The 84,189-nt window shown below is 67.4% G+C and carries 83 protein-coding genes, 2 tRNA genes and 1 riboswitch (1 of these 86 cut by a window edge); of the genes, 37 read left to right on the forward strand and 48 right to left on the reverse strand.

Going from position 1 to position 84,189, the window contains the following annotated elements; genetic code table 11:
• The 11 genes in view from ACPVPU_RS14975 to ACPVPU_RS15025 are tightly spaced (at most 14 nt apart) and all read right to left on the reverse strand, a layout consistent with a single transcriptional unit that may run on beyond the window.
• Positions 1-196, reverse strand: partial view of a histidine phosphatase family protein gene (locus tag ACPVPU_RS14975; RefSeq protein ID WP_448660541.1) — the 5' end (the start) only. The gene continues 374 nt to the left of window position 1, outside the view; only the first 196 of its 570 coding nucleotides appear in the window; its start codon is at positions 194-196; its stop codon lies off the left edge, out of view.
• A 14-nt stretch (positions 197-210) separates the two neighbouring features.
• Positions 211-999 (reverse strand): adenosylcobinamide-GDP ribazoletransferase, encoded by a 789-nt coding sequence (locus tag ACPVPU_RS14980; RefSeq protein ID WP_448658776.1) that lies wholly within the window; start codon positions 997-999, stop codon positions 211-213.
• Between the two features lies 1 nt (position 1,000).
• Positions 1,001-2,008, reverse strand: coding sequence for a nicotinate-nucleotide--dimethylbenzimidazole phosphoribosyltransferase (gene cobT / locus ACPVPU_RS14985; RefSeq protein ID WP_448658777.1), 1,008 nt, complete (start codon positions 2,006-2,008; stop codon positions 1,001-1,003).
• On the reverse strand, positions 2,008-3,462 hold the full coding sequence (locus tag ACPVPU_RS14990) for a cobyric acid synthase (protein ID WP_448658778.1): 1,455 nt from the start codon (positions 3,460-3,462) through the stop codon (positions 2,008-2,010). The genes cobT and ACPVPU_RS14990 overlap by 1 nt, the downstream gene beginning before the upstream one ends.
• A complete protein-coding gene (gene cbiB / locus ACPVPU_RS14995; protein WP_448658779.1) occupies positions 3,450-4,376 on the reverse strand; it encodes an adenosylcobinamide-phosphate synthase CbiB in 927 nt (308 codons plus the stop codon). Before cbiB ends, ACPVPU_RS14990 begins: the two co-directional genes overlap by 13 nt.
• Entirely contained in the window at positions 4,373-5,161 is a 789-nt protein-coding gene (locus ACPVPU_RS15000; protein WP_448658781.1) for an ABC transporter ATP-binding protein, read from the reverse strand. Before ACPVPU_RS15000 ends, cbiB begins: the two co-directional genes overlap by 4 nt.
• A complete protein-coding gene (locus ACPVPU_RS15005; RefSeq protein WP_448660542.1) occupies positions 5,158-6,120 on the reverse strand; it encodes a FecCD family ABC transporter permease in 963 nt (320 codons plus the stop codon). The genes ACPVPU_RS15000 and ACPVPU_RS15005 overlap by 4 nt, the downstream gene beginning before the upstream one ends.
• A 5-nt stretch (positions 6,121-6,125) precedes the next feature.
• Positions 6,126-6,974, reverse strand: coding sequence for an ABC transporter substrate-binding protein (locus ACPVPU_RS15010; RefSeq protein ID WP_448658782.1), 849 nt, complete (start codon positions 6,972-6,974; stop codon positions 6,126-6,128).
• Positions 6,971-7,582 (reverse strand): cob(I)yrinic acid a,c-diamide adenosyltransferase, encoded by a 612-nt coding sequence (cobO, locus tag ACPVPU_RS15015; RefSeq protein ID WP_448658783.1) that lies wholly within the window; start codon positions 7,580-7,582, stop codon positions 6,971-6,973. The genes ACPVPU_RS15010 and cobO overlap by 4 nt, the downstream gene beginning before the upstream one ends.
• Positions 7,579-8,592 (reverse strand): aminotransferase class I/II-fold pyridoxal phosphate-dependent enzyme, encoded by a 1,014-nt coding sequence (locus tag ACPVPU_RS15020; RefSeq protein ID WP_448658784.1) that lies wholly within the window; start codon positions 8,590-8,592, stop codon positions 7,579-7,581. The genes cobO and ACPVPU_RS15020 overlap by 4 nt, the downstream gene beginning before the upstream one ends.
• Before the next feature lie 3 nt (positions 8,593-8,595).
• A complete protein-coding gene (locus ACPVPU_RS15025; RefSeq protein WP_448658785.1) occupies positions 8,596-10,527 on the reverse strand; it encodes a TonB-dependent receptor plug domain-containing protein in 1,932 nt (643 codons plus the stop codon).
• A gap of 141 nt (positions 10,528-10,668) precedes the next feature.
• Positions 10,669-10,866: riboswitch (cobalamin riboswitch) on the reverse strand.
• 42 nt (positions 10,867-10,908) lie between these two features.
• Here ACPVPU_RS15025 and cobU point away from each other — a divergent pair.
• The 6 genes from cobU to ACPVPU_RS15055 all read left to right on the forward strand — a co-directional run bounded on the left by cobU (position 10,909) and on the right by ACPVPU_RS15055 (position 19,308).
• Positions 10,909-11,412, forward strand: a complete 504-nt coding sequence (gene cobU, locus ACPVPU_RS15030) for a bifunctional adenosylcobinamide kinase/adenosylcobinamide-phosphate guanylyltransferase (RefSeq protein WP_448658786.1) — start codon at positions 10,909-10,911, stop codon at positions 11,410-11,412.
• 80 nt (positions 11,413-11,492) lie between these two features.
• Positions 11,493-12,287 carry an ImuA family protein gene (locus tag ACPVPU_RS15035; protein ID WP_448658787.1) on the forward strand — a complete coding sequence of 265 codons (795 nt, stop codon included), beginning with the start codon at positions 11,493-11,495 and terminating at the stop codon, positions 12,285-12,287.
• Positions 12,193-13,734, forward strand: coding sequence for a Y-family DNA polymerase (locus ACPVPU_RS15040; RefSeq protein WP_448658789.1), 1,542 nt, complete (start codon positions 12,193-12,195; stop codon positions 13,732-13,734). Before ACPVPU_RS15035 ends, ACPVPU_RS15040 begins: the two co-directional genes overlap by 95 nt.
• Before the next feature lie 134 nt (positions 13,735-13,868).
• On the forward strand, positions 13,869-17,351 hold the full coding sequence (locus tag ACPVPU_RS15045; protein WP_448658790.1) for an error-prone DNA polymerase: 3,483 nt from the start codon (positions 13,869-13,871) through the stop codon (positions 17,349-17,351).
• Between the two features lie 69 nt (positions 17,352-17,420).
• Positions 17,421-18,869 carry an ABC transporter substrate-binding protein gene (locus tag ACPVPU_RS15050; RefSeq protein ID WP_448658791.1) on the forward strand — a complete coding sequence of 483 codons (1,449 nt, stop codon included), beginning with the start codon at positions 17,421-17,423 and terminating at the stop codon, positions 18,867-18,869.
• Positions 18,870-18,876: 7 nt separating this feature from the next.
• Positions 18,877-19,308, forward strand: a complete 432-nt coding sequence (locus ACPVPU_RS15055; protein WP_448658792.1) for a DUF4112 domain-containing protein — start codon at positions 18,877-18,879, stop codon at positions 19,306-19,308.
• Between the two features lie 59 nt (positions 19,309-19,367).
• Here the strand turns inward: ACPVPU_RS15055 and ACPVPU_RS15060 are convergent, their stop codons facing one another.
• The 3 genes from ACPVPU_RS15060 to ACPVPU_RS15070 form a co-directional block, all read right to left on the reverse strand.
• Positions 19,368-19,826, reverse strand: a complete 459-nt coding sequence (locus ACPVPU_RS15060) for a hypothetical protein (RefSeq protein WP_448658793.1) — start codon at positions 19,824-19,826, stop codon at positions 19,368-19,370.
• A 68-nt stretch (positions 19,827-19,894) separates the two neighbouring features.
• Positions 19,895-20,749 (reverse strand): carboxylating nicotinate-nucleotide diphosphorylase, encoded by an 855-nt coding sequence (gene nadC / locus ACPVPU_RS15065; RefSeq protein WP_448658794.1) that lies wholly within the window; start codon positions 20,747-20,749, stop codon positions 19,895-19,897.
• Between the two features lie 67 nt (positions 20,750-20,816).
• The gene (locus tag ACPVPU_RS15070) at positions 20,817-21,743 is read right to left on the reverse strand and encodes a glycoside hydrolase family 5 protein (RefSeq protein ID WP_448658796.1); all 927 of its coding nucleotides are present in this window, start codon (positions 21,741-21,743) and stop codon (positions 20,817-20,819) included.
• A 332-nt stretch (positions 21,744-22,075) separates the two neighbouring features.
• Between ACPVPU_RS15070 and ACPVPU_RS15075 the strand changes: the two genes are divergently transcribed.
• Genes ACPVPU_RS15075 through ACPVPU_RS15095 form a run of 5 tightly spaced genes read left to right on the forward strand, consistent with a single transcriptional unit; the run spans position 22,076 to position 28,251 of the window.
• The gene (locus ACPVPU_RS15075; RefSeq protein ID WP_448658797.1) at positions 22,076-23,611 is read left to right on the forward strand and encodes a tryptophan halogenase family protein; all 1,536 of its coding nucleotides are present in this window, start codon (positions 22,076-22,078) and stop codon (positions 23,609-23,611) included.
• Positions 23,608-25,113 carry a tryptophan 7-halogenase gene (locus ACPVPU_RS15080; RefSeq protein WP_448658798.1) on the forward strand — a complete coding sequence of 502 codons (1,506 nt, stop codon included), beginning with the start codon at positions 23,608-23,610 and terminating at the stop codon, positions 25,111-25,113. The genes ACPVPU_RS15075 and ACPVPU_RS15080 overlap by 4 nt, the downstream gene beginning before the upstream one ends.
• A 55-nt stretch (positions 25,114-25,168) precedes the next feature.
• Positions 25,169-26,014 (forward strand): oxygenase MpaB family protein, encoded by an 846-nt coding sequence (locus ACPVPU_RS15085; RefSeq protein WP_448658799.1) that lies wholly within the window; start codon positions 25,169-25,171, stop codon positions 26,012-26,014.
• Between the two features lie 45 nt (positions 26,015-26,059).
• Entirely contained in the window at positions 26,060-27,049 is a 990-nt protein-coding gene (locus tag ACPVPU_RS15090) for an aspartate carbamoyltransferase catalytic subunit (protein WP_448658800.1), read from the forward strand.
• The gene (locus tag ACPVPU_RS15095) at positions 27,046-28,251 is read left to right on the forward strand and encodes a dihydroorotase (RefSeq protein ID WP_448658801.1); all 1,206 of its coding nucleotides are present in this window, start codon (positions 27,046-27,048) and stop codon (positions 28,249-28,251) included. Before ACPVPU_RS15090 ends, ACPVPU_RS15095 begins: the two co-directional genes overlap by 4 nt.
• Before the next feature lie 71 nt (positions 28,252-28,322).
• On the opposite strand, the gene ACPVPU_RS15100 is transcribed toward ACPVPU_RS15095, so the two are convergent.
• From ACPVPU_RS15100 to ACPVPU_RS15110, 3 genes are read right to left on the reverse strand one after another with little or no spacing between them, the layout of a single operon-like run.
• Positions 28,323-29,681, reverse strand: coding sequence for an SPOR domain-containing protein (locus tag ACPVPU_RS15100; protein ID WP_448658802.1), 1,359 nt, complete (start codon positions 29,679-29,681; stop codon positions 28,323-28,325).
• Between the two features lie 14 nt (positions 29,682-29,695).
• Positions 29,696-30,205, reverse strand: a complete 510-nt coding sequence (locus tag ACPVPU_RS15105; RefSeq protein WP_448658803.1) for a hypothetical protein — start codon at positions 30,203-30,205, stop codon at positions 29,696-29,698.
• Positions 30,206-30,209: 4 nt separating this feature from the next.
• The gene (locus ACPVPU_RS15110) at positions 30,210-30,920 is read right to left on the reverse strand and encodes an AAA family ATPase (RefSeq protein WP_448660543.1); all 711 of its coding nucleotides are present in this window, start codon (positions 30,918-30,920) and stop codon (positions 30,210-30,212) included.
• 169 nt (positions 30,921-31,089) lie between these two features.
• On the opposite strand from ACPVPU_RS15110, the gene ACPVPU_RS15115 reads away from it, so the two are divergent.
• The gene (locus ACPVPU_RS15115) at positions 31,090-32,121 is read left to right on the forward strand and encodes an SPOR domain-containing protein (protein ID WP_448658804.1); all 1,032 of its coding nucleotides are present in this window, start codon (positions 31,090-31,092) and stop codon (positions 32,119-32,121) included.
• 27 nt (positions 32,122-32,148) lie between these two features.
• Here the strand turns inward: ACPVPU_RS15115 and ACPVPU_RS15120 are convergent.
• The 4 genes from ACPVPU_RS15120 to ACPVPU_RS15135 form a co-directional block, all read right to left on the reverse strand.
• Positions 32,149-32,224 (reverse strand) — tRNA-Thr (locus ACPVPU_RS15120).
• Positions 32,225-32,237: 13 nt separating this feature from the next.
• Positions 32,238-32,322: transfer RNA gene (locus ACPVPU_RS15125), tRNA-Leu, on the reverse strand.
• A gap of 55 nt (positions 32,323-32,377) precedes the next feature.
• The gene (locus ACPVPU_RS15130; RefSeq protein ID WP_448658805.1) at positions 32,378-32,809 is read right to left on the reverse strand and encodes a DUF805 domain-containing protein; all 432 of its coding nucleotides are present in this window, start codon (positions 32,807-32,809) and stop codon (positions 32,378-32,380) included.
• A 48-nt stretch (positions 32,810-32,857) separates the two neighbouring features.
• The gene (locus tag ACPVPU_RS15135; RefSeq protein ID WP_448658807.1) at positions 32,858-34,366 is read right to left on the reverse strand and encodes a YifB family Mg chelatase-like AAA ATPase; all 1,509 of its coding nucleotides are present in this window, start codon (positions 34,364-34,366) and stop codon (positions 32,858-32,860) included.
• Positions 34,367-34,608: 242 nt separating this feature from the next.
• On the opposite strand from ACPVPU_RS15135, the gene rpmH reads away from it, so the two are divergent.
• The 7 genes from rpmH to ACPVPU_RS15170 all read left to right on the forward strand — a co-directional run bounded on the left by rpmH (position 34,609) and on the right by ACPVPU_RS15170 (position 38,778).
• Positions 34,609-34,743 carry a 50S ribosomal protein L34 gene (rpmH, locus tag ACPVPU_RS15140; RefSeq protein ID WP_448660545.1) on the forward strand — a complete coding sequence of 45 codons (135 nt, stop codon included), beginning with the start codon at positions 34,609-34,611 and terminating at the stop codon, positions 34,741-34,743.
• On the forward strand, positions 34,740-35,081 hold the full coding sequence (rnpA, locus tag ACPVPU_RS15145; protein WP_448660546.1) for a ribonuclease P protein component: 342 nt from the start codon (positions 34,740-34,742) through the stop codon (positions 35,079-35,081). Before rpmH ends, rnpA begins: the two co-directional genes overlap by 4 nt.
• A gap of 29 nt (positions 35,082-35,110) precedes the next feature.
• Positions 35,111-35,305, forward strand: a complete 195-nt coding sequence (gene yidD / locus ACPVPU_RS15150; protein WP_448660547.1) for a membrane protein insertion efficiency factor YidD — start codon at positions 35,111-35,113, stop codon at positions 35,303-35,305.
• Positions 35,306-35,326: 21 nt separating this feature from the next.
• On the forward strand, positions 35,327-37,027 hold the full coding sequence (gene yidC / locus ACPVPU_RS15155) for a membrane protein insertase YidC (RefSeq protein ID WP_448658808.1): 1,701 nt from the start codon (positions 35,327-35,329) through the stop codon (positions 37,025-37,027).
• Complete coding sequence (gene yihA / locus ACPVPU_RS15160; RefSeq protein WP_448658809.1) at positions 37,024-37,671, forward strand: ribosome biogenesis GTP-binding protein YihA/YsxC; 648 nt, start codon at positions 37,024-37,026, stop codon at positions 37,669-37,671. The genes yidC and yihA overlap by 4 nt, the downstream gene beginning before the upstream one ends.
• A 2-nt stretch (positions 37,672-37,673) precedes the next feature.
• A complete protein-coding gene (locus tag ACPVPU_RS15165; protein WP_448658810.1) occupies positions 37,674-38,027 on the forward strand; it encodes a gamma-glutamylcyclotransferase family protein in 354 nt (117 codons plus the stop codon).
• A gap of 82 nt (positions 38,028-38,109) precedes the next feature.
• Complete coding sequence (locus ACPVPU_RS15170; RefSeq protein WP_448658811.1) at positions 38,110-38,778, forward strand: glutathione S-transferase family protein; 669 nt, start codon at positions 38,110-38,112, stop codon at positions 38,776-38,778.
• A 147-nt stretch (positions 38,779-38,925) separates the two neighbouring features.
• On the opposite strand, the gene ACPVPU_RS15175 is transcribed toward ACPVPU_RS15170, so the two are convergent.
• On the reverse strand, positions 38,926-39,390 hold the full coding sequence (locus tag ACPVPU_RS15175; RefSeq protein WP_448658812.1) for a cupin domain-containing protein: 465 nt from the start codon (positions 39,388-39,390) through the stop codon (positions 38,926-38,928).
• A gap of 190 nt (positions 39,391-39,580) precedes the next feature.
• Between ACPVPU_RS15175 and dapE the strand changes: the two genes are divergently transcribed.
• Positions 39,581-40,711, forward strand: coding sequence for a succinyl-diaminopimelate desuccinylase (gene dapE, locus ACPVPU_RS15180; protein ID WP_448658814.1), 1,131 nt, complete (start codon positions 39,581-39,583; stop codon positions 40,709-40,711).
• On the opposite strand, the gene ACPVPU_RS15185 is transcribed toward dapE, so the two are convergent.
• The 4 genes from ACPVPU_RS15185 to ACPVPU_RS15200 form a co-directional block, all read right to left on the reverse strand.
• Positions 40,680-42,353, reverse strand: coding sequence for a putative bifunctional diguanylate cyclase/phosphodiesterase (locus tag ACPVPU_RS15185; RefSeq protein WP_448658815.1), 1,674 nt, complete (start codon positions 42,351-42,353; stop codon positions 40,680-40,682). The genes dapE and ACPVPU_RS15185 overlap by 32 nt on opposite strands.
• Before the next feature lie 111 nt (positions 42,354-42,464).
• The gene (locus tag ACPVPU_RS15190; RefSeq protein ID WP_448658816.1) at positions 42,465-43,052 is read right to left on the reverse strand and encodes a Smr/MutS family protein; all 588 of its coding nucleotides are present in this window, start codon (positions 43,050-43,052) and stop codon (positions 42,465-42,467) included.
• Complete coding sequence (locus ACPVPU_RS15195) at positions 43,039-44,316, reverse strand: MltA domain-containing protein (protein ID WP_448658817.1); 1,278 nt, start codon at positions 44,314-44,316, stop codon at positions 43,039-43,041. Before ACPVPU_RS15195 ends, ACPVPU_RS15190 begins: the two co-directional genes overlap by 14 nt.
• Positions 44,317-44,336: 20 nt before the next feature.
• The gene (locus tag ACPVPU_RS15200; protein ID WP_448660548.1) at positions 44,337-44,981 is read right to left on the reverse strand and encodes a Tim44/TimA family putative adaptor protein; all 645 of its coding nucleotides are present in this window, start codon (positions 44,979-44,981) and stop codon (positions 44,337-44,339) included.
• 182 nt (positions 44,982-45,163) lie between these two features.
• Here ACPVPU_RS15200 and secB point away from each other — a divergent pair, with 182 nt between their 5' ends.
• From secB to ftsH, 5 genes are all read left to right on the forward strand, one after another.
• On the forward strand, positions 45,164-45,685 hold the full coding sequence (secB, locus tag ACPVPU_RS15205; RefSeq protein ID WP_448658818.1) for a protein-export chaperone SecB: 522 nt from the start codon (positions 45,164-45,166) through the stop codon (positions 45,683-45,685).
• Positions 45,686-45,709: 24 nt separating this feature from the next.
• The gene (gene murJ / locus ACPVPU_RS15210) at positions 45,710-47,290 is read left to right on the forward strand and encodes a murein biosynthesis integral membrane protein MurJ (protein WP_448658819.1); all 1,581 of its coding nucleotides are present in this window, start codon (positions 45,710-45,712) and stop codon (positions 47,288-47,290) included.
• 9 nt (positions 47,291-47,299) lie between these two features.
• Positions 47,300-48,307: a tryptophan--tRNA ligase gene (gene trpS, locus ACPVPU_RS15215; RefSeq protein WP_448658820.1), complete on the forward strand. Its 1,008-nt coding sequence runs from the start codon at positions 47,300-47,302 to the stop codon at positions 48,305-48,307.
• A gap of 43 nt (positions 48,308-48,350) precedes the next feature.
• Positions 48,351-49,370, forward strand: a complete 1,020-nt coding sequence (tilS, locus tag ACPVPU_RS15220) for a tRNA lysidine(34) synthetase TilS (RefSeq protein ID WP_448658821.1) — start codon at positions 48,351-48,353, stop codon at positions 49,368-49,370.
• Between the two features lie 67 nt (positions 49,371-49,437).
• Positions 49,438-51,432: an ATP-dependent zinc metalloprotease FtsH gene (gene ftsH, locus ACPVPU_RS15225; RefSeq protein WP_448658822.1), complete on the forward strand. Its 1,995-nt coding sequence runs from the start codon at positions 49,438-49,440 to the stop codon at positions 51,430-51,432.
• A gap of 85 nt (positions 51,433-51,517) precedes the next feature.
• On the opposite strand, the gene ACPVPU_RS15230 is transcribed toward ftsH, so the two are convergent.
• Together ACPVPU_RS15230 and acs are read right to left on the reverse strand one after the other, a co-directional pair.
• On the reverse strand, positions 51,518-52,360 hold the full coding sequence (locus ACPVPU_RS15230) for a hypothetical protein (protein ID WP_448658823.1): 843 nt from the start codon (positions 52,358-52,360) through the stop codon (positions 51,518-51,520).
• Positions 52,361-52,421: 61 nt separating this feature from the next.
• A complete protein-coding gene (acs, locus tag ACPVPU_RS15235; protein ID WP_448658824.1) occupies positions 52,422-54,362 on the reverse strand; it encodes an acetate--CoA ligase in 1,941 nt (646 codons plus the stop codon).
• A gap of 200 nt (positions 54,363-54,562) precedes the next feature.
• Between acs and ACPVPU_RS15240 the strand changes: the two genes are divergently transcribed.
• From ACPVPU_RS15240 to ACPVPU_RS15255, 4 genes are read left to right on the forward strand one after another with little or no spacing between them, the layout of a single operon-like run.
• Positions 54,563-56,044: an efflux transporter outer membrane subunit gene (locus ACPVPU_RS15240; RefSeq protein ID WP_448658825.1), complete on the forward strand. Its 1,482-nt coding sequence runs from the start codon at positions 54,563-54,565 to the stop codon at positions 56,042-56,044.
• Positions 56,044-57,489, forward strand: a complete 1,446-nt coding sequence (locus tag ACPVPU_RS15245) for an efflux RND transporter periplasmic adaptor subunit (protein WP_448658826.1) — start codon at positions 56,044-56,046, stop codon at positions 57,487-57,489. The genes ACPVPU_RS15240 and ACPVPU_RS15245 overlap by 1 nt, the downstream gene beginning before the upstream one ends.
• Positions 57,479-58,219 (forward strand): ABC transporter ATP-binding protein, encoded by a 741-nt coding sequence (locus ACPVPU_RS15250; protein WP_448660550.1) that lies wholly within the window; start codon positions 57,479-57,481, stop codon positions 58,217-58,219. Before ACPVPU_RS15245 ends, ACPVPU_RS15250 begins: the two co-directional genes overlap by 11 nt.
• The gene (locus ACPVPU_RS15255) at positions 58,219-59,427 is read left to right on the forward strand and encodes an ABC transporter permease (protein ID WP_448658827.1); all 1,209 of its coding nucleotides are present in this window, start codon (positions 58,219-58,221) and stop codon (positions 59,425-59,427) included. The genes ACPVPU_RS15250 and ACPVPU_RS15255 overlap by 1 nt, the downstream gene beginning before the upstream one ends.
• 27 nt (positions 59,428-59,454) lie before the next feature.
• Here ACPVPU_RS15255 and ACPVPU_RS15260 read toward each other — a convergent pair whose 3' ends face one another.
• Together ACPVPU_RS15260 and ACPVPU_RS15265 are read right to left on the reverse strand one after the other, a co-directional pair.
• Positions 59,455-60,033 (reverse strand): NTP transferase domain-containing protein, encoded by a 579-nt coding sequence (locus ACPVPU_RS15260; protein ID WP_448658828.1) that lies wholly within the window; start codon positions 60,031-60,033, stop codon positions 59,455-59,457.
• A complete protein-coding gene (locus ACPVPU_RS15265; protein ID WP_448658829.1) occupies positions 60,020-60,934 on the reverse strand; it encodes an XdhC family protein in 915 nt (304 codons plus the stop codon). The genes ACPVPU_RS15260 and ACPVPU_RS15265 overlap by 14 nt, the downstream gene beginning before the upstream one ends.
• A gap of 112 nt (positions 60,935-61,046) precedes the next feature.
• On the opposite strand from ACPVPU_RS15265, the gene ACPVPU_RS15270 reads away from it, so the two are divergent.
• Complete coding sequence (locus tag ACPVPU_RS15270; RefSeq protein WP_448660551.1) at positions 61,047-62,057, forward strand: glycerophosphodiester phosphodiesterase; 1,011 nt, start codon at positions 61,047-61,049, stop codon at positions 62,055-62,057.
• Positions 62,058-62,062: 5 nt separating this feature from the next.
• Positions 62,063-62,347, forward strand: a complete 285-nt coding sequence (locus ACPVPU_RS15275; protein WP_448658830.1) for a hypothetical protein — start codon at positions 62,063-62,065, stop codon at positions 62,345-62,347.
• 81 nt (positions 62,348-62,428) lie between these two features.
• Here the strand turns inward: ACPVPU_RS15275 and ACPVPU_RS15280 are convergent, their stop codons facing one another.
• Both ACPVPU_RS15280 and ACPVPU_RS15285 read right to left on the reverse strand, forming a co-directional pair.
• Positions 62,429-63,130 carry an esterase/lipase family protein gene (locus ACPVPU_RS15280; RefSeq protein ID WP_448658831.1) on the reverse strand — a complete coding sequence of 234 codons (702 nt, stop codon included), beginning with the start codon at positions 63,128-63,130 and terminating at the stop codon, positions 62,429-62,431.
• Entirely contained in the window at positions 63,127-63,798 is a 672-nt protein-coding gene (locus ACPVPU_RS15285; protein ID WP_448658832.1) for a TIGR02117 family protein, read from the reverse strand. Before ACPVPU_RS15285 ends, ACPVPU_RS15280 begins: the two co-directional genes overlap by 4 nt.
• Before the next feature lie 25 nt (positions 63,799-63,823).
• Between ACPVPU_RS15285 and phhA the strand changes: the two genes are divergently transcribed.
• Positions 63,824-64,690, forward strand: a complete 867-nt coding sequence (gene phhA / locus ACPVPU_RS15290) for a phenylalanine 4-monooxygenase (protein WP_448658833.1) — start codon at positions 63,824-63,826, stop codon at positions 64,688-64,690.
• A gap of 100 nt (positions 64,691-64,790) precedes the next feature.
• Here the strand turns inward: phhA and ACPVPU_RS15295 are convergent, their stop codons facing one another.
• From ACPVPU_RS15295 to ACPVPU_RS15310, 4 genes are read right to left on the reverse strand one after another with little or no spacing between them, the layout of a single operon-like run.
• Positions 64,791-65,774: a 50S ribosomal protein L11 methyltransferase gene (locus tag ACPVPU_RS15295; protein WP_448658834.1), complete on the reverse strand. Its 984-nt coding sequence runs from the start codon at positions 65,772-65,774 to the stop codon at positions 64,791-64,793.
• Complete coding sequence (locus tag ACPVPU_RS15300; RefSeq protein ID WP_448658835.1) at positions 65,764-66,468, reverse strand: SDR family NAD(P)-dependent oxidoreductase; 705 nt, start codon at positions 66,466-66,468, stop codon at positions 65,764-65,766. Before ACPVPU_RS15300 ends, ACPVPU_RS15295 begins: the two co-directional genes overlap by 11 nt.
• A gap of 43 nt (positions 66,469-66,511) precedes the next feature.
• Positions 66,512-67,882 carry a methyl-accepting chemotaxis protein gene (locus tag ACPVPU_RS15305; protein WP_448658836.1) on the reverse strand — a complete coding sequence of 457 codons (1,371 nt, stop codon included), beginning with the start codon at positions 67,880-67,882 and terminating at the stop codon, positions 66,512-66,514.
• 20 nt (positions 67,883-67,902) lie between these two features.
• Positions 67,903-69,246 carry a methyl-accepting chemotaxis protein gene (locus ACPVPU_RS15310; RefSeq protein ID WP_448660552.1) on the reverse strand — a complete coding sequence of 448 codons (1,344 nt, stop codon included), beginning with the start codon at positions 69,244-69,246 and terminating at the stop codon, positions 67,903-67,905.
• 244 nt (positions 69,247-69,490) lie between these two features.
• On the opposite strand from ACPVPU_RS15310, the gene sdhC reads away from it, so the two are divergent.
• The 3 genes from sdhC to sdhA are packed head-to-tail and all read left to right on the forward strand — an operon-like array spanning position 69,491 to position 72,123.
• Complete coding sequence (gene sdhC / locus ACPVPU_RS15315) at positions 69,491-69,931, forward strand: succinate dehydrogenase, cytochrome b556 subunit (protein WP_448658837.1); 441 nt, start codon at positions 69,491-69,493, stop codon at positions 69,929-69,931.
• 3 nt (positions 69,932-69,934) lie between these two features.
• Entirely contained in the window at positions 69,935-70,321 is a 387-nt protein-coding gene (sdhD, locus tag ACPVPU_RS15320) for a succinate dehydrogenase, hydrophobic membrane anchor protein (protein ID WP_448658838.1), read from the forward strand.
• Positions 70,321-72,123 carry a succinate dehydrogenase flavoprotein subunit gene (gene sdhA, locus ACPVPU_RS15325; protein ID WP_448658839.1) on the forward strand — a complete coding sequence of 601 codons (1,803 nt, stop codon included), beginning with the start codon at positions 70,321-70,323 and terminating at the stop codon, positions 72,121-72,123. Before sdhD ends, sdhA begins: the two co-directional genes overlap by 1 nt.
• Before the next feature lie 97 nt (positions 72,124-72,220).
• On the opposite strand, the gene wecC is transcribed toward sdhA, so the two are convergent.
• From wecC to ACPVPU_RS15385, 12 genes are read right to left on the reverse strand one after another with little or no spacing between them, the layout of a single operon-like run.
• Positions 72,221-73,519 carry a UDP-N-acetyl-D-mannosamine dehydrogenase gene (gene wecC / locus ACPVPU_RS15330; RefSeq protein WP_448658840.1) on the reverse strand — a complete coding sequence of 433 codons (1,299 nt, stop codon included), beginning with the start codon at positions 73,517-73,519 and terminating at the stop codon, positions 72,221-72,223.
• Positions 73,497-74,633: a non-hydrolyzing UDP-N-acetylglucosamine 2-epimerase gene (gene wecB / locus ACPVPU_RS15335; protein ID WP_448658841.1), complete on the reverse strand. Its 1,137-nt coding sequence runs from the start codon at positions 74,631-74,633 to the stop codon at positions 73,497-73,499. The genes wecC and wecB overlap by 23 nt, the downstream gene beginning before the upstream one ends.
• A 50-nt stretch (positions 74,634-74,683) precedes the next feature.
• On the reverse strand, positions 74,684-75,109 hold the full coding sequence (locus tag ACPVPU_RS15340) for an FKBP-type peptidyl-prolyl cis-trans isomerase (protein ID WP_448658842.1): 426 nt from the start codon (positions 75,107-75,109) through the stop codon (positions 74,684-74,686).
• 42 nt (positions 75,110-75,151) lie between these two features.
• Positions 75,152-75,469 (reverse strand): peroxiredoxin, encoded by a 318-nt coding sequence (locus tag ACPVPU_RS15345; RefSeq protein ID WP_448658843.1) that lies wholly within the window; start codon positions 75,467-75,469, stop codon positions 75,152-75,154.
• Positions 75,445-76,200 (reverse strand): HesA/MoeB/ThiF family protein, encoded by a 756-nt coding sequence (locus ACPVPU_RS15350; protein WP_448658844.1) that lies wholly within the window; start codon positions 76,198-76,200, stop codon positions 75,445-75,447. Before ACPVPU_RS15350 ends, ACPVPU_RS15345 begins: the two co-directional genes overlap by 25 nt.
• Positions 76,197-76,589: a hypothetical protein gene (locus ACPVPU_RS15355; protein WP_448658845.1), complete on the reverse strand. Its 393-nt coding sequence runs from the start codon at positions 76,587-76,589 to the stop codon at positions 76,197-76,199. The genes ACPVPU_RS15350 and ACPVPU_RS15355 overlap by 4 nt, the downstream gene beginning before the upstream one ends.
• The gene (dut, locus tag ACPVPU_RS15360) at positions 76,586-77,041 is read right to left on the reverse strand and encodes a dUTP diphosphatase (protein WP_448658846.1); all 456 of its coding nucleotides are present in this window, start codon (positions 77,039-77,041) and stop codon (positions 76,586-76,588) included. The genes ACPVPU_RS15355 and dut overlap by 4 nt, the downstream gene beginning before the upstream one ends.
• Positions 77,038-77,844: an alpha/beta hydrolase gene (locus ACPVPU_RS15365; RefSeq protein WP_448658847.1), complete on the reverse strand. Its 807-nt coding sequence runs from the start codon at positions 77,842-77,844 to the stop codon at positions 77,038-77,040. Before ACPVPU_RS15365 ends, dut begins: the two co-directional genes overlap by 4 nt.
• A 4-nt stretch (positions 77,845-77,848) precedes the next feature.
• Positions 77,849-79,027 carry a bifunctional phosphopantothenoylcysteine decarboxylase/phosphopantothenate--cysteine ligase CoaBC gene (gene coaBC, locus ACPVPU_RS15370; protein WP_448658848.1) on the reverse strand — a complete coding sequence of 393 codons (1,179 nt, stop codon included), beginning with the start codon at positions 79,025-79,027 and terminating at the stop codon, positions 77,849-77,851.
• Positions 79,024-80,130 carry a hypothetical protein gene (locus ACPVPU_RS15375; protein WP_448658849.1) on the reverse strand — a complete coding sequence of 369 codons (1,107 nt, stop codon included), beginning with the start codon at positions 80,128-80,130 and terminating at the stop codon, positions 79,024-79,026. The genes coaBC and ACPVPU_RS15375 overlap by 4 nt, the downstream gene beginning before the upstream one ends.
• Positions 80,127-81,659, reverse strand: a complete 1,533-nt coding sequence (gene ubiB, locus ACPVPU_RS15380; protein WP_448658850.1) for a 2-polyprenylphenol 6-hydroxylase — start codon at positions 81,657-81,659, stop codon at positions 80,127-80,129. Before ubiB ends, ACPVPU_RS15375 begins: the two co-directional genes overlap by 4 nt.
• A gap of 46 nt (positions 81,660-81,705) precedes the next feature.
• Complete coding sequence (locus ACPVPU_RS15385) at positions 81,706-82,440, reverse strand: class I SAM-dependent methyltransferase (RefSeq protein WP_448658851.1); 735 nt, start codon at positions 82,438-82,440, stop codon at positions 81,706-81,708.
• Positions 82,441-82,576: 136 nt separating this feature from the next.
• On the opposite strand from ACPVPU_RS15385, the gene mutM reads away from it, so the two are divergent.
• Both mutM and rpsT read left to right on the forward strand, forming a co-directional pair.
• A complete protein-coding gene (mutM, locus tag ACPVPU_RS15390) occupies positions 82,577-83,392 on the forward strand; it encodes a bifunctional DNA-formamidopyrimidine glycosylase/DNA-(apurinic or apyrimidinic site) lyase (RefSeq protein WP_448658852.1) in 816 nt (271 codons plus the stop codon).
• A gap of 105 nt (positions 83,393-83,497) precedes the next feature.
• Positions 83,498-83,761: a 30S ribosomal protein S20 gene (gene rpsT, locus ACPVPU_RS15395; protein ID WP_448658853.1), complete on the forward strand. Its 264-nt coding sequence runs from the start codon at positions 83,498-83,500 to the stop codon at positions 83,759-83,761.
• Positions 83,762-84,189: the final 428 nt, after the last annotated feature.

An 84,189-nucleotide genomic window follows, 5' to 3' on the forward strand; every position in this document is an offset into this window, starting at 1 on the left:
GGCCGATGCTTGCGATCCGGGCGGCCAGGATGCGCGTGCGGGCCAGGCCGCCATGCACCACCCATTGCGGGTTTCGCGCGGCAAGCACCGCCGCCAGCACAGCGGCGTCGGCCCGGCCCTGCCTGCTCAGTGGCACGTCGCTGATGCCATAGCACCGGCCCTGCCATGCCAGAGCCACGGCCGTGTGCCGGACCATCACGACATCGCCGCTCAACCCGCAGTCGCCGACAGCAACAGGATCAACTGGCCGACATAGGCGGCAAAGCCCAGGCAGTCGCCGCTGCTGCCCCCGATCCGCCGGATCAGCAGCGCGCGGAACCACATCAGGAACAGGCCGGAAGCCGCCAGCGCTGCCAGCATCGGCACCGGCATCGCCACCGCAAACATCGCCAGACCGGGGACCGCCGTCGCCACCGCGATCAGCAGGATGGATGTGTCGACGCCGGATGCGACATCCTTGGCCAGGCCGGTGCCGCCGGGCGCAGGGGCGATCACGGCCATCAGCGCGACAACGACCAGGCGGCCGAACGTAGCGGATGCGACGATCACCGCCGCCGCCATCGTCGGCGGCATCGCCTCCAGCACCGCCATCATCAGCACGGCGCGCAGGGCCAGCGCCCCGATCAGGCCGACCGCGCCATAGGTGCCGATCCGGCTGTCCTTCATGATCCGCCGGATATCCTCTTCGGTCATCCCGCCGCCAAAGGCGTCGCAGAAATCGGCGACGGCATCTTCGTGAAAGGCGCCGGTAAGCCGCGCCTCCACCGCCAGCGCAATCACGACCGCGACCGGGACGGGCCACAGACTGGCCGCAGCCAGGGCGATGGCGGCGGTCATTGCCCCGATCAGGGCGCCGACCAGCGGAAACCAGCCGACCGCACTCACCAGCCCGGACGCCACCTGATCAGCGGTCAGCCGGGCAGTTCCGGGAACCGGCAAGCGGGTCAGGAACTGGACCGCCAGCACCGGCGGCGCCCACCAGGGGCAGGGCCGCGCCATTTCAGACGCCCAGATCCGACAACAGGGCGACGTCGCGCAACAGGGCCGCCGCGCTGTCCAGCATCGGCAGCGCGACCAGTGCCCCCGTGCCCTCGCCCAGTCGCATCTGCCAATCGAGCAGCGGGTCCAGGCCAAGCCGCCCCAGCGCCGCGCCATGGCCCGGTTCGGCCGATTGGTGGGCAGCGATCATTTTATGCCGGGTCCCGGGGGCCAGGGTTTCGGCAACCAGCGCGCCAGCCGTGGCGACATAACCGTCCAGCAGCAGCGTCGATCCCTGCGCCGCCCCTTGCGCGAAAAAGCCGGCAATGGCGGCAATCTCGAACCCGGCGACGCCGGCAATGGCAGCGCGAGGATCGTCGGAAAAAGTCGCTGATGCGCGGGATACGGCATCGGCAACCACGCGGGCCTTTGTCGCCAGCATCGCATCATCGGCGCCCGCCCCGCGCCCGACTGCCCGTTCCGGCGGCGCATCGGTCAACAGGGCGGTCAGGCAGGCGGCGGGCGTCGTGTTGCCGATGCCCATTTCCCCGGCGATCAAGATGGCATGGCCATCGGCATGAGCGCGCCGCGCCTCGTCCGCGCCCACCGCCCATGCCGCGTCGAATTGCGCGAGCGTCATCGCCGGGCCGGTGGCCAGATCGGCCGTGCCCGGCGCAATGCTGGCATCGCGGTAAAAGCCGGGGTGCGGCGGGGATGGCGGCATCGCAACGCCGACATCGACCAGTTGCAGATCGCATCCCTGTGCAGCGGCCAGCGCCGAACTGGTCGCGCGGCCATCGCGGATCGTGGCGACCATCAACCCGGTCACCGCCTGGGGCCACGCGGTCACCCCTTGCGCCACCACGCCGTGATCGGCGGCGAACAGGACGATGCGGCGGGGCCTGGTCACCGGGTCCAGCCGTTGCTGGACGCTCGCCAGGCGGACGGCAAGCGCCTCCAGTCGCCCAAGGCTGCGTTGCGGTTTCGCGATCGCATCCAGATGCGCCCAGATGGCGGTTTCGTCGATCATCACATGCTCCTGGCGATCTGCAAAAGTCGGTCGGTATCGATATGGGCGGCAAGATGGTCGGCCAGCGCGTCCAGCGCGTGGTCGACGCGGTCGGCCTGAACCACGCCGTCCGACACCACGCCGATCCGCGCCAGCCACGCCGCGCGCTGTGCAGGATGGTCGAACAGGCGGTGGACGTAACAGCCTGCTACGCGGCCATCGGCGGTGATGCACCCGTCCGTCGTCCCGTCGGCGAAGCGCAGCAGCGGCTGGACGGGCGCGGTCGCATCGGTCCGCCCGGCATGGATTTCGTATCCGTAAAAAGGCGCGTCGTCGGCCACGCTGGCACCCGTCACCTCGACCACGCGCTTGTCTGCGGTCAGGCGGGTAAATACTGGCAGATAGCCCAGCCCCGCGACGGAATCCGCCGGGCCTTCGATCCCGTCCGGATCGTCGATCCGGTCGCCCAGCATCTGATAGCCGCCGCAAATGCCCAGCAGCATCCCGCCGCGCCGGACATGCGCCGTAATGTCGATGTCCCACCCCTGCGCGCGCAGAAAGGCGAGGTCGGCGATCGTCGCCTTGGTCCCAGGCAGGATAACGAGCGCGGCATCGGCGGGGATCGGGCGGCCCGGCGGCACCATGACCAGCCGAACGCCCGGTTCGTGCACCAGCGGATCGAAATCGTCGAAATTGGCGATGCGGGACAGCATCGGCACGGCAATCGTCACCGCGCCCGGCCCCGGCTCCGCCCGGTCGAGCACGACGGCATCCTCGGCAGGCAGGTCGCGGACCGCGGCCAGCCACGGGACGACGCCCAGCCCGGGCCAGCCCGTCATTCGTTCGATCGCGGCATAGCCATCGTCGAACAGGCGCACATCGCCGCGAAACTTGTTGATCAGGAAGCCGCGGATCATGGCTGCGTCCTCCGCGTCGATGACGGCCTTGGTGCCGACCACCGACGCGATCACGCCGCCCCGGTCGATATCGCCGACCAGCACCACCGGCACGCCGGCCGCGCGCGCAAAGCCCATATTGGCAACATCCCCGGCGCGCAGGTTGATCTCCGCCGGGCTGCCTGCCCCTTCGACGATGACCAGATCCGCTTCGGTCCGCAGCCGATGCCAGGATTGCAGGATCGCGGCCAGCCAATGGTCGCGCCGACAGGCATAGTCGGCGGCGTGCAACGGCCCGGCAACCCGGCCGTGGATCACCACCTGCGCCCCGATATCCGATTGCGGCTTGATCAGGACGGGGTTCATGTCCGTGGTCGGCGGGGTTCGGCACGCAAGCGCCTGCAGCGCCTGTGCCCGGCCGATCTCGCCGCCCTGCGCCACTGCGGCATTGTTCGACATGTTCTGCGGCTTGAACGGGCGCACGGTCAGCCCGCGATTAGCGAACAGCCGGCATAGCCCGGCGACCAGCACCGACTTGCCGACGTCCGACCCCGTGCCCTGCAGCATCACCGCAGCCATGCGACCGCCCCCACGATCAGCCAGAGCAGCAGGCAGGCCCGGCGATAGATCCACAGCGCCCGCGCTAGGTCGCCCGCATCCGGCAAGGGCCCGTCCCCCAGCCAGGCGCGCGACGCCGACGCGCCGTCATAGCTGACCGGACCGCCCAGCCTGCGCCCCAGCGCGCCCGCCATCGCGGCCTCCGGCCAGCCGCCATTGGGCGAGGCATGGCGGCGCGCATCCCGCCACATGACCCGGGCACCGCCACCGCCCGCAACCGCAATCAGCAACCCGGCGAGCCGCGCGGGCACCCAATTGGCCCCGTCGTCCATCCGCGCCGCCGCCCAGCCGAACCAGCGATAGCGGTCGTCGCGGTGCCCGATCATCGAATCGGCGGTGTTGATCGCCTTGCAGACGAACAGCCCAGGCAACCCGGCGACCAGGAACCAGAATGCCGGCGCGACCACGCCGTCGCAAAAGCTTTCCGCCAGGCTTTCCGTCGCGGCCAGCGCAACCCCGCCCTCGTCCAGCCCCGCCGTATCGCGGCCGACGATCCGCGCCACCGCCGCGCGTGCCCCGACCAGATCGCCCGCACGCAGGGGCCGGGCGACCGCGCGGACATGATCGTCCAGGCTGCGCTGGGCAAGGCCGGTGGTGGCGATCAGGATCAGGGCAGCGACGCCCCATCCGCTGCCCGACACCGCTTCGATGCCCCATCCCGCCCCTGCGGCGACGGCAGCGACCGACAGCATCGCCGCCACCCCCGCCGCGCGCCGAACGGCGGGGGTGCCCCGGTTCCAGCGGCGGTCGAGTGCAGCGATGCCCGCCCCCATCCAGGTGACGGGATGGCCGATCGCCGCGAACACCCCGGCGGGGTATCCCAATGCCGCCTCTCCGACCAGCGCGATCAGCACCTGTTCCGGCCGGCCGATCATTCCCGGCCGGCCCGGCCCGTCGCCACGATCACGGGCTGGCCGCTGGCCGTGACCGCGCGCTCCACGGTAACACCATAGGTTTCGCGGATTCGCTCCGGCGTCAGTACGTCCTCCACTTCCCCTTGGTCCACGACTGCGCCCCGCGCCATCAGCACCACCCGGTCGGCGATGCGCAGCGCGTGGTTCAGGTCGTGCAGCACCACGATCACACCGGCGCCCGCGCGAGCCACGGCGCGCAGGCAGTCCAGGGCATCGTGCTGATGGGCGGGGTCCAGATTGGCGAGCGGTTCGTCCGCCAGCAGCCAGTCCGGCTCCCCGGCCAGCACCCGCGCAAGCAGCACGCGCGCACGCTCGCCACCGGACAGGGCGGACACCGGCCGATCCGCAAACTGGGTCACATCGGTCGCCGCCATCGCGCGGGCCACGGCATCTCGGTCAGCGGCGCTCTCGCCCCACCTCGCACGGTGCGGATAGCGGCCCAGCGCAACCAGCGTGGCGACGTCCACATCCCAGTGCACATCGGCGACCTGCGGCAACAGGCCGATCCGGCGGGCAAGGTCGCGCCGGGCCAGGTCGGCGCGGGGCCGGCCGTTCAGCAGCACCTCACCGCCGTCCGGCTGGCGAAGACCCGCGATACAGGCGAGCAGCGTCGATTTGCCGGCCCCGTTCGGCCCCAGCAGCGCAGTCACCGCTCCCGGGCGAAAGGCGACGGTGACATCGCGCAGCACGGCGCGACCGGCCAGCGACAGGCTGATCCCGTCAACGGACAGCATCGGCGCGCTCATGTCAGTTTCCGCCGCATGCGGACCAAGAGGACCAGGAAGAACGGCCCGCCCAGCATCGACATGGCGATGCCCAGCCGCAATTCGCTGACGGTCGGCACCGCGCGCACCACGCTGTCCGCGACCACCAGCAACAGCGCACCCGCCAGCGCCGAAGGCAGCAGTACCGCCGATGGCCGGTTACCGACGAACGGCCGCACGATATGCGGCACGATCAGGCCGACAAAGCCGATGACCCCCGCCGTCGCCACCGACGCGCCGACGCACAGCGCCACGCCGACGACGACCAGGATCTGCAGCCGCACCGGATCCACCCCCATCGACCGCGCGGCGCTTTCGCCCAGCGTCAGCACGTCGAGCGTGCGGGCGGTCAATGCCAGCAATCCGACGCCGAGCGCGATCAGAGGCACCGCCAGCCGCACATCGTCCCAGCTGCGGTCGGTCAGCGCACCCATCAGCCAGGTGACGATCTGCGATGTCGCAAAGGGCGTCGGCGCCAGGCTGATCGCCAGCGCGGTCAGCGATCCGGCGACGCTGGATACGATCACCCCGGCCAGGGTGAACACCGTGATGCTGCCCGAACGCCCGACGATCAACGCCAGCAGCGCCATGGTCGCCGCCGCACCGGTCAGGGCAAAGGCGGGCAGCAGCCAGGCCTGCGCCGCATAGCCGAAATAGAGGGAGATGACCGCGCCCAGCGCTGCGCCTGCCGACACCCCGAACAGGCCTGGATCGGCCAGCGGGTTGCGCAGATAGCCCTGCATCACCGCACCGGACACGCCAAGTGCCGCGCCGACCAGCGCGGCCAGCAGCGTGCGGGGCAGGCGCAATTCGGCGATGATCGGCCAGCGCGGATCGCCCACGACGAAACCGTCCAGCGGAATCCACACCTTGCCCGCGAAAAGCGATGCCAGCACCGCCGCCACGATGCCGATCGCCAGCATCAGGTTCAGCCTGACCATGCCGGTCACAGCGACCGCCGGATGCTGGCCAGCCGGCCGACCGCGTCGATGATGGTCGGCCCGCCGCATTGCAGCAGCCGATTGGGATAGGGACGCACCGCAATCCGCTGCTTCAACCGGTCCAGCACGGGATGCCCCAGCATCCGGTCGCCCTGGCCTTTGGCACTGCCCGACAACAGCACGCGCGGCGGCCGGGCGATCATGGGCTCCAGCGGCAGCACGTCCCATTGCTTCAACCCGTAATCGGCACTGATATTGCGGTATCCGCTCTTGTTGAGCAGATCGTCGGCCAAGGTGCCCGTGCCCGGCACCAACCCCCCGCCCTGCCAGATCAGCGCAGGCACCGGCCGACCGCCGGACGGGGCGGCACCGGCGATCGCCTGTTCGATCCGCCGGATCAGGGTTTCGCCAGCGACGGTCCGATGAATCGCCCCGGCGATCGTGCGAACCTGTTCGATACTCTCCTCGGCGGTTTCGGGCACGCCGATCTGCACCAGCGGAATGCCCATCCGGTCAAGCGCGGCGATGGTCGACGGCTCGACATGGCCGCCCGCGATGACCAGGTCGGGGGCCAGCGCCACCACCTCCTCGGCCGTGCCCGATACGGCGGCAAAGCGGTTCGCCCAGGCCAGCGGCACCGACGTCGCGCGGGCATCCCTGGAATAATGGCTGATTCCGGCGATCTGGGCAGGATCGGCGATCTGCATCAGCACGGCGTCGACGCATGGATTGATCGACACGATCCGGGGCAGCGCGCCTGCGGGGGCGCTTCGCCCGGCCGGGCGCTGGACGGACTGCCCCCCGCATGCGGCCAATGCCATCACGGCAACGGACAGGAGTGCGGCGCGGATCAATATTCGACCCCCCTCTGCGCCTTGAACCCGGCCTTGTACGGGTGCTTCACCTCGGCGAATTCAGTGACCAGATCGGCAATGTCGATCAGTTCGTCCCTGGCACCGCGACCGGTGATGCAGATATGCTTGGTCAGCGGGCGATCCTTCAGGAACGCCACCACCTCGTCGATCGGCAGCGTGTCCTGACGCAGCACGATGTTCAGTTCGTCGAGGATCACGAATTCATAGTCGGGGTCGAGGATCAGTGCCTTTGACCGTTCCCACGCCGCCCGCGCCGCCGCAATGTCGCGGGCGCGGTCCTGCGTGTCCCAGGTAAAGCCCTCGCCCATCACCTCGAACGTCAACAGGTCGGGATTGGCCTGGAAAAAGGTCTTCTCGCCCGTTTCCCAACTGCCCTTCACATATTGCACGATGCCGACCTTCATCCCCCAGCCCAGGCTGCGGATCGCCATGCCAAAGGCTGCGGACGACTTGCCCTTGCCGTTGCCGGTATGGACGATCAACAGCCCGCGCTCCAGCGTGTGGCGCGCCTGGATGCGTTCGCGCGCAGCCTGAATCCGCTTCATCCGGGCATTGTGACGGGCGTAATCCTCGGGCGTTTCGGTCATCGGGCGCTCCAGTCGGCAAGGGATTTTTCCAGCCGCGCCCAGTCGGATTCGGTGCCGGGCAGGCCGAGACGAAGCCAGCAGGGCTCGTCGGCAAAGGGACGGGACAGGACCCCGTGGCACAGCAGATGCGCGAACAGGGCATCGCGATCCACATGTTCTATCAGGGTAAAGAACGGCGTCTGGCCGATGATTGCCAGGCCATGTTCGCCAAACAGCGCCGCCATGCGACGCGCCCCGGCGTTCAGCCGCGCCCGCTGATCCGCCTGCCATGCCCGGTCGGCATAGGCTGCAAGCCCGGCCGACAGCGCCGGACCGGAAACCGGCCAGTCGCCGATCAAGGCCCGCAACTGCCGAACCAGGTCAGGTGGCGCGATCACGAAGCCCAGGCGCAGGCCAGCCAGTCCGAAAAACTTGCCGAACGAGCGCAGCACCACCAGCCCCGGCGCGTCGCACGCCGCCAGGCTGTCGCCGGCCCCGGCATCGGCAAACGCCTCGTCCACGATCAGCCACCGCCCCTGCCCCGCCAATTGCCCGGCCAGCTCGATCAGCACGGCCCGGTCGGCCACCCAGCCATCGGGATTGTTCGGCCGGGCAAGCACGACATGACCATCGCCGTTCGCCAGGCTGGGCAGCGCATGTCGATCGAACGGGCGGCCTTGCCCTGTGGGCCACATCGCCCGGTGACCCGAATAGCCGGGGGCCAGCCATTCAGCAGGGCCGCCAAGCGTCAGGCCGATCAAGCGCAGGGCAAGGTCGCTGCCCGGCACTGCCATCACCCGGTCCCCTGGCGCGCCAAAGGCCTTGGCAGCCAGCGCCTCAAGCCGTGACAGATCGGCCGGATCGGGCAGTGCCGTCATGCCGGCGGCATCGATCGTCATCGGATAGGGCCATGGGGCGATGCCGGTGGACAGGTCGGTCCACTCGTCCACGTCCGGCATGGTGGCGCGCGCCAGGTCGATCCGCCCGCCATGAACGGCAAAGGGATGAACCGGAACGCGCGCCATCGCCATGGGTCAGTAGCTCAACCGCACGCCGACATAGCCCGCCCGGCCGGGCGACCCGTATCGAAAGATGGTTTCATGGCGTTCGTCGAACAGGTTCTCGATCCGGCCGTACAGCTGGACCTGGTTCGTGACCGGCATCGCGGCACGCAGGTCGGCCAGCACATAGCCCTCGACGACGCGGCTGTTGTTGGCGGTATCGAAACTGGATCCGACATGCGTCACCGTCGCGCCCGTTTCCAGCCCGAACGCCCAGCGATAGTCCAGCAACGCCGTCACGCTGTGTTGCGGCCGCCGGACCAGCTTGCGGCCGAAATTGGCATCGCCCGGCGAACGGTTGGTCGCATCGGTATAGGTATAGTTTGCCTGAAAGCGCAGGGCATCGACCGGCTGCATGGTCACGCCGATCTCCACACCCTCGGCCCGGGCGCGCGCGACATTGTCATAGGTGCCGGACGGACGACCCGCGCAGATCCCGGTCAGCGGTGCTGTGCAGGATACGAACAGGATCAGATCGGTCGATTCGCGCCTGAAATAGGTGGCATTCGCCTGCAGCCTGCCCTCGACCAGCGCCTGGGCGACGCCGGCATCCCATCCCTTCGACCGTTCGGGGCGCAGCGACTGGTTGCCGAAATCGCTCTGCAGCTGGAACAGCGACGGTGCCTTGAACCCCTCGGCATAGCTGGCGCGCAGGGTGGTGCCGGTCCCGGCGACCGCAAACACGCCGCTGGCGCCAAAGGTCGTCGCGCCGCCGAACCGGTTGTGATCGTCGTGACGGACGCCGCCGGTCAGAGTCAGTCCGTCGACCGGACTGGCGACGATCTGGCCATAGATGCTGTCGATCCGTGCACGGCCGATGGTCGCCGGCGCGCCGAAGCTGCTGCTGGAAAAGCGCGAGGTTTCCCGTTCCAGCCCGCCGGTCGCCTGCCAGTCGTCGGCAATGTCGAAAATGCCCTGATATTCGAACCGTTCGTTGCGGCCATGGCTGGCAAAGGTCTCGGTTTCCGGTCCGTCGAAACTGAGGCTGCGACGCCGCGTGTCGGTATGGGCATAGCCCAGCCGGTTGCGGAAACGCCCGTCGAACAGCGCAGCGTTGATGCCGGTATATCCAACCAGCTCGCGGACGCGGGACTGTTCGTTCACATCGCCGAATGCAAAGGTCGGCGGCGCAAAGCCGTCGATGTCGACGCGGCCATCGGAATACCATCCGCGCGCATCCACCGACACGGTGTCGGCAAGGGCAAGGTTGAAATTGGCATTGGCGCCCAGGTTTTCATACCCGTCGCGCTCGGTGCCGCCCCGCGCCTCGCTGAACGCGGAAATGCCGTCGCTGCGGAACCAGCCACCGCCCAGGCTGGCGGACAGCGGCCCTGCCCTGCCCGCGATGTTGCCGACCAGCTGGCCCGTGTCGCGCCAGCCATATTCGCCGCGGGCGTTCACGCTCAGCGCGTCCGTCGGCGCGCGGGTGATCATGTTGACCACACCGCCGATCGCCTGGCTGCCCCACAGCACCGAAGACGGCCCGCGCAGCACCTCGATCCGCTCGATATTGCCGACCAGCAGGTTGCCGAAATTGAACCCGCCACCCGGAGTGGAGGGATCGTTCAACTTGACGCCGTCGATCAGCGCCACCGTCTGGTCGCTTTCCGCGCCGCGGATGAATACCGATGTCGTGCCGCCGATGCCGCCGTTCCGGGCAATGCTGACCCCCGGCACCGTGCGCAGCACGTCGGCGACGGTCTGGGTCTGGCGGCGGGTCAATTCGGCATCGTCGATCACCGATAGGGCCTGGCCGACCCGGTCGATCGGCTGGGCAGTGCGGTTGGCGGTGACGACGATGACGGTCGACGCCGCTGCATCGGGCTCGCTGTCCTGCGCCTGCGCCGCACCGGCGGTGGCAAGGACGAGCAACGGAATGGTGGTTTTCAGAATAGTCCTGCGCATGGTTTCCCCTCTTCAACAACAAAGGGGCTGCGCGCACTTCGCACGAACGCATGTCGCCGGACGTCCTCCGAACGCGCCACCCCAACCGGATGTCGTCACGCGAGGAAGAACCCCGATCACGCTGAACACCCCGTCCGCGCAAAGGACCGACTGCGGCTGGCAGGTCTCCTGGCTCCCGGGTCATCACGTCCGCTTCGCCTTCCCGGCCGGAGCCAGTGGCATGTGAAGCGACCGCTCGCCGGTCACAGTTGCGGGGACAGCCGCGGCTTACGGGCTGGTCGCCCGCTTCCGCGTTCCCTATTAATCCCGTCTCCGGGAACCAAACGCTTGGTTTGATTAGGATGATGCGGGCGATCCCGCAAGACGAAAGGCGGGGGCGGTTTGCTGACCTTCATTCTGGGTGGCGCACGATCGGGCAAGAGCCGGCGGGCGCAGATGCTGGCCGAATCGGTGCCGGGAACCCATGTCTTCATCGCCACCGCCCAGGCATTCGATGCCGAAATGGCCGATCGGATCGACCGGCACCGCCAGGACCGCGACCAGCGCTGGCAGACGGTCGAGGCGCCGGTCGACCTAAGCGGCGCGCTTCGCATCCACGCCGGTACCGACCAGGTGGTACTGATCGACTGCCTGACCCTGTGGCTGTCCAACATCCTGCTTGCCAGAGCGGATGTCGAAGGCGCGATCGATTCGCTGGCCGATACGCTGATCCAGGTGCAGGGTGATCTGTTCGTCGTCAGCAACGAAGTCGGCCTGGGCATCGTCCCCGACAATGCACTGGCCCGTCAGTTCCGCGATCATGCCGGCCGGCTGCATCAACGGGTGGCGGCGGCGGCCGATCATGTTGAATGGATGGCGGCCGGCCTGTCGATCCGGATGAAATAGACTAAGGCGCCGCCTCGGACTGCCGGTTCAATGGGAATGGATGATTGACGACGGGCCGAGTTGGAACATAAGTAGAACATATGTCCGAATCGCTCCGCCTTATCCAGCGCCGGATCGCGTCGATCGAGGGTCGCGGCCTGCAGGGTCAGCCGCAGGCGGAGCGGATGGTGCCGACGGGGCATCCGGGCGTCGACGCGGCGCTGGATGGCGGATTGATGCGGGCCAGGCTGCACGAAGTGCTGGCCGATGGACAGGATGCGGGCAGCGGCACGGGCTTTGCCGCGCTGCTGACGCGGCTGATCGGCGGTGAGGCGCTGTGGCTGGTCGAGCAATGCACCTGGCGACAGGCCGGGGCGCTGCACCCCACGGGTCTGGCCGATATCGGCATCGATCCGGCGCGGCTGATCATTGGCGTGCTGCCCGATGCGGCGGCGGTGCTGCGCGCGGCGGTGGATGGCCTTCGCTGTCCGGCGCTGGGCGGGGTGGTGATCGAACTGGCGGGTGATCCGCGCGCGCTTGACCTGACTGCCAGCAGGCGGCTGGCGCTGGCGGCGGAAACGCACGGCGTTACCGCCATCCTGCTCAGGCTGGGGGGCAAGGCCGCACCCAATGCCGCGCAGACGCGGTGGCGGGTATCGGCGGCCCCATCGGCCCCGCTGGCCGCCAATGCCCCCGGCCATCCGGCCTGGGATATCGAATTGTTGCGCCAGCGCGGTCGCCCCGATGGCGGCCGGTGGCGCGTGGAGTGGAACCGTGAACAGGGACGATTATGCGACCGGCATGACGAAGGGGCAGCGGCGCTTCCTGGCGCTGTGGTTCCCGTTCCTGTCGACCGACCGGCTGTTGCGCGACCGCCCCTGCGCCGGGCGAGCTGACGGCCCGCTTGCCCTGATCGACCGGCATCGCGGCGCCATGCGGCTGACCGCGTGCGATGCCGATGCCCTGTCGCATGGCCTGGCCCCCGGCATGACCCTGGCCGATGCGCGGGCCAGGGTGCCGGGGATGATCGCGGTGGAGGCCGACCCGGCAGCGGATCGGCGCTGGCTGGAGCGGATTGCCGATGCGTGCGATCGGTTCACGCCGCTGGTCGAGGCGGAGCCGCCCGACGGCCTGGTGCTGGACATGACCGGATGCCTGCATCTGTTCGATGGGGAATCGGGGCTGATCGCGGCGGTCGAGGCGGCGATGCGGCGCTGGGCCAGCCAGTTGCGGCTGGCCATGGCGGCAACGCCAGAGGGTGCCCGCGCCCTCGCCCGGTTCCAGTCCGCGCCCGCACCCGATGAGGCAGCGGCGCTGCGCCGGCTGCCGGTTGCCGCCCTGGAACTGGATGCAGAGGCGGAGCGTGGCCTGCGCCGGGCGGGGCTGAAGACGATCGGCGACCTTGCCGACCGGCCGGCCGCGCCGCTGGCCGCGCGGTTCGGGGCAGAAGCGATCGACCGGCTGAACCGGGTGCTGGGGCGCAGCGACAGCCGGATCACGCCGCGCCGCGCACTGCCGGCATTGCTGCTGGAACGGCGCTTTGCCGAGCCGATCGGCACAGCGGATACGGCGATGGCGGTGATCGGCGAACTGGCGGGCGAGGCGTCGATGGCGCTTGAGGAACGTCGCCGTGGCGGTCGCCGCTTTGTCGCGCGCCTGTATCGCAGCGACGGCCATGTCATCGACCTGGCGGTCGAAAGCGGCCTGCCCTTGCGCGATCCCGCGCGGATCCAGCGCCTGTTCGAGGAACGGGTCGGGGCACTGGCCGATCCCATCGATCCGGGGTTCGGGTTCGACATGATCCGGCTGGCTGTGCCGCAGGACGAACCGCTGGCCGCAGCGCAGCTGGCGCTGGAGGGGGGCGAGGCGCGGGAAGAGGCCGTGGCGGCGCTGATCGACCGGTTGAGCACCCGCGTCGGCCGCCAGCGGGTGCGCCGGTTCGTGCCGCGCGACAGCCATCTGCCCGAACAGGCTTCGCTCGCCCTGCCCGCCATAGCGATTGCCACCCCTGCCCCCTGGCCCGAACCGGAGGCGGGCGAGCCGCCGCTGCGCCCCATCCACCTGTTCGATCCGCCCCAGCCGGTCGAGGTGATCGCCGGCCTGCCCGACGGGCCGCCCCAGCGCTTTCGCTGGCGACGCACGCTGCACGAAGTGGCACGGGCAGAGGGGCCGGAGCGGATCGGTGCCCAGTGGTGGCGGCGCGCGCCGGGCGATCCAGGGCTGAGCCGCGATTATTACCGGGTAGAGGATGTCCGCGGCCGCCGCTTCTGGCTGTTCCGCCACGGCCTCTATGGCGACGACCATGCCGACCCCCGCTGGTATGTCCACGGCCTGTTCGCGTGAGCGGGGAAAGGGCATCATTCTCTCTGGTGGCAGGGGGAGCGCATAGACGCAGAGACCGGTTCTCATCCCGTCACCCTGAACTTGTTTCAGGGTCCATCGCGCCTCAGGCGCGCTCGCCTGCAAAGGTGAAATGGATGCTGAACCAAGTTCAGCATGACGACGGGAAGGCGGGACGGGTCATACACCATAACCCCGACCCCGGTGGGACAGGATCGGGCAGCATCGTCCAGCTTGTCCCGGCGCAACGGCGGCGCGGACAGGGTGCCGACACGCCCCCGCCCTTTGCCGAACTGGTCGCCGCCACGCATTTCTCTTTCCTGCGCGGGGCATCGCATCCGGACGACCTGATCGCGCACGCGGTCGATCTGGGGCTCGCCGGGATCGGCATTGCCGACCGCAACAGCGTGGCGGGTGTCGTCCGTGCCTGGAGCGCGCTGAAACGCGCCCGGGAAGCGCAAGGACAATGCGGCGACACCCGTCCCCTGCCCCGCTTCGTCGTCGGCGCACGGCTGGTGTTCGTCGACGGCACGCCCGACATCGTCGTCTATCCGGTAGATCGTGCCGCCTGGGGCCGGCTGACGCGGCTCCTCACCACCGGCAATCTGCGCGCCGAAAAGGGCGACTGCATCCTAAGGCTGTCCGACCTGCTGGCGTTTCAGGAGGGGCTGCAGCTGATCGTCCTTCCGACCAGCACCGCCACGCCGCAACGCCCGCGCCGCAATCCGGTCGAACATGACAGCGCGGGTCCGGTGCCGCCGCTGGCGCTGGTCCAGCCGGAGGGGCTGGCGGCGCTGCTCGCCCGGCTCGCACGGATGGCGCCGGGCCGCGTATGGCTGGGCGCGACCATGGCGCGGCGGGGGCGCGACGGGCGGCGGCTGGCGGGGCTGGCTGCACTGGCCGGGGCGGCGGGCGTGCCGATCCTCGCCACCGGCGATGTGCTCTACGCCACGCCGGACGAACGCCCGCTGCACGATATCCTCACCTGCATCCGCGAGGGCGTGACGATCGCTGAGGCGGGCACCCGGATCGAGGTGAATGCCGAACGCCATCTGAAGCCGCCGGAGGAGATGGCGCGGCTGTTCGGCGATCATCCGCAGGCCCTTGCCGAAACGATCCGGTTCCTGGACGGCATCGATTTCGACCTGAAACAGCTTGCCTATGAATATCCCCACGAACCGGTGCCGGAGGGATGGGAGCCGCAGGCCTGGCTGGAACATATCGTCATGGAAGCGGCGCATGCCCGCTACGGTCCGGACTTGAACGCCGATGTCCGCAGGCGGCTGGCCGAGGAGTTCGCGCTGATCCGGCAACAGAAATTCGCCTGTTATTTCCTGACCGTCCATGACCTTGTGGCGTTCGCGCGGCGACAGGATCCGCCGATCCTGTGCCAGGGACGGGGCAGTGCCGCCAATTCCATCGTCTGTTTCCTGCTGGGCGTCACCTCGGTCGACCCGTTCGAGCATGACCTGCTCTTTTCCCGCTTCGTGTCCGAGGAACGCGGCGAGCCGCCCGATATCGACGTGGATTTCGAACACGAACGGCGCGAGGAGGTGATGCAATATGTCTATCGCCGCTATGGCCGCCACCGCGCCGCCATCGCCGCGACGGTCATCCATTACCGGCCACGCAGCGCGGTGCGCGAAGTGGGCAAGGCGCTGGGGATGAGCGAGGACGTGACAGCGCGCATCGTCTCCACCGTCTGGGGCAGCTTCAGCCGCGACATGCCCGAGAAACGCTTCGTCGATGCCGGATTCGACCCGGATGCGCCGGAGGTCCGCCGCCTGATCGACCTGACCCAGCAACTGCTCGCGGCCCCCTTTCCCCGGCACCTGTCCCAGCATGTTGGCGGCTTCATCCTGACCCAGGACCGGCTGGACGAAACGGTGCCGCTGCACAATGCCGCGATGGCGGATCGCACCTTCGCCGAATGGGACAAGGACGATATCGACGCGCTGGGCATCATGAAGGTCGATGTGCTGGCGCTCGGGATGCTCAGCTGCATCCGCCGCGCCTTCGCCCTGATGGCCGAGCACGGCCTGGGCGAACAGACGCTGGAGGTGGATATCAAGGCGGACGATCCCGCCGTCTATGCGATGCTGGAAAAAGGCGACAGCATCGGCGTGTTCCAGGTGGAAAGCCGGGCACAGATGAACATGCTGCCCCGCCTGAAGCCGCGTTCGCTCTACGACCTGACCGTACAGGTGGCGATCGTGCGGCCCGGCCCGATCGAGGGGGACATGGTCCACCCCTATCTGCGCCGCCGCGCGGGACTCGAGGCGGCGGAATATCCATCGCCCTGCCCGCCGCACGATCCCGATGAGCTGAGGAACCTGCTCGGCCGGACCTATGGCGTGCCGATCTTTCAGGAACAGGCGATGAAGTTGGCGATCGTCGCGGCGGAGTTCACCCCGTCAGAGGCGAATCAGTTGCGCCGCGCGATGGCGACGTTCCGCAATCATGGCGGCATCGACCGGTTCAAGGCCAAGATGATCGGCGGCATGACCGCGCGCGGCTATACCGCCGAATTCGCCGAGCGGTGCTTTCGCCAGATCGAGGGGTTCGGCAGCTATGGATTTCCCGAAAGCCATGCCCTGTCCTTTGCCCGGCTGGTCTATGTATCCAGCTGGATCAAATGCCATCACCCCGGCATCTTTGCCTGCGCATTGCTCAATTCGCAGCCCATGGGCTTTTATGCCCCCGCCCAGATCGTCCGCGATGCGCGCGAACACGGCGTCGCGGTGCGGCCGATCGACGTCAATCACAGCGGATGGGATTGCAGCATGGAAGCAGAGGGCACGAGCCATGCCCTCGCCCTGCGGCTGGGCCTGCGCCAGATCGACGGGTTTCGAGAGGCATGGGCGGACGCCATGGTCGCGGCGCGCGGCGCGCGGCCCTTTGACACGACCGAAGACCTTGCCAGGCGCGCCGGCCTGCCGGCCCGTGCCCTGCGGTTGCTGGCCGATGCCGATGCACTGGGGTCGCTGGGCCTGAACCGTCGGGCGGCCTTGTGGGAGGCACGGCGGACGCCATCGGGGGAACTGCCGCTGTTCGCCGCCGCGCGCGCGCGCGAACTGGGCGAGGAGCCGGCCCTCGCCCTGCCCGCCATGCCGTTGAGCGAGGAAGTGGCGACCGATTATCAGAGCTTTCGCCTGTCGCTGAAGGATCATCCGATGACGTTCATCCGGCCCGTGCTGGCGGGCGAAGGCGTGCTGACCTGTGCCGAAACCAGCGCGGCAAAGGCGGGGGCGTTCGTGCGGACGGGCGGCGTCGTGCTGGTCCGCCAGCGGCCGGGCAAGGGCAATGCCATCTTCATCACGATCGAGGACGAAACCGGCGTTACCAACATCCTGCTCTGGGCGCGGCTGTTCGAACGGTTCCGCCGCGAGGTGATGGCTTCACGGCTGATGGTCGTGTCCGGCCAGGTGCAGCGCAGTCCTGAGGGGGTCGTTCATCTGATGGCGAACCGGGTTCAGGATCGCACCGGGTTGCTCGGCCTGTTGGCGGACGAGCCGCCCCGCCCGCCGCTGTGTCCAGTGGACGAGGTCGCCCGACCCGTCGGCCAGAACCGCCACCCCCGCGACGTCCGTATCCTGCCTGGATCGCGGGATTTCCATTGAGCCAGGCGGAACCGGCGATTTGCGCTGCAAACGGTTGGCACCACCGCCGCAACGCCGTAGACCCCGATCATGGTCGCTTTCCGTCGTACCGGGCTTGCCATCGCGCTGACGGCGCTGCTTGCCGCATCCTGCGGTCGCCGGCCCGACGATATTCCGGTCACCGTCAGCGTGATCGGCCCGGCGCTGGTCGAGCCGACCGCCGGGGTGTCCATCAATGAACCGCAGCGCGTGCTGTTGGGCGCAACCGCGCAGGGGCTGGTCCGGTTCGATGCCGCAGGCGCGATCGAACCGGGCCTTGCCGCCCGCTGGACGGTGATCGACCAGGGGCGCAGCATCGTGTTTCGCTTGCGCGAGGGGCAGCAGCCGAATGGCCGCCCCGTTACCGCCGGATCGGCGGTTGCCGCCCTGGCCGCGGGACGCCGCTTCCCCGGCGGTCGGTCGCTGCTGGCGCCGGTGCGGGAAGCGGAGGCGATGACCCCGCAGATCGTCGAACTGCGGCTGGCTCGACCGATCCCCGATCTGTTGCAGCGGCTGGCGCAGCCCGACTTTGCGATCCGTGCCGGCGGCGGCACCGGACCGATGCGCGTGCGGGAACGTGAACGCGGGCTATTCACCCTTGCCCCCGCCTTCGATCCGACCCAGCCGGAAGCGGTCGATCAACAGAACCCGGCTCCCGCCGACCTGGTTCAGCTGCGCGGCGAATCGGCTGCGATGGCGGTGGCTCGCTTCGTCCGGCAGGGTAGCGACCTGGTGCTCGGGGGCAGTTATCGGGACTGGGCGTTGATCGATCGACTGGGTGTTGCCAACCGCAATGTTCAGGTCGATCCCGCCCATGGCCTGTTCGGCATCGCCATCGTCAACCGCGAGGGGTTTCTGGCCGATGCGGCCAACCGGGAGGCGCTGGCCCTGGCCATCGATGCCGCCGCCGTCACCGCTGCATTCCGCCGCGAATGGACGTTCACCGAAACCCTGTTGCCCGACCCGCTCGACCTCGGCCGGCCGCCGACTCGTCCGGAATGGCTGGGCACTTCGCTTGCCGAGCGTCGGGGGCTGGCCCGGGCTAGGGTCAGCGTCTGGCGCGCAGGCAATGACGGCCGCGCGCCGGTGATCCGGCTTGCGCTGCCGCCCGATTGGGGCGGCAACCGGCTATGGGCAACGATCGGACCGATGCTCGCCGATATCGGCATCCGGGTCGAACGGGTAGCACCCTCCGCCCAGGCAGACCTGCGCATCGTCGATCAGGTCGCACCATCGGATCAGGCGCGCTGGTATCTGGAAACGGCGTGCCGGCCATGCAGCGCAGAGGCGCGCGATGCGATCCGCGCCGCCCGCGACGCCACGGATCCGTCCATCCACCGCGATCGGCTGAACGCGGCCGAAGTGGCGCTCGCCACCGACCATGCCTATATCCCCATCGCGCGACCGCTGCGCTGGTCGCTGGTCGCGCTCAGGCTGGGCAGGTTCCAAACCAATGTCCGTGCCTGGCACCCGCTGGACCAGCTGCGCGAAAGGAAGTGACGCACCGATGACTGGCACCAAGGGGATGGGACCGGAGGCATTCGCCCGCATGGCATCCGCCCTGCCCGTCCGCACCGACGCGGCGTCCGTCCGCCGCCGGGTCGAGGCGATGGAGCATCTGCTGGAACGATCCATCCTGATACCGGGCATCAACTACCGGATCGGACTGGACGTCCTGCTGAACCTGCTGCCCATCGGCGGCACCACCATCGGCGCGATCATGGGCGGCTATATGCTTTGGGAAGCGCGCAACCTGAACATGGGTAAGGGCGCGATGCTGCGCATGTCAGCTAATGTCGCATTCGACTGGCTGATCGGCCTGATTCCGTGGATCGGTGCCGTGCCAGACCTGTTCTTCCGGTCCAACACCCGCAACCTGCGGATCATCCGCCGGCATCTGGACAAGCATCACCCGGCCAGCGTCGTCATCGACCAATAAGCGAACAGGCGGGCGCCGGGTTCACCGTCGCCCGCCAGCAATCGTTCGCTCAGCGCCGGTCAGCCAAAGGTGCGGTCGACCGGCTCGCCCGCTTCGCCGCGGTTGAACCAGGCGGACGAATCGGCACGAAACAGCATCACCACCGCCGCCAGATGCAGGACGAACACGACGACGCCCAGGATGGAATTGAGCGTGCCTGCCACGCCCCAGCTCATCAGGCTGAACGGAAAGGCCAGCGCCTGCAGCGCGAACAGCACGACGATGATCCACTTGCCGACCGCACTCGCCTTTTTCGAAACGAGCCACCAGAGCAGCACCGAAATGGCCAGGCCCAGCACGGCGGTCCCGATGGTGATGGCGGGCATCATTTCCAGCATCTGCGGGTTGGCGGCAAAGGCGGGATTGTCCGCCATCATCTGCATCGACGCACCATAGCCGGTGACCACGCCGACCAGCCAGACGACGATCGAGGCAAGATAGAAACGGTCGAACTGAACGATGGACTGTGGCTTCGTCATGCGGTCCCCCTGACGGTTGCGTACCCCGATCCTAACCGTCGGGCGGACCGAAGCAACCGGGAACGGGTCTAATATGCGACGAAATCCAGTCCGATATCCGCAGCGGGTGCCGATTGGGTCAGCCGCCCGACACTGATATAGGTCACGCCGGTCTCGGCGATCGCCCGGATCGTGTCCAGCGTCACGCCGCCCGATGCTTCGGCAGGAACCCGCCCGGCGATTTGGCCGACGGCATCGCGGAGCGTCGACGGGTCCATATTGTCCAGCAACAAATGGGTCGCGCCCGCCGCCAGTGCCGGTTCGATCTGGTCGATCCGGTCCACCTCGACGATGATCCGCGCGATGCCAGCATCGACCGCCCGGCGAACCGCAGCGCCGACCGATCCGGCGACCGCGACGTGATTGTCCTTGATCATCGCCGCATCCCACAGACCCATGCGGTGATTGGTCGCCCCGCCCATGCGGGTCGCGTATTTTTCGAGCAGGCGCAGCCCGGGAATGGTCTTGCGGGTGTCCAGCAGCGTGGCGCCCGTGCCCGCGATCCGATCGACATAGGCCGCTGTCAGCGTGGCGATGCCCGACAGGTGCTGAACGGTATTAAGCGCCGACCGCTCGGCCGTCAGCATCGCTCGCGCCGACCCGCGCAGCCGCATCAGATCGGTTCCCGGCGATACCCGCTGGCCCTCGCCCACCAGCAGCTCGATTTCCACATCCGGGTCCAGTGCCCGGAAAAAGGCCTGGGCAATGGGCAGCCCCGCCACGCTGATCGCGTCGCGGCTGTCCATCACCCCTTCGAAACGGGCATCGGCGGGGATGACGGCGGCGCTGGTCACATCCTGGCCCGGCCCCAAGTCTTCGGCGAGGGTCGCGCTGACGAACGCATCCAAGTCGAACCCGTCGATGGCAAAACTGGCACTGGACATGACGGCCCTCATGCAATGGCAAAGACCACGGCCATGCCGGTGCCGTCGACGATGTGCAAGATCGCGGCTACAGGCCGATGGCGTCCAGCAGCGTCTGGTTCCACGTCGTGCCCGTCCGGAAGGCGAAGCTGTTGGTGTATCCCCAGACACAGCCATCGACCGACGCGCCCTTGAACGCATCGGTCACCGCCTTGTAATATCCGGCACGCTGGGCGACCGGGATGACGTCGAACGCGCCATATTCGCCCAGAAAGACCGGAATGCCGGTGCGCGTATAGAAATCCCGCGCCTTTTGAACGTCGCGCTGCAGCTGATCCAGTTCACCCGCCTGGGGGAATGTCCGTCCGAGCGGCGGCGTCGGGGAAACCCAGCTTGCCCCTTGATGCGTGAAATTGAACGGATCGTAATAGTGAAAGGTCGCGACCAGATTGGGGTCGCCCGCAGGCAGCGGCAGCGTGGCCAGCGAATTGATGCCGCTGTAGAACTGGCCGCCGATCACCACCTTGCGCGTCGGATTGGTCGCCCGCACCTCGGCCAGTGCCGGGTTCAGGATGGACAGCAGGTTGCGGTCATCGATGTTGTTGTGCGGTTCGTTCAGCAGTTCGAACCACAATTCGTCGTTCGGCACGTCCTTGAACTGGGCTGCCACCTGTTTCCAGATCGCCGTGAAGCGCGCCTTGTTTGCATCCGGTTCGATGAACAGGGCGTCGTAATGGTGGTCGTTCAGGATCACGCGCAACCCCGATGCCCGGGCCAGGCCAACGACGCGCTCGACCCGCGCCATGAAGGTCGCGTCGATCGCATAGGGCGGCGTGGCCGAGGCATGGGCGGACCAACGCACCGGCAACCGGACCGTGCGAAACCCGACCGACTTGATCTGGACGAAATCGTCATCCGCGATCGCACGGCCCCAATCGCCTTCCTTGGGCGCCTCCAGATGGTTTGCCATGTTCACGCACGCGCCGATCTGCGCCGCCACCTGTGCGCTGGGCACTGGCGTCGGTGATGGCGTCGGGGTCGGGGTCGGAGACGGGCTGGGAGCGGGGGTCGGCGAAGGTGCCGGGGACGGCGCGGGCAAGGGACCGGAAATGCCCCCGCCGCCGGACGACCCCGATGCGCCGCCGCACGCAACCAGCAATGTCGCCACGGCCACAGCCGCGGCAAAGCGAGCCTGCCTCATTCATCCCCTCCCGATCGCGGTTTCCGCTTATTTATCTGATGAATGAACGACTTGGCCTGTTCTGGCAAGCCGGGCGTTGCGGACCACTGCAACGCAGCCAATTCCCCCACTGGCGGCGGCGCGGCTTTCTTGCCACAGTAGCGACCATGATCCGCGACGGTACCGACCCCAACCTGCCCCCCCGCAAGCGCGTCGTCGTGCTGGGCGGCGGAACGGCGGGATGGATGACGGCGGCGGCGCTGGTGCGGCATCTGGGCCGCATTGCCGACATCCACCTGATCGAATCGGTTGAAATCGGCATTGTCGGCGTGGGCGAGGCGACCTTGCCGCATATCCGCGATTTCGTGACGCGGCTGGGCATCGACGAAGCGGCGTTCATGGCCGCCACCAATGCCACGTTCAAGCTGGGGATCGATTTCCAGAATTTCGGCGCGATCGGCGAACGCTATATCCACCCCTTTGGCACCTATGGCCAGGAACAGGCCGGCGTCGGTTTCCATCATTTCTGGCTGCGCGCCCGGGCCGAGGGGTCGAATGTGCCGATCAGCGCCTATTCGATGGGCGTGATGCTTGCCGAGGCAAAGCGCTTCGCCCTGCCCGATCCGCTGGATCCAAGCGTCGGATCGACCTTTGGCTATGCCTATCAGTTCGATGCCACCCGGTTCGGCCCGTTCCTGCGCGATTATGCCGTAGCGCGCGGCGTCCGGCGGACGGAGGCCAAGGTGGTCGAGGTCGTCCGCGACGGCGACACGGGCGATGTCGCCGCCCTGCGGCTGGACAATGGCGCAGTGATCGAAGGGGACCTGTTCGTCGACTGTTCGGGCTTTCGCAGCCTGCTGCTCGGCGAAACGATGGAGGCGGGATGGGAAGACTGGGGCGAGTGGCTGCCCTGCGACCGCGCTGCCGCCCTGCCCTGTGCGTCCCCGCCGGGCGAGATCGAACCCTATACCCGCGCCGTTGCCATGTCGGCCGGATGGCGCTGGCGGATCCCGCTGCAGCACCGGGTCGGCAATGGTTATGTCTTTTCGTCCAACCACCTGTCGGAGGACGAGGCGTGCGCCGCCATCCTGGGGGCGGTTGAAGGCAAGCCGCTGGCCGATCCGCGCATCCTTCGGTTCCGGGCCGGACGGCGGCGCGAAAGCTGGGTCGGCAATGTCGTCGGCATCGGCCTTGCCTCGGGCTTTCTGGAACCGCTCGAATCGACAAGCATCTACCTCGTCCAGATGGCGATCACCCGGCTGATCGACCTGTTCCCCGCCGATGGCATTCATGCGGCCGACCGGATGGAGTTCAACCGGCTGGTCGACATGGAATATGACCGAATCCGGGATTTCCTGATCCTGCATTACAATGCCACCCGCCGGACGGATTCGTCGTTCTGGAACCATGTGCGCACGATGACGCTGCCCGACAGCCTGGCGGACAAGCTGGACCTGTGGCGGCGGGCCGCGCGGGTGGCGAAATATGGCGAGGGTCTGTTTTTCGAACCGAGCTGGATCGCCGTCTATCTGGGCCAGGGCGTCCTACCCGATGCCTATGATCCGCGTGCCGACCTGCCCCCGGCGCCGGGCTTGAACGCCGCCCTGGGCGGGCTTGCGCGCGAGATCGAGACGCGGGTCGCCGCGATGCCCAGCCACCGCGCCTATCTTGAACGCGAAGCGGAACGCCTGGCCGCCGCATGACCGTTCCGGGTTCAGGATCGCGTGCGGCATTGACCGCCATCGTCATTGTCGGTGGCGGCACCACGGCCCTGTCGGCCGCAGTGGCGCTTTCGCAAAGCGTGCCCAATGCCCGCATCCGCGTCATCGTGCCGCGCGAGCCGGAGGGCGCGATGGCCGACCGGGCGCATACCGGCCTGCCCATGACCGAACGGTTCAGGGAACGGATCGGCATGGACGAGGCGACGTTGCTGACCCGCGCCGGCGCAACGCACCGACTGGCCTGCCGCTATCGCGGCTGGGGGTCGGACCACCCCTGGTTCACCGGCCATGGTGCCGCACCCGATCCCGTCGCCACCGGATTTGTCGGGCAATGGGCGGGCCACGCAGCGGCCCGTGACGCCGACAGGCCCGCCAATGGGCCGGCGGCGGCATTGGCGGCGCTGGGCCGTTTTGCGGAACCGGTCGACGATGCGACGTCGCCGCTGCGCGATCTGGATTATGCCTTGCGGGTCGATCCGGCGGCTTATCTGCGATTGCTGATGGGATTGGCGCAGCGTGCTGGCGTTACCGGCGGCGGCGGTGAGCCGGTTGCCGTCGAGCGCGGCGAGGACGGCCGCATCGACGCACTGCGGCTGGCCAGCGGCGAATCGGTGGCCGCCGACCTGTTCATCGATTGCACGGGGCCGACCGCGCGGCTGTTCGCGCTGGCCGGTGCCGAAGCCCGGATCGACTGGAGCGGCCAGCTTGGCTGCGACCGATTGATGCTGCCCCGCCATCCCGCCCAGCCGATGACGGCACCGGTGGATGACTGGGTCGCCATAGCAGAGGGCTGGATTTCGGTTTCGCCCGGCCGCGACCGGACCCATCTGATGCTGGGCTATGCCAGCGCGGTGACGGACGACGCGGCGGCCGGGGCTGCGCTTGCGCGGACGACGGGGGCGGAACCGGGTGCGATCATCCCGATCCATGCCGGGCGGCTGGAACGGCCCTTTGTCGACAATCTGGTCGCGCTGGGCGATGCCGCAGCCTCGCTGGAGCCGCTGGGCTGGACCAACCTGCATCTGGCGATGGCGCAGATCGAGCTGCTGGTCGAACTGCTGCCCGGCCGCGACATCATCGCGCAAGAGCGGGCGGAATATAATCGACGCGCTGGCCAGCTTGCCGACCGGGTGCGCGATTATGTCGCGGCGCATTACGCGGTCGCCACGCCCCCGGACGGCCCGTTCTGGAGCGGTTGGGCCAATCGGATGCGATCGGACGGACTGACCCACACCCTGCTCGAGTTCAGCCGACGCGGACGGCTTCCCTATTTCGAGGAAGACAGCATCCCCACCGACCTGTGGCTACAGCTCTTGGCCGGCATCGGTATCCCGCGCGGCATCAGCGGCCGGGCGCTCGGCGTTTCCCCGTCCGAACTGGCCGCAGCCCGTTCCGCGCATCAATCGGGGATCGAGGCGGCGATTGCGGCGGCAAGGCCCTATCCCGCCTGGCTGCAGGAGCGGCTGAGCCGGCTTTCGGCCTGAACCGCCGGTTCGGCGAGTCCATTCAATATCCGGCCCGACACCCTATGTTCACGACATGGCCGCATCGCCCCTGACCCTTCCCGTCCGCCGGGCGATCATCCGCGAGGTGCGGGCGATGTTCAACGATACCGCGCGGGGCGAGGCGCCGGTCGAACGGAGCGCCGATGCGCTGTTCACGCCCGACGACGTGACCTGGCGGGTGCACGGCGACGTGGTATCGATGCTGGCAGGCGGGGTTGCATCCCTGATGATGCAGATGCTGCATCCGCGCGTGCTGGCCGGGGTATGGGATCATTCCAATTTCCGCGCCGACATGCATGGCCGTCTGCGCCGCACCGCCCGCTTCATCGCGCAGACCACTTATGGTGAGCGCAGCGCGGCGCAGGCAGCGATCGAGCGGGTGCGGAAGATCCACGGCGCGGTCGGCGGTTCGCTGCCCGATGGTACGCCCTATCGCGCCGACGATCCGCATCTGCTGGCCTGGGTGCACGTCACCGAAACGACCAGCTTTCTGGACGGCTGGATCCGCTACGGCGAACCGGGAATGCGCCGCGCCGACCAGGACCGCTATTTCGCCGAAATGGCCCGGATCGGCCGCGCGCTCGGTGCCGATCCGGTGCCGGAAAGCCGCATCGAGGCCGAACGCATGATCGCCCGCTATCGCCCTGAATTGCGCGTCGACGAACGCACGCGTGAAGTATTGCGGCTGTTGCTCGCGCAGCGCGCCGCCTCGCCCGCCGCCCTGCCGGTCCAGCGGCTGACGATGCAGGCGGGCATCGACCTGCTGCCCCGCTGGGCGCGCGCGATGCACGGCCTCAATTCCCCGATCGTCGCGCGTCCCCTGGTGCGCGCGGGCGCGACCGGCATTGCCCGGACGCTGCGCTGGGCGTTTTCGGGATAGCGCCCGCTTGCACCCCCGCCCTGCCCGGTTTAGGCGGTGCCTTTAATGCCAGCCATCGATCACAGCCCCGCCGCGCAATTGCCCGGGCGGCTTGCCTTTCCGCACCGGCACCTGACCGGGATCGACGGGTTGCAGCCGCACGAAATCCTGTTCCTGCTGGACGAAGCGGAACAATGGGTGGAGGCCAACCGGACGCGGGCCAAATCCGACCGGCGGCTCGACGGCATCACCCAGATCAATGCGTTTTTCGAAAACTCGACCCGCACGCTCCTGTCCTTTGAAATCGCGGGCAAGCGGCTGGGTGCAGACGTCGTCAACATGCATGCCGCTCAGTCCAGCGTGAAGAAGGGCGAAACGCTGATCGACACCGCGATGACGCTGAACGCGATGCGCGCCGATGTCATCGTCATCCGCCATGGCAGTTCGGGCGCGGTGCAGCTGATCGCCGACAAGGTGGATTGTCCGGTGCTGAATGCCGGCGACGGCTGGCACGAACATCCGACCCAGGCGCTGCTCGACGCACTGACCATCCGCCGCCGCCGGGGCAGCATCGCGCATCAGCGCGTCGTCATCTGCGGCGATATCCGCCACAGCCGGGTCGCGCGGTCGAACATCCTGCTGCTGACCGCGCTGGCGGCCGAGGTGCGGGTCGTTGCTCCCGCCACGCTGATGCCCGACGGGATCGAACGGATGGGCGTCACGCCCTATAGCGATTTCGATGCGGCACTGGCGGGCGCGGACGTGGTGATGATGCTGCGGCTGCAGAATGAACGGATGAACGGCGGTTTCATTCCGTCCACCCGCGAGTTCCATCACCGCTTTGGCCTGACGCCGGAGCGATTGGCCCTTGCCGCGCCGGACGCGCTGGTCATGCACCCCGGCCCGATGAACCGGGGGGTGGAAATCGACAGCGTGGTGGCGGACGACAGGGCACGGTCGGCGATCACGGAGCAGGTCGAGATGGGCGTCGCGGTCCGCATGGCGTGTCTTGACGTGCTGACCCGTGCCGAGCGCGGTGTGGCGGGCTGGGCATGAGCACTTGTTTTGCAAACGCGACCCGGGTCTGCCCGGATGCCGGGGTGTCGACGGGCAACCTGCGCGTGGATGGCGAGGTCATTGCCCTCGACGGCCCGACCACCAACCGGATCGATGCCACCGGCAAGCTGATCGCCCCCGCCATCGTCGATCTGGGCGCGTTCGCCATCGACAAGGCGGCGTTTCGCGCGGGCGGGATCGTGCGCGTCGCGCTGATGCCCGATCAGTCGCCGGTGCTGGACGATCCCGGCATCGTCCAGCGTGCCGCCGCCATGGGCAAGCCGGAATTGTGGGTCCATCCCATCGCCGCCGCGACGCAGGGTCTGGCCGGCCGCGACCTGTCCGAAATGGCGATCCTGGCAGAGGCGGGCGCGCGCGCCGTCGCCACGGGGCGGCGCTGGATCGCGGATACAGGCGTCATGCGCAAGGTGCTGGCCTATGCCGCCGACCTTGGCCTGACGGTCATCGCTCATGCCGAGGATGGCGGCCTGACCGGCGATGCCGTGGCGACGGCGGGCGAAACGGCGACGCGGCTCGGCCTGCCCGCCGCCCCGGCCTGTGCCGAGGCGCTGGCCGTGGCCCGCGACCTGATGCTGGCCGAAGATACCGGCGCGCGGCTGCACTTCCGTCAGATCACTACCGCGCGTGCGTTCGACCTGATCCGCGCGGCAAAGGCGCGGGGCGTGCGCGTGACCTGCGGCATTACGCCTGCGCATCTGTTCCTGTCCGACATCGCCGTGTCGGATTACCGCACCTTTGCCCACCTTTCCCCGCCGCTCCGGGCCGAAAGCGACCGCAGGGCCGCGATCGAGGCTGTGCGCGACGGCACGATCGACGTGCTGACCAGCGGCCACGATCCGCGCGGGCCGGAGGCGAAGCGGCTGCCCTTTGCCGATTCGGCGCCGGGTTCGGCGGGGGCGGAAACCCTGCTGGCACTGGGGCTGGGACTGGTGCGGGACGCCGTGATCGACCTGCCCCGCCTGTTCGCCATGCTGGCGCGCAATCCGGCCCGCATCCTGGGGCTGGACACGGGGACTCTGGCCATCGGCGCACCGGCGGACCTGATCCTGGTGGATGAGGGCGCGCCTTGGCAGATCAATACGGAGCGGATGCGGGCCAAGGCGGGCAACACCCCGTTCGACGGCCTGCCGGTGCAGGGCCGCGTCCTGATGGTCATGAAGGGCGGCGCACTGGCCGATTGAACAAAAGGACGGCGCCGATCCGGGGACCGACGCCGCCTGAAGTTCGCTCTGTTATCCCGGAGTGACCGGAATTACTTGGACGCGGCACGCACGCCCGAACGCACCCAACTCGCCAGCTTGTCGCCGGCTCCGGTGCGGACAAAACATTTGCCGCCGCCGCGCTTGACCGCAGCGCACAGCCGGTCGGCGTCCGGGCGGGCAAATCCGCCCACCGACAACCGGTAATAGGTGGTTCCGCCGACAGTGACGGGCATCCCCGACGGGACCAGCCCCTTGAGCGGCGCGACGCGGCCGGCCAGCCGGCCCCACGCATCCTTGGCGATTGCATCGCTGTCAAACGCCCCCAATTGGACGAAGAATTCGCCGGGAGCGGGCTTGAACATCGCCGGCTTGCCAGCACCGGGCACCGGCTTGGCCGAAACAGCGGCAACGGCGCGCGGGGTCGCCGGGCGGACGCGAGCGGGCGTCGCCTGTACGACTTCGCCACGCGGGGCAAAACTCACCCCCGGCGCCGCGCCTTCGCTGGACAGCGGGGCGGGCGATGCATCGGCAACCGCGACGGGCGCTTCGACAACCGGTTCGATAACCGGCGCAATGATTTCGACCGGCGCATCGACCAGCGGGGCCGGTTCGGCAACCGACGCGTCCGCGACTTCGACTGCGGCGGCAACCGGCGGCACCGCGTTCAGCGCCAGCGCGACCGGCTGGCCCGGATCCTCGACGGGTGCGACGCCCAGCATGGCCGCCACTTGATCCGACGCGGTTTCCGGCCGGGCAAACCCGGCCCATTCGATCAGCCGCTTTTCAACTTCGGCCGGCGGCAGATCGACCGACGCGACCGCCTGAGCCTCTCGCCAGCGACCGGACAGGGCCAGCACCAACGCAAAATTCTGTCGCGTCACCGCGGTTGCCCCCGGATCGCGCGCCGCAATCGACAGGATGGCCACGCCCCCTTCGGGATCGCCCGCCAACGCAAGCGCCAGGCCCCGGTCCGCCGGTGCGATCTGATCCTTGTGCCGCGTCAGCGTCTCGCGCGCCGTCGACCATTTGCCCAGCGCCGTTTCGGCAAGGGCCAGGTTCAATGCGGCGCGGCCATTGGCCGGGTCCAGCGCCAGGGTGTCCGAAAATGCCTGAGCCGCCGATTCGAACCGGCCCGCCGCCAGATAGGCCCGGCCCAGCAACGCACGATAGGTCGCGTCCTGCGGCGCCAGCGCAACGGTGCCCTCGGCATGGCCGATGGCCTGATCGATCTTGCCGGCCGCAAGCGCCTTTTCGGCCTGCTGGCTGGTACGGAGTGCCTTTTTGGCGTCGGCGGTCACGGCCGTGCTGCCCAGGCTAGCCAGGTTCATCGGCTTGGTCGAACAGCCGACCATGGCGGTCCCCAGCATCAGGGCCGACATGCTCAGCATCGTAAAGGTCCGGGTCTTCATCTTTCCCCCCACCGTCAACGGCCCTTGCCCTTGGGAAGCTGATCCATCAGCGCCTCCACCTCGGGCACGGTCGTCAGGAATTGATCCAACGCTTCGGTCACAAGCTGCTGGGCCGAAACGCGGTGCAACGCGCTGGCCAGCCGCAATTTCAGATGGCGATCCTCGTCCAGCCGCAGCGTGAATGCGGCCTTGCGGCCCTTGTGGCGGGTTTCGCGCTGAAACCGCTGGGCCGTCTTGACCGAAACCGGGCGCAGTTCGGGCTGCGGCGCACCGACAGCAACAGGCGCTGCCGCCGCCAATTCCGCTGCCAGCACCTCGCGCTGCCGAACTACCTCGGGCACGGGAGCGGCGCTTTCGGCCGCTGCCTCGCCCATGTCGTTCCAGCCCAGATCGTCGAGCGCAGCGGCATCGGGACCAAAGCCGACATAGCCCTGCGGCCGCATGGCCGGCTTTGCCTGGCCCTTGCGCGCCAGCAGGCCCGACGAGAGCGATGCGGCAGGTTTCATGGTTCCGAACATGCCCATGGCCTCAGCTGACGACCCGGCGGCCAAAGCCGCCCTGGCGTACGGGGTTCATGGCATGGGCAACGCCCGGCGCGGCAAAGACCGTGCGCCGGAAATTCTTTTCCAGCCGGTCGTGGATGTAGGACCACAGCGCCTGCACCTCGGCCGACGACTTGCCGTTCGGGTCCATTTCCATGACCGTGCGCCCATCGATCATCGACGATGCGAAATCGGTGCGGTGATGCAGCGTGATCGGCGCAACGGTGCCGTGCTGCGACAGCGCGACGGCGGCCTCGCTGGTGATCCGTGCCTTGGGCGTGGCGGCATTGACGACGAAGATCAGCGGCTTGCCGGCCCGGTCGCACAGATCGACGGTCGCACCGACCGCGCGCAGGTCGTGCGGGCTGGGACGGGTGGGAATGACGATCAGTTCGGCTACCTGGATGACGCTTTGAATGGCCATGGTGATGGCGGGTGGCGTATCGATGACCGCCAGCTTGAACCCTTGCTGACGCAGCACTTCCAGATCGGACGCCAGCCGCGCCACGGTGGTCTGGGCAAAGGCCGGAAACTCGGCCTCCCGCTCGTTCCACCAATCCGCCAGCGACCCTTGCGGATCGATGTCGATCAGCACGACGGGGCCGGCACCGGCACGCTGTGCCTGTACCGCCAGATGACCCGACAGGGTCGTCTTGCCCGATCCGCCTTTTTGCGAAGCCATCGCCAGAACGCGCATGAAATCCCCTGATGCCCGCCAGTCCAGCCTTGGAAATGCCATGCCGGATCATAAGAATTGGTAAACGGCGTCAGTGTCTGGCCCAATTTCTGCGGCATTGCGGTTAGGATTGCTTTGCCATTCGCGGTTAACGCGCGTTATTCTTTGTCCGATCAGGGGGATGCGCGGGATGAACGGACGATCCATGCTTGGTGCAATCATGCTGGCCACGCTTGCCGCCGCCCCGGCTCAGGCCGACGTCAAGGCGGGACTGGAGGCATGGGCGCGGGGCGATTATGCGGCCGCCGTGGGCCAGTGGCGGGCCGATGCCGAACGCGGCGATCCCGATGCGCAGTTCAATCTGGCCCAGGCCTATCGGCTGGGTCGCGGCGTGCCCCAAGATCTGGCCCAGGCCGAGCAATGGTATCGCCGTGCGGCCCAGCAGAACCACCGTCAGGCATCCGATTTCTACGGTCTGGCACTGTTCCAGAACGGCAACAAGCAGGCGGCGGTGCCATGGCTGGAGGCATCGGCCCGCCGGGGAGAGCCGCGGGCGCAATATGTCCTGGGCACTATGTATTTCAACGGCGATGTCGTCGCGCGCGACCATGCCCGCGCCTTTGCCCTGCTGAGCCGCGCATCGGCTCAGGGCATCACTCAGGCAACGCAGACCCTGGCCCAGATCGACCGCTACATCGCCATGCCCGATCGCCAGCGGGGCGCGCAGCTGGCCGCAGCCTATGAGCGGGACGCCGCGGCGGCTCAGGTCGAACCGGCCATGCCGATCCGCACCGCCCCCCGGCCGGCGACGCCCATCCAGGTGGCCGAGCTGCCGCCATCGACGGTCGCGACGTCGGCCGATCCTGTGTCGGCCGGGACGGACGATGCCGCCATGCCACCGCCGCCCCAGCCAGTGCGGCAGGCGATCCCGGCGGTCAGCGAGCGGTCAGCGGCGGTAGCCCAGCGCCCGGCGGCGCCCCCGGCACGGCCGGTCCGACCTGCGGTGGTCGACGGCGGCTGGCGCGTCCAGCTGGGTGCATTCGGCGATCCCGGCAATGCGCGGCGGCTCTGGACCCAGGTGGCCGGTCGCTTCCCGGGCCGACAGCCAAGCTATCCCCGGTCGGGTCGGTTGACCCGGCTGCTGGTCGGCCCCTTTGCCAGCCAGTCGGAGGCGCGTTCCGCCTGTGGCCGGGTCAGCCCGTGCGTGCCGGTGCGCGATTGATCCGGATGGATGGCGGGCCGGGTGCGATGGTGCCGGTTGCAGGGATCGAACCCGCGACCTTCGGTTTACAAAACCGCTGCTCTACCATCTGAGCTAAACCGGCGAACCGCCGCGACTGGTGCCCCTGGCCGGACTTGAACCAGCACTCCTTTCGGAACTCGATTTTGAGTCGAGCGCGTCTACCAATTTCACCACAGGGGCCTGTCGCGGGGGGACGCGCTAACCGATTGCGGGCCGGGCTGCAAGCGGTCGCGCTTCAACCGAACGTAGCAGCGGCATCCTCATGACCATAGGGGTCTTTCGGATCTGGACCGAACCGATTGGGCCCGCGCGTGCCGGGCAGGCAGAGGACGACCAGCCAGGCGATCGACACCAGAAACCCAACGAACGGGACGTTTGACAGGACATAGGCGGCAAGCACCCACCAACCCGACAGATTCTGATCGTGCAGACGGCGGACCTGCACCGCAATCGACGGGATGATCACGGCCAGCAGGAACAGACCGAGCAGGGCGAAGATCACCCAGACGCCAGCGCTGAACTCCCCCGTTTCAAAGTCGGACATCATGCCCATCGCAAGGGCAAGACCGGTCATCACAACGACGACGGCGAAATAGCCGAGCATGAACATCCAGAATTCCATGCGGCGCGACCGGCCCTGAAAATCCGCATATCGCTTCAGCGGCATCAGCATCCATTCCACAGCTCATCTCCCCCGGTTGATCGTTCGGAAGGCTCAGGCGCGCGGCGCCTGTCGCCGGTAACTCAATGCCTCTGCTACATGCACGCGGCTCACCGTGTCGCTGCCCGCCAGATCGGCAATCGTGCGCGCCACGCGCAGAACGCGGGTATAGCCGCGCGCGGACAGGCGCATGGCCGCCGCCGCCTTGGCCAGCAGATCGCGGCCAGCATCGTCGGGCGTCGCATGATCGGTCAGCACGTCGCCATCCGCCTCTGCATTGGTCCTGGCGGCGACATCGGCGTAGCGCCGCTGCTGAACCGCCCGCGCCGCCGCCACCCGTCCCCCAACCTCTGCCGAGCCCTCCGAAGGAGGCGGCAGGATCAGGTCGGCAGCGGTCACCGGCTGAACCTCGACATGCAGGTCGATGCGGTCGAGCAACGGCCCGGACACCTTGGCCTGGTAATCAGCGGCGCAGCGCGGCGCGCGGCTGCACGCCAGGGCGGGGTCGCCCAGATGGCCGCAGCGGCAGGGATTCATCGCCGCCACCAGCTGAACCCGCGCGGGATAGGTCAGATGCGCATTGGCCCGCGCGATGCTGACGGTGCCCGTCTCGAGCGGCTGGCGCAGCGAATCGAGCACCGCGCGCTGAAACTCGGGCAGTTCGTCGAGGAACAGCACGCCCAGATGCGCCATGCTCACCTCGCCCGGCTTGGCCTTCAGCCCGCCGCCGACCAAAGCCGCCATGGATGCGCTATGATGCGGGCTGCGGAACGGGCGCACCCGCGTCATCCGCCCGCCCTCCAGCGTCCCCGCGACGCTGGCGACCATCGACACCTCCAGCGCCTCTGCCGAATCGAGCGGCGGCAGGATGCCGGGCAGGCACGCCGCCATCAGCGACTTGCCGGCCCCCGGCGGCCCGACCATCAACAGGTTGTGGCCCCCAGCGGCAGCGATCTCCAGCGCGCGCTTGGCGGTCTCCTGGCCCTTCACCTGGTTGAGATCCGGCCCGCTGCCCGCCGCGACCGCCATGCCCGGCTCCGGCGGGGACAGCAGTTGAAGGCCGTTCAGGTGATTGAGCAACCCCAGCAGGTCGGTTGCGGGCACCACGCCCGCCGATCCGGCCCAGGCGGCCTCGGCCCCCTGCCCTGCCGGGCAGATCAGCGCCTTGCCCTCGGCTGCGGCGTGCAGCGCGGCCAGCAGGACGCCGGGTGACGGCGCAACCCGGCCGTCCAGCCCCAGTTCCCCGACGATGACGTAATCGCCCAGCGCTTCCGCGTCCGCCACGCCCATCGCCGCCAGCAACGCCATGGCGATGGGCAGGTCGTAATGCGATCCTTCCTTGGGCAGGTCGGCGGGCGACAGGTTGACCGTGATCCGCTTGGGCGGCAGCGACAGGCCGATGGCGGCGATGGCGGCACGCACCCGCTCGCGGCTTTCCGCCACCGCCTTGTCCGCCAGGCCGACCACGATGAAATTGGGCAGGCCCGGCGCCAGCGATACCTGTACCTCGACGCTGCGCGCCTCAAGCCCCAGATAGGCCACCGTCGATACGATCGCGACCAACGGCCCTGTTCCCCCAACACCCCGGTTGGCGCAGACCTTACCCGCTTTCGCCGGGCTGGCCAGAGGGCACAGCGCAAAAAACAGGACAGGCGTATTGTCCACGCAATACACCAGACCCATCTGGTCGGATATGGCGATCCTGCCCTCTGCGTTGACTTTGGCGATCGGCTGGCATAAGGCCGCGCACAACCCGGCCGTCCAAGTGGCGGCCCTTTTTCGTTCTGATTTACCGGGAATGGACAATGAAGCGGACTTTTCAGCCGAGCAACCTGGTGCGGGCGCGCCGTCACGGATTCCGTCTGCGGATGTCGACTCCGGGTGGCCGCAACATCATCCGCGCGCGTCGCGCGCGGGGCCGGAACAAGCTGTCCGCCTGACCGTCCTAACGCGGCGGGCGGATTTTCTCGCCGCGAATCACGGCAGGCGCGCACCGACCAAGGGGTTTCTCCTGCTCGTGCGCGACAGGGCTGACGGCGATCCGGCGATGCGGATCGGCTACACCGTATCAAAGAAAGTGGGCAACGCCGTCGTGCGCAACCGCATGAAGCGGCGTTTCCGCGCATTGGCGCGCGACGTGCTGGCAACGCACGGCATTGCCGGGGCCGATCATGTGCTGATCGGCCGACAATCGGGCATCGAACACCCCTTTGCCGAACTCGTCGCCGACCTGAAAAAGGCGCTGGACCGGGCACGGCCGAAAGCGGCCGGGACGTGACCCGGCCGTCCCTTCCCGCACTGGCGCTGATGGGTCTGGCCCGGTTGTGGCAACTGGGGCCGTCGCTGATCCTGCCGCCCAGCTGTCGCTATTCCCCGTCCTGTTCGGCCTATGCAATCACGGCACTTGGTCGCTATGGGGCGATCAAGGGCGGATGGCTGGCGGTCAAGCGGATCGCGCGGTGCCATCCATGGGGCGGCCATGGCCATGATCCGGTGCCATGAGCGCCAAGCAAGGACTGACTGGTGAAGACTGAGCAGAAGAATTTCCTGATCTTTGCGGTGATCGCCGCGCTGATCCTGTTCGCGTGGGAACCGATCGTCCGCTTCGTCTATCCCAGTGCAGTGACCCGCCCGACCGAAGTGATTGCCGGCGGCGAACGCATCGCAAAGCCCGATCCGGGCGCCGATCCCGCCGCCAACACGCCCGCCGCGATCCGCGACCGCAATCAGGTGCTGGCCGAAACGCCGCGCGTCGCCATCGACACGCCGACGCTGAAGGGATCGATCAACCTGAAGGGCGCGCGCATCGACGATCTGGTGCTCACCCGCTATGACCAGACGGTCGATCGCAATAGCCCGCCGATCCGCCTTTTCTCGCCCTCCGGCACCGAAAAGGCCTATTTCGCAGGGTTCGGCTGGCGCGGCACCGGCTTGACCGCGCCGGATGCCAACACCGTGTGGCAGGCGAGCGCGCCCGTTCTCAAGCCCGGCCAGCCCGTCACCCTTTCGGCCCAGGTGGGTGCACAGGTTTATCGCATCCAGCTTGCGGTCGACGACGCCTATATGTTCACCGCGACCCAGACCGTGGGCAATGGCGGGGGCCAGCCGGTGCAGGTCGTGCCGTTCAGCTATCTGAGCCGGGCCGAGAAGTCCGCCGACGTCGATCAGTGGACCGCCCATGTCGGCGCGATCGCTGCAACGGCGGAAAAGGCGAACTACATCAACTATGACGAAGTCACGCCCACTGCCACACGCTTCGAAACGCGTGGCGGCTATGCCGGGTTTTCCGATCACTATTGGCTGACGGCCGTGATCCCGGACCCCAAGGTGGCGTCCGAGCTCCGCCTGATCTCAGCCGGCGAGCGGTCGTTCCAGGTGGATACCGAACCGGCCAGCGCCGCACAGCTTGCCCCCGGTCAGCAGCTGACCCAGACTACCCGCGTGTTTGCTGGTGCCAAGGAAGTGAACATCCTGGACCGGTACGAGGAACAGAGCGGCATCCCGCATTTCGGCCGAGCCATCGATTGGGGCTGGTTCGAAATTCTGGAAAAGCCGATCTTCCATTTCCTGCACTGGATCTTCACCCAGGTCGGCAATTTCGGCGTGGCGATCATCCTGCTGACCTTCACCATCCGGCTGGTGCTGTTCCCGATCGCCCAGCGGCAGTTCGCCAGCATGGCGTCGATGCGCGCAGTGCAGCCGAAGATGAAGGCGCTGCAGGAACGCTACAAGGACGACAAGGCGCAGCTTCAGCAGAAGATGATGGAGCTGTACAAGACGGAGAAGGTCAATCCGCTGGCCGGATGCCTGCCCACGCTCATTCAGATTCCGATCCTGTTCGCGCTGTACAAGGTGCTGATCCTGGCGATCGAAATGCGGCACCAGCCGTTCGCGCTGTGGATTCGCGACCTGAGTGCCCCCGATCCGCTGACGCCGGTGAACCTGTTCGGCCTGCTCGACTTCACGCCGCCCGGTTTCCTTGCGATCGGCGTCATCCCCATCCTGCTCGGCATTTCGATGTGGGCGCAGTTCCGCCTGAACCCCGCGCCGATGGACGATGTGCAGAAACAGGTGTTCGCGATCATGCCGTGGATGCTGATGTTCATGATGGCGCCGTTCGCCGTTGGCCTTCAGATCTACTGGATCACGTCCAACCTGTTGACCATCGCTCAGCAGCAGTGGCTCTATTCCCGGCATCCGGCGCTCAAGCAGAAACCGGCATGACGGAGGACGATGCACGGGCAGCGGAGATCGAGACGGCACGAAAGGTGTTTGCCGGGCAGATCGCGTTCCTGAAATCCGCGCCGGCGCTTGAATTCCTGCCCGATGCGACGGTGCCGGAAATCGCCTTTGCCGGGCGGTCCAATGTCGGCAAATCATCGCTGCTCAATGCGCTGACCGGCCGCACCTCGCTTGCCCGCACGTCGGTGACGCCGGGGCGGACGCAGGAGCTGAACTATTTCGACGTCGGCAGCCCGCTGGCTTTTCGCCTGGTCGATATGCCTGGTTACGGCTTTGCCAAGGCGCCGAAGGACATGGTCCGCCGCTGGCGATACCTGGTAAACGACTTCCTGCGCGGCCGCGTGGTGCTGAAGCGCGCGCTGGTGCTGATCGATTCGCGGCATGGCATCAAGGATGTCGATACCGAAATGCTGGACATGCTGGACAAGGCGGCCGTCAGCTACCGCATCGTGCTGACCAAGGCGGACAAGGTAAAGGCGACCGATCTGGCCGCCGTCCTCGCCCGCACCGAAGCGGAGGCTCGCAAACGCCCCGCCGCGCATCCGGAGATCATCCCCACCTCGTCCGAAAAGGGCATGGGCATCCCGGAGCTGCGCGCTGCCGTCATCGAGGCGGTGACGGCCTGAGCATGGACCACGCCCGGGCAACCGAGCAGGTCTTTTCCTATGGCACGCTGCAACAGGAGGGCGTTCAGCGTGCCACCTATGGCCGCTTGCTCACCGGCCGGGCGGACAGCCTGACCGGCTGGCGCATGGGCACCGTAATCATCCGGGACCCTGACGTGCTCGACGCCAGCGGAATAGAGAAGCATCTGGCGCTGGAACCGGACGCGGATGCACCGGCTGTTACGGGCATGGTGTTCGACCTGACGCCGGAGGAACTGACCGCGACCGATATCTATGAGAGCGAGAACTATGCTCGGGTGCGGGTGACGCTAGAAAGCGGCACGGAAGCCTGGGTCTATGTGAAGCAGGCGGGCTAACCCCTTTCTTCCCTCTCCCCTTGCGGCAGAGGGAGCAATAGGGACGGTTGCCGCCCCTGCCCCGCCGGGCTAAGCCCAAGCCATGCTCAAGCTCTATATCGGCAACAAGGCCTATTCCTCATGGTCCATGCGCGGCTGGCTTGCCTGCAAGCTGTCGGGCCTGCCGTTCGAGGAAGTGGTCGTTCCCCTCTACGACGCCGAATGGGACCAGCGTCGTGAGGGCGACGAGTTCGCGCCGTCATCGGGCAAGGTACCGATCCTGTGGGACGGCGACATCGTCGTATGGGACAGCCTGGCGATCGTCGAATATCTGAACGAGAAATCGGGCAATGGCCGGTTCTGGCCGGAGGATCCGGCCGCGCGCGCCATGGCGCGGTCGATGGCGGCGGAGATGCATTCGGGCTTCAGCGCGCTCCGCCGCAAGCACAGCATGAATATCCGTCAGGTCTATCCCCCGCAAAAGCCGGACGAGGACGTGCTGCAGGATATCCAGCGGATCATGGAACTTTGGGCACAGGCGCGGGCCCGCTTCGGCGGCGACGGCGAATTCCTGTTCGGCCAGTTCAGCGCAGCCGATGCGATGTTCGCGCCGGTCGTGACGCGCCTCGTCACCTATTCGCTCCCCGTCGCGCGCTTTGCCCCGGCCTATATGCACGCGGTGCTGACCCATCCCTGGATGCAGGACTGGATCGCCTGTGCCCAGGCCGAGGACTGGGTGATCGAGAAATATGAGGGACCGGTTCAGGGCTGATCCAAAGCATAGAGCTTTGAATCTGACACGTTTGCACTGAGCTTGTCGAAGTGCTGCCTTTTCCCTTCACCGCCGCAAGAAAAGGCAGTGCTTCGACAAGCTCAGCACGAACGGGCGTGAGGTGGATGCGATCGGTTACAGCGTGCCTCAGCGGAGCCGCTCGACCGGATAGGGCGTTCCGTCCTTGTGCTGATAGCCGTTGGCCGTGAACCGCATGTCGATGTCGGAATAGCTGCCGCCTGCCGCCCGGTCGCCCGCGCCGATGGCGACGAACACGCAATCGGCATCGCTGCGGTTGACCAGATGATGGCCATTCGTCGACCCCGCCGGAAAAGCGGCGATGTCGCCCACCCGCATCACCGTCTCGCCGCCATCCTCGATCAGCACCGCTTCACCGGCGATCATCACGACCAGCTCGTCCTCGCCATCATGCCAATGGCGCTGCGACGACCATGCACCCGGTTTCAGCACGACATGGCTGGCACCGAACTGCGTCAGGCCAGCGGCTGGGGCGAGGCGACGATACCAGCGCCCCTGCACCGGCGCGTCGAAGGGCGGCGGATAGCCGGTGGCATTGGTCTGAGGCACGGCATCAAGGTCCAGCTTGGGCATCGGCGAATCCTGCGCTAGGGCATCGAGCGTTGAACTTGACCCGCTCATGCTGAGCTTGTCGAAGCATTGTCCTTGTTCCGATCGGCGAGTCTACGGCACGGAAGAAGAAAATCAGTGCTTCGACAAGCTCCGCACGAGCGGGAGGAAGATCGTCCCCTTGAACGCACTCAGCTTTGACGGAAACCCCTTGTTGCCCGATCCCATCGAACTCACCAAGAAGCTTATCGCTGCGCCGAGCGTCACCCCGGCGACGGGTTCAGTGTTCGACGTGCTGGAAGCCGCACTGATCCCGCTGGGATTTGCAGTCGAGCGATTTGTGGCGGGCGACGCACCCGACGGGCCGGTCGAAAACCTGCTGGCGGTACGCGGCACGGGCGGGCGGCATTTCGCCTTTGCCGGGCATGTCGATGTCGTGCCGCCGGGGCTGGGATGGGCCAGCGATCCGTTCGAGCCGCAGGTGCGCGGCGACCTGCTCCATGGTCGCGGCGCGGTGGACATGAAGGGCGCGATTGCTGCCTTTGTCGCTGCGGTGGCGCAAATCCCGGCCGAAGCGGGCACGGTCAGCCTGATCATCACCGGCGACGAGGAGGGACCGGCGGTGTTCGGCACCCGCGCGCTGATGGACCGGATGGCGGAGCGCAGCCTGGTGCCCGACGCGATCCTGGTGGGCGAGCCGACCAGCGTTGCGCGACTGGGGGACATGGTAAAGATCGGGCGGCGCGGGTCCGTGAACATCTGGATCGACGTGCCGGGCAAGCAGGGTCATGTCGCCTATCCGCACCTGGCCGATAATCCGATCCCGCGCCTGATCGCCGCGCTGGCCGAAATCGACGCGGTGGTGCTGGACGATGGCATCGACTGGTTCCAGCCGTCGAATATTGAGGTGACGGACATCACGGTCGGCAACCCGGCGACGAACGTCATCCCGGCCAAGGCATCGGCCCGGCTGTCGATCCGCTTCAACGACCTGCATACCGGCGCCGGACTGGGCGAACGCATCCGCGCCATCGTCCATGCCCATGCCCCGGAAGCCGTCGTCCGCCCCGTCGTGTCGGGCGAGGCGTTCCTGACCCCGCCCGGTGCACTGTCGACAATGGTCGCCGATGTGATCGAACGGTACCGGGGCATCCGTCCGGAACTGTCGACCACCGGCGGCACTTCCGATGCGCGCTTCCTGTCCCGGATCGCGCCGACGATCGAGTTCGGGCTGCTCAATGCCACGATGCACAAGCTGGATGAGGCGGTGGCGCTGGACGATCTGATCGCGCTGACCGCAATCTATGCCGACATCACGCGCGAAGCGCTGGGGGCGGCATCCTGACTTCGGCCTGTTCGGCGACCCAGCGCATGAACACCACCTCGTCCATCGGTGGGGCGATGGCATAGCCCTGCAATGCCTCGCAACCGATGATCCGCAGCACTTCGGCCTGCGCTTCGGTTTCGATTCCCTCAGCAACGGCCGTACAGCCAAGACCGTGCACCAGCCCGATCACCGCCTGGGCCACCGCCCGCGCGTCGGCCCGTTCGGCGATGTCCTGAATCAGGCTGCGGTCCAGCTTGATCCGGTCGATCGGCAATGCGCGCAACCGGGCGAGGTTGGAATAGCCGGTGCCGAAATCATCAATGGCGATGGTCGCCCCGTCTGCGCGCAGGGCGGTGATGGCGTCGATCACATCGTCGCTGCACGTCATCGCCAGCGTCTCTGTCAGCTCCAGTTCCAGTAGCGACGCCGGCGCGCCCGATGCCATCAACGCGCTGCGCAGGCGCCGGAAAAAGCTCGCATGGTCGATCTGACGCGGGCTGATATTGACCGTCAGCCGCTGTTCGGCGCCGATCCTGGCCCAGCGGACGATCGTATTGGCCACGCGGTCGATCACCTGTTCGCCGATCTCGACGATCAGCCCGGTTTCCTCGGCACAATCGATGAATGCGCCGGGTAGCAGCAACCCGTCGGCATGCCGCCACCGCAACAGCGCCTCAGCCGCGATCACGCGGCCACCGGCTGCGGCCACCTGGGGCTGGAAATGCAACTCGAACTGCTCCCGCTCGACGGCTTCGCGCAGTTCGCGTTCCAGCATGGCCCGCCGCTGCGCGGCCTCCGCCATGGCTTCGCTGTAATGCGCGGTACGGCCGCGACCATCGCCCTTTGCACGGTACATCGCCGTGTCTGCGGCCCGCATCAATTCGGTCAGGCTGGTACCGTGATCCGGACAGATGGCGATGCCGATCGATGCACCGATCTGCACGTCCTGCCCCTGAATGGGAAAGGGTTCGGTCAGCGCCGTCAGGATGGCATCGCCCATCCGCTGCGCCTGTGCCGGATCGCCCAGTGCAGGCACGAACAGCGTGAACTCGTCGCCCGCCAGCCGCCCGATCAGCGGCGGGGAACCGCCCTCGCCGTTCAGGATCACCCGAAACCGGTCACCCACTCCGCGCAGCCGGTCGGCCACCATGCCGAGCAACTGGTCGCCGCAGGCGTGGCCGAACCGGTCGTTCACGGATTTGAACCGGTCGAGATCGACGAACAGCAATGCCGACGCCCCCTGCATGCCGTTGACGTTCAACATCCGCTCGCAACTCCGCCGAAAATGCAATCGGTTCGGCAGGCCGGTGACGGGATCGAACAGCGCCAGCTGGTGTACGCTGTCCAGACTGGCCTCCATCTGCGCGAACAGGCCGCGCATCGCCGTGGCCAGCGCCGGCATTTCCCGGTCGATGGTATCGGGGACGGGACTGGCCAGATCGCCGCCGCCCGCCAGGTCGATCCGGTCGATCGCAGCCGACAGGGCCGTATCCGTCGCCTCAAGCGTCCGTTGCGCGACGATCCATGCAGATGCCGAGCACAGCGTCGCCGCGATCAGTGCAGCGCCAAATCCGTCCGCAGTTGGGGGGGCGTTGGCGATGAGGAGGATCAACGCGAACGTCAACGTCCCCGCCAGCAAGGCAAGGCCGCCCGCACGCATCCTGCACGAACGATGCCTCATCGAATCCGGCACGGGCCCCTGACTGCGGCGCTGCCCGGATGGCACCGGCCGAAGCGCGCCTTTTCAGGCCGAGACGTTAAGAAAGTTCAATCAGCGCCGGCCGCCCGCGGCATTTCTTCGCAGCACGATGTACAATGCCCCCGCACCGCCATGACGCGGATGGGCGGCGCGCACGGCCGCAATCGAATCCGCATGGCGCGACATGGCCAGCCAATCGCGCACGGCGGCGCGGATGGCCCCCCGGGCGTGCGGTCTTTCGGATTCGGGCCGGGGAGGCTTGCCGGTCACCAGCAGCAGCACCCGGTCGCCGCGAGCCAACGCCCGGCTCAATCCCGCATCCAGCACCTGATGTGCCTCGGCCAGGCTGTGACCATGCAGGTCGATGCTGCTGTCGGGCTGCACTTGTCCGCGTGCGATCCGACGTTCCCAGCCGCTGTCCAGCGATCCGTCGATCAACCGGGGCGGCGGCGGGGCCGGGGGGACGGGCCGGGCCTGCGGGACACGGCCCTTTGGCGGCTGCGCCGCGCCGACCGGGGGTTTCGCCCTTGCGCCGGGAAGCGAGGCTGCCGCGACCATCGGCCCGGACAGGGCCTGGACGGGCCGAGGAGCGCGCAGGGGCCGGACGCTGGCCATCACCCGTGCCCAGAGCGCGGCCTCCGCCGGATCAAGGCGTCGCATTGCGCCCGAGCCGCGCCAGCGTCCCCTTTGGCAGCAGCAGAAAGGCCGTGCCGCGCGCAGACATGCCCCCGGCAACCGCCCGCGCGGTGTCGCCCGCGCCCCAGAAGGTGTCGAAGCGGTTGGGGCCACGGATCGCGCCGCCGGTATCCTGTGCCACCCACAGGCCGTTTGCATCGGCCCGGTCCATCGACAGAAATACCGGTGCGCCCAGCGGCACGAATTTCGGATCGGCAGCGACGCTCGCCTGGCCGGTGACCGGCAGGCCCATCGCCCCGAGCGGCCCCGCCCCGGTCAGTTCCGTGAAAAACACATAGCTCTTGTTTTCGCGCATGATCGCCTGGCCCTCGGCCGGATTGGCGCGCAACCAGCCCATGATGCCCTGCATCGACGCCTGGCCGGGCGCCAGCAGGCCACGGTCGCGCATCAACGCACCGATGCCGGTATAGGCATGGCCGTTCTGCCCCGCATAGCCGATGCGAAGCACCCCGCCATCCGGCAGCCGAAGCCGCCCGGACCCCTGAATCTGCAGGAAGAACAATTCGATCGGATCGGCGGCCCAGCCGAGTTCCAGCCCCTTCCCTGCCAGCGCGCCGTTTTCGATCGCGGTGCGGTCGTGATAGGGAACGAGCTTGCCGTCGACCACGCGGCCACGCACCGTCTTGCCCTTCAGATCGTCCGAAAAATCGCCCAAGGCGACATCGACCAGATCGGTTGGACGGGCATAGACCGGGGTCTGGTATGGCCCGCCACGTCGTCGCGACCCGGCGATTTCGGGCTCGTAATAGCCGGTGGCAAAGGCCTTGCCATCGGCGACCTGGACCGTTTCGAACTGATCGGCGAAAAACTGGCGGGCATTGCGCGCACCGGTCGCGGCGGCACAGGCCGCTTGCCAGTCGGCCCCGCGCGTCAGCCCCGAGGCGTCCGTGCGGCGGATCAACGATGGACAGGATAGGCGAAAGGCAGCCAGCGCGCGTTCGGCCACCGCGTCGTCCAGCGGCAGCGTGGTCAGCGATGGACCGGCCGTCAACGCTGCCTGCGACGCGCTGGTCGTCGCGGCCGTCACTGCCGGTGCGGGCAAAGGCGCGATGGGGGTAGAGCCGGCGGGAGGCCGGGCCGCTGGTTGAGCGGTGGGCGGGTTAACACGAGCAGGGAGCGTCGCGGGCCGCGCAGCCGCACCATCGGCGCGGGGCACCAGCGTATTGGCACAACCGGCCGTCCACAGCGCCAGCATACCGGCCAGCGCTGCCCGTTGCCTCCCCGTCATGCCATGCTGCTCCCGTTCGTTCAGGCTTCGTCGGTTTCGCTCAGCTTCCAGTTCGGATCGTCACTGCGCAGCCGGCGGCTGAACGTCCAGATGTCATGGGTTTGCACCGCATCGGACAGGGATCCCGCGATCACCGCACCGTCTCGGTCGCGCGTCACCGCAGCAATGTCGGCATCGAACCGGACGATAACCTCGGCCACGCCCGATTCAAGCCGTGCCGCAGTGATTACGGCCCGTTCGATGGCAACCACGCGATTGTCCAGCACCTGCCCGGCTGCATTGCGCTCTTCGATGGCGGCTTCAAACCCCTCGCGCACGTCATCCTCGACCAGCCAGGCCAGCGAGTCCCGGTCGCCCTTCCAGAAGGCGTCGAGGATCATCTCATAGGCCGAACGCGCACCCGACAGGAACTGGGTGACGTCGAACCGGGGGTCGGCATCGATGATGGCGCGGACACCGGCCTCTGCGCCGGGCTCGACCGTGCGGACGGCGGGCTCGCGGAAATCGCCGGGTTTTTCAACCGGACGCTGCGAGACCGGCATCGGCCCCCGTTCTTCGGCGGGTTTCGGCAGAGGCTGTTCATGCCCCGTCCGTTTGCCCAGCACGGAATACAGGCGAAGTGCCAAGAAGCCCGCAACCATTGCGAGCAGGACGATGAAGAGAATGGGGCCACCGGTCATGATCGATCCAACATAGGCAGAAGTGCGCCGGGTTTCAAATGAACCTTGGGCCTGTTCGGTTCCCCGCCCCCGTTGAACTTGCCGCCTGCCCCTGCTAGGCGCGGGCGCTCGCAGCCGGGAGGGACATCTCCGGCGCTTTTCCACAGTGAACATCAAGGGACAGGGCAATGGCGATCGAGCAGAATGACGGGGATGAGGCGCCGATGGCCAATGGTGCCGACACGGCCCCCGCGGCCAGCGTCATTTCGCAATATGTGAAGGACCTGTCCTTCGAAAATCCCAATGCGCCGGCCATTTACCAGCTGCAGGAAGGCCAGCCCAAGCTGGACGTGCAGTTCAATATCGGTGCGTCGCAGGTCGGGGACGGCGTGCACGAGGTCGTCCTGAAGATCGAGGCGCGGGCCGAAATCGACGGGCGCGTGATGTATATCGTCGACCTGTCCTTTGCCGGGCTGTTCGGTCTGCGCAACATCCCCGAGGATCATCTTCAGCCGTTCCTGCTGGGCGAAGCGCCCCGCATCCTGTTCCCCTTTGCCCGCCGCGTGCTGGCCGACCAGGTGCGCGACGGCGGTTTCCCGCCGCTGCTCTTGGAGCCGATCGATTTCGGCGCGCTGTACATGCAGCAGGCAGCGGCGCAGGGTGGCCAGGGTCAGATCGGCGGCGATTTTCCCACCAGCGGCCAGGCCTGATCCCGCGCGACGGGGGGCCGCCCGGTGAATCTGGTTAAATCGCTGGGATCGGTCGGCGGGCTGACGCTGGTCAGCCGGTTCCTGGCGCTTGGCCGCGACACGTTGCAGGCGGCGTTCGTGGGGGCCAGCTTTGCCTCCGACGCGTTCCTGGTCGCGTTCCGCCTGCCCAACATGTTCCGGGCGCTGTTTGCCGAGGGGGCGTTTTCGGCGGCGTTCGTACCGATGTTCAACCGGCGCATCGCCGAAGGCGGCGGGCGACCGGCCGGTATCCTGTTCGCCGAACAGGCGCTGGCCGTGCTGTTCCCGGTCCTGGTCGCGATGACGACGGTCATGCTGATCGCCGCATGGCCGCTGACCTATGCCCTGTCGCTGGGGTTCAACGATCCCAGCCCGGACGATTTCGCCTATGCGGTGATGCTGTCGCGGATCACGATTCCCTATCTGTTGCTGATCTCGCTCACTTCGTTGCTGGGCGGCATCCTCAATTCGTTCGAGAAATACTGGGCGAACGCCGCCGCGCCGATCCTGCTCAACCTGTCGATGGTCGGCGGCCTGTTGCTGTTCCATGGCGACGATCCCTATCGCACCGCGACGGTCCAGGCGGTGGCGGTCACGATTGGAGGCGTGTTGCAGCTCATCTGGCTGATCATCGCTTGCCGGATGTCCGGTGTGTCGCTGCGCCTGCGCATGGCCCGGCTGACCCCCGATATCCGCCAGCTGATGCGGCTGATCGTGCCGGCGGCGGTCGGGGCCGGCGCGATGCAGATCAACCTGGTGGTATCGACCGCGCTTGCCGCCAGCCTGCTGGATACCGGATCGGTCAGTCACATCTATTACGCCAACCGGCTGTCCGATCTGCCGCTGGGCCTGATCGGCATCGGGCTGGGCACGATCCTGTTGCCAACCCTGTCCCGGCAATTGTCGGGTGGCGACCATGCGCAGGCGATGGCAACGCAGAATCGCGGGATCGAACTGGCGCTGCTGCTCACCCTGCCCGCGGCGGTTGCCCTGATCGTCGCTGGCGAGCCGATCGTGCGGGCGCTGTTCCAGCACGGCATGTTCGACAGCGGCGATACCCGCGCCACCGCGCTGGCGCTGGGCGGATTTGCGCTGGGCCTGCCCGCCTATGTGCTGATCAAGCTGCTGACCCCCGCCTATCATGCGCGGTCGGACACAAGGACGCCGGTGCGCTACGCCACCTTGTCGATCGGGGTGAACCTGATCGCCAATCTGTCGCTGATCCCGACGATCGGGCATCTGGGGCCGCCGCTTGCCACGACGCTGGCGGCGATCGTCAATGTCAGCCTGTTGTACCGCACGTTGCGCAAGCGCGGCGATTTCGAGGCGGACGCCCAGCTTCGCCGCCGCATCCCCCGCCTGTTCGTCGCGGCCATCCTGATGGGATTTGCGCTGTTCTGGATCGACCGGCTGATCGCGCCCTGGACCACCGGCGACCTGTGGGTCCGGATCGTCGGCATGGCCGCGCTGGTCGCCGGCGGATGCCTGATCTATGGCGTGGCCAGCCTGGCCACCGGCGCATTCCGTCCGGCCGAATTGCGTGCGTTGGTGTCGCGGCGGCGGCCAGTACCCCCAACAGAGGATTGATCGAACATCATGCGTGTCGTCTCCGGCATCCAGCCCACCGGCAACCTTCATCTCGGCAACTATCTGGGCGCCATCAAGCAATGGGTGGCAATGCAGGATCAGGTGGCATCGGGCGGCGGCCAGTCGCTGTTCTTCCTGGCCGACCTGCACGCCCTGACCGTGCACCAGGAACCGGCGGCGCTGGCCAATGCGACGATCGAAATGGCGGCTGCGCTGATGGCAGCGGGCATCGACCCGGCAAAGTCCATCCTGTTCAACCAGGCGCGCGTTCCCGCACACAGCGAGCTTGCCTGGCTGCTGGGCGGCACGGCGCGGATGGGCTGGCTGAACAAGATGACGCAGTGGAAGGACAAGGCGGGCAAGAACAGCGAGGGCGCGAGCGTCGGCCTGTTCACCTATCCCGTGCTGCAGGCGGCCGACGTGCTGGTGTACAAGGCAACGCATGTGCCGGTCGGCGAGGACCAGAAGCAGCATCTGGAGCTGGCCCGCAACATCGCCACCAAGTTCAACACCGATTTCGGCATCGACCTGTTTCCCCTGCCCGAACCGATGATCGGTGCAGCCGCCCCGCGGGTCATGTCGTTGCGGGACGGGTCCGCCAAGATGTCGAAATCCGATCCGTCGGACGGGTCGCGCATCAACCTGACCGACAACGACGACCTGATCGCCCAGAAATGCCGCAAGGCGCGCACCGATGCCGAACCGCTGCCGGGCGAGATGGACGGGCTGGCGGGCCGGGCGGAGGCAAAGAACCTGGTCACCATCTATGCCGCATTGGACGGGCGCAGCCCCGCCGCCGTGCTGGCCGAATTCGCCGGCCAGGGCTTTGGCCAGTTCAAGCCGGCGCTGGCCGACCGGATGATCGCCACGCTGGGGCCGATCCGCGACCGCATGACCGCGCTGTTGGCGGACCGGGCGGCGATCGGCAAGGCGCTGGCCGAGGGTGCGGCCCGGGCCAATGCGCTTGCCGCACCGACGCTTCGCCAGGCCCAGGATGCGATGGGTTTGCAACTCTGAACCGCGCCGGGCGGCTTGACCCCGCATCGGTGCGGCGTGAACCATGGCCGGCATGACAGGTCTGTTGCCTGAACCCGTTATCGAGCGGTTTCGCATCGCCGTGCAGGCATTGCTGCAGCAAGAACCGCGATCCGGTGCCCCCCTGGCATTGGCGGTTTCCGGCGGGGCGGACAGCATGGCGATGCTGACCCTGGCCCATGCGGCCTATGGCAGCGGCGAGCCGGGGCGGATCGTCGCTGCGACGGTCGATCACGGGCTGCGGCCTGAATCGGCGGCAGAGGCGGCGATGGTTGCCGATCATTGCGCCCATCTGAGCGTGCCGCACGCAACGCTTACCCTGATCGGGCTGAACCCCGGCCCGGCGGTTCAGGCCCGGGCGCGGGAGGGGCGGTACAATGCCCTGACGCAGTGGGCCGTCGCAGCGGGGGCGGCGGGGCTGGCGACCGCGCATCAGGCCGATGATCAGGCGGAGACCATGCTGATGCGCGCCGCCCGCGGCGTCGGGTTGAGCGGGATGCGCGCCATCCCGGCACGCCGGTTGCTGGACGGCACCCTGCTCATCCGCCCGCTGCTCCGCTGGACCCGCGCGGAGCTGCGCGCTTTGGTGCAGGCGGGGGGCATCCCGTTTGCCGATGATCCCGGCAATGCCGATCCGGCATATGAACGCGTGCGGACCCGCGCGATGCTGGCCGACCATCCCTGGCTGCGGCCCGAGATGCTGGCGCGGACGGGGCAGCGCCTGGCCGAGGCGGACGAGGCGCTGGACGCGGTGCGCGACCGGCTATGGCAGGAACGGAGCCAGTGCGATGCGGCGGCGGGCACGGTGCGGATCGACGTGTCCGACGTGCCGCTGGAGCTGCGGCGACGATTGCTTCGGCAGGCGCTGGCAGAGGCGCGGTGCCTGACGGGAATCGATTCGCCCCCGTTTTCGCCGGACGCTGACGTCCAGCCATTGCTTTCGGCGCTTGAATCGGGCCGATCGGCCACCCAGGCCGGGGTGATGGCCAGCGTGAAGGGCCAGTTGTGGCACTTTCGCCCCGCACCGCCGCGTCGATCAGCCTGATCGACACTGTTCCATTGCTATTAAGGGTCGCTGGCCTATCTTGGGATCAGCGAAAGGTGTCTGGTTCATGAGCGATAGTGACAAGCCGAATGGTTCCGGTCCCAACAGTCCCGGCAACGGGGGTGGCGGCAACAACAATGCCTGGATGAAAAGCCTGGGCATCTGGGTGGGCATCCTTGCAGCGCTGGCGCTGTTCGTGACGCTGCTGGGTGAATCCCGCACGGGTACGGCTGCGGGCAGCGAACTGCCCTATTCCGCGTTCCTCGACCGGGTCGAACAGGGCCAGGTCAAGACGGTGAACGTGTCCGGCGAAGTGATCACCGGCACCCTGTCCGACGATCAGCGGTTCCGCACCTATGCCGTGCCCGATCCCAACCTGACCGAAACGCTGCGCAAGGCGGGCGTAACGATCAACGGCCAGCCGCAGGAGCGCACCTCGATCTGGCAGGTGCTGCTGATCCAGTCGCTGCCCTTCGTCCTGTTCCTCGGCATCGCGTTTTTCGTCGTGCGTCAGATGCAGAAGAATGCGGGCGGCGGCGGCGCGATGGGCTTCGGCAAGTCGCGCGCGAAGATGCTGACCCAGAAGGAAGGCCGCGTGACCTTCGATGATGTCGCCGGCATCGACGAAGCGCGTGAGGAATTGCAGGAAATCGTCGAGTTTCTGAAGGACCCGACCAAGTTCGCCCGGCTGGGCGGCAAGATCCCCAAGGGCGCGCTGCTGGTCGGTTCGCCCGGCACCGGCAAGACGCTGCTCGCCCGCGCCATTGCGGGTGAGGCGGGCGTGCCGTTCTTCACCATCTCCGGCTCCGACTTTGTCGAGATGTTCGTCGGCGTCGGCGCAAGCCGCGTGCGCGACATGTTCGAACAGGCGAAGAAGTCGGCGCCCTGCATCGTCTTCATCGACGAAATCGATGCGGTCGGACGCCACCGTGGCGCGGGGCTTGGCAACGGCAATGACGAACGCGAACAGACGCTGAACCAGCTGCTGGTCGAAATGGACGGTTTCGAGGCGAACGAAGGCATCATCATCATTGCCGCGACCAACCGTCCCGACGTGCTCGATCCTGCGCTGCTGCGTCCCGGCCGTTTCGACCGGCAGGTCGTGGTGCCGCGCCCGGATATCGAAGGCCGCGTGAAGATCCTGCAGGTCCACATGAAAAAGGTGCCACTGGCGCCCGATGTCGATGCGCGCACCATCGCGCGCGGCACGCCGGGCTTTTCCGGCGCCGACCTGGCCAATCTGGTCAACGAGGCTGCGCTGACCGCCGCGCGCAAGGGCAAGCGGCTGGTGGCGATGCAGGAGTTCGAGGAAGCCAAGGACAAGGTGATGATGGGTGCCGAGCGGCGCTCCATGGTCATGACCGACGATGAAAAGCGCATGACCGCCTATCACGAAGCGGGCCATGCCATCGTCTCGGTCCACGAACCGGCGTCCGATCCGATCCACAAGGCGACGATCATTCCGCGCGGCCGTGCGCTGGGCATGGTCATGCGCCTGCCGGAACGCGACAGCTACAGCTATCACCGCGACAAGATGTACGCGAACCTGTCCGTCGCCATGGGTGGCCGCGTCGCCGAGGAAATCATCTTCGGATACGACAAGGTCTCGTCCGGCGCTTCGGGCGACATCCAGTATGCCACGGGCCTGGCCCGTGACATGGTGACCCGCTGGGGCATGTCGGATAAGGTCGGCCCGGTTGAATATGCGCAGCCGGAGGGCGAGAGCTTCCTTGGCTATTCGTCCAGTCAGCCGGCGCGCATGTCGAACCAGACTCAGCAGCTGATCGATGCAGAGATCAAGTCGATCGTCGAGGGCGGGCTGGATCGTGCCAAGCAGATCCTGACCACGCATATCGACCAGCTGCACAAGCTGGCCGAGGCGCTGCTCGAGTTCGAGACGCTTTCGGGCGACGAGATCAAGCAGTTGCTCGACGGCGGCAGCATCGACAAGGGCGGGGTCACCGCGACGCTGAACGGGCCGATCCAGCCCGGCGGCGCGGCGGTTCCCAAGATCCGCCGCCCCAAGGGACCGTTCGGATCGCCCTCGCCTCAGGGCGCCTGATCCGGCCTTCCCCGTGAACAGCAAGGCCCGCCGGAACCGATCCGGCGGGCCTTATTGTTGGCAGTGGCGGTCTGTGCCGGTGCCCTTAGCACCAGCGCGGTGTCGCAGCCCCGGGCTTACGCGCCAGCCCCTCATCGATCATCATGACACCGATCGACCGGCCACCGCGCGTCACCAGCCGCCGCTCGCTGCCGCGCGCGCCCTCGCCATAGGCTTCGCGCGAAACGACGAACGGGCCCTGATTGAGCAAGGTGACCAGCCGCGCCTGCGCCCGGGAGGCGACAACGGATTCCGCCGGACAGGCGGGGAGCCGCAGGTTCGGTACTTCGGCATCCGCCAGTTCGATCGTCAGCTTGCCCCAGCGGAACCGGGCTCCGTCGACCACGCAGTCGATACCGCCGCCGCCGCACCGGCCAAAGACTGGAAAGGTCTGGGTCTGCGGCCCGGGCAGCATGCCGGACAGACGTGCCGCCAATGCCGAACCCTTATCGTCCTGCTGCCCAACCCGACCCTGCGATGAAGCGTCCCTCCGCGTGCCGGTTCCGGCATCCCCCATTGGCTGCGCCGGAGCCTGTTCGCGCGGTCGCGCGGCTGCGAGGGTGATGGCCGCCGCGGTTTGCGGCCCTGCTGGCTCAGACGTCGCGGCCCTGGCCATGGCCACCCCCCGCGTCCCGCCCGGCCCGCTGCTGGATGCCGGCGCATCGTCACGGGCAAAGGCTTCCGTGCTTGCCCCGACCGATGCCGGTTCGAATGCGCCCGATTGCCAAAGGAGCAATGCGATCGCCGAAAAGCCGCCGATCAGGATCGTCGCATAGCGCCGGGCCGTGGCGAATGGACCCGGCTGGCGGTCAGTCGCGCTATGGGCTGCCGGATCGGCCGAGCCATAGGCGTAAAGCGGATCATGGAAAGGATTTCGCCGAACCATCATGGCGGGACCAATAGCCGATCATGACTAAGGCCGCGTTAATGTCGTTCCGCCCCCGCAATGGTCAGCCGACGCGATTTGCCACCAGATCGTCCACCACCGCCGGATCGGCCAGGGTCGATGTGTCGCCCAGCGAAGACACGTCGCCCTCAGCGATCTTGCGCAGGATGCGCCGCATGATCTTGCCCGACCGGGTCTTGGGCAGGCCGGGGGCGAACTGGATCGCGTCGGGTGTGGCGATGGGGCCGATCTCGCTTCGCACCCATTTGGCCAGTTCCGCCCGAAGCGCATCGTCCGCCGCCACCCGCGCGTTCAGCGTGACATAGGCATAGATGCCCTGCCCCTTCACCTCGTGCGGCATCCCGACCACCGCGGCCTCGGCCACCTTCGGGTGCAGCACCAGCGCGCTTTCCACCTCGGCAGTGCCCATCCGGTGGCCGGACACGTTGATGACATCGTCCACCCGCCCGGTGATCCAGTAATCGCCGTCCGCATCGCGGCGACAACCGTCGCCCGTGAAATACTTGCCGGGGTAAGTGGTGAAATAGGTCTGGAAGAAGCGGTCGTGATCGCCCCAGACGGTGCGCATCTGGCCCGGCCAGCTGCGCGCGATGACCAGATTGCCCTCGGTCGCCCCGTCCAGCACCCGGCCCTCCGCATCGACCAGCTGCGGCTCCACCCCCGGCAGCGGGCGCGTGGCCGATCCGGGCTTGAGTTCGGTCGCCCCCGGCAGCGGCGCGATCATCGCGCCCCCCGTCTCCGTCTGCCACCAGGTATCGATGATCGGGCAGCGGCCTTCGCCCGCGACATCGTGATACCAGCGCCATGCCTCCGGATTGATCGGTTCGCCCACCGTGCCCAGCAGGCGCAGCGACGCCCGGCTGGTCGATTTCACATAATCGTCGCCATCCTTCATCAGCGCCCGCAGCGCGGTGGGTGCGGTGAACAGCGTATGCACCTGATGCCGGTCAACCACCTGCCAGATGCGGCTGGCATCCGGCCAGTTCGGCACCCCTTCATACATCAGCGTGGTCGCACCGTTCGCCAGCGGACCATAAAGGATATAGCTGTGCCCGGTGACCCAGCCGATATCGGCGGCGCACCAGAACACGTCGCCCGGCCGATAATCGAAACAGAGCTCGTGCGTCAGGCTGGCCCAGAGCAGATAGCCGCCGGTGCTGTGCAGCACGCCCTTCGGCTTGCCGGTCGATCCGCTGGTATAGAGGATGAACAGCGGGTCCTCCGCCCCCATCGGTTCCGGCTTGCATTCCGCCGCGACGGTTGCCGCCGCCTCGTGATACCAGATGTCTCGCCCCCCGGTCATCGGCACGTCGGCGCCCGTCGCCCGCACGACGATCACCGTTTCCAGGACCGATGCCCGCGCCGCCGCCGCATCGACATTGGTCTTCAGCGGAACGCGCTTGCCGCCGCGGCGGCCTTCGTCGGCGGTGATGACGATGCGGCTGTCGCAATCGGTGATGCGCCCGGCCAGCGCATCGGGCGAAAAACCGCCGAACACGACCGAATGGATCGCGCCGATGCGGGCGCACGCCAGCACGGCGAACGCCGCCTCCGGAATCATCGGCAGATAGATGGTGACCCGGTCGCCTTTTTCGACGCCCTGCGCCTTCAGGACATTGGCAAAGCGGCATACCTCCGCATGCAGTTCCCGGTAGGTGATGCGGCGCGGTTCGGCGGCGGGATCATCGGGTTCCCAGATGATCGCCACGCTGTCGCCGCGCGTCGCCAGATGCCGGTCGATGCAGTTGGCCGATGCGTTGAGTCGCCCGTCTGCGAACCACTGAATCTTGAAATCGGCCTCGTCGAACGACCAGTCGCCGGCGATTTCGGGCCGCTTCATCCAGTCGAGCCGCCGCGCCTGTTCCAGCCAGAAACTGCCCGGATCGGCCAAGGCACGGCCGTAAAGCCGTTCATAGCCCGCCGCGTCCACGCGTGCCTTGCCCTTCCAGGCATCGGGGACGGGATAACGTGCGGGTTCGGCCATGCTTGCTCTCCGGCTTTGTTGTCGCCCGGCTGTTTCCCCGCTGGGCCGGACCTTGGCAAGCCGCTTGATGGCCGCAGCGGGATTTTCCGCCGTCTGGCGGCGCCGCAAGTCGATACGCCGCAGGAACAAAATCCCAGGCGATACATTTTGCGACACAATATCCTTGGACTTGGGCGCGGGCACGCCCCATGCGTGGGGGGATGCTGGTGAAACGATCCCTGTGGCTGTTCGGGGCCGCTCTGCCTTTGGCCGCCTGTTCGGTTGGGCCTGCGTATCGCCAGGCCGCCCCGGCCGCGCTCGGTGTTCCGGATGACTATTCGGTTGCCACGACCGCCACGGCCCCGGTCGACCTGACCCGGTGGTGGACGCAGTTCGACGATCCGCTGTTGCAGGAACTGGTCGGCAGCGCCGCCGACAGCAACCTGGACGTCGCGCAGGCGCTGACCCGCCTGCGCCAAGCACGCGAACAGCTGGTTTCCTCTCGCGCGGCGTGGTTGCCCAGCGTGTCGGCTTCGGGCAGCGGATCGCGCAACGAACCGCTTGTCGGCGGCACGCGCACCACCACCTTGCCCGACGGCACGATCATCCAGTCGGGGGGCGGCAGTACCAATTTCTCGGTCGGTGCCGATGCCCGCTATCAGATCGACCTGTTCGGCGGCAATGCCAGCAGCGTCCGCGCGGCGCTCGCCCAATATGAGGCGTCCGGCTATGACGTGGCCGGGGTGCTGATCGCGGTTCAGGGCGAAATCGCCCGCAACTATGTGCAGGCCCGGCTGGCGCAGGTCCAGCTGGCCAATGCCCGCGCCGCATTGGGCATTCAGGACGAAAATCTGGAGATTGCAGGCTTTCGGGTCCAGGCGGGGCTGGTGTCGTCGCTGGATGCCGAACAGGCCCGCGGCCAGCGGGCACAGACCGCCGCCTCCATCCCGCAGATCGAGGCCAGCTACAACGCAGCGGTCAGCCGGCTGGGCGTGCTGACCGGACAGGCGCCCGGCGCATTGAAGTCGCGGCTGGCCGAGGCGCGGGCGATCCCGGTCGGCCCGGCGGGCATCGCACTGGGCATCCCGGCGGACACGCTGCGCCAGCGGCCCGATGTCCGCGTCGCCGAACGCAATCTGGCGGCCGCCACGGCCCAGATCGGCGTTGCGCGGGCGCAATTGTTCCCGGCGCTCAATATCGGCGGCACGGTCGACAGCAATGCCAACGCCATCGGTTCGCTGTTCGACGTGGTCAATGGCCGGCTGTTCGCCAGCATCGCGCAGGTCATTTTCGATGGCGGGCGCCTGCGTGCGCAGACCCGATCGGCAGAGGCGGCGGCGGACGGCGCCTTTCTCGCCTATAAGAGCACGGTGCTGCAGGCGCTCGAGGATATCGAGAATGCGGCTATCGCGCTGGATTCGGCCAACCGGCGCGAGCGCGAGTTCGTGATCGCGCTCGACGCATCCAGCAACGCCGCGATCCTGGCGCGCAGCCAGTACCGCGCGGGGCTTACCGACTTCACGACGCTGAACCAGGCGGAAAACACCCTGCTCAGCGCCAATAACAGCCTGGCCCAGGCGCGGGCGGACAAGGCGACGGCGCTTGTCCAGCTTTATGGCGCGCTTGGCGGCGGCTGGTCCCCCGACACCCCGGTTCAGGCGATCGACACCGCGACGCCCGCCGCTCAAGCCCGGAACGACTGATGGCAGACGCAACCACCCCCGATCTCGACGCCTTTCTGGGAACCAGCCGCAAGCCGGCCTGGCGACGGACGCTGGACAAGCCCTGGGTCAAATGGCCGCTGATCGTGATCGGCATCCTGTTGCTGGGCGTCGCCGTGACGCGCGCGATGCAGGGCGAGGCCGGGCCGAATTATACCACTACGGACGTTCGTCAGGGCGATTTCCAGGTGACGGTTTCGGCGACGGGCAAGCTGGCGCCGACCAATCAGGTGACCGTCGGATCGCAGCTGTCCGGGCTGGTGACCGAAGTCGTGGTGGACGTGAACGACCGAGTGGTTGCGGGACAGGCGCTGGCGCTTATCGATCCGGAACAGCTGGACGACCAGATCCAGCAGGGTCGCGCCCAGCTGGCCGCCAATCAGGCGCAGGTCGAACAGGCGCGCGCCACGCTGACCGAAAGCCAGGCGACGCTTGCCCGGTTCGAGGAGGTCAGCCGCCTGTCGCAGGGGCGCGTTCCGGCCAAGACGGAACTGGATACCGCGCGTGCCTCGGTCGCCCGCGCCCGCGCCGCGCTGCGCGTGGCCGAAGCGAACGTGATCGCCGCCCGCGCCCAGCTGTCCAGCAGCCAGACCCAGCGCGAACGGGCCGTCATCCGCAGCCCTGTGAACGGCGTGGTGCTGGCGCGACAGGTCGATCCGGGCCAGACGGTCGCTGCGTCGTTCAACACGCCCACCCTGTTCGTCATCGCCGAGGATCTGAGCGCGATGAAGCTGGAAGTCGCTATCGACGAAGCGGATGTCGGCGCGGTCAAGCAGGGGCAGCGCGCGTCCTTTACCGTCGATGCCTTTCCCGGCGAACGGTTCCCGGCAACGATCACGCGGGTCGATGTGGGGTCCAACCTGTCGGCTCAGGAAGCGGCGAGCGGGACGACCAGCACGACGACGACCGCAAACCAGGTCGTGTCCTATGCCGCGGTGCTGACCGTCGCCAATCCGGAGCAGCGGCTGCGCCCGGGCATGACCGCGACCGCGGAAATCGTGACCAATTCGGCCAGCAATGTCCTGCTGGTGCCCAACGCCGCGCTGCGCTTCACCCCCCAGGCGGCCAATGCCCAGGCCGGTGCCGGCCAGTCGGGCGGCGGCGTTGCCGGCGCGCTGGTACCGCGCGGTCGCCGGTTCGGCGGCAACAGCGCCGAAAAGGGCGCGACGATCGCCCGCGGCTCGCAACAGACGGTCTATATCCTGGGCCAGGACGGCCAGCCCCAGCCCGTGCAGATCACCACCGGCGACAGCAATGGCCAGGTGACGCAGGTCACCGGCGGCGGCCTGCGCCCCGGGATGAAGGTCATCACCGGTCAGCTGGCCAGCGGCGAACAGGCGCGCGGCGGTGGCGGCCAGCGTCAGGGCGGCGGCGGCCAAGGCGGGGGCCAGCGTCAGGGCGGCGGCGGGGGCCAGCGTGGCCAGTAATCCCGTCGCCACCGACGGCGATCCGATCATCAGCCTGCGCGGCGTCACCAAGACCTATGGCGAAGGGCCGACCGCGTTCCAGGCGCTGAAGGGGGTCGATCTCGACATCGCACAGGGGGATTTCGTCGCGGTGATGGGGCCGTCCGGGTCCGGCAAATCGACGACGATGAACATGCTGGGATGCCTGGACGTGCCGACCGGCGGCGAGTTCCTGTTCAAGGGCGTGCATGTCGAACGGCTGGACCGCGATCAGCGGGCGCTGCTCCGCCGCAAATATCTGGGCTTCGTATTTCAGGGGTTCAATCTGCTCGCCCGCACCAGTGCGCTGGAGAATGTCGAATTGCCGCTGCTCTATCGCGGCGACGATCGCAAGGCGCGGCAGGCGGCCGGCATGGCCGCGCTCGAACAGGTCGGCCTGACCAACTGGGCCAGGAACACGCCCGCCGAACTGTCCGGCGGTCAGCAGCAGCGCGTGGCCATCGCCCGCGCCATCGTGACCAATCCCGACGTGCTCCTGGCCGACGAGCCGACCGGCAATCTGGACAGCGAACGATCGGTCGAGATCATGGAATTGCTGTCCCGGCTGAACCGGGAACGGGGCATCACCGTGCTGATGGTCACCCATGAACCCGACATGGCGGCCTATGCCCGCACCATCGTTCATTTCAAGGACGGCCTGGTCGAGCGGATCGAACGGGGACGCCTGCCCGGGGACGAGGTCGCGCACTGATGCTCGGTACCACCTTTACCCTGGCCGTCCGGTCGATCCTGCGTCACAAGCTGCGGTCGTTCCTGACCACGCTCGGCATCATCATCGGCGTGGCGGCGGTGGTCACCATGGTGACGCTGGGCAAGGCGACGACCCTTGCCGTGCAACAGCAGATCGCGTCGCTCGGCACCAACATCCTGCAGGTTCGCCCCGGCCAGGGCTTTGGCCGCGGCGGCGGCGGGCCACGACCGCCCGAGTTCGACCAGCAGGATGTCGACGCCATCCGCGAACAGGTAACCGGCGTCGCATCCGTCGCCCCAACGGCGCAGACCAGCGCCACCGCCATCTATAACGGCGCCAACTGGTCGACATCGGTGAACGGCACCACAAACGCCTTTTTCTCGATCCAGCCCTGGAAACTGGCCGACGGGCGGTTGTTCAGCCCTGCCGAGGAACAGGCAGGCAAGGCCGTCTGCATCATCGGCAATACCGTGGTGACCAATCTGTTCCGGGGCGGCTCGGCGGTGGGCAGCCGCATCCGCGTCGGCAACATCTCCTGCGACGTCATCGCCACGCTCCAGGCGCGCGGGCAGGCCGGCTTTGGCGGCGATCAGGACAATGTCATCGTCATGCCGATCAAGACGGTGCAGCGACGCTTCACCGGCAACCGGGATATCGGCGCGATCCTGGTCGGCACCGACTCGGCGTATCAGACGGCGACGGTGCAATCGGCGCTGACCGACCTGTTGCGCGAACGGCGCCGGATCCAGCCGGGCCAGGACGACAATTTCTTCATCTTCGACAGCCGCCAGTTCACCGATACCTTTACCCAGACGACGCAGCTGCTGACGGCGATCGTCACGGCGGTGGCCGCAATCAGCCTGATCGTTGGCGGCATCGGCATCATGAACATCATGCTGGTCAGCGTCACCGAACGGACCCGCGAAATCGGCATCCGCCTGGCCATCGGCGCGGTGGGGCGCGAAGTGCTGACGCAGTTCCTGGTCGAAGCGATCGTGCTGTCGATGCTGGGCGGCGTGGTGGGCCTGGTGCTGGCGCAGCTGGCCATTGCGGTGATCGCGCCGCTGGCACAGCTCCCCTGGCTGTTCGATCCGGGGATCAATTTCGGCGCGTTCGCCATTTCCGCCATCATCGGCGTGGTGTTCGGCTATTTCCCGGCACGGCGCGCCGCCAGCCTGAACCCCATCGACGCGCTCCGGCACGAATAACCCATCGCGCCGAGAAGGGGGGGACGATTACCGGCGGCGCTGCATCATCGCCAGGCGTTCCGGCGTATCCACATCGATCAGCGTGTCGAAATCGGCCGCGACCAGCGGCATATCGGTCAGCAGGCCGCGCGCACCCCGGTCCCCGGTCAGCGCAGTCAGCGCCCCGAAATGCTGGTCCGTGAACAATGCCGGCGGCATCGCCCCGCCCGGCCCCTGCGTGCCGACGGCGCCCCGATGGTCCAGCGCGGCAAATAGGGCCTGGACATGGTCGGCGGCAATGAATGGCATGTCCGCCAGTGCCACGACCGCCGCATCCGCCCCGCCTGCCGCCGCCGCCGCGATGCCGAGCGCCAGCGAGCGGCCCTGCCCCGCCGCTGGATCGGGATTGTCGATGCGCGTCCACCCGGGAAAGGGCAGCGCGGTACCCGACACGACCACGATCCGCCGGGCAAAGGGCAAGGTGCCAAGCCGGTCGGCCGCGTGCATCGCCAATGGCTTGCCGTGCAGATCGGCGGCCAGCTTGTCCGCAGTGCCAAATCGCCGGGACAGGCCCGCCGCCAGCAGGATCAGCGCACTTCGCTCGATCCGGGCCTCAGGCCTTGCCACGCCACGCGCTCACCATGCCGGCGGCAACCGACAGCGCGATTTCAGATGGACCGATGGCACCGATATCCAGTCCCGCCGGGCCATCGATCCGCGCCAATTGGCCAGCATCCAGCCCGGCCGCCGCCAGCCGCTCCAGCCGCGCCGCATGGCTCCTGCGCGATCCCAGTGCAGCGACATAGCCGGTGTCGAAGCCGAGCGCGGCGATCAGCGCCGGATCGTCGATCTTCGGATCGTGGCTGAGCGTCACTACCGCGCTGGCCGCATCGGGGCGCAGCGCCGCCAGCGCTTCGTCCGGCCAGCGATCGTCGAGCGCAAGGCCCGGGAATCGATCATCGGTCAGGAACCGGCCGCGCGGATCGATCACCGTCGTATCCACCCCCAAGGCCCCGGCAATGCCCACCAGTGCCTGCGCGATCTGGACAGCGCCGATGACGAACAGCCGGTGCGGGGGGCGATATCGGTTGACGAATGCGCCCTCCGTCCCCGGCTGGCTGACGCCGCTGTCCAGGCTGGTGGCGACATCGAACGGACACCCGGCCTGGCGGGCATCGGCGATGGCGGCGAACAACTCGGGCGGGAAACCCTGTGCCGCGACCGGCTGAACCAGCACCGCAATCTCCCCGCCACAGGGCAGGCCCGCCTCCCACGCCGCGTCATCGGCGACGCCATAGCGTTTCAATTCGGCCCTACCGCTGGCGATCACCGCCGCCGCCGTCGCCAGGATATCCGCCTCGACACAGCCGCCCGACACCGATCCCTCGAACCGGCCATCTGCGTGCACGATCATGTGGCTGCCGCGCGGGCGCGGGGCCGATCCCCAGGTGCTGACTACGGTCGCGATGGCGCACGGTTCGCCCGCCCAGGCCAGCCCGGCGGCAAGGACCGCGTCATCGCCGGTCATGATTGATCCAATCTGTCACATTCCCGCGTTATCCGCGCTGCAGCGTCTGGCAAAGGGGGAAATGATGCGCGCGGCACTGATCGTCTTTACGCTGCTGGCCAGCGCGTGCGCCATGGGACAGGATCGATCGATGCCGATTGCCGCCTCTGCCAGCCGCCCTATCGTGATTGCCCATCGCGGGGCCAGCGGTGACCGGCCCGAACATACGCTGGCCGCCTATGACCTGGCCATCGATCAGGGCGCGGACTTCATCGAACCCGATCTGGTGCCGACCCGGGACGGCCATCTGGTCGCGCGCCACGAAAACAACATCACGGATACGACCGATGTCGCCGCCCGTCCGGAGTTCGCCGCGCGAAAGGCGACCAAGATCATCGACGGAGAGGCGCAGACCGGCTGGTTCACCGAGGATTTTACGCTGGCCGAGCTGAAGACGCTGAAGGCCAGGGAAAGGCTGCCCCAGCTGCGGCCCGACAATACCCGCTATGACGGCCAGTTCGAGGTACCGACGCTGGAAGAGGTGATCGCACTGGCCAAGCGGCGGTCGGCGGAAACGGGGCGCACCATCGGCATCTATCCCGAAACCAAGCATCCGAGCTATTTCCGCTCCATCGGCCTGCCGCTGGAGGAACGGCTGGTCGCGGCGCTTCGCGGGGCGGGATGGGACCGGGCCGATGCGCCGGTGTTCATCCAGTCGTTCGAGGTCGACAACCTCAAGCGGCTGAAGGGGCTGACCCGGGCGCCGCTGATCCAGTTGCTGGCCGGGGCCGGTGCGCCGCCCGACGGGGCTGCGCCCAGCTATGCGGCGATGGCGACGCCCGCGGGGCTCAGGGCCATCGCCGCCTATGCCGTCGGGATCGGCCCGGAAAAGGCGATGGTCCAACCGGGCGACGGTGCGCCGACCACCCTTGTGGCCGACGCGCATGCAGCGGGTCTGAAGCTGCATCCCTGGACGTTCCGGGCGGAAAGCTTTTTCCTGCCGCCGTCGCTGAAAAGCGGCAGCCCTGCCACACGCGGACGGATGGATGAAGAGGTTCGCCGCTTTCTTTCTCTTGGCGTGGACGGCGTTTTCAGCGATCATCCCGGCATCGCCGTCGCCGCCCGCGACCGCCCGTCGGAGTAGTCCCAATGCGTCGTGCCGCCATCGCACTGCTTGCCCTTGCCGTTCCGATGACCGGTGGCTGCATCGTCAAGACTGCTGCGGATATCGTCACTGCGCCGGTGCGGGCCGGTGCGCAGGTGGTCGACTGGACCACCACCAGCCAGGAGGAATCCGACCGCAATTACGGGCGCGAGATGCGCAAGCGCGAGGCGCGCGAGGGCAAGGAACGCCGTGCCTGGGAAAAGGCCTGTCGCCAGCGGCCGGACGAATGCCGCCCCTATGACGGCTATGTGGCCAGCCGCCCGGATTGAACCCCGATCAAGTCGCAATCTTGAACGCGCCGCCACGCACGACCGCTCAGGTCGAACGGGTCAGAAGGATGAATTGATGCTCTAAGCCAGCGCCTCCGCCACCGCGCGGAGCACTGACGCCCGCGACTGCACCAGCAGATGGCCGGATCGCACCTCGACCGCGCGGCAGTTCGGGTCGTCCGCCGTCACGCAGTTCGCGCCCTGGACGAAGCCATCCGTCCGGCTCCAGATCGCGGTCGATGGGACCGGCAGGGGCCGGACCGCCTCTGCCAGCCGGTCGCGGACCTGCGGATCGTCGATCTTTTCGCCCGCCAGCAATTCATAGACCCGCCAGACATTGGTCGCCCTGCCCGGCCCGGCAAAGGGCGAGCTGATCGTCACCACATGGCGGACCAGATCGGGCCGACGATGCGCGACCAGCCGGGCAAGGATGCCACCCAGGCTGGTGCCGACCAGCGCGACCGGTTGCCCACCCGATGCAGCGGACAGCGCCTCGACCCGCCCGATCAGCCGACCCAGGTCGGCACCCACCGTCGGCACGCCGCGATTGACCCCCAGGCCCCAGCCCTCTGCCCGGTAGCCCCGGCGGTTCAGATAGCGTTTGAGGATCAGGCTGGACGCATCATTGTTGGCCAAACCCGGCAACAGCAGCACCGGGGCGCCGCCCCCCACCCGCTCGGACGGCAGCGAACGCCAGCTGAGCGCCAGTTCGGTCAGGCCGATCACGGCCCGTGCCGGTTCGGCTGCGAACAACAGGGCGGGCGGGGGGGTGTCGATGCTCATGGCAGCGACCATAGCACCGCCCAGGTGAACGGCGTCCAACGGCCGACGCGCACCCCGGCGGTCCGCAAGGCATCACCCACCCAGGCGTTGCAGGTATGGATCGCCGAATAGCGCCCGCGCCCGTCGAAAAAGCTGTCCGAACGGAAATGGCCCGGCCGCCCCGCCCCGCTCGGATCCGCCCAGCCCGCGCGAATGAACGCCGCCAGTCGCTGGTATTCGGCCGGCCGCAGGGTCAGTTGGCGCACCGAAGCGCCAGGCACGGGCCGGGGCAGATGCTGGACGTGAATCACCGTCGCATCGCTGCCGATCGCGGCATTCAGGATGGTGCCGACCCGCACATCGGCCCAGGTCGGCGTATCCTGATAGAATCCGCGCTCGCCCCAGCCGATCGCCAGCCAGTCATGCCCGGCCATGCGCGGATCGCGAAGCGCCGATGCCGGAGACAGCGGCCGCCAGTCCACGCCTGCTGCCACCTTGGGCACCACGATCCCTGCATGAACGCCGTTATCCTCGACAAAAATGGTGACGCCGCGTTCCGGCGGGGCCCATCCGCCATTTGCCGGGATCATGCCGCCGATCGTGCCCGCGACCAGATACAGCGCCAGGCATGCCGGCAGCACGATCAGCATGGCCAGCACGCGGCGGAACGGGCGTCGATTTCTTGTCATCGAATGCCCATGCTATAGCAACGCCATGGCCAGTGAAACGCATGTTCTCGATCGCCCGCCCGCCGGTGCCAATGCCGACTGGACGATCCCCCAGGATTGGGACGCCTTTACCGCCGAGGACCATGGCGTCTGGGACACGCTGTTCGCGCGCCAGATGAAGCTGCTTCCCGGCCGGGCAAGTGCCGCATTCCTGCGCGGGCTGGAGGCCCTGCGCCTGTCCGAACGGGGCATTCCGAATTTCGAGGAACTGTCCGACCGGCTGGAGGCGCTGACCGGCTGGCGCGTCGTGGCCGTGCCGGGCCTGGTGCCGGACGACGTGTTCTTCGACCATATGGCCAATCGCCGTTTCGTTGCGGGCAATTTCATCCGGCGGCCGGACCAGCTCGACTATCTTCAGGAACCGGACGTGTTCCACGATGTGTTCGGCCATGTGCCGATGCTGGCCGATCCGGTGTTCGCGGATTACCTGGCCGCCTATGGCCGGGGCGGTCTGCGCGCCATGGAACTGGGGGCGCTCAAGCAACTGGCGCGGCTATACTGGTACACGGTCGAATTCGGGCTGATCGAGGAGGCGGGCGGCCTTCGCATCTATGGGTCCGGCATCGTATCGAGCTATGGCGAGAGCAGGTTCGCGCTGGACAGCGACAGTCCCAACCGCATCCGCTTCGACATGAAACGGGTGATGCGCACGGACTACCGGATCGACGATTACCAGCAGAGCTATTTCGTCATCCCCGGTTTCGACGACCTGCTGCGCCAGACGGTGGAGACCGACTTCGCCCCGCTTTATGCCGAAATCTTGCCGCTGCCGTCGCATCCCGTGGATGCGATCGTCGATGGCGACGATGTCATCACGCGCGGCACGCAGGCCTATGCGCTGAGCAAAAGCTGAAAACCCTCACCCTTCCCACCGCTTCGCGGCGGGCCCCTTCCCTCTCCCGCATGCGGGAGAGGGAGGGAGCACCGCAGGTGCGGAAGGGTGAGGGTTCTCGCTACCAGCTCCCGAATCCCGGCGCGGGGCTTGGCTCCTTCGGCCCCAGACGGGTAGCGCGTTGCGCCCCGAACCGGTGCCGACGGACGAAGCGCAGCGTCGGCCATTGTCCCCGGTCGATCCGCCCGGCCAGCCGCATCCCCTGCCGCCGATAGGCGCGGGTCACGGCTTCCGCCTGAGTGTCGAGCAGTCCGGCAAGGATCAGGGTGCCGCCCGGTGCCACGGCGGCGCACAGGGTTGGTGCCAGATCGATCAGCGGACCGGCGAGGATGTTGGCGATGGCGAGGTCATAGGGCGCCCGGACGATCAATGTCGGATGCTCCAGCCCCGGTGCGACGGCGAGCGCCAACGCACCCTTGCCCCGCCCCAGCGGCACGCCATTGGCCTGTGCATTCTCCCGCGTCACCTCGATCGACATGGGATCGATGTCCGATGCGGTCGCCAACGCACCGGGCCACAGATGCATCGCGGCAAAGGCGAGCAGCCCGGTGCCGGTGCCCACATCCACCACGTGCCTGAACCGCGCGCCCGAACGCTTGAGCTGGTCCAGCATCATCAGGCAGCCGCTGGTCGTCTCATGCGTGCCCGTGCCGAACGCCAGTCCGGCGGGGATCAGGAACGGTACCGCTCCGGGCGGCACGACCCCCCGGTTCGTGTCGGTATGCACATAGAATCGCCCGGCATGAACCGGCTCGATTCCCGCCTGGCTCATCGTCACCCAATCGGCGTCTGCCAACCGTTCGAGCACGGGCTTGGCGCGCGCGGCGCTGGGGGCCAGCGCCTGGACCGCGGCGATCACCGATTTGGCGGGCTTGCCCTCGAAATAGGCCTCGATCCGCCAGCTGTCGGGATCGTCCTCCACCGATTCGCTGGTCATCAGCACGGGCGTCGGCTCCAGCAGCGCAAGCGCGCCCAGATCGGCGTCGATCGCCTCGGCCTCGGCCCGCGTGCACGGCAGGGTCAGCTTCCAGCTTTCAGCGGACATAGCTGGCTCCGTTCACATCCAGCACCGCGCCGGTCATGCTGGCGGGCGCTTCCAGCGCGCAGAACCGGGCCATCGTCGCCACTTCGTCGGGCATCGCCACCCGCCCGAGCGGAATGTCGGCGAGCAGCTTGTCCCCGCCCCGGCTGGCCAGATAGTCCTCTGCCATGCCCGTCATGGTGAAGCCCGGACAGATGGCGAAGGCGAGAATGCCCCGGGCGGCATAGCCGCGCGCGATCGTCTTGGTCATGGCGACCATGCCCGCCTTTGACGCGGCATAATGCCAGTGCGCCGGGCTGTCGCCGCGATAGGCCGCACGGCTGGCGATGTTGACGATCCGACCGCCGCTGTCCCGTTTCTGCCAATGCAGCACCGCCAGGCGGGACAGCTCGGCAGCGGCGGTCAGATTGATGCGCATGGTGCGTTCCAATGCCGACAGCCATTCGTCGTCCGGGCAATCGATCGGGGTCGCCTCGAATATCCCGGCATTGTTGACGATGACGTCGATCCGACCCTCCAGCGCATCCAGCGCCCTGGCCCATAGGGATGCCGCCGCCCCCGGCTCGGCGAAATCGGCCGCCAGGCCGTTGCGGGTGGATTGGGTCGCCAGGCGGATGCCAGGCGCTTCGAGCGCCGCCGCAATGGCAGCGCCGATGCCCCGGCTCGCACCGGTCAGCAGGATATGGGTTTGCTTCATCCCCGCCCGTTACCGGGACGGGGAGCGGCGGGAAAGTCCCCCTTTAGCGGCCGTCAGCCGATGAAAACTGCTCGGCCGCGCCTTTCAGGGCGACCAGCCGATCGTCGACCTCGACGAAATCGCGCTCCAGCTGGTCCATTTCGCTCGCGACCGATTCGGTATCCTCGCGGATCGCGGCAATGGTCGACGACATGGAATCGGCGGCAAGCGCGGTTTCATCGACGGCGGCGGTGATCGCCGTCACCGTCTGTGCCTGGGTTTCCATGGCCGTGCGGATGCGGTCGGCGCTGTTCTGAACCTCGCTGACCGTCGATCGGATCGATACGTTGGTTTCTACCGTCGACCGGGTGGCCGACTGGATGGCGGCGATCTTTGACGCGATATCGTCGGTTGCCCGTGCGGTCTGGTTGGCCAGGCTCTTCACTTCCTGTGCCACCACGGCGAAACCGCGCCCGGCATCGCCCGCCCGCGCCGCCTCGATCGTCGCGTTCAGCGCCAGCAAATTGGTCTGCCCGGCAATGTCGCGGATCAGGCCAAGGATCGATTCGATCGACTTGGCATGGTCGGACAGCATTTCGCTCATCCCCACTGCCTCGCCCGCCTGGCCGCTGGCGCGCGTGGCGATCTCGGCAGCAGCCTCCACCTCCATCCGCGCATCCTCGATCGCCCGGATCAGCCCTGCCGCGGTCTGGGCCGCCTCGCGCATCGCCACCGCCGACTGTTCGGCCGCCGCCGCCACTTCCGATGCCTTGCCCAGCATCCCGCGTGCCGAGGACGAGGCGGATTGCGCCTGCACCCGGATCCGCCGCCCGAGATCGGACGTGCCCTCGATCGATTCGGCAATGCTGGCGCGAAACCGACGGGCGTCGTCGCGCTTGATCGCGTCGGTCTGGCTGGCGTCGCGCTCGCCCAGATGCCCGGCCATGACATCGGCTTCGATAAGGGCCAGACGCTGCACCACCTCGGCGAGGCGACGCATCCGCGCGGCATCGTCGCCGACTTGTTCCTCGATGATCTGCAGGGTCAGGCAATGGGCATAGGCAAGCGCCGCCAGCAACGCCTGCAACGGCATGCTGGCCCGGTGCGAATCGGCGGCAAAGCGCCGGGCGATGTGGATCCATTCATCGCCAGCAGGATCGGCATATTTGCACTGGACGTAATGACTGGCCGACCGCACGGCATCGGCCATTCGCGCCGCGTCATAGTGTTTGCGGATCGGTTCGGCCGACGGCAGCGACAGGTAGTGCCGCCAGAAACTTTCGGCCAGGTCCCCTTCGCGTCCAGCCATCAGCGTGCTGACCTCGCGGGCATTGGCGACAAGCGCGCCGTCCCAGTCATATGCCTGCAACCGTTCGCCAGCGGACAGTTCGCCCCGCCCCCATCGGCCGATTTCGACCGCACGCATTCCAGACATCCGCCTCTCCAAGCTTATGATTATGCGGCAACCTTGACGACAAATTCTCCGGTGCCGTTCTTCAGGACGCCCAGTTCGTTTTCCAGCGCGGCAAAGCTCTGCCCCACCCGGTCGATTTCGTTGGCGACCGATTCGGTATCCTCGCGGATCGCGGCGATGGTCGACGACATGGAATCGGCGGCAAGCGCGGTTTCATCGACGGCGGCGGTGATCGCCGTCACCGTCTGTGCCTGGATTTCCATGGCCGTGCGGATGCGGTTCGCGCTCTGCTGAACCTCGGTGACGGTCGATCGGATCGACACGTTGGTCTCGACCGTCGACCGGGTGGCCGACTGGATCGCCGCAATTTTCGAGGCGATATCGTCGGTCGCCCGCGCGGTCTGATTGGCCAGGCTCTTCACCTCCTGCGCCACGACGGCAAAGCCGCGCCCGGCATCGCCCGCCCGCGCCGCCTCGATCGTCGCGTTCAGCGCCAGCAAATTGGTCTGGCTGGCAATGTCGCGGATCAGGCCAAGGATCGATTCGATCGACTTTGCGTGATCGGAAAGCATTTCGCTCATCCCCACTGCCTCGCCCGCCTGGCCGCTTGCGCGCGTGGCGATCTCGGCCGCAGCCTCCACCTCCATCCGCGCATCCTCGATCGCCCGGATCAGCCCCGCTGCAGTCTGGGCCGCCTCGCGCATCGCCACCGCCGACTGCTCGGCCGCTGCCGCCACTTCCGATGCCTTGCCCAGCATGCCGCGCGCCGAGGACGAGGTGTAGGATGCCTGGGTGCGCAGGCTCTGCCCCTCATGGTTCGCCCGTTCGACCGTCGCGCCGATATTGGCGCGAAACTCCTCGGCCAGCCGTTCGCGCGCCGCCTGCGCGCTGAACTTGCGGTAACCGGTATAGATTTCGACGGTGATGTCGCTTTCCAGCGCCGACAGCCGCATCAGCGTGTCGACGTGCCGTACCAGCAACGGATCGCCAGCCGGCACCCGCCGCACCAGCACCTCAAGCGCAGTGCGATCGCTGGCCGAAATCATCGACAGCAGCGCCATGGGCGGCACCCCGGCACCATAGGCTGCCGCCACCGACCGTTCGATCGATTCGATCCAGTCGTGCCGGCCCGTATTCAGGAACCGGTCGCGCAGGAACGCGACGCCCAGATCGACCATCTTTTCGGTTTCGTGGGTTGCCCAGATGCGTTGATCGGCAAAGCAGCGCAGCCATTGCTGCCAATAGGCCTCGGCAATTGCGCGAATGTCGTGGGCCAGCAATTCCCAGACGGCTCGGGCATTTTCAGCCAGCGACCGGTCGGTATCGAATACCCGCAGCCGAGCATCAAGATCGATCTGCGCCGCGATCCGGCCGGGCGGCGGCATATCCGGTGCATTGGAACCTGTGCTCACGTGAACTGCTCGCCTCCGTCGATGGATCGACACCATCTGTGTCGCACCAGTGCTAACGGATCAGGTGTTAAGGGGTGGTTAGCCATGAGACGAAACAGCCGCAGCGCCTGCCGTCGGTGATCCGTGGCGCAGCGGCAAAGGCACGGCAGACGTTCATACGGCTTGAAACCTGCGCGCACGGCCGTAGATAGGCAGCGCAGCATACAGGGGAACCCAATTGGCTACCGCCCGCCCGAAAAACCGACCGCTTTCGCCGCATCTGAGCATCTGGAAATGGGGACCGCACATGCTGGTTTCCATTTTGCACCGCGTCACCGGATCGGGGATGGCGCTGGTCGGGCTGGTCCTGCTTGTCTGGTGGCTGGCCGCGCTGGCCGGTGGCGAAACCAGCTATGCGGCGTTCCGCGACGTGTTCACCTATGAAAACGGCGCGCTCAATGCGCTTGGCTGGCTGTTCGGCATCGGCCTGACCCTCAGCCTGTTCCAGCATATCGGCACGGGCGTGCGCCATTTCGTGCTGGACGTGGGTGCCGGATACGAATTGCGGGGCAACAAGCGCGGCGCGATCCTGACCATGGTGTTCTCGGTCGCCGCAACGGTCCTGTTCTGGGCCTATCTGACGCACGGCCAGTGGCTGCCGCTGATTTCGGGGAAGTAAGACATGGGTTCGGGAAGCAGCATCGGCCGGGTACGCGGCCTGGGTTCGGCCAAGGAAGGGACGCATCACTGGTGGCATCAGCGCCTGACCGCCGCGTCCAACCTGTTCCTGATGGTCTGGCTGCTGGCGTCGCTCGCCATCCTGCCCGACTACAGCTTCGAACGGCTGACGGAGTGGCTGAGCTCCGCCTGGGCAGCGGTGCCGATGTTCCTGCTGGTTGCCAGCCTGTTCTACCACGCTCGATTGGGCCTGCAGGTCGTGATCGAGGATTATCAAAAGGATGAAACGCGCGTCGTCGCCCTGATCCTTTTGAACGCCGCGGTGTTTGTCGGAGGGGCCATCGCCTTGTTTTCCATCGCGAAAATCGCATTCACGGGAAGCGCAGACTGATGACCGACAGTTACAAGATCATTGACCACAGCTATGACGTCGTGGTCGTCGGCGCGGGCGGCTCCGGCCTCCGTGCGACGATGGGCGCGGCCGAGGCGGGCCTGAAAACCGCGTGCGTGACCAAGGTGTTCCCGACGCGCAGCCACACCGTCGCCGCGCAGGGCGGAATTGCCGCCAGCTTGGGCAACAACACGCCCGATCACTGGTCGTGGCACATGTACGATACCGTCAAGGGATCGGACTGGCTGGGCGATCAGGACGCGATCGAATATCTGTGCCGCGAGGCGCCCCAGGCCGTCTACGAGCTGGAGCACGCCGGCGTGCCGTTCAGCCGGAACGAGGACGGGACGATCTATCAGCGTCCGTTCGGCGGCCATATGCAGAATATGGGCGCCGGTCCGCCTGTTCAGCGCACCGCCGCTGCCGCCGACCGCACCGGCCATGCGATGCTGCATGCGCTCTATCAGCAGTCGCTGAAGTACGACGCGGACTTCTACATCGAATATTTCGCGCTAGACCTGATCTTTGAAAACGGCGTGTGCCGGGGCGTCGTCGCCCTTTGCATGGACGACGGTTCGATCCATCGGTTCCGCGCCCATGCCGTCGTGCTGGCGACGGGTGGCGGCGGCCGCGTCTATCAGTCGGCGACGTCCGCCCATACCTGCACCGGCGACGGCAACGCGATGGTCCTGCGTGCAGGCCTGCCGCTGCAGGACATGGAGTTCGTCCAGTTCCACCCGACCGGCATCTACGGCGCTGGCGTGCTGATCACTGAGGGCGCGCGCGGCGAGGGCGGATACCTGACCAACAGCGAGGGCGAGCGCTTCATGGAGCGCTATGCCCCGTCCGCCAAGGATCTGGCCAGCCGCGACGTCGTGTCGCGGTCGATGGCGATGGAGATTCGCGAAGGCCGCGGCGTCGGCAAGGATGCCGACCATATCTTCCTGCACCTCAACCATATCGACCCGGCGGTGCTGGCGCAGCGCCTGCCCGGCATTACCGAGACGGGCAAGATATTCGCTGGCGTCGATCTGACCCGTCAGCCGCTGCCAGTGACGCCGACGGTGCACTATAATATGGGCGGCATCCCGACCAACTATCATGGCGAAGTCGTTCACGTGAAGGACGGCAACCCGGACACGGTGGTCCCCGGCCTGTTCGCGGTGGGCGAAGCGGCCTGCGTGTCGGTCCACGGCGCCAACCGGCTCGGCTCCAACTCGCTCATCGACCTGGTCGTGTTCGGCCGTGCAGCAGGCCTGCGCTTGAAGGAGCTGCTCAAGCCCAACGCGCCGCACGACCCGCTGCCCAAGGATTCGGCGGAGCTGGCCATCGGTCGGCTCGACCATTTCCGTCATGCATCGGGCGGCACCCCGACCGCGAAGCTGCGCGGCGACATGCAGAAGGCGATGCAGAAGCACGCCGCCGTATTCCGCGACAGCGCCCTGCTGGCCGAGGGCGTCACCAAGATGGACGCGCTGTACAAGGGCATGGAAGACGTCAGCGTCGCCGACCGGTCGCTGATCTGGAATACCGACCTCATTGAGACGCTGGAACTGGACAATCTGATCGGCCAGGCCGTCGTCACCATCCGTTCGGCCGAAAACCGCAAGGAAAGCCGCGGTGCGCATATGCACGAGGATTTCCCGGATCGCGACGACGCAAACTGGATGAAGCACACCATCGCCACCTTCGACGGCTGGGGCGGCAAGGGCGGCACCTGCGCGATCGATTATCGCCCGGTGCACGACTATACGCTGACCGACGAGATTGCGTATATCGAGCCGAAAAAGCGGGTTTACTGAATCAGCGTCTAGCGCAATGCGCGGCGGCACGAACGAAAGGGACCGGTATCGATCCTGCGGGATCGGCACCGGCCCTTTTTCATGCAAGTGACCCGGATCAGACCGCCAGTTTCAGCGGAAGGGCCTCGGTAACGGGGCGCGGCTGATCGGGCCAGATGCCGCGCGTGTCATAAACCAGCTTGCCCTGCCGTTCGTCCAGCGGGACCGATTTGAACACGTCGTGATCGACCAGCACGATGAAGATCGGGCAGCTTTCGATCGCTTCGTCCACGTCGATCAGCGACGCACCCGTGCCGTCGAACGCGCGGGGCAATTCGGTGGCATAGGGTTCGACGATGCGCACGCGGCTGCCATGCGTGCGCGCCAGTTCGGCCGCGACCTTCAGCGCGGGGCTTTCGCGGAAATCGTCGATGTTCGCCTTGAACGCCAGGCCCAGGCAGGCGACGGGCACGCCGGGCATCGATGCGATCAGTTCGTTGGCACGGGTGATGGTATAGTCGGTCTTGCCGTCGTTCACCTCGCGGGCCGTGCGGATCATGCGCGCATTGTCGGGATCGGAATGGACGATGAACCACGGATCGACCGCGATGCAGTGCCCGCCGACGCCCGGTCCCGGCGACAGGATGTTGACGCGCGGATGGCGATTGGCCAGCCGGATCACCTCCCACACATCGATGCCCAGCTTGTCGGTAATCAGCGACAATTCGTTGGCAAAGGCAATGTTGACGTCGCGGAACGCGTTTTCGGTCAGCTTGGTCATTTCCGCCGCGCGCGCAGTGGTGGTGACACAGGCCCCCCGCACGAAGCGGCGGTAGAATTGCAGCGCCTTGCGCGCGCAGCGCGGCGTGATGCCGCCAATGACGCGGTCATTGTCGATCAGTTCGACCAGGATCCGGCCCGGCAGCACGCGTTCGGGGCAATAGGCGATGGCGATGTCGGCCGTGCCGATGCAATGCCCCGGCACCTTAAGGTCCGGACGCAGCCCGGCAAGCAGCTTGGCAACCTGTTCGGTCGTGCCGACGGGCGAGGTGCTTTCCAGGATCACCGTGTCCCCGGCTTTCAGCACTGCGGCGACATTTGTCGCAGCTTGAAGCACATAGCCGATATTGGGGGCATGATCGTTGTTGAAGGGCGTCGGGACCGCGATGACGAAGACGTCAGACGGCTCGACCTGCATCGATGCGCGCAGCAGCCCGCGCGCGACGACACCGGAGACGAGGCCGTCCAGGTCGATCTCCTCGATATGCACCTTGCCCGAATTGACGGTATCGACCACCGACTGGTGCACGTCCACACCCAGCACATGGGCGCCGGACCGGGCGATCACTGCCGCCGTTGGCAATCCGATATAGCCAAGGCCCAGAACGCAAACGTCAGGGGCGGTGTCCGAAACCATGGGCGATCTGCTCCGCAATTCGTGCCGAGGCATGACCGTCGCCAAAGGGATTGTGCGCGCGCGCCATGGCCTGATAGGCATGGCTATCGTCCAGAAGGGTTGAGATTTCGGAAACGATCCTGTCCGCGTTGGGGCCGACCAGTTTCGCCGTTCCCGCCTCGACGCCTTCGGGCCGCTCCGTCGTCTCGCGCATCACCAGGACGGGCTTGCCAAGCGCAGGCGCTTCTTCCTGCACCCCGCCGCTGTCGGTCAGGACAATGTGCGCCAGGCCCAGCGCGCGGATGAAATGCGGGTAATCCAGCGGGTCGATCCGCGCGACATTGGGCCGGTCGCCCAGCATCGCCTCCATCACGCTGACCACATTCGGATTGGGATGGACGGGAAAGAGCACGGCGGTATCGGGCCGGTCGGCGATGCGGCCGATGGCGCTGGCGATCTGGGCCATGCCATCGCCGAAATTCTCGCGCCGATGCGTCGTTACCAGCACCAGCCGCTTGTCGGCAAAGCGCGACGCGATCCCGTCCAGTCCGGCGGCAAGGGCCGGTTCGGCGGCGATACGGGCGCTCGTGGCGTGCAGCGCGTCGATCACCGTGTTGCCCGTCACATGGATCGTCGCCGGATCGATATTCTCGCGACGCAGCGCAGCCGCCGCCGTTTCGGTAGGGGCGAAATGCAAATCGGCGATGGGCGCGACGATCCGGCGGTTCACCTCCTCGGGCCAGGGTTGCCAGATGTCGCCGGACCGAAGCCCAGCCTCGACATGCGCCACCGGCACCTTGCGGTAATAGGAGGCGAGCGCACCCACCATCGCAGTGGCGGTATCCCCCTGCACCACCACCCGGTCGGGCCGCTCTGCGTCCATCACCTCGCCCAGGCCGGTCAGCAGCCGTGCGGTCAGCCGGTCGAGCGTCTGGCCCGGCTCCATCAGATCGAGGTCGATGTCGGGCACCAGTCCGGCAATCGCCAGCACCTGATCCAGCAACCCGCGATGCTGGGCGGTGATGCAGGTGCGCACCGTCATGCCGCCCTGCGCCGCAAGCGCATGGACGACCGGAAACATCTTGATGGCTTCCGGTCGGGTACCGAAAATAACGAGGACTTTGGGCTGGGTCATGAGCGGCGGATTAGCGGCACAAGGTTAAACGCCCGCTAAGCGCCGCCGGATCAGTCGACCCCGACCAGTTCAACGTCGAAGATCAGGTCGGCACCCGGCGGGATCACCCCGCCCGCGCCGCGCGCGCCATAGCCGTCGACCGCCGGGATGACGAGCGTGCGCTTGCCGCCGACCTTCATACCGTTGATGCCCAGGTCCCAGCCGCGAATGACCCGGCCGGTGCCGAGCGGAAAGGCGATCGGCTCGCCGCGGTCCAGCGAACTGTCGAACTTGGTGCCGCGCGCGCCGTTCGTCAGCAGCCAGCCGGTATAATGGACGCGCACCATGCGTCCCGGCTGGGCCTCCGCCCCCTCGCCCACCAGCGATTCGATGATCTGGGTGGTGTCGCCGGCATTGATCGGAGCGGATTCGGTCACAGGCTGATCCTTGTTGACAGAGACAAGCGCGATGAGCGCGGACAGAATTGCGAAGGCCATTTCCTTGCCATAGGCCGGAGGCCCATCCCCGCGCAATGCCGGTCAGGCCAGGACAAGTCGCTCGTCGCCCAGGGTCATCAACAGGCCGACCATCCCGCCCCCCTCGATCCGCGCATCGAACCGGGTCAGGTCCAGACCGGCTTCGGCAAGCCCGGTCTGGCACGCGATCACGCGGACGCCGCCATCCAGTGCCGAATGAAGTACCGCTTCACCCATCAATGCGACAGATCCCCGATGGAGATAGATGAGCGCCGCGCCCCCCAGCGCCGCTTCCGCTGCCGCCAGCGCGACCGCCGCATCGAAGCGCTGCGGATCGGTGGTGGCGACGATCAGGATCAGGCCGCGCCGCATGCCAGACATCCGGGGTCCTTGGGCAGGGCAAGCGTGCGGAAGCGGAAATCGAGCGCGTCGGCCAACAGCAGTTTTCCAGCCGAATCGATGCCGAACGGAACGATCTGGCGGATCGCCTCGATCGCGGCCAGGCTGCCCATCACGCCGGTCATCGCGCCCAGCACGCCCTGATCGGCGCAGCTGACATCGGGCCGGTCGGGGTCATTGCCCACCCAGCACCGGTAACAGGGCTTGTCCGCTTCCCAGCCGCGAAAGACGCCCAGCTGTCCGTCGAACTGACCGACGGCGGCTGAGACGAGCGGGACGCGGTGGCGCAGACAGGCATCGGCGACCAGCAGGCGGGTGGCGAAATTGTCGGTGCCGTCGATGACGACATCCATTCCCGGCACATAGTCGTCGATATTCCCGCCATCCAGCCGGTGCTGCCGACCCTGCACCTCGATATGCGGGTTGATCCGCTGAACCGCCGCCATCGCCGCATCGACCTTTGCCCGGCCAATATCGGCATCGCCGAAAATCGTCTGCCGCTGAAGATTGGACAATTCGACCCGGTCGTCATCGACGATGGTCAGGGTGCCGACCCCGGCCGCCGCCAGATACTGGATGACCGGCGATCCGATGCCGCCCGCGCCGACGACAAGCACGCGCGCGGCCTTCAGCGCGGCCTGCCCCGCCCCGCCGATCTCCTTCAGGATCAGGTGCCGGGCGTATCGCTCCAGCTCGGCATCGGACAGGGTCATCCCGCCCAGTCGAAGATGACGCTGGCCCTATACCAGCCCGGGGCACCCTGGGCGCGGGGCAACAGGTTGTTGCGCGCGGCGCTGGCGACGATTCCGGCGGCATATTGCTCGACCGTCGCGCATTTGATCGCACGCGGGATGGTGGCACGGACCAGGCCCTCGTCATCGATCAGCACGGCGACATCCGCCCGGATGGTCCGTCGACCGGCCAGCAGCGGTGCCGGCGGACAGCGCCCGGACTGCATTTCGCCCGCCACATATCCGCTCATGTCGGGGGTGACCACAGGCGCGGACCGATAAGGCAGCGGCGGCAGCACATCCCATTTGATGGGAAAGCTCAACGCCTGTGCCTGAGCCAGCAGCGCCAGGAAGACCCCCGTCACCGTCATGCGCCGACCCCGGTGGATCCGAACCCGCCTGTCCCTCGGTCGGTGTCGTCCAGGCTTTCGACCTGCTCGAACGACGCCATCAGAACGGGCGCGGGGACCAGCTGGGCAATGCGGTCGCCGCGCGAAACGGCAAAGGGCTGGTCCCCCAGATTGGCCAGGATGACCTTCACCTCTCCCCGATAATCGCTGTCGATCGTGCCGGGGGTGTTGAGGCAGGTGATGCCGTGCTTCAGCGCCAGGCCCGACCGGGGCCGCACCTGCACCTCATATCCCTGCGGAATGGCCAGGGCAAAGCCGGTGGCGACGGCGTGGCGGGCACCGGGGGCTAGCGTCACGTCCTCGGCGGCGACCACGTCCATGCCCGCGGCGCCCGCCGTGGCATAGGCGGGCAACGGCAATCCGCGGCCATGCGGCAATTGCATCAGCTGGATGCGGATGGATGCGCCGCTCATTGCTTGTCCTTCGGCAGGCGGCTGGCGATCCGCTGGGCAGCCTCGAGCACTTCGGGTTCGTTCAGCAGCGGTGCGGCCTTGTCCGGTAGGATGCGCAGATCGGTGTTGATCCCCCGCAACGCCAGTGCCTCGGCATAGGACCGCGAAAATCGCGGCGGCAATTCCTTGTCGGCTGATCCGGTGATGATCGCCGCCAAGAGGTCGGGCGGAACGCCACCGGCGGTCAGCAGCGGATCCAACGCCTCGACCGGCTGATCCCATCCCTTGCCGGGGGCCTGGCGTGCGCGCAGCCGTCGCCATTCGGGCAAGGTGCAGGGACAACTGACCAGCACCATCCCGTCCAGCAATTGCGGCCTTGTGCCGGCCAGATTGGCGATGATCGCCGCGCCGCCGCCCGATCCGATCAGGACGGTGTCGGCGTTGGGATAGCGCCGTTCGATCCGGCGGAGCGTATCCGCGACCGCCATCATCGCGTCCGTCGCCGCCTGATCGCCGTTTTCGGCGGGCAGGGTGCCGGGCGACCGGTGGCCGGAAATATCGGCATAGCCGGGGCGCAGGACATGGACGACGGCGCTGCCCGGCACCTGTTCGGCCAGCCGGCGGATGAACCCGTCCTCATCCCCGCGCGCCTGGGGTGCACCGTCGCCGTTCAGCACCACGAACAGCGTTTCGACCGACCGGCTCTGGCGCGGACCGACCACCTGCTCGTAAAGAACCAGACCCTGCGGCCCGTCCATCGGCGGCAGGTTGGCGGCACATCCCGTCATCGCGGCCAATCCCGCCAGCATGGCCAGTCGCTTCATTCGTTCAAACCGCATCGGCAATCCGTTCCACCAGCCGCGCCGCGACCGCGTCCTTCGACAAGTCTTCCCAGGTTTCGACCCCCGTGGCCGTGATCAGGTGCACCCGGTTCCGGTCGCCCCCCATCACATCGCCCGATACGTCGTTGGCGACGATCCAGTCGGCGCCCTTGCGTTCGCGCTTGGCCAGCGCGTGCTCCACCACCGAGTCCGTCTCGGCGGCAAAGCCGACGACCAGGCCGGGCCGATCCGCCCGTCCGGCAACCATCGCCAGGATATCGGGATTTTCGGCAAGCGCCAAGGTAGGCGGGCCGCCATCGCCCTTTTTGAGCTTTCCGGGCGCCGGATCGACCCGCCAATCGGCGACCGCCGCCACCATCACGGCGATATCGGCGGGCAGTGCCAGCGACACGGCATCAGCCATCTGGCGCGCCGTTTCCACGTCGATCCGTTGAACACCCGGCGGTGTCCCAAGCGCAACCGGCCCGGCAACCAGCGTCACCCGGGCACCCGCCCGGACGGCGGCGGCGGCAATGGCGAACCCCTGTTTGCCGGACGACCGGTTGGCCAGATAGCGGACCGGGTCGATCGGTTCATGCGTCGGCCCGGCAGTGACCAGCACGTGTCGACCCGCCAGCCTTCCCGCCGGCCGCTCGTTCAGCCGTTCGAGGATGGCCGCCAGAATCCGGTCCGGTTCGGGCAAGCGGCCGGGGCCATATTCGCCGCACGCCATCGCCCCCTCGTCCGGGTCAAGCACCCGAATGCCGTCCTGGCGAAGCTGGGCGACCGTCCGGCGAGTGGCCGGATGCTGCCACATCCACACGTTCATGGCGGGGCAGGCCAGCACCGGCTTGTCCGTCGCCAGCATCAGCGTCGTGGCCAGATCGTCGGCGATCCCCGCCGCCATCCGTGCCATCAGATCGGCCGTGGCGGGCGCGACCACGACCAGATCGGCCTGACGGCTGAGCTGGATATGCCCCATCTCCGCCTCGTCCTTCAAATCCCACAGGCTGGTATGCACCGGCTGTTCGGACAAGGCCGCCAGCGTCATCGGCGTGACGAACTGGGCACCGCCATCGGTCAGCACGCAGCGCACGCCCATCCCCGCCTTTCGGATCAGGCGGATCAGTTCGCACGCCTTGTAGGCCGCGATGCCGCCGCCGACGATCAGCAGGATCTGCTTCATGGTGCAGCCTTCTGCACCTGCCGTCCCCGCCTGTCGAGCAGGGCGGCAGTCAGGTCGGCGACGGTGTCGGGCAGAAAGATCAGGCCGGGCAGGATCAACGGCGCGATCAGAAGGCCCCAGTAAAAGGTATCGACCCTGCCGAACAGCGCCAGCAGCAGCGCATAGGCGAACACGGTGCCGAGCACCCTGAGCGCCATCGGATTGCGCCACATGGCCCACCCCGCCAAGGCGAGCGCAACGACCGGCGCGCCCAACCATATCGGGGTCAGCGTCAGCGCCGTGGAAATGGTCATGGTCCGGAAGAAATGGCCGGGCCCGAGCATGCCCGTCCAGCCCGGCGATGCCGGGTCGACCGGGCCGACGACCTGGCCCACGGCATGGGCATGGGCGGCGACGGCAAGGGCGAACACGGCGACCGCGCCAACCCAGCCAGCGGCTTCCCGCCAGCGACGCTCGGCCAGCGCGGTGAGGAACATGACGAGTGCGAACAATGCGCTCGTCTCCCGGATCATCATCGCGGCCAGGCCCAGAGCGATCACCATGGCCGCGCGGTCGGGTCGATACAGCGCCAGGGCGAGTGCAATCAGCAGCCCTGCCCAGATTTCGTGGAAGAAGCGCAGGTCCAACTGGACGAAGGCCATCAGCCCGCCGAACAGCAGGACCAGGGCGGCGATGCGCGGAGCCGCCCGGGTCAGATGCGGCCAGAGGCGCGCGGCCCATGCCGCCAACACTGCCGCGACCAGCGACAGTTGCAGCGCGGCGATCCCCCAGTCAGGCAACAGCGCCTGCACCCGCGCCAGCGTCGGCATCCGAAAGGTGAAGAACGGCTTCAGCGGATAATTGCCCGCCCGCAGCGCGCGCACCGCGACCTGATAATAGTCGCCGCCGCCCCGCACGCCGGCCACGATCGTTTCGTAAAGCACCACATCGGCCTGAGCCTCCACTTTGCCGGCCGCATCGCGGGCGGCGGGCGGCGGGGCGGGCGCGGCGAGCGCAGTCAGCGAAATCAGGATCATCAGCCCGATCAGCGCAGCGGCGAACAAGGCGCGGCGCTGTCCGGCGGCGGCAAGCCGCGTTCCCCCGGCCAGCCAGAAACCGCTCATCCCAGCACCAAGGTTGCCGCCACGCCCAGCGCGGCGCTGACCAGCGCGATCGCGGCGTAGCGCCAGCCGCCGCCGACGCGCACCAGCTGGATTTCGCGCAGCGGCGGTTCGGGCGGTGCACCCCCGGGATCGGGAAAATGCCGTTCGATGTTGCGGATCAGCCGGGGCAGGCGCGCCAGCGTGCGCACATCCTCGATCAGCCGGTCGGCAATAGCGGTTTCCGGGCCGAGTTCGGTGCGGATCCATTCGCGCACGAACGGCGCGGCCGATTCCCACAGATTGACGTCGGGATCCAGGCTGGTCGCCACGCCCTCCACCATCACCATTGTCTTTTGTAACAGCAGCAAATGCGGCTGGGTTTGCATGTCGAAATCGCGGGTGATGTTGAACAGGCTGTCCAGCATCATGCCGATCGACATTTCCTTGACCGGCAGGCCGCGCATCGGTTCGCCCACCGCGCGCAATGCGGTTGCGAACTCGTCCACGCTATGATGCGGCGGCACATAGCCCGCCTCGAAGTGGATCTCGGCGACCCGGCGATAATTGCCGGTGATCAGGCCATAGAGGATTTCGGCCAGCCAGACCCGGGCGCGCCGGTCGATCCGCCCCATGATCCCGAAATCGATGGCGGCGATGCGGCCGTCGGGCAGGGCGAACAAATTGCCCTGGTGCATGTCGGCGTGAAAAAAACCCTCGGAAATCGCCTGACGCAGGAACGCCCGGATCAGCTTGGTGGCCAGGCCGGGCAGGTCATGCCCCGCCGCGATCAGGCCATCGCGGTTCGACAGCTTGATCCCGTCGATCCATTCCAGCGTCATCACCTTGCCGGTGCTGCGCTGCCAGTCGATCTGGGGCACGACGAAATCGGGTTCGGCGCGCATCGCCTCGGCCAGTTCGCTGGCGGATGCGGCCTCGCGGCGCAGGTCGAGCTCGCGCAGCGTCCACCGCTTGAACGTGTCGATCACCAGCCGGGGGCGGAGCCGCTGCGCCTCGCCGCCCATCGTCTCGACATGGGCCGCCGCCCATTCATAGGTATCGATCGCGGACAGGAAATCCGCCTCGACTCCCGGCCGCAGCACCTTGACCGCGACAGCGCGGCCATCGGTAGTGACCGCCCGGTGCACCTGCGCGATCGACGCCGCGCCGACCGGTTCGGGATCGATGCTGGCGAACAATTGATCCAGGGGCCTGCCGAAACTGGCCTCCATCGCCGCCCGGATCGGTTCATAGGGGACGGGCGGCAACCGGTCCTGCAATCGCAGCAGATCCTGCGCGGCCACCTCTCCCACCAGATCGGGCCGCGTCGCCAGCGTCTGGCCCAGCTTGATGGCCGCCGGGCCGATCGCCTGAAAGGCGTCGGCATAGCGCGGCACGGCGGGCACGCGCGCGCCGAACCGGGCGATGCGCGCCACGCGCCGGATCGCCAGCGGGGCGTTGCGATCGCGTTCGATGCCGGTCAGGGCGCCATGCCGCGCCAGGGTGCGGCCCCATTTCAACAAACGCCACAGATGGACGGCGGAAGCGGTCACGAAGCCGAAGCCTTTCCGGACGATGACGGCATTGCTGGTGCGATCATCAGAACTTCCAGCCGCTGTGGATCGCCACCAGTCCTCCCAGGATCGGTTCGGCCCGCACCTGCTGAAAACCCGCTTCCTCGATCATGCCTTTGAACACGGGCATCGGCGGAAAGCGGCGGATCGATTCGACCAGATAGCGATAGCTGTCGGCGTCATTGGCCAACAGCTTGCCCAGCCGGGGCACCAGATGATGCGAATAGGCGTCGTACACATCGGCGAAACCGGGCCACTGGGTCGTGGAAAATTCAAGGCAGAAAAAACGCCCGCCCCGCTTCAGCACCCGGTGCGCCTCGCCCAGTGCCTTGGGGATGTCCGTCACGTTGCGGATGCCGAATGCGATCGTATAGGCGTCGAACGACCGGTCGGCGAAGCTCAGCGTCTCGGCATTCTGTTCCTGCCAGACCAGCCCCTCGATCCCCCGCTGGCGGGCGCGATCCATGCCGACGGCCAGCATGTCCGGATTGATGTCGGCAACCGTCACCGCCGCGCCGGACCGTGCCATGCGAAAGGCGATGTCGCCGGTGCCCCCCGCCATGTCCAGGATCGCCTCTCCGCCCCGCGGGCGGACCTTGCGGACGAAGGCGTCCTTCCACAGCCGGTGCAATCCGCCCGACATGGCATCGTTCATCAGGTCATAGCGTGCGGCCACGCTGGAGAACACGCTACCCACGCGCCGCGTCTTTTCCTCAGGGACGACCTGTTCATATCCGAACGATACCGTTTCCTGTTCCACACCGACCTCTTCCGTTGGTCCCCAGCGATGGCATGGGACAGATGACCCGCTCGACCGGCCGTCCCGCGACGGGGTCGATGCCATCGGCTCTAGCCAAGGGTTGAGCCCATCGCAAACTCTGCCTAGCTGCATCGGCATGCCAGAGCTTCCCGAAGTCGAAACCACCGTCCGCGGGCTTGCCCCGGTGCTGACCGGGCACCGGATCGCCAGGGTCGAGCCGCGCCGGCCGGACCTGCGCTTTCCGTTTCCCGCCGACCTGCGCCAACGGCTGACCGGTGCGCGGGTGATCCAGCTGACCCGGCGGGCCAAATACGGGCTGGTCCATACCGACAGGGACGACGCCATGCTGTTCCACCTGGGCATGTCGGGCCGCTGGCGGGTCGATCCCGTCGAATTGCTGCCCCATGACCATCTGGTCATCGAGACCGACCAGGGGCGTCGGCTGGCGCTGAACGATCCGCGACGGTTCGGCTTTGTCGACCTGCTGGCCGGAACATCGGGCATCGCCGCCTATCCGGCCTTTGCCCAGATGGGGCCGGAGCCGCTGGGCGATCAGTTCAACGCCGCCCACCTTGCCATGCGCTTTGAGGGCAGGACGGCGCCGGTCAAGGCATTGCTCCTCGACCAGCGAATCGTCGCTGGCCTGGGCAACATCTATGTCTGCGAGGCGCTGAATATGGCGGGCATCGACCCGCGATGCGCCGGCGGGCGGATCACCATTCCCCGGCTGGCGGCGCTGGTCAACGCCGTCCGCGCTGTGCTCGAATCGGCGATCCTGGCCGGCGGCTCCACCTTGCGCGATTATGCCCGCCCGGACGGCCAGCTTGGCTATTTTTCCAAGCAATGGCGGGTATATGGCCGCGAGGGGGAGCCGTGCGGATGCGGCGCGCCGGTTCAGCGCCAGACTGATTCGGGACGATCGACCTTTTGGTGCCCCGTCTGTCAGCGCTGAACGGTTGACCGGCCCGCCCAATCGCATTATGGGGCGCGCTTTCCAATGGGACAGTGACGGCATCCGCACCGTCCCTTTAGCATAAGCGATAAGGATTCGGACGGCATGGCGAATACGCCTCAGGCAAAGAAGCGTATCCGGCGCAACCAGCGCCGCGCGGAAATCAACGGTGTGCGGGTCAGCCGCATCCGCACCTTCGTCAAGCGCGTCGAGCTGGCGCTTGCCGCCGGCGACAAGCAGGCTGCTTCGGCTGCCCTGTCGGCGGTGCAGCCGGAACTGGCCCGCGGCGTCGCGCGCGGCGTGCTGCACAAGAATACTGCGTCGCGGAAGTTCGCGCGCCTGACCAAGGCGGTGTCGATCCTCGCATAATCCCTTAAGGGGATGTACGCAGGTTTTTGACCAACGGCTCCGGCTGCATCCGCAGTCGGGGCCGTTGTCATATCGGCTTCATGCAAATCGTCCCGACAACCCGCCAGCGAATCAGGCGAGTCGGATGGTGCATCGACAAGTAGGCGCCTACAAACCATTGGTTTTGCACCAGAAATCGGCTCAGTGACGCATTTCCGGCCTTGCACTGAGTCAATGCCCATTATTTCACTTTCTTTACGCACGGGCACTTGATCGACCCTCCTTTCCTTTCCTAAAACCACGGTCCCGACGGTGATCCGGCCGGGGTCTTAACGAAGTGTCGTTCTTGACAGGCGGAGCGTGTCTTCCGGCTGGGGGGAAGTGTTGACGATTAACGGGTGATGGCAACGCGCGGGCATTCCTGTCCGCGCCACGGAGGGGGTGTGCGC

Source organism: Sphingomonas paludis (assembly GCF_053502515.1).

Excerpts from the sequence above, each read along its gene's own strand:
- ACPVPU_RS14980 (WP_448658776.1), bottom strand. The coding sequence starts at position 999 with ATGGCGCGGCCCTGCCCCTGGTGGGCGCCGCCGGTGCTGGCGGTCCAG.
- cobT (WP_448658777.1), bottom strand. The coding sequence starts at position 2,008 with ATGATCGACGAAACCGCCATCTGGGCGCATCTGGATGCGATCGCGAAA.
- ACPVPU_RS14990 (WP_448658778.1), bottom strand. The coding sequence starts at position 3,462 with ATGGCTGCGGTGATGCTGCAGGGCACGGGGTCGGACGTCGGCAAGTCG.
- cbiB (WP_448658779.1), bottom strand. The coding sequence starts at position 4,376 with ATGATCGGCCGGCCGGAACAGGTGCTGATCGCGCTGGTCGGAGAGGCG.
- ACPVPU_RS15000 (WP_448658781.1), bottom strand. The coding sequence starts at position 5,161 with ATGAGCGCGCCGATGCTGTCCGTTGACGGGATCAGCCTGTCGCTGGCC.
- ACPVPU_RS15005 (WP_448660542.1), bottom strand. The coding sequence starts at position 6,120 with ATGGTCAGGCTGAACCTGATGCTGGCGATCGGCATCGTGGCGGCGGTG.
- cobO (WP_448658783.1), bottom strand. The coding sequence starts at position 7,582 with ATGACCGAAACGCCCGAGGATTACGCCCGTCACAATGCCCGGATGAAG.
- ACPVPU_RS15020 (WP_448658784.1), bottom strand. The coding sequence starts at position 8,592 with ATGGCGATGGCGCGCGTTCCGGTTCATCCCTTTGCCGTTCATGGCGGG.
- ACPVPU_RS15025 (WP_448658785.1), bottom strand. The coding sequence starts at position 10,527 with ATGCGCAGGACTATTCTGAAAACCACCATTCCGTTGCTCGTCCTTGCC.
- ACPVPU_RS15035 (WP_448658787.1), top strand. The coding sequence starts at position 11,493 with ATGTCCGAATCGCTCCGCCTTATCCAGCGCCGGATCGCGTCGATCGAG.
- ACPVPU_RS15040 (WP_448658789.1), top strand. The coding sequence starts at position 12,193 with ATGACGAAGGGGCAGCGGCGCTTCCTGGCGCTGTGGTTCCCGTTCCTG.
- ACPVPU_RS15045 (WP_448658790.1), top strand. The coding sequence starts at position 13,869 with ATGCTGAACCAAGTTCAGCATGACGACGGGAAGGCGGGACGGGTCATA.
- ACPVPU_RS15050 (WP_448658791.1), top strand. The coding sequence starts at position 17,421 with ATGGTCGCTTTCCGTCGTACCGGGCTTGCCATCGCGCTGACGGCGCTG.
- ACPVPU_RS15055 (WP_448658792.1), top strand. The coding sequence starts at position 18,877 with ATGACTGGCACCAAGGGGATGGGACCGGAGGCATTCGCCCGCATGGCA.
- ACPVPU_RS15060 (WP_448658793.1), bottom strand. The coding sequence starts at position 19,826 with ATGACGAAGCCACAGTCCATCGTTCAGTTCGACCGTTTCTATCTTGCC.
- nadC (WP_448658794.1), bottom strand. The coding sequence starts at position 20,749 with ATGTCCAGTGCCAGTTTTGCCATCGACGGGTTCGACTTGGATGCGTTC.
- ACPVPU_RS15075 (WP_448658797.1), top strand. The coding sequence starts at position 22,076 with ATGATCCGCGACGGTACCGACCCCAACCTGCCCCCCCGCAAGCGCGTC.
- ACPVPU_RS15080 (WP_448658798.1), top strand. The coding sequence starts at position 23,608 with ATGACCGTTCCGGGTTCAGGATCGCGTGCGGCATTGACCGCCATCGTC.
- ACPVPU_RS15085 (WP_448658799.1), top strand. The coding sequence starts at position 25,169 with ATGGCCGCATCGCCCCTGACCCTTCCCGTCCGCCGGGCGATCATCCGC.
- ACPVPU_RS15090 (WP_448658800.1), top strand. The coding sequence starts at position 26,060 with ATGCCAGCCATCGATCACAGCCCCGCCGCGCAATTGCCCGGGCGGCTT.
- ACPVPU_RS15095 (WP_448658801.1), top strand. The coding sequence starts at position 27,046 with ATGAGCACTTGTTTTGCAAACGCGACCCGGGTCTGCCCGGATGCCGGG.
- ACPVPU_RS15100 (WP_448658802.1), bottom strand. The coding sequence starts at position 29,681 with ATGAAGACCCGGACCTTTACGATGCTGAGCATGTCGGCCCTGATGCTG.
- ACPVPU_RS15105 (WP_448658803.1), bottom strand. The coding sequence starts at position 30,205 with ATGGGCATGTTCGGAACCATGAAACCTGCCGCATCGCTCTCGTCGGGC.
- ACPVPU_RS15110 (WP_448660543.1), bottom strand. The coding sequence starts at position 30,920 with ATGCGCGTTCTGGCGATGGCTTCGCAAAAAGGCGGATCGGGCAAGACG.
- ACPVPU_RS15115 (WP_448658804.1), top strand. The coding sequence starts at position 31,090 with ATGAACGGACGATCCATGCTTGGTGCAATCATGCTGGCCACGCTTGCC.
- ACPVPU_RS15130 (WP_448658805.1), bottom strand. The coding sequence starts at position 32,809 with ATGCCGCTGAAGCGATATGCGGATTTTCAGGGCCGGTCGCGCCGCATG.
- rpmH (WP_448660545.1), top strand. The coding sequence starts at position 34,609 with ATGAAGCGGACTTTTCAGCCGAGCAACCTGGTGCGGGCGCGCCGTCAC.
- yidD (WP_448660547.1), top strand. The coding sequence starts at position 35,111 with ATGGGTCTGGCCCGGTTGTGGCAACTGGGGCCGTCGCTGATCCTGCCG.
- yihA (WP_448658809.1), top strand. The coding sequence starts at position 37,024 with ATGACGGAGGACGATGCACGGGCAGCGGAGATCGAGACGGCACGAAAG.
- ACPVPU_RS15165 (WP_448658810.1), top strand. The coding sequence starts at position 37,674 with ATGGACCACGCCCGGGCAACCGAGCAGGTCTTTTCCTATGGCACGCTG.
- ACPVPU_RS15170 (WP_448658811.1), top strand. The coding sequence starts at position 38,110 with ATGCTCAAGCTCTATATCGGCAACAAGGCCTATTCCTCATGGTCCATG.
- ACPVPU_RS15175 (WP_448658812.1), bottom strand. The coding sequence starts at position 39,390 with ATGCCCAAGCTGGACCTTGATGCCGTGCCTCAGACCAATGCCACCGGC.
- ACPVPU_RS15185 (WP_448658815.1), bottom strand. The coding sequence starts at position 42,353 with ATGCGTGCGGGCGGCCTTGCCTTGCTGGCGGGGACGTTGACGTTCGCG.
- ACPVPU_RS15190 (WP_448658816.1), bottom strand. The coding sequence starts at position 43,052 with ATGCGACGCCTTGATCCGGCGGAGGCCGCGCTCTGGGCACGGGTGATG.
- ACPVPU_RS15195 (WP_448658817.1), bottom strand. The coding sequence starts at position 44,316 with ATGACGGGGAGGCAACGGGCAGCGCTGGCCGGTATGCTGGCGCTGTGG.
- secB (WP_448658818.1), top strand. The coding sequence starts at position 45,164 with ATGGCGATCGAGCAGAATGACGGGGATGAGGCGCCGATGGCCAATGGT.
- trpS (WP_448658820.1), top strand. The coding sequence starts at position 47,300 with ATGCGTGTCGTCTCCGGCATCCAGCCCACCGGCAACCTTCATCTCGGC.
- tilS (WP_448658821.1), top strand. The coding sequence starts at position 48,351 with ATGGCCGGCATGACAGGTCTGTTGCCTGAACCCGTTATCGAGCGGTTT.
- ftsH (WP_448658822.1), top strand. The coding sequence starts at position 49,438 with ATGAGCGATAGTGACAAGCCGAATGGTTCCGGTCCCAACAGTCCCGGC.
- ACPVPU_RS15230 (WP_448658823.1), bottom strand. The coding sequence starts at position 52,360 with ATGATGGTTCGGCGAAATCCTTTCCATGATCCGCTTTACGCCTATGGC.
- acs (WP_448658824.1), bottom strand. The coding sequence starts at position 54,362 with ATGGCCGAACCCGCACGTTATCCCGTCCCCGATGCCTGGAAGGGCAAG.
- ACPVPU_RS15240 (WP_448658825.1), top strand. The coding sequence starts at position 54,563 with ATGCTGGTGAAACGATCCCTGTGGCTGTTCGGGGCCGCTCTGCCTTTG.
- ACPVPU_RS15245 (WP_448658826.1), top strand. The coding sequence starts at position 56,044 with ATGGCAGACGCAACCACCCCCGATCTCGACGCCTTTCTGGGAACCAGC.
- ACPVPU_RS15255 (WP_448658827.1), top strand. The coding sequence starts at position 58,219 with ATGCTCGGTACCACCTTTACCCTGGCCGTCCGGTCGATCCTGCGTCAC.
- ACPVPU_RS15265 (WP_448658829.1), bottom strand. The coding sequence starts at position 60,934 with ATGACCGGCGATGACGCGGTCCTTGCCGCCGGGCTGGCCTGGGCGGGC.
- ACPVPU_RS15270 (WP_448660551.1), top strand. The coding sequence starts at position 61,047 with ATGGGACAGGATCGATCGATGCCGATTGCCGCCTCTGCCAGCCGCCCT.
- ACPVPU_RS15275 (WP_448658830.1), top strand. The coding sequence starts at position 62,063 with ATGCGTCGTGCCGCCATCGCACTGCTTGCCCTTGCCGTTCCGATGACC.
- ACPVPU_RS15280 (WP_448658831.1), bottom strand. The coding sequence starts at position 63,130 with ATGAGCATCGACACCCCCCCGCCCGCCCTGTTGTTCGCAGCCGAACCG.
- ACPVPU_RS15285 (WP_448658832.1), bottom strand. The coding sequence starts at position 63,798 with ATGACAAGAAATCGACGCCCGTTCCGCCGCGTGCTGGCCATGCTGATC.
- phhA (WP_448658833.1), top strand. The coding sequence starts at position 63,824 with ATGGCCAGTGAAACGCATGTTCTCGATCGCCCGCCCGCCGGTGCCAAT.
- ACPVPU_RS15295 (WP_448658834.1), bottom strand. The coding sequence starts at position 65,774 with ATGTCCGCTGAAAGCTGGAAGCTGACCCTGCCGTGCACGCGGGCCGAG.
- ACPVPU_RS15300 (WP_448658835.1), bottom strand. The coding sequence starts at position 66,468 with ATGAAGCAAACCCATATCCTGCTGACCGGTGCGAGCCGGGGCATCGGC.
- ACPVPU_RS15305 (WP_448658836.1), bottom strand. The coding sequence starts at position 67,882 with ATGTCTGGAATGCGTGCGGTCGAAATCGGCCGATGGGGGCGGGGCGAA.
- ACPVPU_RS15310 (WP_448660552.1), bottom strand. The coding sequence starts at position 69,246 with ATGCCGCCGCCCGGCCGGATCGCGGCGCAGATCGATCTTGATGCTCGG.
- sdhD (WP_448658838.1), top strand. The coding sequence starts at position 69,935 with ATGGGTTCGGGAAGCAGCATCGGCCGGGTACGCGGCCTGGGTTCGGCC.
- sdhA (WP_448658839.1), top strand. The coding sequence starts at position 70,321 with ATGACCGACAGTTACAAGATCATTGACCACAGCTATGACGTCGTGGTC.
- wecC (WP_448658840.1), bottom strand. The coding sequence starts at position 73,519 with ATGGTTTCGGACACCGCCCCTGACGTTTGCGTTCTGGGCCTTGGCTAT.
- wecB (WP_448658841.1), bottom strand. The coding sequence starts at position 74,633 with ATGACCCAGCCCAAAGTCCTCGTTATTTTCGGTACCCGACCGGAAGCC.
- ACPVPU_RS15340 (WP_448658842.1), bottom strand. The coding sequence starts at position 75,109 with ATGGCCTTCGCAATTCTGTCCGCGCTCATCGCGCTTGTCTCTGTCAAC.
- ACPVPU_RS15345 (WP_448658843.1), bottom strand. The coding sequence starts at position 75,469 with ATGTCTGGCATGCGGCGCGGCCTGATCCTGATCGTCGCCACCACCGAT.
- ACPVPU_RS15350 (WP_448658844.1), bottom strand. The coding sequence starts at position 76,200 with ATGACCCTGTCCGATGCCGAGCTGGAGCGATACGCCCGGCACCTGATC.
- ACPVPU_RS15355 (WP_448658845.1), bottom strand. The coding sequence starts at position 76,589 with ATGACGGTGACGGGGGTCTTCCTGGCGCTGCTGGCTCAGGCACAGGCG.
- dut (WP_448658846.1), bottom strand. The coding sequence starts at position 77,041 with ATGAGCGGCGCATCCATCCGCATCCAGCTGATGCAATTGCCGCATGGC.
- ACPVPU_RS15365 (WP_448658847.1), bottom strand. The coding sequence starts at position 77,844 with ATGAAGCGACTGGCCATGCTGGCGGGATTGGCCGCGATGACGGGATGT.
- coaBC (WP_448658848.1), bottom strand. The coding sequence starts at position 79,027 with ATGAAGCAGATCCTGCTGATCGTCGGCGGCGGCATCGCGGCCTACAAG.
- ACPVPU_RS15375 (WP_448658849.1), bottom strand. The coding sequence starts at position 80,130 with ATGAGCGGTTTCTGGCTGGCCGGGGGAACGCGGCTTGCCGCCGCCGGA.
- mutM (WP_448658852.1), top strand. The coding sequence starts at position 82,577 with ATGCCAGAGCTTCCCGAAGTCGAAACCACCGTCCGCGGGCTTGCCCCG.
- rpsT (WP_448658853.1), top strand. The coding sequence starts at position 83,498 with ATGGCGAATACGCCTCAGGCAAAGAAGCGTATCCGGCGCAACCAGCGC.